This is a genomic window from Vibrio sp. SCSIO 43137 (genome assembly GCF_028201475.1).
Lineage (GTDB): Bacteria > Pseudomonadota > Gammaproteobacteria > Enterobacterales > Vibrionaceae > Vibrio.
In genome coordinates this window covers 3,171,931-3,287,273 of the sequence record NZ_CP116383.1, presented here as the reverse complement: position 1 = coordinate 3,287,273, position 115,343 = coordinate 3,171,931, and the positions used below count along the sequence as shown (strand labels likewise).

The following is a 115,343-nucleotide window of genomic DNA, read 5'->3' as shown; positions in this document are numbered from 1 at the left end:
GTTGAATAAGCGATAGAGCCATCTTTAGCAGACTTTAAGAGAATGTCATTTCGAAAACGATATGTGGGCTTCAGGTAGTCCACGGAAGGAAAAGCATTCCAAGCGCATCCGGAAACTTCTAGGAATTCCCAGTATTTTTTTATCGCTCTAACACTCCCGGAGATATCAGCGGCATTTCGAACATTGATTAAATAATTTAGCCATAGATTAACGGGAAGAATGTACTCGTTATCTTTCGAGTAAAATGTAGGGAAGCCCTTGAGCTTGTGACTTCTGGTTGACTTGGCGGCGGGATAAAGTCTTGGAACTTCGAAGTCGTGTGACTTGATAACAGTAACCATACTAGCCTCCAAAAGAAAGATGATTCCTTATTCGAGACTAGTATGTTTTCCAGAGTTTACAAATCTACAGGGTAGATTTTCCAGACACTGATCTACATAGTAACAAACTCTTCAGAGCCTGTCGGGTGAATGGCAACAACGCTATCGAAGTCAGCTTTTGTCGCACCCATCTTAATGGCAACGGCAAAGCCCTGAATCATCTCATCAACGGTAAAGCCGATACCGTGCAGGCCAACGATTTTTTCGTCGTCTCCGGCACATACCAGCTTCATCTTACAAGGCTGGCGGTGCTTGGTTACTGCGGTGTACATAGCGGTAAAACCAGAGGTGTAGACTTTTACATTCTCTTCGCCATACTTTTCTTTGGCTTCAGGCTCTGTTAAACCGATAGTACCGATTGGTGGGTGGCTGAATACAACCGTAGGGACCAGATCGTAATCCATCTTGGCTTCCGGTTTGTTGTTAAACAGGCGCTCAGAGAGCTGACGACCGGCTTTAACAGCAACTGGTGTTAACTCAATACCACCTTCCATAATATCGCCGACACAGTAAACCCCTTCTACATTAGTTTGCTGGTACTCATCTACCTTGATATAACCGCGGGCGTTGGTTTCAACACCTGTCGCTTCAAGGTTAATAGCGTCAGTAGCGGGGTGGCGGCCGATGGCCCAGATGAGAGTATCTACATTCTGGCTCTCACCGTTTTCAAGATGAAGCGTCAGGCTGCCGTCAGCCTCTTTAACCACTTCTTTTGGTACCGAGTGAGTATGCAGAGTCGGACCTTCTTCCGCCATCACATCAACCAGCGTGTCGATAATCATTGGATCGAACGAACGTATTGGAGACTGTTTGCGTACGTAAAGGTGTGTCTCTGTGCCCAGCGCATGTAATACACCGGCAATTTCTACCGCGATATAACCAGCACCGACAACGGCAACACGTTTAGGCTGCTCATTCAGGTCAAAGAAGCCATTAGAATCGATACCGTACTCTGCACCCGGAACACCCGGGATAGTTGGTCTGCCACCTACGGCAATAAGGATATGGTCTGCGGTATAATGCTGGCCGTTTACTTCAACGGTTTTGGCATCAACAAAGCGGGCAAAGCCTTTAATCACTTCAACCTTGTTATTACCCAGAACATTGTCATAGGAGTTATGGATACGGCCAATATAAGCCTGACGATTCTCAACCAGCTTGTCCCAGTTGAATCCGTTCAGGTTTACATCAAAACCATAATCTTCAGAGTAAAGCTTGATAGCCTCGGCTACCTGCGCACCATGCCACATCACTTTTTTAGGTACACAGCCGACGTTCACACAGGTTCCACCCAGATCTTTGGCTTCAATAAGGGCTACTTTGGCTCCATACATGGCTGCACGGTTAGCAGAAGCGATGCCGCCGCTACCACCACCGATGCAGATATAATCAAAATGTGTTGTCATTACTTTCTCCAGTTTTGTTTTTATATCCATTTTATATTGGGGAGGCCGCCGGTTTAATCAAGTTTATTCCGGTACCAGCCATTCCAGAGTGTAGTGCCCGGTTGCCGGGGCTATTTTCTGTTTCAGATAAGGCAGAACGTGTTCCATCTGCTTTTCTAGCTTCCAGGGAGAATTGATAACAATCATCCCAGACGCTGTCATGCCTCTCTCATTGCTGTCTGGTGCGACACCAAGCTCGATTTGCAATATCTTTCTGATTCCCAGAGATTTCAGGCCATCCAGCATATCATCAATATCACAGCGGTTAACTACCGGATACCAGATAGCGTAGATACCGGTTGCCCAGCGTTTGTGGCTTTGGGCAATGGCTCTCACTACGTCCCGGTACTCTTTCGCCAGTTCATAAGGTGGGTCGATAAGCACTAGTCCGCGCCTCTCTTTAGGAGGCAGGCTGGCTTTTAGTACTTTAAAGCCGTCGTCTTTATGAATTTTAACTTGTCTGTCGTGATGAAACTCTTGCTCCAGTAGAGGATAGTCGCTTGGGTGCAACTCTGTCAGTACCATTCTGTCCTGATCTCTCAGCTGCGCACGGGCTATTCTTGGTGAACCGGGGTAATAGCGTAACTCAGAGCCTGTGTTTAGCTGCTGAACCGCACTCAGGTACTCGCTCAACTCCTCAGGAGATTCACTCTGCTGCCAGACTCTGGCGATGCCCTGTTTATATTCACCTGTCTTTTCTGACCACTCATGGGTCAGGTCATAGCGACCCACGCCGGAGTGAGTGTCGTGATAAACAAACGGCTTCTCTTTGTTCTTTAGTGACTCCAGAATCAGACTCTGGACAATATGCTTCACTACATCTGCGTGATTTCCAGCATGGAAGCTGTGTCGGTAACTTAACAAAATAGACTCTCGAAACACTCTGAACTAGAGTGTGATAGATGATGAAAAATCAATACCCTGAAGTATACGCTACTATTGAAAAATCTATAAGCAGCCTACATTTAGATATAAAGATTTGAAAAAGGAATGTTCTATGTCCAACCCACTTACTAATTTTGCTGATCTGCCCCCGTTTTCTCAGATTAAACCAGATCATGTTAAACCTGCTGTAGAGCAGGCTATTGCAAATTGTCGTATTAAGGTAGAGCAGGTACTAGAGGGCAACAAAACACCTAGCTGGGACTCCATCTGTGCGCCTCTGGCAGAGGTGGATGACAGGCTAAGCCGCATCTGGTCACCGGTAAGCCATATGAACTCAGTAGTAAACAGTACCGAACTGAGAGAGGCTTATGAAAGCTGCCTGCCTCTGTTGTCTGAGTACGGAACCTGGGTTGGCCAGCACAGAGGCTTATATGAGGCTTATAAAGCAATTAAAGCCGGAGATGAGTTTAAACAGCTCTCTCAGCCACAGCAGAAAACCATCAATGATGCCCTGCGTGACTTTGAGTTGTCTGGTATTGGCCTGCCGGCTGATGAGCAGCACCGCTATGGTGAAATCAGTAAGCGCATGTCTGAGCTGGGATCTCAGTTCTCAAACAATGTACTGGATGCCACCATGGGCTGGAATAAGCATATTACAGATAAAGAACTGCTGAAAGGTATGCCTGAATCGGCATTGGCTGCGGCTGAAGCAGCAGCTAAAGCGAAGGAGCTGGACGGCTGGCTGCTTACCCTTGATGTCCCTTCCTACCTGCCGGTTATCACTTATTGTGACAATCAGGAGCTGCGTAAAGAGATGTATGAGGCTTATGTTACCCGTGCTTCAGATCGTGGCCCAAATGCGGGCAAATGGGATAACAGTGAAATTATGGCGGAGCAACTGAAGCTGCGTTATGAAATTGCCCGTTTACTTGGTTTCTCTTCCTACTCGGAAAAGTCTCTGGCAACCAAGATGGCAGAAACCCCGGAACAAGTTCTTGGTTTTCTGAATGACCTTGCTGATAAGGCCAAACCTCAGGGAGAGCGGGAAGTCGAAGAGCTGACGGCATTTGCCAGTGAGCAGTTTGGTGTTGACTCCCTGAACCTGTGGGATATTCCTTATTACAGTGAAAAGCAGAAGCAACACTTGTTTAATATCTCAGATGAAGAGCTAAGACCGTATTTCCCCGAAGAGCGCGTTATTTCTGGCCTGTTTGAGGTTCTTAACCGTGTATTTAAGATGACAGTGAAAGAGAAACAGGGCGTAGATAGCTGGCATGACTCTGTCCGTTTCTTTGATATTTTTGATGAGAAGAAAACCCTGCGTGGCAGCTTCTATCTTGACCTCTATGCCCGTGAGCATAAACGTGGCGGAGCATGGATGGATGAATGCCGTGTTCGCCGGGTTACTGAAGATGGAGAGCTGCAAACACCAGTTGCCTATCTGACCTGCAACTTTAATAAGCCGGTCGGGGATAAACCTGCGCTGTTTACCCACGATGAGGTTGTTACTCTGTTCCACGAGTTTGGTCATGGTGTTCACCATATGCTGACCCAGATAGATGTATCTTCTGTGTCTGGCATCAATGGTGTTCCGTGGGATGCAGTAGAGCTGCCAAGTCAGTTTCTGGAAAACTGGTGCTGGGAAGAAGAAGCCCTTGCCTTTATCTCAGGGCACTATGAAACCGGCGAACCGCTTCCTTCTGAAATGCTGGAGAAGATGCTGGATGCGAAAAACTTCCAGTCAGCGATGTTTATTCTCCGCCAACTGGAATTTGGTTTGTTCGATTTCACCATGCATACGGAGTACGATCCTGAGGTAGGTGCCCGGGTACTTGAGACTTTGGCTGAAGTTAAGAGCAAAGTAGCGGTTTTACCTAGCTTAGAGTGGAGCCGTTTCTCTCACTCATTCAGTCATATTTTTGCTGGTGGCTATAGCGCAGGCTATTACAGCTACCTTTGGGCTGAAGTGCTTTCAGCTGATGCATTTTCCTGTTTTGAAGAGGAAGGCATCTTCAATCAGGATACAGGTAAGCGCTTCCTGAATGCGATTCTGGAAAAAGGCGGAAGTGAAGAACCTATGGAGCTGTTTAAGCGTTTCAGGGGAAGAGAGCCTAAGATTGATGCACTGTTAAGGCACTCAGGTATTGCTGCCTGAGTTGAGTTAAGCCGATAGAACAAAGGCTGGATCAGGTATCCAGCCTTTTTAGTATCAGATGATCTGCTGCTAAGGACTAACGTTACGGTTAATCGGGTTCTGCAGTGAGATAAGGGTTTCTGTAGACTGAACCTCATCGATGGCCTGAAGCTTGTCAATCAGAACAAATTGTAGTTCTTCAATTGACTTACACATCAGTTTTACAAAAATATTGTAAGCGCCGGTTGTGTAATAGGCCTCTACCACTTCATCCAGAGCTTCAATTTTTTCAAGGGCAGAGTGATAATCCCTCGCGGTGGTCAGATTGATACCAATAAAGCAGCAAACGTCGTAACCCAGCTTTTTCGGGTTAACAATAACCTCAGTTCCTTCAATGATGCCAGATGCTTTCATCTTTTCGATACGGACATGGATGGTCGCAGGGCTTACATCAAATAATTTTGCCATTTCTGCATATGGGCGACGTGCGTCTGCCAGAAGAGTTTTCAGAATATCCCGGTCGAGGCTGTCTAATCTTGCGTTTGGCTGCATAAGTATTCCAGAGAGTGATAAGGCGATTTTATGGCACAGTATATTTTATCATTAACAGTGTTACTATACTTAAACCATCACTAGGGAATTTACCCTATAATTCAATCAGGTAAACCCTTGTAATCAAGCCGCATTTTTGTGCTGTTCTTCGTGTCGGTCACTGTTAAAGAGGATTCATAAATTATTGTGCGCTTTCTGATATGTTTGTTTTGCTCGTTACTGAGCCTGAATCTGTACGCCGAACAGCGTGATGTGCTGGTGATTCAGTCCTATCATCAGGGCTATTTCTGGACCGATCAACACCAGTCCGGCCTTAGTGATGCACTGAACGAAAACAGTATTACCTATAGAGTGGTTTACCTGGATACCCGAAGACACTATTCAAATCAGTACACAGAGCAGCTGTTCCAGCTCTACAAGACAAAGTTTCAGACAGAGAAATACCGCGCGATAGTTGTCAACGACAATCAGGCTCTTAATCTGGTTAACCGGCTGGCGGAGTATATACAAGATACTCCGGTTATCTTCAGCGGTATCAACGGCTATACCCCTATGCTGCATAGCTACCTTGATGCCACCGGGATTATTTCGCGGGTAGAGATAGGCGCAAACCTCGAATTGATAGAAGCACTGCAACCCAAACTTTCAAAACTCTATGTGGTTAGCGGTCATACCCTTACCGGTGCCGGTATTCGCGCTTCTGTTGAGCAGTTTAAAAAGCAGAATCCGGATAAGGCATCTTTGATAGTACAGCTGGTTCCGGCTGATGTTAGTCAGTTAGAAAATATACTATCCAGCCTGCAGCCAGATAGTGCTGTTCTTTACTGGAACTTTTTCCCGCAAAATGCAGACGGTTTTGTTGATACTGATATCTGGAAGCGCATCGATGAAATCTCGTCAGCACCTGTATATGTGCTTCATGATGGCTTGATTGGTGAGGGTGCCGTCGGTGGTGTTATCCAGACCAGCTATGCTCAGGGGCGCTCCACAGGTGAGTTGCTGAGCGATGTGATACAAAACCCTCAGCAAGCACTACCAGAAGTTCGTTATGCCACTCCTGAGGCGATTCTTGATTATCAGGCACTGAAGCGCTGGGGTTTGAGTACTGATACTGCAAATACAATGATTAATATGCCTGAGAAGCTAAGCAGGGAAGCAAGGATCGTCATCATCTCTTTTTTGATTATGGTGGCAGTGATATTTACCTTGCTCTACTACATCAGGCGTTTGCGGCTAAGTGAAGAGAAAGCGAGGCGTAATCAGGTACTGTTCGAATCGGTACTTGATCAAAGCCATCAGTACATTGCTATTCTTGACAGCTTCGGCAGGGTCACTTCAAGTAATATCAAGTTGCACGAACTGCTGTTTGAGCAGGGGCTGGATATAGAGAAGCCTATCTGGTTCTTTAAAGGTTGGGAAAACAGTGGAGCCGTCGCATTTCGGCATTACTTTGAGGGAAGAAACACCCCCGAGACCAAACGATTTGAATCGGAAGTTATTTGCCAGAAAAGCGGGAACCTGATGCTGGATGTGGTGATCAGTTCACTTCCGGAAGAGTCAGGGCAGGAAACTCAATACCTGATGGAGGCCAATGATATTACTCAAGGCAAGCTCGCTGAGCAGAAGCTTATTGAGCGGGAATCATCCATGCGGGCGTATTATGAGCAGCAACCGGTAATGATGCTGACCCTTGACGGCAATAACCGTATTCAGGCAATTAATACCTTTGCGACAGAGCTATTGGGTTTTCAGGAGATCGAACTTCTCGGTCACAAGCTTACTCAGTTTTATGCCGATGGAGAGTCTGCGCCCGTCAGTCATATTATTTCCGGAAACGCCCACACCTCTTATGGTATCTGGCAAAGAGAAGTGCGCTACCGGCGCAGCGACAATAGTTTTTTATGGATACGGGAGAATATTCGTCGTCTTGATGCTACTGGTCAGTTGCTGGTGGTGGGTGAAGATATTACTGAGATCCACAAGCTAAATGAGAAGCTTGAGTATCAGGCCCGCTATGATTTGCTTACGGAAACCTTTAACCGCAATCACTTCGAGTTAGAGTTAGAAAAGTCTATTGGCGAAGTAAGTGATAACTTACGCACTCACGCCATGTTTTATCTAGACCTTGATCAACTTAAAGTGCTTAATGATACAGCGGGGCATGAAGCGGGTGATGCCGCTATTAAGTTTGCCGCCATGGTGGTGGAAACTGTACTGCCGTATAACTCGGTACTGTCCCGTATGGGAGGAGATGAGTTTGCCGTTCTTTTACGTGACTGTACTCAGGCTGATGCGATTAAAATAAGCCGCCAGATTATCACTGCCCTAAGTGAGCAGGCGTTTAGCTGGGATAATATCTCTATTAATATTTCATGTTCTATCGGTATCCGGCTTATTGACCATACTGCTGAGTCGCCACAGATGGTTCATGCACAGGCTGATGCCGCCTGTCACGCCGCTAAGGATGAAGGGCGTAACCGCTATCACCTCTATCACAGGGATGATGAGGAACTACGTCAGCGTCAGCTGGAGATGGAAAGTGTTAATCTGGTACATGAAGCTCTGGCCAATGACAGGCTTGAGTTGTTTGCCCAACAAATACTGGATTTATTTGCCGAACAGGCAGCAAACAAGATGTACTTTGAGATTCTGGTACGTATCAGAAACAGCGAAGGCGAGTTTATTTCGCCGGCTATTTTTATGCCTGCCTCTGAAAAATACAATGTCGCTCACTTGATCGATAAAGCCGTTGTGACAAAAACACTGTCATGGCTGGAGTCTAACCTTGATAGCTATGAAGATCTCGCCCTCTGTTCAATAAATCTTTCCGGTCAGTCTATGGGGAACCGGGCCTTTGTCGATTTTCTGCTTGAGTCTATACAACACAGCCCGGTTCCAAATCAGAAGATCTGTATTGAGATAACCGAAACTGCGGCGATGGGTAATATGGATCAGGCTATTGAGCTGTTCAGTAAGATCAAACAACTGGGATGCCTTATTGCGCTGGATGACTTTGGTTCAGGTTTATCCTCTTTTGGTTACCTGAAAAAACTTCCGGTTGATATTGTTAAGATTGACGGCCTGTTTGTCCGGGATATGGACGTTAACGAAACAGATTTGATTATGGTGCGTTCTATTAACGATCTGGCAAAACAGATGGGTAAGAGGACAGTGGCAGAGTTTGTTGAGAACAGCAGAATCATAGATCATTTAGTTGAGTTAGGCGTCGACTATGCTCAGGGATATGTTATAAGTAAGCCCAAACCACTGAACGAGCTTGTTAATGAGCTGCTTTCAGCAAGTACCAATGTATCACCCGGAGAGTAATGTTGCGCTTAAAACTGCTTTGTGAACAGCAAGCAAACCATGAAAAACTGTCTCAAATCGCCTCTAAGTGGCAACTGGAGCATGACGATGACGCCCTATTCGCTCTTGTGCTGACAGAACAACGTCTTGAGCTGCGCAAGTTGGATGAACCCAAACTTGGGGCCATTTATGTTGATTTTGTTGGTGGTGCGGTCGGTCACCGGAGAAAGTTTGGCGGCGGGAAAGGGCAATCCATCGCAAAAGCTGCCGGATTAAATAAAGGGGTGACACCAAATGTTCTTGATGCTACTGCCGGCCTTGGAAGGGATGCTTTTGTATTGGCTTCCCTCGGCTGTAAGGTACAGATGGTAGAGAGAAACCCGGTTGTTGCTGCTTTACTGGAAGATGGCCTGGAGAGAGCGAAACAGGATGGTGAAATAGGTGGCTGGGTAAGAGAACGAATGTCGCTGCTGCACGCGACCAGTCATGAGGCACTTGAACAGTTATATGAGAAAGCTGGTTACAGTAAACCCGACATCGTCTATCTGGATCCTATGTACCCACATCCTGAAGTAAAAAAGAAAGCGCAAATTAAGAAAGAGATGCGGGTTTTTCAAACTCTGGTAGGAGCGGATCCAGACGCCGATAGCCTGTTTGAGCCCGCCTACAAACTCGCCTCAAAACGTGTTGTGGTGAAAAGGCCCGATTATGCAGACTATCTGGCAGGCGCAAAACCGAGCATGGTAATAGAGACCAAGAAAAATCGCTTTGATGTATATGTGAAGAGTTCAATGACTTAGCTTTTTCGCGGAAAAATCTGCTTGAAATACCTTACTCAACCAAGTATATCTAACTGGTAATCATTCGCAGTTGCGATAAATGTATTTCGCCGGAGTAAGTAGTATGGCAAAGAGATTGTGTAAATATAACCGTCGTGACATCGCTGATAGCCTTGGAACTATACATAGTTTAGTGACTGAGTCTAAGTATGTTTGCCGCTCCTGCGCCCGGTCTTCCGCTGATATGGGGACACTTTGCAAGCCCTCTGCTATTCCTCCTGCCATATGCCAGAGCAAAAGTGATAAAGAAAAAGCCGGCTGCGGCTTGTTGGCGGAAACGGTGACAGAGAGTAACGTTGACCTAGCTGATCAAGAACATAAGAGCTTTAAAGTCTCAGTTAAAAAGGCCAAGAAGGCCCTGAAGAAGCAGAAAAGGTATCAGAAAAAGCTGGCCAGGATCCTAAAGAAGCAGAAAAAGCTGTTGAATAAACAGAAGAGCATAGAAAAACAGTTTGCAAATATCGCTTCTCAGACTCTCTCTCAGGCATCAGAAGCTGAAACCCAAGTACAACTCCATTAAATCACAAAAGGAGGCTTTATAAAGCCTCCTGAAAGCCCTGTTCGCTAATATTTAATCGTCATCATGTAAAGGGATAACCAGCATATCAATAGGTACGCTGTTGAGTAGCTGTTTGGTTGAAGAGAGAATCATACTCCAGAAATCCTGATGATGACCGCATATGACAAGATCGACCTCTTTTGCTTTAATGGCATCTTTTAACTCATAGCCTAAATCACCACTTCCGACTAAAGTATGTTTTACCGGATAATCCGCATGTTCCGCAAAACTCTTCAGCTGTTCAAGTGAAGCTTCCATAGCGTGGTTTTGTGTTTCAGCAAGGTTTATATCGATCAAACCTGTGTAGATCTCTGCATAATTTACATCTATGTGAATAAATGACACTTGGGCATTTAAAGGCTTCGCCAGTGCAACCGCTTTTTCGATTAGTGTTTTGCTCTCATCAGTAAGATCAATGGCAACTAAAATATGTTTGTAACTCATAAGCCTATCTCCATTCAGAACCCTTATAGAAAAGATTAGCACCTAACGGTTAATTTTTTTGTAGTTTCGATCTCATTACCTTGTCTGTTTTGATAATTAGAAGTCTGCCAGTTGTCGCTGAGCGTGTTATAGTTTGCTACGGCTAAAACAGAGATGAGTGCGATTTTGTTTATAAGACTAAAGTTTCAGAACTGACAAAATCCCAGTAAAAAAGGAGCTTCCATGCTATCTCAAGCGATGATCGATCAATTAAATGAGCAAATTAACCTAGAATTTTTCTCATCCAATCTATACTTACAAATGAGTGCTTGGTGTGAAGACAATGGTTTTGACGGTGCAGCGCAGTTCTTGCGGGCACATGCTACCGAAGAGATGGAGCATATGCAGCGCCTGTTCACCTACGTTAGTGAAACTGGTGCCATGCCAATACTGGGGGCAATCGAAGCACCTAAGTTTGAGTTTGCCAGTTTAGGTGAAGTATTTCGCGAAACCTATGAACATGAGCAGATGATCACGGAGAAGATCAACAAGCTTGCCCATGTTGCATTTACCGCACAAGACTACTCAACGTTCAATTTCTTACAGTGGTACGTTGCTGAACAGCACGAGGAAGAGAAATTGTTTAAAGGGATTTTAGACAAGCTGGAACTGGTTGGAGAAGACGGTAAGGCACTATTCTTTATCGATAAGGATCTAGCCACAATGGCACAGGAAGGTTCATCTTCAATTATGGATGCCGGAGCTGAGTAAGCAGGATACTCAGTCTTAAAGGAGCTAGACACTGACTTCTTCTTCTTCCGGTATCTGCGAAGGTGTAGGGAGGAGAAGATGATTAGTGGAGACACAATTATATTCACATTAATGATTATTGTAAGTGTAAATCTGGCGCGTTATCTCACCGCATTACGCTCTTTAATCTATGTTATGCGTGAAGCACACCCGTTGCTTTACCAGCAAGTTGATGGCGGTGGTTTTTTTACCACCCACGGCAATGTCGTTAAGCAAGTGCGACTCTTCCACTATATAAAAGACAAAGAATACAGCAATCATCACGATCAAGTGTTTGTCAGTAAATGCGCCAAAGTCAGAGAGTTATTTATACTCTTTATTGCTTTAATTGGTGTGACATTGCTTGCTTCGTTTCTGGTTTAGTTAAGGCTTGATTGGCAAGTCAGTGAACAGCCGCTAAAATAGCTACTCTTTATCAAGGGTGTACGCTCGCGTGCATCCTTTTTTGTATGCTGGAAGGGTAGTTTAATGAAAAAGGTCGATGTGGTTATTGTTGGAGCAGGTGCTGCAGGTCTAATGTGCGCGCAGCAAGCCGGCAAACGTGGCCGCTCAGTCTTAGTTCTTGACCACGCTAAGAAGCCCGGCAGGAAAATCCTTATTTCCGGTGGTGGTAAATGCAACTTCACTAACTATGATGTAACCGCCACAAACTACCTTTGTAGCAACCCTCACTTTGTAAAATCAGCCCTTTCTCAGTATACAAACTGGGACTTTATTTCATTGGTGTCAAAGTACGGAATTGAGTTCGAGGAGCGGGATCACGGTCAGTTGTTCTGTGTTGATTCTGCTAAGCAGATTGTCGATATGATGCTTAGTGAGTGTAACTTGCCCTCAGTCGAGTTTGAATACCGAGTGGATATCAGTTGCATAGAAAAGAGAGCGGATGGATATATAGTTACATTCGATAATGTGCAGGTTGAGAGTGAGTCACTTGTTATTGCAACAGGTGGTGTGTCAATGCCTAAACTGGGTGCCTCACCTTTTGGCTATAAGGTTGCTGAGCAGTTCGGCCTAAACGTTGTTGCGACAAGTGCAGGGCTGGTACCTTTCACTTTACATAAGTCTGATAAGGACGTTATTTCTGAGCTTTCCGGTATCGCGGTAGACGCTGAGATCACCACACAAAGTGGCGTTTCATTTAGCGAAGCGCTGTTATTTACCCACAGAGGTTTGTCGGGGCCAGCGGTTCTTCAGGCTTCTTCCTACTGGAAACCGGGTGAGGAAATATCGATCAACCTGGTACCTGCCTCGGATATAGAAGGACTGCTGGCTAACTCGCTACAAAAACATCCTAATCAGTCGTTGAAGAATACTCTTGCTAAGGTGTTACCTAAACGCTTAATTGAGGCACTTATTAAGTTGCAGTTACTTCAGGATAAGCCCCTTAAGCAGTTCAACCCACGCGAGCTGGATGATATTGCTACAGGCCTTCAACAATGGAAAGTAGTACCAAATGCCACGGAAGGGTACAGAACAGCAGAAGTGACATTAGGTGGCGTAGATACCAACCATATTTCCTCTAAGACTATGGAAGTAAAAAATATCAAAGGGCTATTTTTTATCGGCGAAGTGTTAGATGTGGCAGGCCATCTTGGTGGCTACAATTTTCAGTTTTGCTGGAGTAGCGGTTTTGTTGCAGGAAACAACGTATAGCGTTTTGTTTTAATGTGTGCTTTTTTTATTCTTATATAGAATATTGCTCTGTTTTATGTCACAGAAGTGACTCCTGTAACATTTTTAAAATCTGATACTTTCAGGTGTTGTTAGTCACAAAAAATTACTGTTTTTTTTAAGCTTTTGGAGTAAGTATGGGACAAATTTCGATTCTTGGCTTTATTGCTTTAGGTGGGGCGTTTGGTGCCTGCTCCCGTTATTTGATTTCTGAGTTATGTGTTTTATTGCTCGGGAGAGGGTTCCCCTACGGTACTCTAACAGTCAATGTGGTAGGTTCGCTGATTATGGGCGTGCTTATTTCTGCTTTTGAGAGTGAACTGTTAGCAACAGAGCCTTGGCGTCAAATTGTTGGCTTGGGCTTTTTAGGAGCACTGACGACGTTCTCTACTTTCTCTATGGATAATGTTCTGTTACTTCAACAGGGTGCTTTTATAAAGGTGGGCTTAAATATGTTGCTAAATGTTACTTTGAGTATCGGAGCTGCTTGGGTAGGTTATCACCTGTTTTTCAGAAGTTAGTTTTTTTGGTGTTTCACGTGAAACAAAAAGGCCACTTTCAAAGTGGCCTTTTTTGTATATAGAAAACCCCCAGCTAGGCTGGCTGTCTCTTGATCACAAGTCCTGCTCAAGAGACAGAGCGAGTTCGTAGCCTTCAAGGATGGCTTGTAGTTTGAGCCATCCTTCCCAGAGCGTCTTAACTGACGCTCTTCCATTTCTTTTGCTGTCTTTCCAACCGCCAAGTCTTGCGAGGTGTTCATAAGCCCATTTTGCTGTTGGAACCTCCTTTGGAAGTGGTGTCTTTACTCTTTTCAGCCAAAGCAACTTCCATGCTCTTGAGGACAAGATTTTCTCACAACTAACGTCTTCGATTTGCTCATTGGCAAATTTCAATTGGAAAATTCTTACTGCTAAAAACGCATAAATTGTTGCTAACCTATCTAAGTTATCTTTACTTTGTAACCGAAGCTCTTCAACTCCTGTCCCTTCAGTTTTCCAAACCTTGTGATACTCCTCAATCAACCAGCGTTTTTCGTAGTAACCAATAATTTTTAATGCATCTTCTGCACTATTAACTGGCTCATTAGTTAAAATATGCCAATTGAGCCTCTTTTCTCCATCACCGATTTCGGAGCAGCCAACATAGTTGAGAGAAATAGGAGCTCCTTTTTTGTTTGAGGGTGTTTTTAAAGTCACTGCTGCATATTTTACATCCAGAGTGACTTCACGAGCTTTCCGGCCACCCCTTTGAGCTATTTGGATTTGACGTTGCTTTACACTTTGAAGTTCTGATGCAAAGTGATAAAGCTTGTCTGAGCCTTCTTCTATATGACGGCTCATCATCGACCGCACAACAAAACGTTGCTGATTCGCCATTTTATAAATGAGGTAATCGTAGATATCGGCCTCGCGATCGCAAACTGATATTACGTTAACCATCGAGGTACCTAAACGGGCTGCCATATTGCGTGATGCTCTTTCCCATTTATAACCTTCTTTTTCTTCATAAGGTCGTTTCAACCCCTTACGACGGATACCTCGAGTCTTGATATCTCTCGTCCATCGTTGTTGTTCAACTAACCCAATAACGTCGAGAGTTTCAGGAGCAAACAGCAAAATACTATGGGCAAACAACCCCCTATAACGATTACCTTGGTTTACATGTCCTAAGTCCGCTCTAATAGAGCGATGTTTGTAGCTTAAGGTAGTTGTATCTTCTAACGCGAGAAGGAGAGGGTAACGATGAACTTGATCTGCAGTTGCTTTAAAGCCTGCTTCGGCAATATCGTCTGATGAGACATTGTCGTTCCGAATAAATCGGTAAGCGCCCTCCATACTTGCTGGAGAATGAGATGATTTCACTACCGATTTACCTGGATGCTGAGCTAAGTCTGATGCCATTTTTACAAGTCTAGCCGTTCTTCTTGGGTCTCCAAGTTTAGCATGACCAAATTGCTCTTCAGCCCAATCACTATTGCTTTTAATAATCTCAAAACCCTCAACTAAGTCCGTTAAAGATCTGATCGTAAACCAAGAATTAAGTTCAAAAAAAATCCCTCACATTATGCGAGGGACTTCTGTATAAAAGACAGCCGGCTATGCCGGTGGATGTTTTTTTTAAACGCTGTGATTATGAATGAGCAACAGCAGAAGTCGCTTGTTCTAACCACGCCTTTTCTTCTCCTTCAAGGAAAGGACTAATGTCATTCCATACCTTTTGATGGTACTCATTCAGCCAACGTAGTTCGGGCTTGCTTAGCATATTGATATCGATGTTTCGTTTATCAATAGGACAGCGGGTGAGAGACTCGAATGTTAAAACCGAGAAGTCGCCTTGCGTTTGCTTCTCAACGACGATTTCTAAATTCTCTATACGGATACCAAAGCCATCTGCACGGTAGTAGCCAGGTTCGTTAGAAACTACCATACCCGCCACTAGTGCTACTGAACTTGGTGCTTTAGAGATTCGTTGCGGCCCTTCATGAACACTAAGGAAGTGACCAACACCATGTCCTGTGCCGTGGTCGTAGTCGTAACCTGACTTCCATAAGTGTTGCCTCGCAAGTACATCAAGCTGGTGGCCGGTTGTTCCTTTAGGGAAGGCGGCAGAAGCCAAAGAAATGTGGCCTTTTAATACCAATGTAAACTGATTAACCATCTCTGCGGATGGAGTACCAATCGCGATGGTTCGGGTAATGTCCGTTGTTCCATCATAGTATTGACCTCCGGAGTCGACCAGATAGAGTGAGTTGTTGGTTAACACTCCCGGCTCAGGCTGGTCATTATGGTTATAGTGACACATAGCAGCATTGTCACCGGCGGCTGAAATAGTATCGAAGCTAAGGTCAACCAAAGTAGGGTCAAGTTTTCTGAAGGCTTCTAGTTTGTCAGCTAATACAGCTTCATTATGTAGACGACCTTCAGTCACTTCTTTATCAAGCCAGTAAAGGAATTTGCTCATCGCTACGCCATCGCGTACATGACAGTCTCGCATCCCTTTCGCTTCTGATTCGTTTTTAGCAGCTTTGGTTCGGATACAAGGGTCTTCGCCTTCTACTATAACTGCATTAGCTTGTTGTAACTGAATTTCAAACCAGGCATTAGTCGATGACGAATCTAGCAGTACTGTTTTACCTGTAAGCTGTGACAAGTCTGACTGTAATGAAGAAGGGGACATAACATTAACGCCACTCCCGACATGTTTGTCGAAGTTAACCGGTAAACGTTCAGAATCGAAGTAGAAATCAAGCCTAGCATCGGCATGAATAATTGCGTGTGACAGTAGAACCGGCAAGCGTGATACATCAAGACCGCGAATGTTAAGAAGCCAGCAAATTGAATCTAACTGAGTCAGTACTGCACAATCATTACCTGATTGTTTTAGATTTGCAGCTATGGTCGCTCTTTTTGTTTCACATGAAACACCTGATTGTTCTAGTTCCATAAGGCGCACTTCCGACGCAACAGGATCAGGTCGCCCTTGCCATAAGGTGTCAATAGGGTTGTCATTGATAGGGCAAAGCTTTACTTGGTCACCCAGTTTATCTTGAGAGCTTTTGACCCAGCTTGCTGTATGCAGTCGTGGATCAAAAGCGATGGTTTCTAATTCACTGTTCTGCTGACTTGTCCACTCTGAAAGCGGTTTTTCAATCAGGTGCTGATACTCAAAAATTGAATCTGGTACTTGTTTGGTCACTTGTACTGTGTAGCGGCCATCGACGAAAATCGCTGCATTGGTTTTTGTTATAACAGCAAACCCGGCAGAACCAGTAAAACCGGTTGCCCACTGAAGTCGTTCATTTCTTGCGGGAAGATATTCGCCTAAAAACTCATCTTCGTGAGGAATAATAAACGCATCATAGTTATTAGTATCGAGCCAGTCGCGTAACGCGCTAACCTTTTCAGCAATAGTGCTTTGCATGAATTTATCCTTAAATATTGAAGTGCTTTACTATGTCATTCTATCTTAGGTGAGCGGTTCTTTCCTCAATCATTTTGACTAACCAGCCAATTGCTGGGTCTTGTTCTCTCTCTTCGGCCCAAAATAAGGTATAGGCCATAGGTGGGATATCGACAGGCAAAGGAACGACTACCAAGTTAAAATGCTTGGCCATTAAGTTTGAGAAGTGACTTGGTGCAGTAAATACGAAATCGGTATAAGTACATAAACTCGCTGCGCTATTAAAGTCAGGCACTGTAATTGCGATATCGCGGCATAGATTTATATCTGCCAACTTATGATCAAGAAGCCATTTATCGTGACCATCGCAGCGGACTTGTACGTGCCGTAACTTTAAGTAGGCCTCTATATTCCACTCTTGGCTAAGAGCTGGGTGGTCATTTCTCAATACGCAAACCTGGTTATCACGATAAATTTCATGCTCTATAATTCCGGGTGGTGTCACCATAGTAAGCTTTGCATCACCAGCCTCAATATCTTTACCCGTAATACCAATATCTAGCTCACCGGATAGTAGCTGATTAAAGGTATAGTCATTCCAAATATGAGTACTGATATTTAAGTTAGGCGCCTGCTTAAACAGTGATGGAAGAAAGTGGGGGAGTATTAAAGGATAGCCACTTTCAACCAGAGCAATATTAAATCTCTTGTCTGAAGTTTGTGGGTCGAATGTCTGAGGGCGATTAAGCTCCTGAAGCTGTTCTAATAATTGTTCTAGCTTGGGGCGCAGCAGTTTGGCTCTTGGTGTGGGCCTTAATCCATGTGAGGTTCTGACAAATAGGGGATCATCAAAATGAGTACGTAGTTTAGCAAGTGACTTACTCATTGCCGACTGAGTGATAAACAAACGTTCCGCTGCGCGTGTGACGTTCTGTTCGTCAAACAGCACTTTCAGGCAGATGAGTAAGTTTAAGTCCATTCTGGATATGTTTTCGATATTCATAGATTTTCCTGTCAGGAATAATAGCAATGAGTATAAGCCATTTCTGTCGCCTTCCGTAGACGTGTAGTATGCCTAAAGTTTTACTACGGAGTTTGTTTTTGTGCCCAATACTAATAATGCATTTCACACTAAATACCAGATAATGCTACTTGTTCTTTTGGTTCTTTTTAGTCCTCTGGCAATAGATATATATTTGCCGGCACTTCCTTTAATTGCTGATGTGTTTCACGTGAAACATGCCTTGGCGCAAGATACCGTAACCTGGTTTTTATTTTCAATGGGAATAGGTCAGTTGTTTGCCGGGCCTCTGGCAGACAAGTTCGGACGAAAGAGGATAGCGATTTCGGGAGTCATTATCTATGGCCTAAGTTCCCTGCTAGCATGGTGGTCTGCAAATATTGAGTGGCTACTTACTGCAAGGTTGTTGCAAGGGTTAGGTGCATGCGCAACGTCAGTAGCTGCGTTTGCTACAGTGAGAGACATATTTGGCCCTGAAAAAAGTGGCAAGATGATTAGTTATCTAAATGGTGCCATATGTTTTATTCCGGCCTTAGCTCCAATTCTTGGTGCTTTTCTGACTGAAAATTATGGCTGGAGAAGTAATTTCTCATTTATGGCGATTTACGCATTGGTGATAGGTTGTATGCTTTTGGTTGGTATGAAAGAGACTAATCCTGCAACAGCTCAGCCAACATCTTACTTTAAACCAGAGCGCTACTTATCAGTACTAAAGAACCCGACATTCCTATTTCATGCTTCTCTCTGCATGTTAGCCATGTCGGTGATACTGGCTTACGTGACGGCTGCTCCTATTGTGCTTATGAGCAACCTTGGGCTGGATATGACGAGCTTTACTTACTGGTTTGCAACGAATGCTGTGGTAAATATTGTTGCTGCGTTTTCGGCTCCGCGCCTGATGGATAAACTTGGTAGTAAGTCTGCACTGTTAACGGGAATAGGTTCTATGTTGCTGGCGGCTCTGTTTATGATGGTACTACCAAGTAGCCAGCATGCATGGGCTTTTATGTTGCCTATATTTATTTCCTCACTTGCATTTGCTCTGGTTCTGGGGACGGCGGCAGGCAAGGCGCTGGCTCCCTTCGGTGACAAAGCTGGTACAGCCGCGGCTCTGTTAGGGCTTTTTCAGATGAGTGGTGCCGGCTTTTTAGTAGGGACTGTGCAAAGGCTTGAGTTGACACCTCAGCTTGCTATAGCTTTGCAAATGCTCTTGATTGCACCAGCTTTGGTTATACTGCTAAGCAAACTTGGCCGAAAGTGGCACCCCTCAGCACAACACTAAGGTGCCTGAGTAACCTCTGGTGCTATTTTAGCGAGAATATATTGGATTCTTATCAAGGGTATGAGCTGAAGCTAGAGTCACTTTTCGACAAGAATTTAGTATAGATAAATAGGATAGAATAGAGTTATCAGCTAATTAGAATATCACTTGATTGAAATGCTGTTTTTATAAATATAAATAAGGCTAAATAGCGTGAGTTATATTTTCTTTTAGCAGGAATAAGGTGTATATTTAGCGCTTAAATTATCTATAACCTCGATTTGGAATAGTTACCTGAATGTCTTTAACCACTTATGAAATGGCTCGTGTATTAGAGCAGCTAGAAGAGTCTCCGGAAAAAATTATGTTTGGAAAACTTCTGGCAGAACTTGGTAATCAAAGTGAAGAGCGTATTCGTAGTGCAGCTAAGCAGGTTCCTCTGCATATGCTCCGGGATATCGTTTACCAATTTCAACAGGTGATTGAATCCCGTAAAGGTGAGCAAGTAGAATTAATTGCGAAAGAACTTGCCGAAAGCGGAATCTCAGCCGAAGAGTTACAAGCTTACTTAAATAAATAAAAATAGCCTCAAATTGAGGCTGTTTTTATTACTGCATTATTAAATTAACTATGTAATTTGGATTTTATCAAATGATCCAAAGAGAGCTTTCCTGCACCCCAAACGATATTTATTAAAATCATTAGTCCCCATAGTTGATGGTCATAAAATCCTTTCTCCCATAGCAATGGGTAAGAAACCACAGCAACGATATTGAATACAAACAGAAACAGGGCCATAGGGCGTGTAAAGAGACCCAGCGCGATAAATATCGGCAATACGAGCTCTGCAGCAGTTCCCATATACGCGGCTAATTCCCACGGAATAATAGGGACCTGATACTCAAGTTCGAATAAATAGAGTGTGCTATCCCAGGATGCGATTTTGGTCAGGCCTGAGTTAAAGAATACATAAGCAACCCATAAGCGACAAAACAGCAATAACAAGGGGACGAAAGCAGTTTGAAAACCGGAGACTGCTGAGTCGTACTTATCTATTAAAGTGTGGAGTTGATTCATTACATGGGTCTCCTAATCATTGCTCAGTTCAAATCCGACAAAAATATCGAGAACAAGCAGGCTATTTAAATGAGCTAAAAGGCTGGGTTCGACTTTTGAAATGGGGGTTAAATGACAAAGCTTTTCTAACAAGCAAAACTCATCACTGCTAAGAGAGTGAGTAACGGTTTCCAATCCGTTGGGGCAGAAAACTAACCCCTGTTCACTATCATTAATATTGAGGCGTTCGAAATCGCCACTATTAACCGCCTGCTGAAGTGAAAACAGTGCGTAGTCTGACTTAATAAGGTTTAGGGTGTTGTTGTGGTGAATAATAATATCTTGTTGCTGCTGCGGAGAAAGCTGAGACAGTTCAGTAAAAGGCCTTAATGGTTTTGAAGCTGTGTAGCTATTATAGGCCTGAGTGGCTAAGTCTCTTTTCCATTCAAACAGCGCAACATCGGCTAGGTAGGGTACTGCACTAATAACCGCTTCAGTCTGAGCGATAGTCTCAGCGAACCCCTCTCCGTAAATGCTGACGTCGGCACGCTCTAGTGGGTTATTCAAAACATGTTGTCTCGCTAAACCGGCAAAACAATCCTCACCAACCAGTTTTTCTGTTATTGGGTAGGTGGCAGATAAGATTTCAGATAGGCCAATAACAAAATTGTTTCGGTAAATTTGCATTCGTTCGTCTGCTGACAGATAGTCTGATTCTATATTGCAATCGTCACCAGTGGCCTGATAGTGGAGGGCTAAAGAGAAGTTCTTCTGCAGATCGTTTAAGGATATGCTCATGATGCGCTCCTTAACTGAGTCCGTTGCTCGTTCAGCAGCAAACTGGCTTTCCCTGCTTCCTTAAGCAGTACTTCTGGCTCGGGAATATCAAGATCCCACTCAATAAGAGTATGTCTGGAGCCGTGGTGAGAAACCCATTTACGGAATAGTTGCCATACTTCTTTACTTACCGGCCTGCTATGGGTATCTATCCAGACTTCTCCCTTATCCGTCTGTTTTCTTGTAAAACCGGCAAGATGAATCTCGCTGACCACATCTGCGTTAATACCTTTCAGGTAGGTGTCACAATCGAATCCATGGTTGAAGGAAGAGACATGGATATTGTTGAAGTCGAGCAACAGCTGACAATCTGTCCTTGTCTGAACTTCAGATAAAAACGTCCACTCATCTATTGTTGAGTGGGCAAAACGGACGTAACTGGAAGGGTTTTCAATCAGTATCGGCTGACAGAGAAAGTCCTGAACCTGCAAAACATTACGACAAAAAACGTCTAACGCCTCCTCTGTATACGGCAAAGGAAGCAGGTCATTAAAGTAGTGACCGCCATTCTCACTCCAGCTCAGATGATCTGAAACCAGAATTGGGTCGATATCATTAATGAGTGCTTTAAGCTGTTCAAGGTGACGAGTATCTACCGGACTTACGGAACCTAATGAAAGGCCAATACCGTGGCAACTGATATTATAATCTTGTCGCAGAGTGCGAAGATCCTGACGCAATGAAGAGTTGGGGTGGAAGTAGTTTTCGCTATGGATTTCCAGCCAGGAAAGAGCCGGTTTTTCATTTTTGAAGTATTCGATATGTGGTGTGCGTAAACCGACACCGACGTCTTGGTGAAAGCTTGTGGTCATTCAGAATCCCTCTGTCACCTCCCTGTAAAGCAGCCGGATAACACGGAGAAATTATCTGGCTGCTAGGGAATATTATTAGCTGGAAGAAGTGCTGCCACCTGCAAGGCGGTCACAAAGGCCTTTTGGTACCACGATAAATGCGTCTTTTTGGAAGTCTTCTTTAGATGTGCCGGCACAAGAGCTTGTCTTAGTTGCACAGTCATTTTTACCTGCTTTTGCAACGCCATAACACTTTTCTTTGTCAGCAGCGATAGCTTGAGTAGTAGTCAGTGCAGTTGCACCGATAGCTAGTAGGCTTGAAACAGCAGCAGTAACAGCTAGGTTAGATTTTTTCATAATAATATTCCTCTGAACTAGATCCTTGATTTCGAAGTGGCAGAGCTGACGAAAAGTTTGTTGAGCGTTTATCAGCCTGCTTATGAGTATAGGAGTAGATTTAGCCGAAAAAACTTTCAGTAAATGCGAAAAATAATCAAAATTATTAATAGATAACTACTATCATATTGATTTCTTTGATTTAAAAAAAATGAAAAAACTTGCTCTGTCGGGAACAGAGAGACGCTGTTTAATGTATAATCGTTCGGATATGTATAAATAAACAGTAATCAATTGCAGGAACCACTATGGATGCAGCTCTACTAATCGATGGCCTGAATGACAAACAGCGTCAGGCCGTTGCTTCTCCTCTGGAAAATATGTTGGTACTGGCGGGAGCAGGAAGCGGTAAAACGCGGGTTCTGGTGCATAGAATCGCGTGGTTAATTGCTGTTGAGCAGGCATCTCCCTTCTCTGTAATGTCGGTTACCTTTACCAATAAAGCCGCTGCTGAGATGCGTGGTCGTATAGAAGAGCTGATGATGGGAAGTGCATCGGGAATGTGGAACGGCACCTTTCACGGTATATGTCACCGCATTCTTCGTGCCCACTATCTGGATGCCAGCCTTCCTGAAGATTTTCAGATTATAGATTCAGAAGACCAGCAAAGAATGCTAAGGCGCATTATAAAAGCGCAGAATCTGGATGAAAAGCAGTGGCCGGCCAGACAAGCGTGTTGGTGGATTAACGGCAAAAAAGATGAAGGGTTGCGACCTCAGCATATAGATAGCTATCACGATCCGGTAACCAAAACGTGGTTGCAAGTTTATAAAGCGTATCAGGAAGCGTGCGACAGAGCAGGGCTGGTCGATTTCGCTGAAATTCTACTGAGAACAACAGAGCTGTTGCGGGAAAAACAATTTATCCGCGAACACTATCAGGCCCGGTTTAAGCACATTTTGGTGGATGAGTTTCAGGACACCAACAATATCCAGTATGCATGGTTACGCCTGATGGCAGGTGCTGACTGCCATGTAATGATTGTGGGAGATGACGATCAGTCAATCTATGGTTGGCGCGGGGCGAAAATTGAGAACATTCAGAAATTCACTGAAGAGTTTGCATCTGTTTCTACTATACGCCTTGAGCAAAACTACCGTTCAACCCAGACTATCCTTAAAGCCTCCAATGCACTGATACTCAATAACACAGAACGTATGGGTAAAGAGCTATGGACTGAAGGCGATGAAGGCGACAAAATTTCTGTCTACTCTGCTTATAACGAGCTGGATGAGGCTCGTTTTGTTGTTAGCAAAATCAAAGCCTGGCAGGAGAGTGGGGGCTCACTAATTGATACTGCTCTGCTATACCGTAATAACGCTCAGTCCCGGGTACTGGAAGAGGCTTTGATTCAGGCTGGTATGCCTTACCGTATTTATGGCGGAATGCGATTCTTCGAACGTCAGGAGATAAAGGACGCCTTAAGTTATATGCGCCTGATGGCCAACCGCAGGGACGATGCCGCCTTTGAAAGGGTGGTTAACACACCTACCCGTGGTCTGGGTGATAAGACACTGGAAACTATTCGTGCTGCTGCTAGGGATAGAGGTGCAACTCTATGGGAAGCCAGTGTTGCTTTGCTGGAAGAGAAGGTGCTTGCCGGCCGTGCTGCAGGTGCACTTAGTCGTTTTATCGAACTGATTACTGCACTGGAAGATGACACTGCAGAGTTTTCCCTGCATCAGCAAACGGACCATGTGATTAAGTCATCGGGCTTGTTTGCCATGTACGAGCAAGAGAAAGGGGAAAAATCCAAAGCTCGGATAGAAAACCTTGAAGAACTTGTTACCGCAACCCGTCAGTTTGAAAAACCAGAAGAAGCGGAAGAGATGACCATGTTGTCAGCATTTTTATCTCATGCAGCACTGGAAGCGGGTGAAGGCCAGGCCGATGAGTTTGATGATGCTGTTCAGCTTATGACACTGCACAGTGCAAAAGGGTTAGAGTTTCCTTTGGTGTTTATGGTCGGGGTTGAGGAAGGAATGTTCCCAAGCCAGATGTCAGCCGAAGAGGCCGGGCGTTTAGAGGAAGAACGGCGACTCTGTTATGTAGGAATGACAAGAGCGAAGAAGAAGCTCTATATCACCTACGCTGAGATGAGACGCTTGTACGGACAAGATAAGTACCATAAACCGTCGCGTTTTCTGCGTGAGCTGCCTGAAGAGTGTACCGAAGAGGTGCGCATGAAAGCACAGGTAAGTCGTCCTGCTTCATCGGGGCGCTTTAGCCAGAAGGTGGTGAAAGAGAGCTTTAATGAAAGCGGCTTCAATTTAGGGCAGAGAGTGAAACACCCAAAGTTTGGCGAAGGTACCATCATCAATTTTGAAGGAAGTGGGCCGCAATCCAGAGTTCAAGTGGCATTTAACGGTGAAGGGATCAAGTGGCTGGTCACCCAATACGCTAAGCTGGAAACTCTGTAACTCACTATTATTTAAGCCTGCTTCTTAGCAGGCTTAAATATTTAAAACTGAGTAAAAAAGAAAAGCCCCGATACTTGCGTATCGGGGCTATAGTCTTACTCGCAGCAATCCGGCTACTAAATGTGCTCCATGCATCTAATCCATGATAGTGTGCTGTAATCCTTCAGCTTAGTCCTTTCGTCGCCTTCCTAGCGGTGTCCTTGATCTTATCCTGATCTGCTAACAATCCTCGTTAGCGCACGTCACTTGTTCCCTGAGCGGTGTCCCTTACATCATCCTGATGTTAAGTCCTTGCCTCATCCAGAGGTGTCCATTGTCTTTCCTTAGTAGCAACCATCCTAGTTACTATTGAGTCCGTTCAATGTCCTTTGCTTTCCGTGCTGGTTACTCTTCCTGAATAACCTATCTTCATCCTGAAGATTTCCTTCCTTGGGCTTCCTGTTCCTGTGTCAGTATCCTTCCGACACAATAAATATTAGCGAAATCCTGACTCCGGACAATAGCAAAATCGTCACTTAATACCCTTTTAATTAATATGTGATTTGCTATCTTATTGTTATATAAGCATATTTTGAAATTCCATTACTTTGGCTTATAGACAAATACACAATACTCTTACGCGCTTGTAAGAGATCTCTCACACGAGCGTGTAAGGAAGTCGTAACTGGAACGGGTGACTAAATATGCACTAGCTCTGACTTTTAATGCCATTTAAACGTTTTCTATTTGATTTTGCGTACTTTATACCATCTAAGCTAAACAGCAGTAGTGCACTCCAGATAAAGGCGAAGGTGATGGTTTTATCTGCTGTAAGTGGTTCCTGATAAATAAATATAGCGAGTAAGAACATCAGGCTAGGGCCAATATACTGGAAGAAGCCCAGTGTTGAGAGCATCATTCTGGTAGCAGCGCCGTTAAAGCAAAGTAGCGGAAGAGTAGTAACCAAGCCTGCTGCGATAAGCAAAAGGTTCAGCTGTGTACTGTTTTGTAACAGGTTTGCTGTCGGGCTATCAGTAATAAATATAAGGTAGACAGCTGCCATTGGTAACATTATCAGCGTCTCAATAAACAGCCCTGTCTGAGCATCAAGGTTTACTTTCTTGCGTAACAGACCGTACAAACCAAAACTGCTGGCCAGAATCAGAGCCACAACGGGAATACTGCCAAACGCTATAATTTGAATCGCCACACCTATAAAGGCCAGTGCCACTGCTACCCATTGTAATTTTCTTAGCCTTTCACCCAGAAATAACATACCGAGAATCACATTGAGCAGAGGGTTTATATAGTAGCCGAGGCTGGCATCCAGCATATGATCAGCATTTACCGCCCAGATAAACACCAGCCAGTTTGCTCCGATAAGTAGTGCTGTAGCGAATAAGATGGTGATGGTTTTCTTATTGGTAATCACCTTGTGTACTGTGCTCCACCTCTTACTGAAATGCACAAGGCCTGCAAGAAAGAAGAAAGACCAAATAACCCTGTGGCTGAGTATCTCAAGCGGGGTTACTTCCGCTAAGGATTTAAAATAGATAGGTGCAAAGCCCCATATGGTGTAGGCGGCGATGGCAAGTAATACTCCCTGACGGGAACGGGTTTGTTCGTCTGTTGTCATTCGATAAAAATATCCGGTTGGATGAGAAAAAAGAGATGCAAGAGGCTTAGTATAAGATCGAGATCTCAAAATCTCCTAATATTTTGGTGTTTTATTCAGCGGGAAACCCAACTACAATGTCTCGCCTTACCTTTATCCAATGCTGATTGTAGCGACCATTTGCCGGAAAACTCATGACTTCAACGCTGATTGCTGAACTGCCGCAACCTAACCAAGCCGATGCTGAACGCGTTCTTAACGATGTGTTTGGTTATCAGAGCTACAGAGAAGGGCAGTCTGAAGTTATAGACTCGGCACTGGCAAACCAAGATAGTTTGGTGATTATGCCTACCGGTGGGGGTAAGTCTCTCTGTTATCAGATCCCTGCTTTAGTAAAAGAGGGGTTAACACTGGTTATCTCGCCGCTTATCTCTCTGATGAAAGATCAGGTTGACCAGCTTAAGGCTAATGGTGTTGCCGCAGAGTGTATCAACTCTGCAATGCCGCGCGAAGAACTTATCTCCATCTATAACAGGATGAACAGCGGTAAGCTGAAAATGGTGTATGTATCACCTGAAAGAGTGCTTACTCAGGACTTTATTGAGCGATTGTCTCACATCAATCTCGCCATGATTGCTGTAGATGAAGCGCACTGCATCTCTCAGTGGGGGCACGATTTCCGGCCTGAATACGCTGCATTAGGTCAGTTGAAGCAGTACTTTCCTTATGTTCCGGTAATGGCTCTTACCGCTACTGCGGACGAGGCTACGCGGGAAGACATCATTTCAAGGTTAGATCTTCAGCAGCCATTTAGTTACTTAGGCAGCTTTGACCGGCCGAACATTCGTTACAATTTGGTTGAAAAGCTGAAACCTGTCTCTCAGATCATTCGTTTTCTTGCTACCCAGAAGGGGCAGTGTGGAATTATTTACTGTGGTAGCCGGAAAAAGGTTGAGATGCTGACAGAAAAGCTGTGCAACAACCATATACGGGCTGCCGGTTATCATGCCGGAATGGACAGCGATGAAAGAGCCTATGTTCAGGAGGCCTTTCAGAAGGATGATATTCAGATAGTGGTTGCTACTGTTGCTTTTGGTATGGGCATCAATAAGCCTGACGTGCGTTTTGTCGTCCACTTCGATATACCAAGGAATATTGAGTCCTATTATCAGGAAACGGGCAGGGCCGGAAGGGACGGGCTGCCGGCAGAAGCTATGATGCTCTACGATCCGGCAGATATGTCATGGCTGCGTCGCATTCTTGATGAGAAGCCGGATGGTGCGCAAAAACAGGTAGAAAGCCATAAGCTCAATGCGATGGGCGCCTTTGCTGAAGCACAGACCTGCAGAAGGCAAGTGCTGCTCAACTACTTTGGGGAGTACCGGCCAAAGCATTGTGGTAACTGCGATATCTGCCTTGACCCGCCAAAACATTTTGATGCTACGGAAGCGGCACAGAAAGCCTTGTCATGTGTATACCGGGTTAAGCAGAGTTACGGCATGGGCTATGTGGTTGAGGTTTTGCGCGGCATGCAGAATATCCGTGTCAGAGAAAATGGCCACGATAAGATTTCTACCTACGGAATAGGGCGTGAACATAGCCACGACTACTGGATCAGTATTATCCGTCAGTTGATTCACAAGGGGCTGCTGTCTCAGAACATTACCCGCAACTCTACCCTGCAACTTACAGAAGAAGCGAGACCTCTGTTAAGAGGGGAAATGGAACTTGAATTAGCAGTGCCGAGGCTGGATACTGCCGCCAGAAGTGCTAAGTCCGATAAGCTTTCCAACAAGCATTATGATAAGAAGCTTTTTGCCAAGCTGAGAAAGCTGCGTAAGTCCATTGCTGATGATGCCGGTTTACCTCCTTATGTGGTGTTTAGTGATGCAACGTTAATCGATATGGCGGAAGTTCTGCCGGCTTCTTATGGTGAAATGCTGGCCGTAAACGGTGTAGGGCAGGTTAAGCTGGACAAGTATGCCGATGACTTTTTAGATCTGATTCAGGAGCATTTAACTCATGGCCAATAAATCTCAATGGGTATTGTCAGAGTATCTGGCTGAAGAGGGTAAGCTGATCATTACCATGAACGGCTTTGATATCGACTCTTTTCCTCTCCTTGGAGAGCAATTGCTGGCAACCCTTTCTGCTAGCGTGATTGAAAAACAGTTAGATGCCGACCTTCACACATGGTTAATTGACTTTGAAGGTTGCCGGTTACTGCTGAAAGCAGAGCACTATAGTGAATCGGTCTGGTTTGAAGCATTGAGTGTTGCTGAAAGTCGTGAAGAGCTGGATTTTCTCGCCCGACTGTTCCGATCCGGAGTGTAATTTCAGTTTTTTTCTTATAAAAACGATTGCTGTTATTATCCCTGTTGCGCACTAAATTGATTAATGTATAATCGCCGCCCGCTCATAAGAGCGGTTATAAATCTGGTCTGAAGCGGTAACAGCTTCAGGAATTGGGTTCCCTCCACCCCATAAACAAAAAGGTATACTGATGAGTCAATTTACCCCGGCGCAAATGCGCAAAGCACTTTCTATTCTGGTACTGTTCCACCTTATTATTATCGCTTCCAGCAACTATCTGGTGCAGATCCCTTTTACTATTTTCGGAATGCACACCACCTGGGGTGCATTTACTTTCCCGTTTATTTTTCTGGCTACGGATCTGACGGTTCGTATTTTCGGCGCTAAGCTGGCGAGAAATATTATTTTTCTGGTGATGTTGCCTGCATTACTGGTCTCTTATCTGCTTTCTGTGGTCTTTTTCGAAGGCCAGTTTCAGGGGCTTGCGCAGCTGTCAGAGTTTAACCTGTTTGTAGCAAGAATCGCTATTGCCAGCTTTATGGCATATTTGCTGGGTCAGATACTGGACGTTTACGTGTTTAACCGTCTGCGCCAAATGAAGCAGTGGTGGGTCGCTCCTACCTGTTCAACTCTGTTTGGTAATGCTTTGGATACGCTGGCATTCTTTGCTATCGCATTCTATAACAGCCCGGATGCCTTTATGGCTCAGCATTGGCAGGAAATTGCGCTTGTTGATTACGGTTTTAAACTGGTGATTAGCCTTGGCTTGTTTGTGCCTATGTATGGCGTGCTGCTGAACTACCTAATTAAAAAGCTGACAAATGTTAATCCTGATCTGGAACTTGCCAGTGTAAAAGCCTGATGGTGTAAGTGAACAGCTTCGTTAACACAAAATAACTCAGTTAACATGAAATAGTAAAAGGGCGGATAATCCGCCCTTTTTAATGCCTGCTATAAATAGCCCAATTTTACTCTTTTGCTACGATAGTCAACGGCCAGCCCATATCAGACTGTCGGTTTGACTCAATTTCCAGCTCTGCACAACTTAGCGGGTTGTTACTTAGCCAGCTTTTTTCTATCTCCAGCGTCAGGGACTTACCATCTGCAGAAAGAACAAACTCAGGCACCAGTACGGAGCTGCGCCTGTGAGTCAGTATGACAGCTAGTCGTAAAAGGCGAAGTAAGCGCTTACCATTCGTTTCAGAAAGAGCGTGTTGAATAGGCATTGCACTAATCTGATCTTTATAGCGACGGGTCATCTCTGCCAGATAATATCTTTGTGCTCTTGTATAACCGGGAAGGTCCAGATTGTGCAGCAGATAAGCGGCATGCTCGCCGGCTTTCTTAAAATCAATCGCCAGACCAATCTCGTGCAACTGGCTGGCGGTTGCCAGTAACATTTCGGCTTGAGGTTCAGCTATCCATTGGTTGCCGCCACACTGTCTGAATAGTTTTGCAGAAACCTGAGAGACTTGTTCGCCATAAGCTTTATCTATCTGATAGCGGTTTTGAACGCTGCAGATGGTTCTGGCTCTTACGTCACTTTGACGCATCTGCTCAATCATCTCATAGACCAGACCTTCACGCAGTGCGCCTCCGGATAAAGTCATAGAGTCAATTTCCAGTAACTCGAATACTGCGATTAAGATGGATAAGCCACTTGGAAACACCAGTGCTCTTTCCAGTGTTAGACCTTCAATTTCCAGCTCTTCCAGATGATCAGAACGCATCGCCTGCTTCTGCAAGCGTTTTAGCTTAGCAAGGGTAATAAGCTCATCCATACCTTGAGCCAGCATGATTTCCTGTAGTGCCTGAACCGTTCCGCTGGCACCGACACAGACATCCCAGCCGATATCCTGATACTGCTTAAGTATTGGCTTAAGAGTCTGCTTGGCAGCATCGATAGCGACTGAGAAGTTCTTTTCTGTTAACTGACGATCGTGGAAATGTTTCTCCAGCCAGGTAACACAGCCCATTTTCAGGCTGGTCAGGGCTTTAGCGTCAAAGCTTTCACCAATAACCATCTCGGTACTGGCTCCGCCGATATCAACCACCAGACGCTTGCCGACACCACCGGAAGTGTGTGCAACACCGCGGTAAATGGTCGCGGCTTCTTCATCACCGCTGATCACCTCGATCGGGTAACCCAAAATAGCATTTGCTTTTTCAAGGAAAACATCCGCATTCGTAGCAGTACGCAACGTAGCTGTACCGACGATACGGATATTTTGTTCCGGAATGTCCTGAAGCCTTTCAGCAAAAAGACTCAGGCAGTCCCATCCACGCTGCATAGCTTCATTGCTGAGAGCATTCTCTTTATCCAGACCGGCAGCAAGGCGGACCTTACGTTTGATTTTTGCCATGGTCTGAACGCTGCCGTCAATATGACGCACGACGAGCATATGAAAGCTATTTGAACCCAGATCAATAGCCGCATAGAGAGGAGATGAAACTGTTTTATCCATAGTACCTTTAGTTTCCTTAGCTACGCTGCGGACGTGAGCGATAGTTACGTCTGTTGTTACGGTTACCATTTCTGGAACCACCTGTATTGGTGCGACGCATGTTCGGATTTCTGGTTCTGCTCTTTAACGGAGCAGGCAGATCTTCGATTAACGCTGAAGGGTCGTAATCAGACACAGGAATAGTGTGCTCAATGTACTCTTCAATTGCTGTCAGGTTGATAGCGTAATCTTCACAGGCAAAGCTGATAGAGTGGCCACTTGCACCTGCACGACCTGTACGGCCGATACGGTGAACATAGTCTTCACAATCGTCCGGCAGATCATAGTTGAATACGTGAGTTACCTGAGGAATATGCAGTCCGCGTGCTGCCACGTCGGTTGCAACCAGAATATCGACATCACCTTTGGTGAACTGCTCAAGAATCTTTTCTCGTTTCTTCTGCGGTACATCACCGGTCAGAAGTCCGACACGGTGACCGTCGGCAGCCAGATGACCCCAGATGGAATCACACTTATATTTAGTGTTGGCAAATACGATAGCGCGATCAGGCCAGTCTTCTTCTATTAGTGTTTGAAGCAGTGGCATTTTGTGTTCGTTAGAAGGGTAGAAAAGCTCTTCCTGAATGCGGTGGCCAGTTTTTTGTTCTGGCTCAACTACAACATGCTCAGGGTTGTGCATATGCTCGAAAGCCAGTTCCTGTACACGATAAGAAAGCGTGGCAGAAAACAGCATGTTTAGTCGGTCCTGAGGCTCAGGCATACGACGGAACAAGAAGCGGATGTCTTTAATAAAGCCTAAATCAAACATACGGTCTGCTTCATCAAGAACAACAGCCTGAATATGATTCAGGTTAAACACTTTCTGCTTGTAGAAATCAATAATACGGCCGGTAGTACCGATAAGGATATCTACACCGGACTGAAGTTTAGCAAGCTGCTTATCATAGCTCTCGCCACCATAAGCCAATCCGGCTTTGATTCCGGTAGAAGCAATCAGCGGGGCAGCATCATTATAGATCTGAATCGCCAGCTCACGGGTCGGAGCCATAATGATGGCTCTTGGTTGTGAACCTTTTAGCTCTTTATCTACTGGTGTGTTCAGCAGGTGATTAAAAGTAGCAGTAAGAAACGCTAAGGTTTTACCAGTACCCGTTTGGGCCTGGCCTGCAATGTCTTGGCCGGTGAGCAGTACCGGCAACGCCAAGGCCTGGATAGGGGTGCAATACTCAAACCCTTTTTTCTCCAATCCTTCAATGACTTGCGGATTTAAATCCAAGTCGGCGAACTTTTGCTCTGTGATGTGCGTCTTTTTCATTGCTATAGAATATCAGTTAAGGGTTGCATTACGGAAGTAAATACATTCCAATAGAGTATCTATTTCCTGGTTATCATCCAACCAGTAGCATATAAAACATTGGAGTGGAAGATGAGTGATAAGATTTTGCAGCTATCTGATGAAGGTTTTGAAAGCGATGTAATCAAAGCTGCAGGCCCTGTTCTTGTTGATTTTTGGGCAGAGTGGTGTGGTCCTTGTAAAATGATTGCGCCGATTCTGGACGAAATTGCTGAAGAATATGAAGGCAAACTCACTATCGGTAAATTAAATATTGACCAAAACGCGGGTACTCCGCCTAAGTTTGGTATTCGTGGAATCCCAACTTTACTTCTGTTTAAAGACGGAAGCGTTGCAGCAACTAAAGTTGGTGCGCTATCTAAGACTCAACTAAAAGAGTTTCTGGACGCGAATCTATAAGCAGATTTGTATCCATAGAGTGAGAAACCGTGCATCTTAACAAATGCACGGTTTTGTTTTTTGTAATGCTAGACTAGACTAATTTTTAGTGATAGTTTATCGCACGTTAAATAAACAAATGTTCATTTCTTGGTCGATCCTGAGACCGAAAATATCTTAACTAACACATACAGATCCTATTTTGACTACTAAAGCTAAAGTATCTACTACTATGAATCTGACTGAACTGAAGAACAGGCCTGTCTCTGAGCTTGTGAAACTTGGTGAAAGCCTAGGTCTGGAAAACCTTGCCCGTCTACGTAAACAAGACATTATTTTCTCAATCCTGAAAGCTCACGCGAAAAGCGGTGAGGACATTTTCGGGGATGGGGTACTTGAAATCTTACAGGATGGATTTGGATTCCTACGAAGTGCCGATAGCTCATATCTTGCTGGTCCGGATGACATCTATGTATCTCCAAGCCAAATCCGCCGCTTTAACCTGAGAACAGGTGACTCAATTGCCGGTAAAATCCGCCCGCCAAAAGATGGCGAACGCTACTTTGCCCTGTTGAAAGTTAACACAGTTAACGATGACAAGCCGGATAATGCCCGCAATAAAATCTTGTTCGAAAACCTGACTCCTCTGCATGCTAACGAGCGTATGGTAATGGAGCGAGGTAACGGTTCTACAGAAGATATTACCGCTCGTGTTCTGGACTTAGCATCACCAATCGGTAAAGGACAACGTGGTCTGATTGTTGCTCCGCCAAAAGCGGGTAAAACAATGCTGCTTCAGAACATTGCTCAGAGCATTGCTTATAACCACCCTGAGTGTGAGTTAATGGTACTACTGATTGACGAACGTCCTGAAGAAGTAACAGAGATGCAGAGACTGGTAAAAGGTGAAGTAGTTGCTTCTACCTTCGATGAGCCGGCTTCCCGCCACGTTCAGGTAGCTGAAATGGTGATCGAAAAAGCCAAGCGCTTAGTTGAGCATAAGAAAAACGTAGTGATCCTGCTTGACTCCATTACTCGTCTGGCACGTGCTTATAACACAGTAGTACCTTCATCTGGTAAAGTTCTGACTGGTGGTGTGGATGCCAATGCCCTGCATCGTCCTAAGCGTTTCTTCGGTGCTGCACGAAATGTAGAAGAGGGCGGTAGCCTGACTATCATTGCAACTGCACTGGTTGATACCGGCTCTAAGATGGATGAAGTTATCTACGAAGAGTTTAAAGGTACAGGTAATATGGAACTGCACCTTAACCGTAAGATTGCTGAAAAACGTGTATTCCCTGCTATTGACTTTAACCGCAGTGGTACTCGTCGTGAAGAGCTACTGACTAAGGCAGATGAGCTACAGAAAATGTGGATTCTGCGTAAGATTGTTCACCCTATGAGTGAAATCGATGCGATGGAATTCCTTATTGATAAGCTGGCAATGACTAAGACGAACAACGAGTTCTTCGACGCAATGCGCAGGCAGTAGTCATCAAACCTGACAGAAAATCTAGCTGAAATCTGAAACACCACCCATACTCATAGGGTGGTGTTTTTTATTTGGCACGATTCAGGCTCTCTTTTCTCTCAGGTAAAGATGGCTTTCATGGTTTACACTTTATTTAGCTGCCGGAGGAGGGTAAGTATGCGACAAGGAGCTGTCTGGTCTCTGTTTATTTCATTTCTTATTACAACCGCTTCAGTGTATGCCGAAGAGATGTTGCCCCATACCCGTCAAATGTGGGTAGCGGACCAATTGGTCAATGATAAAACCGCCGAATTCAAGGAGTATGCCAGACTGGGAGAAGTCGATAAGCTTGTCGCTGAGATGGACAAACTGTTTCTGGCTCAGCAGGAAGCCGTGCGCTTTTTGCTTTTACAGCAGATTGAAAAAGAGGAAATGCTGATCACTCCCGAATTGGCGGACTATATTAAATCTCTATCCTTGATCCCGCCTGCCTATCAGCTACGCCATATTGGTGATGGATATGAATTCACTACTCCGGCATTTGCCTATCCTTCTATTGCAAACCGTATCCTGCGTAAATGGCAGTATGAACAGAAGATCCTCAATTTTGTACTGGCAGCTGAGCGCAAAGAACTTCACCTTGAGACATGGCTAAATGAAGGAAGCTCAACAGAAACCAAATTGAGAGAGAAACTGTTAATTGAAGAGATGGATGGCCTTTCTCCTCCGGCTATAGAGTATCTGGTTGAACAGATAGTACAGTCTGACAATAAGATTATTTTCTGGTTGCCATCAAATCAGGTGATGACACGTCTGGCCAGAGAGAGTGAGGATCCGCGCGTCTACAAACTGTTATGGAGAATGCGTACCGATAAAAATAGCCAGCAAGAACTCTTCAGGTTGATGGAAATTGGCGATGAGTTCTCGAATAAGCTCATTATGGATGCAGCATCAAATCCGACCCTGCACAACGAGGTGATTAAATACCTTGCTTCTAAAAGACCTCTGACAGAAGAGATCAAAGCTTTTTTTATTGAACGATTGTCCGTAAAAGAAGCGGAACAGGCCACCGCGGTTGCACAAGAGCTTTCTAGTCAGGGGTATAGCAGCTGGCTGAAGATGCTACAGGAGACAAATACCTCCGTGAACAGTAAGGCTATAAAACAGGTGACTGCTGAATAATTTAAATAGTCCGTTGGATCTGGCGTGATTTGTTATAATATTGTTTTTTTAAGCCAGTGACAGTTAGCCCTATGAGTTTTAAGGATTTACGAGAATTTCTTGCTTATCTCGAACAGCAAGGAGAGTTAAAGCGGATTAGCCAGCCGATTGACCCGCATTATGAAATGACCGAAATCAGCGACCGGACATTAAGGGCTGGTGGTCCGGCTCTGTTATTTGAGAATCCTGTCGGTTCTGATATTCCTGTATTAACTAACCTGTTTGGTACCTCTGAGCGTGTCGCGATGGGGATGGGGCGTAATAGTGTTTCTGAGCTAAGGGAAGTTGGTCAGTGGCTTGCTTACCTTAAAGAGCCTGAGCCACCTAAAGGCTTAAAGGATGCTATTGAGAAAATACCTGTCTTCAAACAGGTACTGAATATGCCCACTAAACGACTTCGTAAAGCGCCATGTCAGGAGATAGTCTGGCAGGATGATGAAGTGGATTTGGATAAGATTCCCGTAATGAGTTGCTGGGCGGAAGATGTGGCTCCCCTGTTAACCTGGGGATTGACCATTACTAAAGGGCCAAATAAAAAGCGTCAGAATCTGGGCATCTATCGCCAGCAGAAGCTGAGCAAGAACAAAGTCATTATGCGCTGGCTGGCTCACCGTGGCGGTGCGTTAGATTTGCAAGACTGGATGGAAACCCACCCGGGAGAACCTTTCCCTGTCTCTGTGGCCTTTGGTGCTGATCCCGCAACCATACTTGGTGCCGTTACACCGGTTCCGGATACCTTGTCGGAATATGCATTTGCCGGCCTGTTAAGAGGCAGTAAGACTGAAGTGGTTAAATCCGTCAGTAATGATCTTGAAGTACCTGCAGGTGCTGAGATTGTTATGGAAGGTTATATCGACCCACAAGAGTTTGCTGATGAAGGGCCTTATGGTGACCATACCGGCTACTACAATGAGGTAGAGCAGCACAGAGTATTTACTGTCACCCATATCACCATGCGCAATAACCCGATTTATCACAGTACTTATACCGGTCGTCCACCCGATGAACCTGCCGTACTGGGGGTGGCACTAAACGAAGTGTTCGTACCTATTCTTCAGAAGCAGTTTCCTGAAATCGTTGACTTTTACCTGCCTCCGGAAGGGTGTTCTTACCGTATGGCCGTCGTGACGATGAAGAAACAATATCCCGGTCATGCTAAAAGAGTCATGATGGGCGTCTGGTCATTCCTGCGTCAGTTTATGTACACCAAGTTCGTTATTGTGTGTGATGATGATGTCGATGCGCGGGACTGGAATGATGTTATCTGGGCAATCACTACACGGATGGACCCTTCCAGAGATACCGTAATGATCGATAACACTCCGATCGATTCCCTTGATTTTGCTTCTCCTGTGGTGGGGCTTGGCTCGAAAATGGGGCTGGATGCAACCAACAAATGGACTGGTGAAACCGATCGTGAGTGGGGGCGTCCTATAAAGAAAGACCCGGAAGTTGTCGCTAAAATAGATAAAATATGGGATGAGTTAGGTATCTTATGACCTATAAAGTCACCCTTTATCCTGCTGGGATAGAGTTCGATGTGCCTGAAGGCTCAACGGTATTGGAAGCCGCGCTCAACAATAATATCGAGTTTCCAAATCGTTGCCAGGTTGGCGTATGCAGTATGTGTATGTGCCGGAAACTGGAAGGCCGCATCGAATATCATCTGGATCCTATACTCACAGATAAAGAACAAAAGGCAGGGTGGATGTTCCCCTGTCTGGCTTATGTAAAGTCGGATACTAAACTTACCTTCGAAGAGTAAGAGGAAGAAATGAATATAAGTTGTAAAGTTAAGTCGATAGAGCCTTTGGCGTCCAATACCTGCAGAATACTGCTGCACCCGGAAAGCAAAATAGAGTTTAAGGCCGGGCAGTATCTTATGGTTGTGATGGGTGAAAAGGATAAAAGGCCATTCTCTATTGCCAGCAGTCCGTGCCGCCATGAAGGTGAACTGGAACTGCATATTGGCAGTGCTGACGAAAATCCTTACTCGCAAGAAGTTGTAGAGAAAATGAAGCAGGCTATCCAGAGTGATGAGAGCATAGAGATTGATGCCCCGCATGGTGACGCATGGCTTAAAGAGTCTTCTCGTCCATTGCTGTTAATAGCTGGTGGTACCGGATTTAGTTATGTGCGCTCAATACTGGATCACTGTATCAGCCAGAATATAGATAAACCGGTATATGTTTACTGGGGAGCAAGAACCGATTGCCAGCTATATGCTCACGATGAGCTTATGGGCATCGCAAAAGATAAACACAATATCCACTTTGTTCCTGTGGTTGAGCAGATGAACAATAACTGGCAAGGAAAGTCAGGTAACGTATTAGCTGCTATTAACGAAGACTTTGATAGCTTAGAAGAGTATGACATCTATATAGCCGGACGATTTGAAATGGCTGGCGCAGCCAGAGAACAGTTTACCCGGGATAAAGGAGCGCTGGCTGAACATATGTTCTCAGATGCCTACGCTTTTATATAGTTAAGCTGAAAATTAGTTAGAAATGGCCTTTTTAGGCCATTTTTTGTCAGAACAGGCGATAAATAAGCCAGAAAAAAAGAAATTTAAATAAATTTTAAAAAAGGGCTTGCGCATAAACTAAATCTCCCTATAATGCGCATCTCCCAACAGCGAGACCCTGTTAAACAAAGGCTCGAGAGGTTGGTGAGAAAATTTGGTCATTAAGAAATAATTTAAAAAAGTGTTTGACACTACAAGTTATCTCGTTAAAATGGCCGCCCACTTCACAGGGAAAGCTGAAAAGCTTAAAACTAAAAGTTTTTACCCTTTGAAGTTGCTCTTTAACAATTTAAACCTATCAATCTGTGTGGGCACTCGTTGATGATAATCAAATTAGAAACTTCGGTTTCAATTCGGTTTCAATGATACGAAGTGACCATTCGAGTTGGAAAGCAGCCTTGAGCTGTTTTGTTTCACTTTTTCAAAAGTGAAAACCAACAAGAGCACAGTCAATTCAAACATTACTTATGTAATGTTCAGTATTCATTGAGCCACAAAAACTTAAATTGAAGAGTTTGATCATGGCTCAGATTGAACGCTGGCGGCAGGCCTAACACATGCAAGTCGAGCGGAAACGGCAACATTGACTCTTCGGATGATTTGTTGGACGTCGAGCGGCGGACGGGTGAGTAATGCTTAGGAATTTGCCCAGTCGAGGGGGATAACTATTGGAAACGATAGCTAATACCGCATACGCCCTACGGGGGAAAAGAGGGGACCTTCGGGCCTTCTGCGATTGGATAAGCCTAAGTGAGATTAGCTAGTTGGTGAGGTAATGGCTCACCAAGGCGACGATCTCTAGCTGGTCTGAGAGGATGATCAGCCACACTGGAACTGAGACACGGTCCAGACTCCTACGGGAGGCAGCAGTGGGGAATATTGCACAATGGGCGCAAGCCTGATGCAGCCATGCCGCGTGTGTGAAGAAGGCCTTCGGGTTGTAAAGCACTTTCAGCAGTGAGGAAGGTGGTAGTGTTAATAGCACTATCATTTGACGTTAGCTGCAGAAGAAGCACCGGCTAACTCCGTGCCAGCAGCCGCGGTAATACGGAGGGTGCGAGCGTTAATCGGAATTACTGGGCGTAAAGCGCATGCAGGTGGTTTGTTAAGTCAGATGTGAAAGCCCTGGGCTCAACCCGGGAAGGTCATTTGAAACTGGCAAGCTAGAGTACTGTAGAGGGGGGTAGAATTTCAGGTGTAGCGGTGAAATGCGTAGAGATCTGAAGGAATACCGGTGGCGAAGGCGGCCCCCTGGACAGATACTGACACTCAGATGCGAAAGCGTGGGGAGCAAACAGGATTAGATACCCTGGTAGTCCACGCCGTAAACGATGTCTACTTGGAGGTTGTTCCCTTGAGGAGTGGCTTTCGGAGCTAACGCGTTAAGTAGACCGCCTGGGGAGTACGGTCGCAAGATTAAAACTCAAATGAATTGACGGGGGCCCGCACAAGCGGTGGAGCATGTGGTTTAATTCGATGCAACGCGAAGAACCTTACCTACTCTTGACATCCAGAGAATTTTCCAGAGATGGATTAGTGCCTTCGGGAACTCTGAGACAGGTGCTGCATGGCTGTCGTCAGCTCGTGTTGTGAAATGTTGGGTTAAGTCCCGCAACGAGCGCAACCCTTATCCTTGATTGCCAGCACTTCGGGTGGGAACTTCAGGGAGACTGCCGGTGATAAACCGGAGGAAGGTGGGGACGACGTCAAGTCATCATGGCCCTTACGAGTAGGGCTACACACGTGCTACAATGGCGTATACAGAGGGCGGCGAACTCGCGAGAGTAAGCGAATCCCAAAAAGTGCGTCGTAGTCCGGATTGGAGTCTGCAACTCGACTCCATGAAGTCGGAATCGCTAGTAATCGTGGATCAGAATGCCACGGTGAATACGTTCCCGGGCCTTGTACACACCGCCCGTCACACCATGGGAGTGGGCTGCAAAAGAAGTAGGTAGTTTAACCTTCGGGGGGACGCTTACCACTTTGTGGTTCATGACTGGGGTGAAGTCGTAACAAGGTAGCCCTAGGGGAACCTGGGGCTGGATCACCTCCTTAACGATAGATTGTGCATTGATGAGTGTTCACACAGATTGATTAGGTTTAGAAAGTAAAGAGAAGTAAGTGCCCAACACTTACAAAGATGTCCCGTTCGTCTAGAGGCCTAGGACACCGCCCTTTCACGGCGGTAACAGGGGTTCGACTCCCCTACGGGATACCATCTTTAAGCGCATTTCTTTAAGTAGAAACTTTAAAGTGCTCTTAAAAATGGTTACTTCTTCGGAAGTGATTAGCTCTTTAACAATTTGGAAAGCTGACAGATAACAATTTGATTGATTGTTATCTAATTAAAAGTTCTCAAATCCTGAATCTTTCTTTGAAACATAAGAGATTTAGGTACCAACACACATTCAAGTGTTCTTGGAAGCAACATTACTGAGTAATGATGCTTATATTTGAGTCCGGCAAAATCGAAATGTCTCTCGCTCATTCAAATAATGAGAGACACAAACCTTGGTTGTTTGCCATACATAGAAACCTCTTGGGGTTGTATGGTTAAGTGACTAAGCGTACACGGTGGATGCCTTGGCAGTCAGAGGCGATGAAGGACGTATTAACTTGCGATAAGCGTAGATTAGGCAGTAAAAGCCACTTGAGTCTACGATTTCCGAATGGGGAAACCCAACTGCATAAGCAGTTACTGTTAACTGAATACATAGGTTAACAGGGCAAACCCGGGGAACTGAAACATCTAAGTACCCGGAGGAGTAGAAATCAACCGAGATTCCGAAAGTAGCGGCGAGCGAAATTGGATTAGCCCTTAAGCTTTTAATGATGCAGGTGAATGGTCTGGAAAGTCCAGCGATACAGGGTGATAGCCCCGTAACCGACACGTCATTATTAGTGAAATCGAGTAAGGCGGGACACGTGATATCCTGTCTGAATATGGGGGGACCATCCTCCAAGGCTAAATACTACTGACTGACCGATAGTGAACCAGTACCGTGAGGGAAAGGCGAAAAGAACCCCTGTGAGGGGAGTGAAATAGAACCTGAAACCGTGTACGTACAAGCAGTAGGAGCACCTTCGTGGTGTGACTGCGTACCTTTTGTATAATGGGTCAGCGACTTATATTTAGTAGCAAGGTTAACCGATTAGGGGAGCCGTAGGGAAACCGAGTCTTAACTGGGCGTCGAGTTGCTAGGTATAGACCCGAAACCAGGTGATCTAGCCATGGGCAGGTTGAAGGTTGAGTAACATCAACTGGAGGACCGAACCGACTAATGTTGAAAAATTAGCGGATGACTTGTGGCTAGGGGTGAAAGGCCAATCAAACCTGGAGATAGCTGGTTCTCCCCGAAAGCTATTTAGGTAGCGCCTCGGACGAATACTACTGGGGGTAGAGCACTGTTAAGGCTAGGGGGTCATCCCGACTTACCAACCCTTTGCAAACTCCGAATACCAGTAAGTACTATCCGGGAGACACACGGCGGGTGCTAACGTCCGTCGTGGAGAGGGAAACAACCCAGACCGCCAGCTAAGGTCCCAAAGTATAGCTAAGTGGGAAACGATGTGGGAAGGCTCAGACAGCCAGGATGTTGGCTTAGAAGCAGCCATCATTTAAAGAAAGCGTAATAGCTCACTGGTCGAGTCGGCCTGCGCGGAAGATGTAACGGGGCTAAGCTATACACCGAAGCTGCGGCAATATCTTTTAGATATTGGGTAGGGGAGCGTTCTGTAAGCCGTTGAAGGTGAACTGTAAGGTTTGCTGGAGGTATCAGAAGTGCGAATGCTGACATGAGTAACGATAAAGGGGGTGAAAAACCCCCTCGCCGGAAGACCAAGGGTTCCTGTCCAACGTTAATCGGGGCAGGGTAAGTCGACCCCTAAGGCGAGGCCGAAAGGCGTAGTCGATGGGAAACGGGTTAATATTCCCGTACTTCTTACAATTGCGATGGGGGGACGGAGAAGGCTAGGTGGGCCTGGCGACGGTTGTCCAGGTTCAAGTGCGTAGGCTGATTTCTTAGGTAAATCCGGGAAATCTTAAGGCCGAGACACGATGTCGAGCGCCCAAGGGCGTGAAGTCATTGATGCCATGCTTCCAGGAAAAGCCTCTAAGCTTCAGATTGTAAGGAATCGTACCCCAAACCGACACAGGTGGTCGGGTAGAGAATACCAAGGCGCTTGAGAGAACTCGGGTGAAGGAACTAGGCAAAATGGTACCGTAACTTCGGGAGAAGGTACGCTTCTGACGGTGAAGTCCCTTGCGGATGGAGCTATCGGAAGTCGCAGATACCAGGTGGCTGCAACTGTTTATTAAAAACACAGCACTGTGCAAAATCGTAAGATGACGTATACGGTGTGACGCCTGCCCGGTGCCGGAAGGTTAATTGATGGGGTTAGACTTAGGTCGAAGCTCTTGATCGAAGCCCCGGTAAACGGCGGCCGTAACTATAACGGTCCTAAGGTAGCGAAATTCCTTGTCGGGTAAGTTCCGACCTGCACGAATGGCGTAATGATGGCCACGCTGTCTCCACCCGAGACTCAGTGAAATTGAAATCGCTGTGAAGATGCAGTGTACCCGCGGCTAGACGGAAAGACCCCGTGAACCTTTACTACAGCTTGGCACTGAACATTGAGCCTACATGTGTAGGATAGGTGGGAGGCTTTGAAACTGTGTCGCCAGATACAGTGGAGCCATCCTTGAAATACCACCCTTGTATGTTTGATGTTCTAACTTAGCCCCGTTATCCGGGGTGAGGACAGTGCCTGGTGGGTAGTTTGACTGGGGCGGTCTCCTCCCAAAGAGTAACGGAGGAGCACGAAGGTGGGCTAAACACGGTTGGACATCGTGTGGTTAGTGCAATGGCATAAGCCCGCTTGACTGCGAGAATGACAATTCGAGCAGGTGCGAAAGCAGGTCATAGTGATCCGGTGGTTCTGAATGGAAGGGCCATCGCTCAACGGATAAAAGGTACTCCGGGGATAACAGGCTGATACCGCCCAAGAGTTCATATCGACGGCGGTGTTTGGCACCTCGATGTCGGCTCATCACATCCTGGGGCTGAAGTCGGTCCCAAGGGTATGGCTGTTCGCCATTTAAAGTGGTACGCGAGCTGGGTTTAGAACGTCGTGAGACAGTTCGGTCCCTATCTGCCGTGGGCGTTGGAGAATTGAAAGGGGCTGCTCCTAGTACGAGAGGACCGGAGTGGACGAACCTCTGGTGTTCGGGTTGTGTCGCCAGACGCATTGCCCGGTAGCTAAGTTCGGAATCGATAACCGCTGAAAGCATCTAAGCGGGAAGCGAGCCTTGAGATGAGTTCTCCCTGATACTTTAAGTATCCTAAAGGGTTGTCGTAGACTACGACGTTGATAGGCAGGGTGTGTAAGCGTTGTGAGGCGTTGAGCTAACCTGTACTAATTGCCCGTGAGGCTTAACCATACAACACCCAAGGGGTTTTGTTTTGGACTCAAATAGAACATTGAATGTGTAAATAAGACTTTTAAACAGCTTTCCGATTTGTTGGTTTTCACTTTTTTAGAAAAAGTGAAATCAAAAACAGAATTTTGCTTGGCGACCATAGCGTTGTGGACCCACCTGATTCCATGCCGAACTCAGAAGTGAAACGCAATAGCGCCGATGGTAGTGTGGGGCTTCCCCATGTGAGAGTAGGACATCGCCAGGCTTTTAAATTTGTCTAACCAGACACGCAGCGGAGCGGTAGTTCAGTTGGTTAGAATACCGGCCTGTCACGCCGGGGGTCGCGGGTTCGAGTCCCGTCCGCTCCGCCACTTATTTGAAACCTCAGTAGAAATACTGGGGTTTTTTCGTATCTGGCGTATTACTTTCGGCCTTCGGCCAACGAGTCCCGCTTGCCTGCAAGCCCAGCCTCTCCGCCACTTATCCTAAGCCTTAGCAGAAATGCTGAGGCTTTTTTGCGTTTAGGCAATTTAAAATTTTATTACCCAAGTTGTGCTGATTAGGTAGTTACAAGAAATGCTAAACCAATTAAGTAAGATCTACTACTTCTCGTGCTAGCTTTGTAAACTCTTTCCAACCTCACGCTTCAATGAACACTATATCTGTTTCCTGACCTTGTTTCCTGACCTTGTACTGATGAACCTCCGGTGTGTCGTCTTATAGCTGTTAATACTATTTGGCTCTATAAGGCACTCAGGCATTAGTTTTATCTTTCAATAAGACACCTGATGCGCATGGTTACCTGAATAACTCTGTAGCCTTCTGAAGGAGAGAATTTAAGGATCTTTAATCCAGAGGACGAACATTTCAATGATGTATGAAGCCTTTACGTCGGAAAGAGCCTCTATAGCGATCTCTTTGCTTGAATTTATGAATGTAGGGTAAACAGCATAATCCGTAGAGAGCCGATGTGAAGGGTTATTGCGTAGGCTGAGTATAAAGCTGAATTTTGTCGGTGAATCTGGTTATAAATAAATCATTACTGATAAAGTACGCAATTAATTAATGTAAAGGAGAATTGATATTTATCACTTTCTTGTAATCATCAATAATAACCTCATTGTTATTAATAGAGTGTGCTTATTATGTAAATTATAATTAATGGTCAGGAATAGAAATTAAAGTAAGATGAGCTGTTAAACGATTATATGGTGAAGGAAATGTTAAATGTCGATTATTTAATAAAATTTATTACCTTTCCCATAAAGAAATATTATTTATCTATACGGAATAAATAAAAAAGGTGCTGAATATCAGCACCTTTAAATTTAGATTATAAAGCTTAATTATAGAGCAGCTTTAAAGATCTCAGAGATTTCTTCGTGAGTTGCTTGTTTAGGGTTAGTCAGACCACATGCATCTTTAAGAGCGTTGTCTGCAAGCACAGGGATATCTTCACTCTTAGCACCAAGCTCTTCAAGGCCAGCTGGGATACCAACATCTTTAGATAGAGAGATGATAGCTTCCAGAGCGGCTTCAGCGCCCTGCTCAGCAGTCATACCTTCTACGTCTACACCCATTGCTTTAGCAACGTCTTTCAGTCTCTCAGGGCAAACCTGAGCGTTGTAGCGCTGTACGTGTGGAAGCAGGATAGCGTTACATACACCGTGTGGAAGGTCGTAGAAACCACCTAGCTGGTGCGCCATAGCGTGAACATAGCCAAGAGATGCGTTGTTGAACGCCATACCAGCCATAAACTGTGCGTAAGCCATTTGCTCACGTGCTTCGATATCATCGCCCTGGTTAACTGCTTTGCGTAGGTAAGCCTGGATTAGTTCGATTGCTTTAATAGCAACTGCATCTGTTACAGGAGTTGCAGCGATAGAAACATAGGCTTCTACAGCGTGAGTAAGTGCATCCATACCTGTCGCTGCTGTCAGTGAAGCAGGTTTAGCAAGCATGAGTTCTGGATCGTTTACAGAGATAAGCGGAGTTGTGTGCTTATCAACGATAGCCATCTTAATGTGACGCTCTTCATCAGTGATGATGCAGAAACGAGTCATTTCAGATGCTGTACCAGCAGTAGTGTTGATAGCGATCAGTGGTAGCTGAGGTTTAGCCGACTGGTCAACACCTTCGTAATCACCGATTTTGCCGCCGTTTGCTGCTACAAGTGCAATACCTTTAGCGCAATCGTGTGGAGAACCACCGCCAAGAGAAATAACGAAGTCACAATCGTGTTCTTTTAGCAGCTCAAGGCCTGCTTCTACGTTACCGATAGTAGGGTTAGGCTGAGTACCGTCAAATACGACAGTTTCTACGCTACGCTCAGTTAACAGGTCCTGAACTTGTTTTACGATACCAATCTCGTTAAGGATTTTATCTGTAACGATAAGACCTTTTTTAAAGCCTTGAGATTGAATGCTGTCTGTTGCGTCTTTAAGGCAGCCAGCGCCCATAAGGTTTACAGTAGGGATGAAAAATGCACTAGTCATGTAATTTTTCCATTTAATAGTTAATAAATTCTATAAGTAGATTGGCATATCATGATGTTTAATTAATTTGATTTAGGACAAATTTAAAAAGTTATTGCTCTAATTCAGCTCGATATCGTGATATTGATCTCTAATAAAATATAGTTATTACTGATTTTGTTTATTAATTTAAATTAGATGAAAAATAAAGCAAACGGTTGTCCAACAAATAAGGTTAAAAGGCGTATTTATAAGTTTGAAATAGAAAACGATTGGCCTGATATTAATGGGGTTTTGATAACCTTTATTTAGTTTAAATAAAAGTTATTTAATAAGTTTATATTGTAACTAATGGCTTACATATAGATAACAACAGGTCGGACTTGTTGCTCTCACTACCCAGCTTAACAGATCATTGCTGAGTAATGAGAGGCTGAAAGAGGGCTAATAACAGATCTTGTTGCGACCTGACTGCTTGGCTTTATAGAGAGCGTTATCTGCTCTGGAAACAATCTTATCGTAGATTTCTGCAGGGGAGAGGTCGATACCCAGCATGCTTTTCTCGCCGAATGTAGACAGACCGACGCTGACGGTAACCGGATTCCTGTCGATAGAGATACTCTGTTCTATTCCCTGACGGATCCGTTCGGCGGCGCGCTGAGCTTCATTATGGTTGGTATTGAACATAAGAACGATAAACTCCTCCCCGCCAAATCTGGCCAGTATGTCGCTCTCACGGATAAGTTCGCTAAGCTTATTGGCGATGTTTATCAGGACTTTATCTCCGCTCTGATGACCGAGTGAGTCGTTGATATTCTTAAAATGATCAACATCTATCATTGCCAGTGAGACGGGAACTTGTTCCCTTATCGCCAGCAACATCTGCTGCTCGAATATCTCTGCAAAGGCATAACGGTTATACAGGCCGGTCAGAAAATCGTGGCGGGCAAGTTTCTCCAGCTCTAAATTTTTTTGCTCCAGCAGTGCCGCGGTTTGCTTTAGTAAGGTTATATCGTTATGAACGCCCAGCATACGGGTAGGATTACCGTTCTCATCTCTGATCACCATGCCGCGGCAGCGAACCCAGACATCTGAGCCGTTTTTATGCTTATAACGTACGATTTGGTCATAGGGGTGAGTCGGGTCTTCACAGTGCTTTTGATAATTATCAATAGCCAGTGACAGGTCGTCCGGATGGATTTTATCTCTTCGTTCCTGAATTGAGCCCGTCATTTCAGCGGGATCATATCCAAGTAGCTGCCAGAAACTATCACTCATCCATTCCTGTTGCTGAGTTTCTATATCACGAAAAAATAGTCCGTCCAGACACTTGGCGTGAAGAAACTCAAAGATAGAGGTATCTACAGATAGTTTCTCGAAAAGTTCCTTTTCAAGAGGGTGCTTCCATTCTTGCGTCATTCGCTACTTCTCTGCTTACAGGACACGTCATTAATATTTCATATATTAGTATCTTATCAAAGAGCACATGGCTATAAATCTGACATAGACAATTATTTTTTGACTAATGTAGCGCAGTAACTTTGCTGTGGTGTGCTTTTTAGAGCAATTGGTTTAGCTGGCTAAGCTGGCTTATCTCAATATCCGGTAACTGGCGGACTTTATCGCTCTTATTCGCAGATACTCCGGTCAGGTTCAACCAGCAAGCCTGATAACCGGCCTGTTTTGCACCCTGAACATCAGATATAGGGTGATCACCAACGTGAAGTATCTGCTCCGGCGGCAGAGAGAGGCGCCTTGAAGTGGTGATAAACATATCGGCAAACGGCTTAGCGCGACCGTCCGGGCCGGCTCTCAATACAAACTCAAAATACTGCCCCAGATCTATTTGGTTCTCGTCGACATTGCCGTTAGTAATGGCGACAAGGGGGTATTTCTTTTTAAGGGCGGAGAGCAACTGGTGAGTCTCTTGTGGAACATCGACTTGGTTCCTAAGCCAAAGAGCATGTTCAATGCCTTTCTCTGACGCCTGAGTCGCCTTATCTATGTCGTATCCTAACTGAACAAGACCAAATTTAATCTGTTCCATTCTCCAGCGGGTAACATCATGTTTTAGGTCTGGCTGTTCAGCTAAGACCTGTTTTTTAAACTGGTGCCACTTTTCCAAAGGAACAGTGGCAGAGACAGGGTGATGCTGATGTAGCCATTTAGCCATCTCTTTTTCTACCCGGACGATAACGGGATAGTTGTCGTACAGAGTGTCATCAAGGTCGAAACTAATGGCTTTAACCTGTTTAAGGCGTCGGTAGATATGCATAGTGCTACTCTTTATCGGCTTTATTCTGCTTTTTGGCCCGCGGATGAGCTTTATCATATTCCTGAGCGAGGTGCTGAAAGTTCAGGTGAGTGTACACCTGAGTTGTTGAGATATTCTCGTGCCCCAACAATTCTTGCACCGCGCGTAAGTTGCCACTGGACTCCAGAATATGGGTAGCAAATGAGTGCCTTAGTTTATGAGGATTAATATGGCTGGCAACGCCCTGTTTTACTCCCCACTCTTTCATACGTTTCTGTACATTTCTGTGTGATATTCGCTGGCCGGATTTAGAGATAAATAACGCAGGCTCATCGGCCTTTGCCAGAATTGGCCGGACTTTTAACCACTTTTCTGTCCAGATAAGCGCTTCTCCGGAAAAAGGCGCTTTTCTCTCTTTATTACCCTTACCAACCACTCTTATCTCTTCAACATCAGTCTGAATGTCTTGCACATTAAGGGCGATCATCTCTGCCAGCCGGATACCGGTTCCGTACATAAGCTCCATCATTGCCCGATCGCGCACTGCCAAAGGATCCGTTTCATCCACTTCAAGCAGTTGACCAACTTCATCTACGTCTAGATTTTTAGGCAGAGTCTTCTGTTTTTTAGGCGGAGATATTCCGGTTGCAGGGTTGGCAGCCAGCTCGCCTTTTAGTATCAGAAAATCGAAAAAGCTTCTCAGGGAAGATAGCCGGGTTGAAATGCTGCTCGGCTTCATACCTTGCCTCATGCACTTGCCTACCAACTGTCTGACCCACGCTGCGTCAACCTTGTTCCAGTCAGTCACCCCCAGCGAAACCAACTGCTCTGCAACCAACTCTAGCTGCAGGCGGTAGTTATTTCTCGTGTGGATGCTCAGCCCTTTTTCGTTGCGAAGGTAGTCACAGAAACGTGTGACTGGAATGAGCAGGGAATCAGGCAGTGCTTGTCTGGATGACATGTTTTACATCCTCACTAGCCCATGGAAGAGTCGTAGTAAGGTGAGAAACGACCAGAGCAAGATGTCGCAAAAACAGCGTATCCATAGAGGGCTGAAAATGGCCGCCATCTTCACTGGAGAAGGCAATAATACCTACCGCGGAAGTGGTTGATAGCGGAAGAATAACGTAAGAACCCAGCTCCGGAGTCGGCTGTTCAGAAAATAACAGTTCCTGATCCTGTTTTTTCAGCCTGCCCAGATAGGCATCTTTACCATTAAAGTGGTTGGTGGAAAATCGCTGCCAGTTTTCAAGTGAAAGAGAGTATTCAGGGTGCTGACTACCGATCAGTTTTACATAGGCTGACAGTGAGAGATCGTTCGCCGCTTGTTCTATGCTTTGAATAACTTCTTGTATAGAGCGGCACTTCAGAACCCGTTCCTGAAGTCCCATAAACTGATGAAAGTTATGATCATTGCTGGCCGCAACCGACATCAGCTCTGTTATCTCTTCTTCCAGTTGGTTGATTCTGTCTCTCTGTCTTTTTATCTGCATCTCCACCAGTGATACCGTACCTTGTTCATGCACGGGGATAGAGAGGTGATCGACCAGATCCCTTCTGTTGTGGAAAAAATCGGGGAAATCACGAAGATATTGCGAAACTACTTCAGCGGTTAATTCATCCGCTTCAAACTGAGACAAAATACATCCTTAACACTTTATAAATTCTGACTTAACAGGTGAGCTGGCCATCAAACACATGAGCTGCAGGTCCCGTCATAAACAGTGGGTATCCCGGGCCTTGCCACTGAATGATCAGATCGCCACCTGGTAAATGAACCGTTACCTTTTCATCCAGAGAGCCCTGGATTATTCCCACAGCGACTGCTGCACAGGCACCACTGCCACACGCCTGAGTTTCACCTGCGCCGCGTTCATAAACGCGCAGGTTAATCTCACTGCGGCTGATAAGCTGCATAAAGCCGGCATTAACTCTTTCAGGGAAGCGTTCATGGGACTCAAGTAACGGGCCGGTAGATTCTACATTGGCTGTGGCAACATCATCAACAACTGTAACCACATGTGGGTTACCCATGCTGACAGCACCACAAAACAGCGTTTGATCTTCCGCGCGGAGTATATAGGTTTTCTCTTTCTGTTTCGCTTTAAACGGAATTTTTCCCGGTTCGAACTCTGGCTCACCCATATTAACAGTGACTAAGTCATCGTCTTCCAGCTTGAGTACCATTTTGCCTTTTTTAGTGCTGACATTGATATTGAACTTATTGGTCAGCCCTTTCATTTTTACAAAACGGGCAAAGCAACGGGCACCGTTACCACACTGCTCTACTTCACTACCGTCAGCGTTAAAAATGCGGTAATGGAAGTCAGTCTCCGGATCATAGGGGGCTTCAACAATTAACAGCTGGTCAAAGCCTACACCGGTATGGCGATCCGCAAGCCTGCGGATCAGATCCGGAGAAAAAAAGATGTTTTGGGTAATGCAGTCAACAACCATAAAGTCATTACCCAAACCGTGCATTTTTGAAAAATGGAAATGCATACTTGCTAGTTACTCCGGTAAAACATGTTCGTGACGCCACAGATCCGTAAGCGCTTCGCGTTGACGAACCAAGTGGACGTTTTCGCCATCAACCATTACTTCTGCAGGGCGTAATCTGGCATTGTAGTTTGAAGCCATTGCAAAGGCATACGCGCCGGCCGATCTGACGGCAAGTAGATCGCCTTGCTCAATAACCAGTTCACGCTCTTTACCCAGGAAGTCTGCGGTTTCACAGACCGGGCCAACGATATCATAGGTTGTCGGCTCACCTTCACGGGGAGAAACGGCGACGATATCCTGCCATGCAGAATACAGTGCCGGACGCATCAGGTCGTTCATTGCCGCATCGACAATGGCAAAGTTTTTATACTCTGTTGGTTTCAGGTACTCGACCTTAGTCAGAAGAATGCCTGCATTAGCTGCGATGGCACGGCCCGGTTCGAAGATAAGCTCGATTTCCGGGTGATTTTCCAGACGTGACAGCAGCGCTTTTGCATAGTCTGACGGTAGTGGTGGCAGCTCATCACGATAAACAACCCCAAGGCCACCGCCCACATCAAGGTGGCGGATCTTAATACCATCTTCAATTAACTTATCGATCAGTGCCAGTAAGCGATCGGTTGCGTCAATAAATGGTTCGATATCCGTCAGCTGAGAGCCGATATGGCAGTCGATTCCTTCTACGCTCAGGTTTTTCAGGCCTGAGGCAAAGCGGTACACTTCTGGTGCACGCTCAAAGGCGATACCAAATTTATTATCTCTTAAACCAGTAGAGATATAAGGGTGGGTCTTGGCATCAACATCCGGGTTGATTCTCAGCGAGATAGGGGCAATAACCCCCAGAGACTGAGCTACTTCGTTGAGCCTTTCAAGTTCCGCTTCTGATTCAACGTTAAAGCACTTAATCTTCAGCTCAAGTGCCCGTTTCATTTCTGCTGCTGTTTTCCCGACACCGGAGAAAACCACTTTAGAAGCGTCGCCACCTGCCTGAATAACTCTTTCCAGTTCACCACCGGAAACAATATCAAAACCTGAACCTAATCGTGCAAGGGTATTGAGTACACCCAGATTCGAGTTGGCTTTGACCGCATAACAGACAAGGTGAGGGTGGGCGCCTACGGCTTTATCAAAAGCATTCCAGTGTCGTTCAAGTGTTGCACGGGAGTAGACATATAGTGGTGTACCATACTGCTCTGCCAGCGAAGTCAGTGAAACGTTTTCTGCCCAGAGTTGGCCATCATCCTGATAGTTAAAGTAATCCAAGTTCCTAATCCCTATGTGTTATGACTGAGTTTCTTCAGCTTGTGTGTCATCTTGTGGCATGTAGAGTGGTCCGGTATTGCCACATCCTGACAATCCGAGAACAGACAATAAACCGAGTACAATAATAATTTTTTTCATTGCGCAATTCGTGATTAATAGTTCAATGCCCCCTATAATCGCACTACTAAGAAGAAAAGCAATAGGATAGATCAGGATGAATGATACTGAGTACCATCAATTAGTCGATCAAGAGTTCAATCGGTTAGAAGAGGCTATTGATGATTCTGGCGCAGACATTGATTACGAGACGGTAGGAAATGTAATGACACTGGAATTTGAAGACAGAAGTCAGATTGTTATTAACCGTCAGGAGCCGATGCAGGAGATCTGGCTGGCATCAAAATCTGGTGGTTATCACTTCTCTTATCAGGATAATAGCTGGATATGTTCAAAAACCGGTCTGGAATTTTTTGCCTTGGTTAAACATGAGTGTGAAAAGCAGAGTGACGAACAGATTGAGTGGGATTAAAAAAAGAGCCGAAAGGCTCTTTTTTAGTTGTCATGCGAATAGCGGTTATGCGTTTACCGCTTTGGATGGCCGGGAACAGAGTGAGTTGTCATTTCTATACGGCACAACATAGCTCTCTCCTTCTTCAGGATGAACAATCTGATAGTACTGAGGAAGGTTGAAGTTAATCAGTGTATGGTTTTCCATCGATTCCTGCTGACTTGACGTGTAGAAATGATTGACACTGTTGATCATCTCATCTTTTCCGCCATTAAACTGGTGGTAAACCTCGACACCATTCTCTTCATCCAGAACATAGATATTGAAGCCGTCCTGAGTATCCTCGAAGAAAAACTGAACCAAACCTTCACTGGCGAAGCTGTCAATAACATCTGGCAGGTGGTAATCCTGCTCTTTATCAAGGTTGGATAGTGGCGAACCTTTCAGTTTATTGACTGAAATGCTCTTATAGAAATCAACGGAGTTTTCCAGCTTTTGCAGCGATACTCCGCGACGCTCGAAAAACAGACCAAATACCTGATCGGCAACTTTAATCGCTTTAAAGCGCCTGCGGTTCTGTTTCTCTACCGGCTTAAGGCGCATTTCAATACACTCAGCGAGAAGCTGATAAACCGTGTTACGTATAATGCCGCGAAGGTTTTTGCTGTAGCAGAACACATCCACCGACTCCGGCGGCAGGGCATCCTGATGCATTTTACCCAGAATGGTCTTCAGTGAATCCAGAATGGCTGTTTCACCGGTAAAGTGCATAGTGCGGACTTCATGCCATGAATTTCGGTAGACAAGATCAACACTACCGATCAGACAAGATTGTTTGTCGCTGAAGCTGAAGATATCAATGCTCTTCAGGTCGACTTTCATTGAACGTGAACTGAGCTTTTCAGTCGGATCACTTTCGAAGTTGATATACATGGCAAGCTGGCTAATTTCGCAAGGACTGCCCAGAGCCTGCATGGTTGGTCTGCGTTTTCTCAGGGAGAAGGTATTACGCAGATCGCTCACCATCTGATAAAACTTATCTATATCCAGATTGGCATTGCGAATGACAGAGTGTAACCGGGTAGATTCGGTAATCAGACCGTTAAAGAAAGACCAGGCAACCAGCTTACTCAGATACTCATTGTGTTCCAGACACTTACTGCCTATCAGTTCACTAGCAACCAGTGGTTTTTTATACAGATACCATCCCGGCTTGTTGGTTCTGCCTTTCTGAACCTGAATAAAACTGAGATCCGATTCGTGCAGATCAGGAGAGATCTGAGGGTTAAGCAGAGTCACTTTGCCGGGAAGAACCTCAAAAGCGGCATACAGTTTTCTGGCCAGAATACTGATGTCCTGAGGGCTGATGGCCGAGGTTATATCATTACGGCGGGCAAACTGAATCAGGTTACGGTAGCTGAGCATTAAAGCGTCAAGAAGATCAAGGTGTACAATTTTAACCTGTTCTACTTTCCAGTTACGTCGGTTGTCCAACTCCTGAATCGTTTCATAGCTCCATCCCCAATTCTGAACCAGCTCGCTAAGAACCTGACGTCGCCACTCTACCGAACCGGCTCCCGGTTCACGGGATAACTTCTCGTGGGTTTTCAGGTAGAAACAGCGTCTGACAAGATCCAGCCGCTTAAAGTCTTTAATTCTGGTCAGATACAGGGTGACCTTTTCCAGCATAAGATAGTAGGAATCCATGCTGTAGAGGTCTGGCTCATAGGTAAAAAAGCGCCGTTTACTGTCAATGCTCAATAGCTGAGTATGAGGATACTCCCAAGAATAGGCTTCCAGAAGAATCGCTTTTAAAACAGATTTATATGGCGAATCGATACTTTTATACAGTTGCCATAAGTTAGAGCCGAAGTACTCCTCTGCCGGGATGCGGCTTAAAGAGCCGAAATCAATCCACTCTTTGCAATCAATATAGCCGCTCTTACACAGCTGATTAACATATTCGTCGTAGCACTCTTCCATTTCCGGCGGAATGATTTGCCACAGTAACCGTTGGCCGGCAAGGCGTACTGCCGAGCGATAAAACTCATCTAATAACAACAGATGCTGAGAAGAGCCACAGTTATCACCAGTCATCTCTTCAGAACGATTACTGCGGAACCTTTCTTCATCCATCAGGAAGAAATTGGCTTCAACCCCCAGCTCTTTCGCCCACTCCGTAACCAGCAAGCATTTATTGCTCAGGTGTGCCCGGGTTTCGCTGTCCATCTTAGGAGAAACACATACCCAGATGTCTAAATCACTGGATGTGCTCTGGCCGATAGATGAGGTACTGCCCATAGTATAAAGAGCCAGAATCTCTGCGCTTTCTGGCGCTGAAATGGTTGTCTCGCTCTGGCTGGATAGCTGTTCAATGTAATCACTCTGAACGTCATTTGGCTGGTAATTATAAACACCAAATGCTTCTGATTTGTCGTAGTATCCGGGCAGGGAAGGGTGGTTGAAGTGAAGTAGCGTAGGAATAAGGTGGAAAACCTGCTGACCCTGACGATCCATAACTGCCAGCGAGCGTTCTGTGCGCTGCTGGTTTAGAGTGTCGACTCTTTTTATGATCGTCTGGATATATAGTTGCAAGGGATTTCCTTGATTGATTAATTCTGGTTTCGCTTGGTTTTTATTCTATATGCGTAACAAAACGTGATCAATTTAACACTTTTTCGTCAGCAGGTAAAGTTAAACGGAATTGCAAAGCCTGAGGGCATCAGGGAGCCTTTTATTTCGCTGACTCTTTTGAATCTGATCTACTTTTCCTATAGCCACTGATATTAGTGTAACTCATATTTGAGATAAACATCACATAATTTTTCTTCAATCGGCACTAAACCTGAACAATTTATCAGAGCTTAGATCAATGCGTGCGAGCCGGTGCCATAGAGTGGTAGGATTAGGGGATTATCATAAATAAAACACCGGAAAATTCTTCATGAAAGAGACTGCACCTATTCGAATTGCTACCCGTAAAAGCCCGCTTGCAATGTGGCAGGCATACTATGTAAGAGATGCTCTTCAGGCGGCCCACCCCGGATTGGAAGTGGAGCTGGTCACCATGGTGACGAAAGGAGACATTATTTTAGATACTCCGTTAGCTAAAGTGGGTGGCAAAGGTTTATTTGTTAAAGAGCTTGAGGTTGCCATGCTGGAAGGGCGTGCTGATCTGGCTGTGCATTCCATGAAAGATGTTCCGGTCGCTTTCCCTGAAGGCCTTGGTCTGGTCACCATTTGTGAGCGTGAAGACCCGAGGGATGCTTTTGTTTCTAACACCTATAACTCTATCGATGAGCTGCCTGAAGGTTCTGTTGTCGGAACGTGCAGCCTGCGCCGCCAGTGCCAGTTGAAAGAATCTCGCCCTGATTTGGTGGTAAAAGAGCTTCGCGGTAATGTAAATACTCGTCTGGCCAAATTAGATGCCGGTGAGTACGACGCTATTATTCTCGCTTCTGCAGGCCTGAAGCGTCTGGAGATGGAAGAGCGCATTAAGAGCTTTATTGAACCGGAACAGTCTCTTCCTGCTGTAGGTCAGGGTGCCGTCGGTATAGAGTGTCGTCTGGATGATGAGCGCCTGATTAAGCTACTTGAACCTCTTAACCACAAAGATACCGCAGACAGAGTGCGTTGCGAGCGTGCAATGAACATTCGTCTGGAAGGTGGCTGTCAGGTTCCGATTGGTAGTTACTCAATACTGGAAGGTGATGAAATCTGGTTACGTGCTTTAGTCGGTGAGCCGGATGGCAGTAAAGTAGTACGTGGTGAATTGCGTGGTCACAGGGATGATGCAGAGAAAATGGGCGTTCAGCTTGCTGAGCAACTGTTAGATGAAGGTGCAAAAGAGATACTGGATAAGCTGTACAGCGAACACGAATAGATGAAGGTTCTGGTTACTCGACCTGATCCCGAAGGAAGTGAGTTATGTCAACTGATTGAGCAATGTAAAATCAGTGCAGCTCACTTTCCTCTTATCTCCTTTTCTCAGGGAGCAGGAGCAAGTCAGCTCGGCTCTCTTTTGGCCGAAGCAGATATTGTTATTGCGGTAAGCAAGCACGCTGTGTCGTGGTCCGACAAAATTTTGCAATCGCAGCAATTTTTATGGCCCGATAAAGCTGACTATTTTGCCATTGGTCAAAAAACCGCTCAAAACCTGCGCAGGGTCTCTCGTCAGGACGTACACTATCCTGCGATAAGTGATAGTGAACATTTCCTTCAGTTACCTCAGCTACAAGAAATTGCCGGAAAAAAGGTTGTCATACTAAGAGGCAATGGTGGGCGGGAGCTGATATATGATACCCTGACAAAGTTTGCAGATACTGTTGCATATTGTGAAGTATACCAGCGTCATAAGCGGGAATATGATAGAGCTTCTCAGTTTGCCGACTGGCAGCAACAGGGAATCACGCATCTTATCATTACCAGTGGTGAACAACTGGAACATCTGGCTGGTGGTATTTCGGATAATGACTGGTTAACCAGTCAGATGATTATCGTTCCGAGCCGGCGCATCGCTGACTTGGCAAATGAATTAGGATTTAATAACGTATCGGTCTCGGGAAGTGCATCAAACCCCGACTTATTAGCTGCAATTTTGCCGCGGCATATAACAGGACAAGCGCATGACAAGTAAAAATAACGGGCAAACAGAACCTGAAAAGAAAGACTCTCAAACAGAAGTAACCTCTGAACAGCCGCAAAAGGAAACTAAAGAGGCGAAACCGGCAAAAAATCAAAAAACTGCTGAAGACAACTCTTCCCCTCAATCAGCAGAAGCTGCCGAATCAAAAGCCGATAAGGCGGAAAGCAAATCAGAAACGGCAAGCAAAGAAAAAACTCCGACACCTGTGAGCAAATTTGAAGAGAAACAGGGCAAGCGTGGCGTTAAGCTGGGAACATTCGCTATTTTCCTGACTCTGTTTGTCGGCGGTGGTGCTGCAGTGTTAGTGAACCAGCAGAATACCCAGTATCAGGCACAAATCGCCCAGTTAGAGTCGCAAGTTAAGGCGATGAACTCTCAGTTGGAGCAGAGAATCAGTGCAACAGAGAGTGCAACCAAGTCTCAGATTACTCAGGCAGTGAATCACACTGAAACTGCAATTGGTCAACAAGAAAAGAGCATTAAGAGTTTGCAGGTTGCCCTTGCCGATGTGAAAGGAAGACGTCCTAACGACTGGCTTCTGGCAGAATCAGATTATCTGGTGAAACTGGCAGGACGCAAACTGTTGCTGGAAAAAGATGTTGAAAGTGCAACCCTGCTGATGGAGAGTGCCGACCAGCGAATCTCTGTACTTAATGACCCGAGCCTGATGCCTTTGCGTCAGGAGATGGCAAAAGATATCACCGCGCTGAAGTCTGTTGCCCTTATCGATAAAGATGGTCTGGCGCTGCGTCTGATCAGCTTACAACAGCAGGTCGATCAGCTACCTCTGGCCAACGCTATCCTTCCGGAAGCCGCTGTTGTTAAGAAAGCCGTTGTTTCTGAAGATATCAATGACTGGCAGGAAAACCTGATGACTTCTCTGAAAGACTTTTCTGAGCAGTTTATTACTTTCCGTACCCGTGATGGTAATGTGATTCCGCTGTTATCACCTAAGCAGCACTATTACCTTAAAGAGAACATTAAAGGCAAAATCGAGACGGCTATTCGTGCCATCTATCAGGAAAACCAAGAGATCTATAAGACCTCCCTGCAGGTTGCTGACGAGTGGGCAATGCAGTTCTTTAAGCTGGATGATCCTGCAGTAGAGCAGTTCGATAAAACCATTAAGCAACTTTCCGGTAAAAATATTGAGATCAAGTATCCGGTTAAGCTGGTATCTCAGAAAGCACTGTCTGATGTTATTAACGAGCGTTTACGTCGTCAGGTAACCAGCATGACTACGGAGGACAAACAATGATTAGGATGATCTTTCTGTTTGCCGTACTTGGTATCGGGCTGTTTATCGGAACTCAGTTTGCCGGACAACAAGGTTATGTTCTCATCTCTATTGCCGACAAAACTGTAGAGATGAGTGTAACCACACTGGTGGTGTTTATTATTGCCCTGCTGGCGGCTCTGTTCTTTACCGAGTTTGTTATTAAGAAAACTCTGCATGCCAGTGCGACAACCTGGAACTGGTTTAGTGTCAGAAAAGTAAAACGTGCCCGTCGTTATACTAACGAAGGTATTGTTAAGCTGCTTGAAGGTGACTGGCAGGCTGCAGAGAAGAAAGTAACCCGCTGGGCAAATCACCACGATATGCCACTGCTGTGTTACTTGATCGCTTCAGAGGCAGCTCAGGAAATGGGTAACGATCAGAAGCGAGACCATTATCTTGCCCTTGCTGACAAACAGGATAACTCTAAGCTTGCTGTTCAGCTTACCAAAGCGCGTCAGCAGATCAGGGAAAAACAGTATCAGCTGGCCTATGAATCTCTTTCTGAGCTTAAGGTATCAAATCCGGATAACCCTATGGTTCTGGCGTTGCTGAAAACCGCTTATGTAAACCTTAAGATGTGGCAACCGCTTCTGGAGATTTTACCTAAACTGGCTAAGTCTAAGAATATTGATGCCCAGCAGCAGGTGCAACTGTTTAAACAGGCTCAGAGCGGCATGTTAATTGATGTTGCCCATGAGAAGGGGAGTGAGGGCTTACTTGCTCACTGGAACAAGTTACCTAAGAAGGTTCGTCAGGATGGTGATTTAATTGTCTGCCTTGTAGAGCAGTTAATGGCAAGAGAGGCCGATAACGAAGCCTTTACGGTTATTAAAGAAGCCATTAAGAAGAAAACCGCTACTCAGGAGCTGATTGCCCTGATACCTGAACTGAACATTTCTGATGAGCACCCTTCAGTCGTTATGCTGGAAGGCGTGATTAAAAAGGATCCGGAGAATGCAGCTGCACACAGTGCATTAGGACAACTGCTTATCCGCTCTGAGAAATGGCAGCAGGCACAGCAGCACCTTGAGACGGCACTGTCCGTTAGGGCAAATGTGACTGACTATGCTTATCTTGCTGATGCGCTTGAAAAGCAGGATTTAACTCATGCAGCAAATGATGTTTCTAAACAAGCTCTGAAGCTGGTGGAAGCCAGATAAAGTCAGATAACTCTTAGTGTTGAAAGCCAGTGATAACTAATCATTAGTTCACTGGCTTTTTTATTGCCTGCAGAAAGGTAGCGGTTAACTCTCTTTATACTTGTGACCGCTTTTATCTGCTTTAAAGACAGAGAGGTAGTGTTGAAAGTAATCGGATAATTGTGCCGCTTCTGTGGTTTGCCCCAACTGAGATAGCAGCTCAATTGCAACCTCACAGGTACATAGATTGCCCGGCTGCTGGTTTTTTCGCAGGGAGTAAGCGGATGGCCTGTCTGTGGTCAGATGCACTGTAGCAATATCCTTTAACCACTCACTCTTATTGAGCATTTTCTTCGCTTCCTGCCAGGTAGAATCGAGAATAATAAACAGGAATTCTGATTGGCTGGCTGCTTTACAATCCATCTGCTCAAGTGAACAACTTTTCTCTGACGGGAATAGCAGCAGCACTCTTTTGTCCTTGCTATTAATTCTTCGCAGCAATTCTGCATCGGGCTGTTTTCTGTCCCAGAGAAAAGTGCTGCAGTTGTTCAGAGTCTGGCTGACTATTTTCCCGCTATTGGTATCCCTTAGCATTTCATTGGGGTGAGTAAGCAGAATAATTTCGGTTTTGCTGTTTAGCTTTGGTATTAGTGTACACAGGCACTGAAAGGATAAGCCGCACCCCGGGCACGGCTCTGGTTTCTGGAGAGAATTTTTTGTCATGCTAATTGTCAGATTTAAACAATACTAAACCACTATTATGTATGGTGTAGATAATACCATTCACTTTCTCTCTGGTCGCCTGAATCGCCTGTCCGTTTTTACTGAATATCCTTTCAGAGATCAGTTTTTGCCCCTGATGGTGGGTCATCACCACCTGAACCTGACCGGCGTTTATCTGTTGCCAGTAGCCGGTTTCCCACCTTTCCTGCTGGTTGTCGTCATATTGGTAGCGGGCTAATGCAGTATGATCCGGTTTTAACTCCAGAGTGACCGTTAAGGCATTGGGGCCATTACTTACTGCCTGATAGACACCACTCCAGTTAAGGGTACTGTCGAAGTTAGAGAGAGCTGCGCAGCCATTCAACTCTTTATCCTCTGAGTTCAGGCTGGCTTTCCAGCCATAGATAGTATCACTCATGGAGTCACGGCATAGCTGGCGGGAGAGTTTCAACTGGTGTTCGCTAAGGCGATAAACTCTTTTCTGGTTGGTGATATCACTGTCCATGATGCCCAGAGTTTTTTCGCTATCCATTTTTTTGTAGCTAACATGATTCTTTTTAAAGCTGACGGACCAGAAGGGTTCATTACCAACAGCCGTTGTAGAGCGCAGAGGCAGTTGACACCTTTGCGGGTTTTCTGTGCTAACCATATTGATGCTGGAAACAGTTATCTGAGCGGTAAACCCTCCGGAGTAGCTACTGTTTTCCGTAACGGCTAAGGTTCCGATAAGTTCGGCATACATTGGCTGATAAGGCTTAGAGGATATCGCCAGAATGGCATTTTGTTGTGGCCGGTTAAAGTCTGCCCAAAATTGTTGCTTACTGCCGCAAGGAGTAAAGGAGTGAGTATCCGGACCTATGACTAACAACCCGCGCATTATAAATTGAGCTGCTGGTGTTTCTTCTTGCGAAAGTTGAGTCGCTGCTAGTTCGTTGACCTGAACCCTTTCTATATCGGCTAGCGGATTAACTGAGTTACTGGTGGAGCATGCCTGAAGATAGAGGCTGGTGAGCACCAGCAGAGTAGTTTTTGCTTTCAGTGACATAGCCGTTTTCCTTAACCGGAGAAATTATAAGTCAGACCTTAGGACATAAAGAGATGTAAGAAGTTTAGTAGAAAATGGCAAAAGCAGCACAAGGCTGCTTTTGGATTACATCTGATGAGGGAATGTAGCAGGCTACAACAAGTGAGTTGTCAGATATTTTGCTACTGCATGCTCAGCATTAGTACCTATGACTTCGTTATCCGGTAGTGCATTTTTTACTTTGGTGTGAGCGGTACCCATTATCAGCCCTTTGCCGGCCATGGATAGCATCTCTACATCGTTCATGCCGTCGCCGAAGGCAATACACTCATTCAGTGACATATCCAGATGCCTAGCAACAGCATCAAGGGCTTCCCCTTTAGAGACGTCCTGCCCCATCACTTCTAAACATTCAGGGGCGGAGAAGGCCACACTAACCTGATTACCATACTGCTGCTTAATCTTATGCTCGAATTCTGCAAGGTAGTCATGATCATCATGAATCAGGAAAATCTTAGCCACACCATCAATAGGCGCAGAGTCTACATCAAACAGCTGATAACTAAACTTAGATTCCTTATGGAATACTTTTAACCTTTCATCCTCACGGTTAAGCAGCCAGTGATCATTTTGATACAGGTTAATCCGGATATCATCATCGTGTTTTGCCATATTAATAATAGGCTGAATCAGATCAGGTTCGATGTTCTTGCCATACATCAGTTTGTCTTCCGTATCGTGAACTCTGGCCCCGTTAGAGGTAATCATATAAGCGGGTATACCCACCTGCTGACGGATGTTCGCTACATCGACATGATGGCGGCCGGTGGCAAAAATAAAGGTGTAGCCGTTCTTGTGCAGTTTTTTCAGAGTCTGCTTACTTAATTCACTAAGCTGGTGGTCGGGAGCAAGCAGGGTTCCGTCAAGATCCGAAGCAACAATTCTGATATGGGAGTGAGAGTCAGCAGACATAAAAACCTCTTAGAACAAACGAATTGCCGCTATTGTATGGCAATTTTGTTTTTGAAAAGAGGGAAAAGGCTAGTTTCCCCTTTTAGGCTGCTGAAAAAAAAGAGAGTATTTCTTTTAGGGCAATATCTCTGTGCGTATCGGACTCAAACAAGATTTCATGCCTGCTGCCCTCGATAATGGTCATCCGGCAATCAGGATTGGTTTTGGCCAGTTTTTTAATAAAAGTGGTCTGTGCCTGATTGCTGACAATCTTATCCTGACCTCCCTGCAAAAGTAGTAGCGGAATAGTGACTTTATCTGCCTCTTTTATACAGAGTTCTGCTCCCTTTAATCCCTGCCAGACCCAACGTGCGCTGGGGCCGCCAAGCTTAAGCTCAGGTATTTTTTCATAAAGGTCACGGAACCATTTATAGCGCGTATGGCTGGAGGTGAGAGGGTTAATCTCGAAAGGTTTGGCAAAATAGGCTTTGTTTTTGGTGATATAGAAAGGCTGCTTTATCAGTGCCGTGATTAACGGAGTAAGATAGTTCGCTACCGGCTTCATATACCAGGGCATATCAACACCGTACATAGGAGCGCTTAGAGCGATAGCGTCAAACTCAATATCCGGCTGACTCTGTAAGTATCGTGTCGCTATAGCACCACCCATAGAATGGGCGAGAATAAATTTGTGCTGATAACCTGCAAGGTTGAACTGCTTCAGGGCACAGGCCATATCCTCAACATAGTCTGAGAATAAACCAACGTGACCGATCTGAGGGTCATCCGCCAGCCTTTCTGACATGCCTTGTCCTCTGTGATCAAAGGAGTAAACATCAAAACCCTGATGATAAAGCTCGTAAAACAGCTCCTGATACTTCCATGCCGATTCAATACGACCATTAACAATAACGACAGCTTTATCATGGTTGGCTGAAGTCAGGCTGGCCCAGAAGATCTGCTTGTTATTGACCCCCTGAAAATAGCCTTGCTCCCTTTTTTGCCAGAGGGATTCAAATTGGCCGGTTTTATTTTCTGCATCATGTAAAGGCTTAGGTTGCATGCTGTTTTAGTTACGGGTTATCACTGTTGCTTTTAGGGTATCACTCATAACTGCTTGTTTGTAAGAAATGTTTTTTGCTGTCCATTTTCAGTTACAACTGAGAGGTCATTGAGCTATATGAATGTTTTGTGACACGAAAGCGGAGGCCTTGATTTTTGCTGAAAGTGAAATAATATATGCGTATATCCATATATTTGGTGCTAATTATGATTCCAAGTCAGTTTTTTAAGTTGTTATCAGACGAAACCCGGGTTCGTTGTCTGATTCTTATCTGCCGTGAAGAGTCCCTTTGTGTCTGTGAGTTGACGGCGGCTCTGCAAGAGAGCCAACCGAAAATTTCCCGTCACCTTGCTATGCTAAGACAATCAGGCGTGCTGGTTGATGAAAGGCGAGGTCAGTGGATTAAGTATCAGATATCAGAAGATCTGCCCGGCTGGATGAAAAAGATAATCGATGGTTTGCAGGCGTCAAACTGTCTTAAACAGCAGTATCAACAAGATGTGCAGCGGTTGACCGATATGACAGATCGTCCGGTTGATTGTTAGAAGAGTTTTTTAAACGAGGTAACTTATGTCTATAAAAGTAGGTATCAACGGTTTTGGCAGAATTGGCCGCTTGGCGATGAGAGCAGCATTCGACTGGCCGGAACTGGAGTTTGTTTTGATTAATGACGTTGCGGGTGATACGGCAACACTGGCACATCTTCTGGAGTTTGATTCTGTTCAGGGTCGCTGGCACCACGAAGTGACAAGTGAAGGTGATACGCTATTTATTGACGGTAAATCAGTGAAAACCACTCAGCAGAGAGAGATTGATGCCGTTGACTGGTCAGGATGCGATGTTGTTATTGAAGCGACCGGTGTTCACCGTAAAACATCATTCCTGAACAAGTATCTGGATCAGGGTGTTAAGCGTGTGGTGGTATCGGCTCCGGTCAAAGAAGACGGTGTTGCCAACATTGTGGTTGGTGTGAACGATCATATCTTTGATGCAGCAACTCACAAAATTGTTACCGCTGCGTCTTGTACGACAAACTGTATCGCACCGGTAGTGAAAGTTATCCATGAGAAGCTGGGTATCGAACAATCATCCTTTACCACTATCCACGATCTGACTAATACACAGACGATTCTGGATGCTCCCCACAAAGATCTGCGCCGTGCCAGAGCGTGCGGAATGAGCTTGATTCCTACCACAACAGGAAGTGCCAAAGCCATCGTAGAGATTTTCCCTGAGCTGAAAGATAAGATTAACGGCCACGCAGTTCGTGTTCCTCTGGCGAATGCCTCCCTGACGGACATTATTTTTGATGTTAAGCGCGATACTACAGCGGAAGAAGTGAATGCCTTGCTGAAAGAGGCTTCTGAAGGCGAACTGAAAGGTATTCTTGGTTTTGAAGAGCGTCCTCTGGTCTCTATTGACTATAAAGGCGATCAACGCTCGACCATAGTTGATGCGCTATCCACCATGGTAGTCGGCAGCCGTATGGTTAAAGTTTACGCCTGGTATGACAATGAAATGGGCTATGCGACCCGTACTGCTGAGTTGGTTCGTAAAGTGGGTTTGGCATAGGAGTATTTGAGATGACACATCCGACATGGGAACTGCCTCTTGCTGAGCAGGAAGGCGCTTTGATTCTGACTCCTTGTCCCGGAACTAAAGAGGTGGATCTTGAAACCTCTTTGCAGCAAATAAAGCAGCAGGGTGCTAAAGCCGTTGTTACCGCACTGAATGCAGAAGAGATGCAGAAAGCTGGTGTTGCAGAGTTGCCGGAAATGGTAGCAAAGCTGGGGATGCACTGGTACCACCTGCCAATTGAAGATGATTGTGCACCTGAAGCTGACTTTCAACAGCAGTGGAACAAGGTATCACCTGAGCTGCATGAGATCCTTAAGGCGGACAGGAAAATAGCCATACACTGCATGGGCGGTTCCGGCAGAACTGGCTTGCTGGCTGCACATCTGCTGCTGGAGAAGCAGTGGTCACTGGACACCATTAAGCAGCAGGTACAAGCGTTGCGTCCCGGCGCATTCACCAAGCAGGTTCAGATCGATTACATAGATCAATTTGCGGCATCAAAATAAGTTCGGTTAGCTTTTGGATCATCATGATCCAAAAGCTATAACAGCTGTTATTTTTCTGGGTTAGTTATGTTTTCAAGCATAAGTAAAAGTGTTCGCCAGTATATGCTGGTGACTTTCAATTATTGGAACTTCACCATTACTGATGGTGCATTACGCATGTTGGTGGTGCTCTATTTTCATGATCTCGGTTATGGCACGTTGGCGATAGCTTCCCTGTTCCTGTTTTATGAGTTCTTTGGCGTGGTTACTAACCTGGTCGGTGGCTGGTTAGGGGCGAGGCTGGGACTTAACCGGACTATGAATATAGGTCTATCGATGCAGGTAGTTGCTCTGCTTATGCTGAGCGTATCTGAGAGCTGGCTGACGATTCCGTGGGTGATGGCTGCTCAGGCAGTATCCGGTATAGCCAAAGATCTCAATAAGATGAGCGCTAAAAGTGCCATTAAGACATTGGTCCCTGATGAGCAGCAAGGTGCTTTATATAAGTGGATTGCCATTCTGACGGGATCGAAAAATGCCCTGAAAGGAGCAGGATTCTTTATTGGCGGCCTGCTGTTGTCCCTGATTGGCTTTAAGTATGCAGTGCTTAGTATGGCGGCAGTACTGGCTATGGTATTGATTGGCAGCCTGATCAGCCTTGAGAGCGATATGGGTAAGGCGAAGAACAAGCCTAAGTTTAAACATATCTTTTCTAAATCACGCAGTATTAATATCTTATCAGCGGCCCGTATGTTCCTTTTCGGTGCAAGGGATGTCTGGTTTGTGGTTGCTCTTCCCGTTTATCTCGGAACCGTGTTTCGCTGGGATCACCTATGGGTTGGTGGGTTTCTGGCACTGTGGGTTATTGCCTACGGTTTAGTACAGGGAGTTGCCCCTAAGATCACCGGTAAAGCGCAGGGAAAAGTTCCCGATGGCAGTGTGGCGATGTGGTGGGTTGCTTTGCTGGCGGGAATTACCGGCCTGATAGCTTATGGCGTTCAGCTTGGCTGGCAGCCGCAACTGGTTATTATTGTTGGTCTGCTACTGTTTGGAGCGGTATTTGCCGTAAACTCGTCTCTTCACTCCTACCTGATTGTCAGTTATGCAAAGGGAGACGGTGTCTCTCTGGATGTTGGTTTTTACTATATGGCTAATGCTATGGGACGTCTGATAGGCACTATTCTGTCGGGCTGGATATTCCAGATTGCCGGCTTGGCTGCATGTTTATGGGTGTCCTTTGCATTTCTGGCGCTGACGACATTTATCTCTCTCTATCTTCCTAAAGCTGACCAGAGCAAGCTGGCTCAGTCTTGACCTTAAGGTTATACATCCGGTTTAATGGTTTGATATTTAACTATTAAGCCGGATTATGCCGCAGCGATTTCTCTTTTTTGATTTGCTACGTTGTATCGCTGCAATAACCGTTGTGGCGATTCACGTATTAACGCCCTACAAGTATCAGCTTGGAGAGCTCCCTTTCTACCAGTGGTTTACCGCTATTGCCGTAAACGGTTCGGCACGTTGGGCAGTTCCTGTGTTTATTCTTATCACCGGGGCACTACTGCTAAGTGATAGACGAGAGTTTGAAGGCCGTTACTATATTAAAAGGCGGCTGGCTAAAGTGGTTGTGCCCTTTATTGTCTGGTCGGTTTTTTATGCCTTTCTGTCCGGCTGGCAGCCTGAAGGTTTTGAGCTACAAACGGTTCAGCACCTGATTGTGAATAGTTACCAGCAGGAAACCTATTACCACCTCGGTTTTTTTTATTACTTTATACCCCTCTATCTTATCGCACCGGCTTTTCATTTTATGGTCAGGAGCAATCAGACTCAGGTACTGAATGTTTTTGTTTTGCTGTGGCTTATTACCAGTTGCCTGTATCTGTTCTCTGTCGACGGAATATGGAGCAATCAGCTGTGGCTGTATAGTGGCTACTTACCTCTAGGCTATATTCTGTTTAAGCAGGTTTCAGTCAGCAGGCGTAATATCGCTCTGATATCACTGTTTGGGATAGCGAGTGTAATGCTGACCATTACTATGGTGACAAACCTTAGCCTGACAGCAGATGAATACAGGGTAGGGCGCTGGCTCTCTTATAAGACCATCAATACCATCGTTATTGCGGCTATGGTTTTTCTGCTTTGTCGTGCAATTGCCCCACGCTTGCCTGAACGCTTGCACAGTATGGTTAAAAGCGGCAGTCGATACAGTTTGGGGATCTATCTGCTTCATCCTTTGTTTCTATGGCCGGTAAAATTTTTTGGCTGGGACGACGGTAACCCTGTCTGGATGATACCTTTCTGGACGCTGGTGGCTTTTCTGCTGGCTTTGCTGGCCAGTTATTTATTATCCCGATCCGTTAAAACACGCTGGCTGGTGCCCTGATAAACTGCATTGAGTCTTATTATTTCTGTTTAGTTAAAACGTTTTGAGTCTACTTAGGTATATACTTTAAAAGGGGAAGTCGTTTGAGTGTAGGGAGGAATTACGATGTCAGATATTGAGAAAGTCGTTATGCGCACTCGCCGGATTGAGAAGCTACTGAGAGTTCAGTACCGGGCGGACGGCAAAGGCCTGCATCAGCTGGTCACCAGCTGTGAAGAGCGGTTACCTCATGATGTGATCGGAAAACTGCGTTATATAGCCACCATCAGAAACAAAGTCGTCCATGAAGACAATTACCGGCTTGAAGACAGAAAGCAGTTTCTGACGGTGTGTGATGAGTGTGAGAAAGAGCTGACTCCAAGAGCTGGGCGTTTTATCTGGCGGGTAGCTGTCTCGCTGATGATGCTGATTACTCTGGCGGCACTTGGTTTTTACTATGTGCACTGGGACAAACTGTCTCAGCACCTGTAAATGACAAGCTAGTAAGAGAATTATGAGTAGTGACTGGAAGTGTATTTGGTTAACATTTTGTTGTAAATGTTACTTGCTTGATCTTGGCTTATTACCCGATAGGGTTATTTAGTCGCTGAGATCCAACTATTGGTAATTGTTACTGGACTATAAGAGGTTTTTTTCTACACTGGCGACCTTCGGAACAAGGAGGAAGCACTATGTGGAGCTGGCTGCTAGTCGGACTGTCTGGTTTGATTCATATCTCAACTGCAAATCATGAGAATAAGCGGCTGTCTTACGTGTTTAAGCCAATAACCCTACTTTTGTTGCTGGCAATTCTGGTTGTTTCCGGTCGTGAACAGGCTCAGTTTTTCTGGGTGGCGGCAGGATTAATCTTATCCATCTGTGCTGATTTTTTCTGGTCACGTCCTAAAGCAAAAGTGAAAGCCGCTTTTACCACTTTTATCTTCGCTTTTCTCTGTTATAGCAAAGCTCTCTGGCTGCCGTTTTCCGGTGAAATCAGCTGGTGGTTACCTGCTTTGCTGTTCGCTACCGGCGTGATGGTGGTATTACTTCTGTTACCGAAACTAGATACCGTTGTTGTTCCTGTCTCTATTATGGGGGTGATTCTGGTTCAGATGGTTTGGGCATCAACGGCTGTCTGGTTACTGGAACCCACGACAACTCATCTGTATGCCTGTATTGCTTCCTGCATTTTTATACTGGCCACTCTGGTTCGGGCGTTGAACATCTACCGCACATCTGCCATCAGAGCGGATCTACTCTCTACGGCCGGGCTGTTTCTTGGACAGGCATTTATTGTTGCTTCAGTGATTGCATAATTCTGAATACTCACTACAATTCTGCATAATGTGATCTGGCGCTGGTTTTTTCAGCTGATACTCTTTTTCCTGACATAGGGATAAACTCCTGTTTCAGGGTATTCTTAGCGTTTTTAACATGCTGGAAAATACGATGCCGAATAATATCCATGGTCATAAAGTACTGGAACTTCTTTCTCAACAACCCCTTACGCGAGATGAGCTAAAGGCGACACTTCTGGACACGTACGGTGAAGATGTGTTGTTTCATACCTGTAAAAGCGACGGGCTGGATTTTGACACTCTGTTTGATTTCTTTATCGAGAGAGAAAAAGTCGCTCTGGTTGACGGAAAGTACACAGATTGCAGAGAAAACAGGTGCCAGCATTAACAGGCCGATTTAGCCTGAAACTGCTTGTTCACTGACTTTAATAAATTAAGCTAAATAAGATGAGAACAGAATAAATATGGAACTATTGTCTGCAGCAACCATGCTGTTTTTAATTATGGATCCTCTCGGGAATCTCCCGGTTATTTTATCCATTCTTAAACATATCGATCCGAAAAGACGTCGAATTATTTTAGTCCGGGAGCTTTGTATTGCTCTTGTTATCCTGATGGCTTTTCTGTTTGGTGGGCAGACGGTTCTTAACTTCCTGCATGTACAGCCGGAAACATTAAGTATATCGGGCGGCGTAATTCTGTTTATTATTGCTATCCGTATGATATTCCCTCAGCCGGGGGGCGTAACCGGGCTGGCGGCGGGCGAGGAACCTTACATCGTTCCTATGGCAATACCTATGATTGCCGGACCTTCAGTGATGGCGTCATTGCTTCTGTTATCCAGTCAGGAGCCCGACAGAACATGGGAGTGGGCTGGTGCACTGCTGATCGCCTGGGGAGCCAGCTTTGTCATTCTTATGTTCTATAACTTCTTCCATAAGCTGCTTGGGGAGAGAGGTTTGAAAGCCGTTGAAAGGCTGATGGGCTTACTCTTGATTATGATCTCAACCCAGATGCTACTTGACGGTGTCAAAGATTATCTGGGCTAAATTGAGCTGATTGATAGCGGATAAATAAAAGCGCATCTGAGATGCGCTTTTTTACATCATATGTTTACGGCGGATATCCAGCAGTGAAAAAATGCCGAAGATTAAAATCGACCATTTTTCCCATCCGCTGATTTTGACCTTATCGCCAAAGGCGCCGATAAAAATCAGCATCTGAACCGCATGCATCATAAACAAGAATGCCGCCATAATATAAAGGGCAATGGCTGCTTTGCCCGGAAACGGCATAAACAGGTTCAAAATAAGTATCAGCCAGACAAAGGCGATAGAAGCTTTGGCCAGCATAATCAGTATCTTCATTATTTACTCCTCTGATAGAGACGGAAACTTACCTGACCGGCATGTTTTTCGCGGTAAAGCGACCAGTTTGGCGGGAGTTCAGGCATAACAAGTTCGCGCTCAGTCTCAATATAAACCATAGCATCTTCACTGAGCCAGTTGTTGTTTTCTAACTGAATAATAACCTCATCCAATAGGCCTTTACGGAATGGAGGGTCGATAAAAACGATATCAAATGGTGTTGCCTGCTGATTCAGGTAGCTAAGTGCATCGGTATGCAGCGCTTTTACCTTATCTGTTTTTAAAGCCGAAATATTAGAGGTCAGTTGCTGGTGAGCCGATTTATTCAGCTCAAGCATAACGACTTCATCCGCCTGACGGGATGCCGCTTCAAATCCCAGACCACCGGAGCCGGAAAATAGATCCAGACAGCGTGAATGGGGAATGTCCGTTGCCAGCCAGTTAAACAAGGTCTCTTTAACCCGATCCGTCGTTGGTCTGAGCCCTTCTGCATCATGAACCGGTAGCTTTCTGCCTCTCCAGAGGCCGGAAATAATCCGGATAGAGCCACTAGAGCGCTTATTTGTGAGGGAGTTTTGCTGACGACGTCTTACCATAAGATTTTTTGACCGCGAATAAAGTGATACTATAACCAGTTCGAAGTGTACCAATCATTGTCGAAAGATTTCAGTACTTTGTGTTTTTTTCTGGTTTAGCTGATAAAGCAGAAGAAAAATTCAGGGTGAAGGGCTCCTTTTGGGCTCAATATTATCAAGCAGAAGTAAGATCTAGGATTTCTCCAGATGACGGAAAAGAAAAAGCGCGGATTATTTTCATGGCTTGGTTTCGGTAAGCAGGAACCAACTCAGGAAGCAGAACAAGAACAAGTTCTGGATCAGGAACAGCAGGCAGAAGAAACTGCTCAGGCTGATGAAGTACAGGCCGAAGCAGAACTGTCAGAAGTTGAGCAGCAAGAAAGCGAAGCGGCTGCTGAAGTAGCAGATGAGCCGGAACTATCTGAGCAGCAGAGTGCTGCTGAAGAGACTGAAGAATCAGCTCAACAAGCAGAACAACAAGAAAGTTCAAATGATGCGGATACAGAATCTGAAACCGAGCAATTAGAAGTTGAACTGGTTTCAGAAGCGGTTGAGACTCCAGAAGAGTCAGAAGAGTCAGAAGAGTCAGAAGAGTCAGAAGAGTCAGAAGAGTCAGAAGAGTCAGAAGAGTCAGAAGAGTCAGAAGAGTCAGAAGAACCTCGTATCGTAGAGCAGGAAAAGCCGACCGAAGGCTTTTTTGCCCGTCTTAAACGAAGCCTGACCAGAACAAAAGAGAATATCGGTGCCGGTTTCTTTGGCCTGTTTAAGGGCAAGAAAATTGATGACGATCTGTTTGAAGAGCTTGAAGAGCAGTTATTGATTGCTGATGTGGGTATTGATACCACAATGAAGATCATCGACAACCTGACGGACAAGGCTTCCCGCCGGGATCTGAAAGATGGTGAAGCACTGTACGGACTGCTGAAAGAAGAGATGAGCGATATTCTTTCACACGTTGAAAAGCCGCTGGAAGTTGATACTGACAAAACTCCATATGTAATTCTTATGGTCGGCGTGAATGGCGTTGGTAAGACGACTACCATTGGTAAGCTGGCTAAGCAGTTTCAGGCTCAGGGTAAGTCAGTCATGCTGGCAGCCGGCGATACCTTCCGTGCTGCTGCTGTAGAGCAGTTGCAAGTATGGGGTGAGCGAAACAGTGTTCCCGTGATTGCGCAGCATACCGGTGCTGACAGTGCTTCCGTTATCTATGATGCCATTGAGGCAGCAAAAGCCCGTGGGGTAGATGTTGTTATCGCGGATACCGCAGGGCGTCTGCAGAATAAGAGCAACCTGATGGAAGAGCTGCGTAAAATTGTGCGGGTAATGAAGAAAATTGATGACTCAGCCCCACATGAAATTATGCTGACACTGGATGCCGGAACTGGCCAGAACGCCATTAGTCAGGCAAAACTGTTCAGCGATGTTGCCCCGATTACAGGTATTACTCTTACCAAGCTGGATGGTACGGCGAAAGGTGGTGTTATCTTCGCTATTGCCGATCAGTTTCAGATCCCGATTCGTTTTATTGGTGTCGGTGAAGGGATCGACGATTTAAGACCGTTTAACAGCCAAGACTTTATTGAAGCCCTGTTTAGCAGGGAAGAGTAACAGATTGCAATTCTGAGCATAATTCAGCGTTGAGGATACTGGGGTGATTAGATTTCAACAAGTGAGTAAAGCTTACCGGGGTGGCCGGCAGGCATTACAGAAAGTGGATTTTCATCTGCGTAAGAAAGAGATGATCTTTCTTAGTGGTCATTCAGGTGCAGGTAAAAGTACTCTGCTAAAGCTGATTTGTGCCATGGAGCGTCCGTCTGACGGAAAAATTCATTTTAATGGTCATGACATCACCCAGATAGCCAATAAAGATATTCCGTTTTTACGTCGGAATATAGGAATTGTGTTTCAGGATCACCGATTGTTGATGGATCGCTCTGTGTTTGAAAATGTGGCTCTGCCTATGAGAATAGAGTCCGCCTCCGAAAATGATATCCGGCACCGGGTTTCTGCTGCACTGGATAAGCTTGGTTTGCTGGATAAAGCCAAATGCCTGCCGAGTCAGTTATCCGGCGGTGAACAACAACGAGTCGGAATAGCCAGAGCGGTAGTTAATCGTCCAGCATTAGTGTTGGCCGATGAACCGACGGGGAACCTTGATCCTGAACTATCCAACCGGACCATGCAGATATTTGAAGAGTTCAACCGTGCTGGTGTCTCTATTATTATTGCAACCCATGATATTAATCTGATTAACAGCCGCCCTCAGCATCGTCGTTTTGAACTGAATCAGGGCTTTATGAGCGAGGTTGAAGGTTATGGCCAGTAATAGCAGGGCAAAAGCAGCCATAGTGCATGACGGCTTTGTTAAGGTGCATGTTAAGCAGCTTAGAGCCTCCTTTTTTGCTCTCTGGCAACGCCCTTTAGGCAATATTCTTACGTTAGCGGTTATTGCAGTAGCACTTGCCTTACCTGCATGCGGTTACCTGATTGGAAAGAACATTGCCAAAGTGGCAGAAGGAGTAACCACTCCGTCTAATGTCAGCCTGTATGTTCAAGAAGGCACGCCTGAAGCACGAATAATGGTGCTGAAGGATCAGATTGAAAACTGGCCTTCCGTTGCTAGTGTGAAATATATCTCCTCTCAACAGGGTCTTAATGATTTAAGTGAATATTCCGGCTTTGAGCAGGCGATATCCCTGTTAAATGATTATGCCTTGCCCGCGGTATTGGTGGTTCAGCCCGCCGTCGATAGTAATAGCGAAATCCGTAAGATAGCCAGCCAGTCGCAGCAGCTTGATATCGTTACTGATGTTCGTCTGGATGAAGACTGGCTTGCACGACTGAATGCCATTCAGAATCTGGCAATTGTCATTGCCACAACTTCAGCAGTACTTATGCTGGGAGCCGTCTTCCTTATTGTGGGTAATACATTGAGGTTTACTGTATTGGCGCATAAAGAAGAGATTCAGGTGATGAAGCTGATAGGGGCTACCGATGGCTTTATTCTGCGTCCATATCTCTATTCTGGTATGTGGTTTGGTGTGATTGGTGCTTTGGCTGCATGGATCTTAACCGCTGTGATTACCATTTTACTCAATGGTGCGGTAGAAGATCTGGCCATGCTTTACGATAGTCAGTTCAGATTAATGGGTCTTAACTGGGATGAATCTCTGCTGTTATTAATGACGGGAGTGCTGTTAGGCTTTGTCGCCGCGAGGTTCTCTGCCCGTAAGCATTTAAAAGAAATTGAACCTGTTTAACAGAACTCTGTCATAAAGGTAATCCGCAAAGGCTAATATTCACTATCTGCACTTGTTAATAGAAAAGAACTGTGGATAATTAGCATCCCCTTATTGAAACTTTCTTTGATTAGGTTCAATATTGATGGGTTTAGAGATAGAAATATTGCTCTTCATAAGATTATTGAGGAATTGAATGACAAACCAAACGTATCAAATGGCATTAGTATCCCAGGATAGCTTAGACAGCTATATTCGTTCAGTGAACAGCTACCCTATGCTGACAGCTGATGAAGAGCGTGGATTAGCCGAGCGATTACATTACAAAGGTGAAATAGAAGCGGCGAAAGGCCTGATTCTGTCTCATCTTAGATTCGTTGTTCATGTTGCCCGTGGCTATTCAGGCTACGGTCTGCCGATGGCTGATCTTGTTCAGGAAGGTAATATCGGTCTGATGAAGGCGGTTAAACGTTTTAACCCTGAAGTCGGAGTTCGCCTTGTCTCCTTTGCTGTACACTGGATCAAAGCTGAAATTCATGAGTACGTACTGAGAAACTGGCGTATCGTGAAAATCGCCACAACCAAGGCACAAAGAAAACTGTTTTTTAACCTGCGTAAGTCGAAAAAGCGTTTGGGCTGGTTTAACAATGGTGAAGTTGAGACCGTTGCCCGTGAGCTGGGTGTAGAGCCGGCAGAAGTCCGTGAAATGGAATCCCGCCTTGCCGCTCAGGATGCTACTTTTGAAATGCCAACGGATGATGATGACAGCGGTAGCTATGCAGCGCCTGTATTATATCTGGAAGACAAGCATTCAGACCTTGCCGACAATGTCGAAGCGGATAACTGGGAAGCTCACACCAATAGCAGGCTGACTCATGCGTTAGCGACTCTGGATGAGCGTAGTCAGCATATTGTGCGTTCCCGTTGGCTTGATGATCAGAAGTCGACACTTCAGGAGCTTGCAGAAACCTATGGTGTATCGGCTGAGCGAATCAGACAGCTAGAAAAGAATGCCATGAAAAAGCTTAAACTTGCTGTAGGTGAGTTTTAACTGCTGACAGATTGAAAATTTTTAAAGGCCGGGATCTTATGATCCCGGTTTTTTTATATCTGATCATTTTATTGCGCAGTAAGGGTTAAATAAATTGTGAATAACTCTGTGAAGAAATGTTAGGTGACTTGTAAGAAACAGGCTAACAGACTGGGTTTTCAGCCAGAATGCCACTGGGGATAATCTATGACATACTCACAGAAAAACAAAGATCATCACTATATATTGTGGATCTTTATTTTCAGAAGCACTTTATTAACGCAATCCACAAATTTATCCACAGTTGATGTTTTATTGATCAGCTGGTGGATAAAGTTAACAATAGAAGCTGAGTTGATATCTGGATAGATATCAGAGTAAGAAGAAGGAATAGCTATGAGTACCTTTAAACAGATAGATAATATGGGTGCCAACGAATTAATGACCACCAGAGGAGCGGTACTGGTTGATATACGTGATATCGGCTCATATACCGCATCTCACGCCAAATCAGCTCTGCATCTGACTAATGACAACATTGTACAGTTTATGAATGATGTCGACTTCGAGCAGCCTGTTCTGGTGATGTGTTATCACGGAGTCAGTAGTCAGGGGGCTGCTCAGTATCTGGTTAATCAGGGTTACGAAGAGGTGTATAGTGTGGATGGCGGATTTACCGCATGGCATGCAGCAGGTTTACCGACAGAGAGTAACTAGTGATAAAACTCATCGTTCTTGATAATCCCAGATTAGCGCAGGCTTTTATCGATTATATGGCCTCTCGGGGCATCCCTGTGGATATGATGCCGGAAGGCGGAGGTATGTTTGCTGTCTGGCTGAAAGACAATCAGTATCAGATCGAAGCTGAATCAGAGCTGCAGCACTTTCTTCAGGATCCAAACAACAAGAAGTATCAGGCGGCGTCATGGGATATGGCAGACAGCAGAACCAGAAAGTTCGCTTACCAGACACCCGGCCTGCTGAATATGGTGAAAGCAAAAGCAGGGCCTTTTACGCTGCTGATTATGATGGCAACCATAGTTATCTATGCAGCTTTGCAGCTTGGCTTTGCTGAGGTGGTTTTTTCCAGCCTGCATTTTCCTGCATTCGATGAACAACGCTATCAGCTATGGCGTTGGTTCAGTCATGCTTTACTGCATTTTTCCACTGTGCACATTGCCTTTAACTTACTTTGGTGGTGGCAGCTAGGTGGTGATATAGAGAAACACTCAGGCACCCTTAAGTTATTGCAGATATCTTTGTTGTCCGCTGCGATTTCGGGTGCGGGTCAATTCTGGGTAGAGGATGCCAACTTTGGCGGCTTGTCCGGGGTGGTTTATGCGCTGCTTGGCTACATCTGGATTACCGGACAACTTGCACCGCAGAAAAACTTGTCACTGCCTAAACCCATAGTTGGCTTTATGTTGGTCTGGCTGGTGTTGGGCTTTGTACAGCCCTATATGGCAATAGCCAATACAGCACACCTTATGGGGCTGATTTGTGGTGTTGCTTTAGCTTGGATAGACTCGCGCTTGTTGGTAAAGCAAAGGAGATAGCTCTCCTTTGCTTATTGATACAGGTATTTAGTAAACAGCAGATCAGCAATCAGGGTTCTGCCTGTTTCAACCAGTAGTAAGCTGTTTAGCTCATCAAGTAGTTTTTTACGCAGTTCTTCTCTTCCTGCCAGTGACTTAACCTGATCAGATGACTGCTGCCCGATGATTTCAACGATAGTGTTTCTGATTAGCGGATCGTGTTGCTCTAAATCGACGATATAGCTATTATCGGCCACCATAAGATCGATTCTTACCTGCAGATAGCTAAGGGTTTTGCCTTTGGTGTAGATGTTAGTCGTCATATCCGGTTCCAGCGTGTAGTAGGCAAAAGCCGGACCTTGATCTGCCTCTTCATTAGCAAGAGATGTTACGGAAAACAGAGATGTGCAGATGAAAGTAAAAAGTAAAAGATAACGTGTCAGCATATTTTTGATTCTTTATTATTGTTCCGATATTAGAATCGCCCTGTTCTGCTACAATGGGGCGCAAAGCATAATCGTATTTTGCGGCTTCTTTAACCAAAACCCAAGCATTAATTAATAAAAATAACCATGAATGAGCTGATATCGCTGTACATTGCTGCTCTCAAAGACGTTGACTGGCAAGATGTTAATAAGTTTGAACTATCCGGGGAGATTTCTCTGCCCTGGCTTCTGGAAAAGGGTTCTCTGTCACGCCGTTTAGCCGGGAAATGTGAAAAACTATCGGTAAATTTGTTAAACAATACTATGATTTCTGTTCGGCAGATCAGTGAGAAGGAGAGAGCTCTGCTGTCCGGTAGTGAGTTCCTTCTGCGTGAGGTTGTTTTGTTTGGTGATTCACAGGAGTGGGTAGTAGGGAGAACATTGATCCCTTCTCAGTCTCTGGAAGAGCAACCTTATGATTTAACTGAGCAGGGCGAGATACCTCTGGGGCTGACGGTTTTCAGTGCGGAAAATGTTCACCGGGACGAGTTAAAAATAGGCTGGGCAGAAACCCCGTCCGGCAGGCTGATTGCCAGACGTTCAAGGTTGTGGATGAATCAGAAGCCCATGCTAGTTGCTGAGCTGTTTTTGCCGGATGCGCCAGTGTATTCAAAGGAGAAGTGCTAAATGAGCTTTGCCAAAGCAAGATCTTATTGGCTGTTAATGAGAATGGACAGACCGATAGGCTCATTATTGCTGTTATGGCCGACGCTGTGGTCATTGATATTGGCGGCGAAAGGGATGCCGGACTGGGACGTATTAGTCGTATTTGTTGTCGGTGTAGTTTTGATGCGTTCGGCCGGATGCGTGATTAACGATTTTGCCGACCGTGACTTTGATGGTCATGTTAAAAGAACCAAACTGCGTCCGTTGCCATCCGGGCAGGTAACCCCAGTTGAGGCAATTGTGCTGTTTGTTATTCTGGCACTGGTTTCATTCCTTCTTGTGCTTACTATGAACAGCTTAACGGTGAAGCTCTCCTTTGTCGGCATTGTACTGGCGTTTATCTACCCCTTTATGAAGCGCTTTACCCACCTTCCTCAACTGTTTCTTGGTTTGGCATTTAGCTGGGCTATCCCTATGGCCTGGGCGGCTCAGGCCAATGAACTGGTTCCGCAGGTATGGTTGCTGTTTGTTATTAATGCCATTTGGACAATCGCTTACGACACCCAGTACGCCATGGTGGACCGCGATGATGACTTGTTGGTCGGGTTAAAATCGACAGCCATTCTCTTTGGCCGCTTCGACAAGATGATTATCGGCATACTACAACTTGTCACGTTGTTGCTGTTTATAGCTCTGGGAATTTGGCTGCAACTGGGGCAGGCATTCTACTGGGGAATTCTTGTCTCTTCTGCCCTGTTTGTTTATCAGCAGTATCTGATCAGTAAAAGAGAAAGGGACGACTGTTTTAAAGCATTTCTGAATAATAATCAGGTCGGAATGGTAATGGCCCTGGCCCTGTTTCTGAGTACCTTATAAGTAAAAAAGGTTCTGAGTTAACTCAGAACCTTTTCAATCTTACTCATCTGTTACCTGAGGTTCATCTTGGTACAGACTTTCCTGAATAGTGAGTTTTACTTCTGTTGATATCAGGTTAGATAGCATCTTCGCTAACGCCTGAGTCTTAGTCACATTACACTGGCCGTTACTGTCAATGTACTCCTGCTCTTTCAGAGTATTAAACATAAAGCTAAATACCCCCTTATCAAAGAACTCCGGAGCATTAATACCGTGCAGTCTGCCAAGTCTCTGCGCAACCTGCTGGCTCAGTTGCTCTAACTGAGATTTATCCAGCTCAGGGTTAGCGCCAAGAAGGTTAATTGCGATAGCGTAGCGTTGCAAAGTTTCAGCAATGGTTCTGCCCAGTAGGATGAGTGACTGAATCTGCGGTTCGTTCAGGTAGATGGTATCTTCTTTTCGTACTACCAATTCCTGACGCACAAGCTCCTCTAAAATGCTGTCTACTACAGACGACAGTTCATCCTGTTCGAAGCGCAAGAATAGCTCTTTTTTCAGGAAAGGATAAAGGGCCTCTACTGAGCTTTTAACCTGACTAATGCTCAGTGATTCATTCTGCACAATTAGCTGAGCAATCAGAGACGGAATAGCAAACAGGTGAATGATGTTATTGCGGTAGTATGTCATCAAAATCGACTGTTCCCGATCTAACGAAATAATATCACCCATGGTATCTGACTCGACTACAAACTTATCCAGCCCGATAGCATGAGCAACCAACTGTTCTGCAGTTTTATCCGGCATGGTAGCGGTAGGCGAATAAGGTGCATTTTTTAACAGAGAGAGATAAGAATCGATCTGTGCAACCAATGTATCTTTAGCCAGAGCCCGCTGTTTTGATGCCAGTAAGGCGGTTGCGCAGAGCGTCAGCGCGTTGGTTGCTGCGGCATCGTTAATATGGGTCATCATCTTATCAGCAAGCTGATTTACCACCGGCAGCAGCCAGTCCGGTCTGGTCGGGTTCATAGGGTTAATGTCTTTAGACCATTCAGGAACCTGCTCATTCAGATACTGGTTTAGCGGAATGGGCTCGCCAAAGTTCACGTAACCCTGTCCGAAGTTACGTAGCTTACGTATGGTTCTCAGTACCTGACCTGCGTTCTCTTTCTCTTTTCTCTTTCCACGCAGCTCCTTGGCATAGGTGGAAACTTCCATCACATGTTCATAGCCGATATAAACCGGAACCAGGGTTACAGGGCGGTTTAGCCCTCTTAACATGGCCTGAATTGTCATCGCCAGCATACCGGTTTTCGCCTGAAGTAACCGGCCGGTACGGGAGCGTCCGCCTTCACTAAAGTACTCTACTGAGTAGCCCTTACTGAACAGTTCTGCCAGATACTCGCGGAAAATGGTTGAGTAGAGACGGTTGCCTTTAAAGCTGCGACGGATAAAGAAAGCACCGCCACGGCGGAAAATAGGACCTGCCGGAAAAAAGTTCAGGTTAATACCGGCAGCAATATGCGGAGGAACCATACCTTCATTGTATAGAACATAGGAGAGCAGCAGGTAATCCATATGACTACGGTGACACGGCACATAAACAATTTCATGCCCGTCCTGAGCCAGACGTCTTACCGTCGCGGCATTGCTGATGTTCAGCCCCTGATAAAGCTTGTTCCATAGCCAGCCCAGAATTCTGTCGCCATTTTTAACCAGAGAATAAGAGAAGTTAGCTGCAATCTCATCAAGAATGGAGCGGGCCTCTTTTTGCGCTTTCTCAAGGCTGATATTTTTACTGGCAGCTTCATCGGCAATGGCATTTCGTATCACTTCTGAGTTGAGCAAGCGGTTAAACAGCTGCTCGCGTACCGGCAGGTTTGGCCCCGATGCTGCCATCTTCTGGCGAGAAAAGTGAATTCTGGCCACTCTTGCCAGCTTATGAGCAATGGACTCATCGGTTCCGTGTGAGGTAGCCATATAGCGTAGTGAAACAACCGGGCTGAAACGAACCATACAATCCCGGCCGGCAAGTAACAGAGATAATGCTTTTTGCGTCGCGTTCATCGGTTCAAGATAAGGCTTCACATTCTGCTCTTTACCCGGTTTTCTGCCCCACAATACAGATACCGGAATAACCTGAACATCCAGCTCTTTATCTTCGTCATGCAGTGATAATAGTTGGCTGAACAGCGAGATAGATGAGCTCGGAACATGCTTATTGCTACGAAACATAGAAGGACGGGAGATAATATAAACATAACGTCCAAACTGCTTGCCATTAATCTCAAGGGGAGAAAGCGGATCAGGCAGGCCCAGCTCCAATGCTTTTCTTCTCAGGGTAAATAGATCCATGTTGGAGCGAAAAGGCAGGGCATAAACAATCGGCTTATTAATATCGATGTTTAAATCACTGATCGGCCCTGATGGGATCACTGTACTCTTTACAAATACCGAAAGAGGAAGTTTTAGTAGCGAACGGGGAATAATTCGTTCTGAAGACATTTGCTTATCGCCTCAATTATATTCAGTCTGCGGGTACTGAACCCATAGAAAATCTGCTCCGGGTTCAGATGCGCTGCAAGGATATCAGAAACTGGTCTAACCTTTTATCAGAAAATTCAGAAGTGTTGTTTTATTAATCACAAAAACGTTTATTTATAGGCATAGCACAGAGAAAGCAAAGCTCTGTGTTTAAAACACATTTAAATTAAACCGAACGGAGTACTGAAAGGCTTAAGCCCTATGAGGCGGGAACGGATTTGTAAAATCTTCCCCAACAGGCAGCGACCATAATGGCAAAAGCAAGCCTTGCCCAGAGGATAGCGGAAATATCTGCCCCCAGTAACAGGATGAGAATAGTATCCTCAATAATGCTATGACACAGACCAAGAAACCCCATTACTAATACAGTATCTCGTTTGCTGATATGCCCCTTTTTAACTTCATCGATTAATAGTCCGGCGCCAAAAGAGATACCTAGCGTCATGCCTATTATGGTGATATTTGCCGCTTCTTTGCCGAGAGTCAGACTACGAAGCAGAGGCATCAATAGTTTGTGCAGTATGGCTTCTATACCCAGATAACGTAACAAGCGCAGAAGGGACATGAGTGCCAGTAAGATAAAGAAAATAGAGATCAGCAGTTGGATTTGCTCAAGTGACCAGGCGGCAATAGAGTTCGTCGCTGTGCCGGAAGGCTGCCAGACAAGCTGAACCGGTTGCTGGAGATAATTGAGTTCGGTATAGAAGGTATTCAGAATGACACCTAATACCAGTGCACCTCCTACGCGGATAAGCAAGGTATCTCTCCATCTGATACCAAGCGCTTTAGCGATAGCGCCCTCAATAGGCAGCGAGTGGGCAAGTAATATCAAGGTACCGAGAACACTTACATCGGCAATGCTGATTTCCATGGTTAAAGCAAGGTTATAGAACACAATCATGGCGGCATAAACATTGGTAAGAATGGCAACCGCCCAGACAATGCCAAGCTCTTCTGGCAGGCCAACTAAGTTCATCACTGGAAACAACAGATGAGCCAGTAGATCTGTGGCGCCGAACTGATCGAGTACCTTAACAATGACAATAGCTGGCACCATCACCTTTAGTAGTGTCCAGTAGACCCGCAGCACTTCTGATATAAACTTTTTTAACTGTGCCGCTCTGTAATCCTTTTGCATGCTGACTGTCCTTATTCTTGTGTTGCGACTATTCTAAAGCAGCTGGTGGCAAATTATGTCAATAAATGCTGTCTGTAATTTACTAATGTTCGTATTTTAAAGGGGAAATACTAATAATGTTTCTTGATCGTACTGATAAGGCTATTTTACGAATTCTTCAGCAGGACTGTTCAATGACAAATGTTGAGCTGGCTGAACGTATTGCTCTTTCACCTCCCGCCTGTTTAAAACGGGTTCACCGGTTAATTAATGAAGGAGTCATTAGTCGTCAGGTAGCATTAGTGGATCCAGGTAAGTTAGGCCGCTGTCTTCATATTCTGGTTGAGGTCATTATGGAGCGGGACAGGCGGGACCTGTACAAGGCTTTTATGGATAGTGTTCAGGATGTGCCGGAGGTGAAACAGTGCTATCAGGTGACCGGAGAGGTCGATTTTGTATTGATAATAGAGGTTCCTGATATGGAATCCTATGAAGAACTTCGCGATGTTATTTTCTATAGTCATGAAAATGTGAAATCATTTAAGACATTGATTTCATTAAACCGATCAAAATATGTAACTGATACAATTATCCGGGATTAACCGGATTGTTTACACGGGAAAATCAAGTAGGCACAGGTATGCGGTTAAAAAATAACAGGTTTTCGTTGCAAGATAAAAAATACTGGATATACTCACAGTTAACTGTATAAAAAGACAGGTGACTTATGAAGCCGTTAACCCCACGCCAGCAACAAGTATTTGAGCTTATTAAAGATAAAATTGATGTAACCGGCATGCCGCCGACCCGTGCGGAGATCGCTAAAGAGCTGGGTTTCCGTTCTGCTAATGCTGCAGAAGAGCACTTAAAAGCTCTGGCCAAGAAGAAGGCTATCGAAATTATTCCAGGTGCCTCTCGCGGGATCAGGATTCTTCTTCAGGAAGAGGCTGCTAATGATGAAGAAGGTTTACCTCTGATTGGTCAGGTTGCGGCTGGTTCACCTATCCTGGCACAAGAACATGTTGAAGCGCATTATCAGGTTGATCCGAACATGTTCCGTCCTCAGGCTGATTTCTTGTTAAGAGTCAGCGGTGAGAGTATGAAAGATATCGGCATCATGGATGGTGATCTTCTTGCGGTACATAAGACTCAGGATGTCCATGACGGACAAGTTGTGGTTGCCCGAGTTGACGATGATGTGACGGTTAAAAGACTGGAGCGCAAAGGCGCTACTGTTTTATTGCATGCTGAGAATGAAGAGTTTTCTGCTATCGAAGTTGATTTGACTTGTCAACATCTGGCCATTGAAGGTGTGGCCGTAGGTATCATCCGCAATACCGACTGGATGTAAAATCACCACCAAGCTTGCCTTTCTAAATAATAATCATTATCATCTTCTTTATTTGTCGGAAGAAGATGATAATGAACACATCCCAAAAAATACCTTCATCTTCGAGGGTTAATGCAGCACAAAACTATCAGATACCGGATCATTTGCTTCAGCCAATGTGGCTACGCAGCAGAGAAAGTTTGGTTGATGACGGATTGGTGTATGACCCGATAGCCGCTAAAGCTTGTCGACTTTGTGAACTGTCAGACGAATGTCAGTCCGGCGATATCGACCAAAAACAACTTCTTCATGTCACTCTTACCAAACTTTGTGATAACCGGGTGGAAGCTTTTCTTCAGGCAAACCCTAATGCATGGGTGTTAAATGTCGGGGCGAGATTAGATACCCGTTTTTACCGTTTAGACAACGGAACCTGTCATTGGGTTGAGCTGGACACCAGTGAGAACCTTGTCTGGAGACAGCGCCTGTTCCATAAAAATGAACGCTATCGTCTTGTTTGTGGTTCAGTGAAAGACACTAGCTGGCTGGAAGAGTTGGCAATACCACCATCGGCACCGGTACTAATTGTCTGTGAGCAGGCCATGCTGGATTGTTCTATTGATGAAATTGCAGGTTTTACTCAGTCTCTGGGTTGTTACTTCTCCAATGCACAAGCCTGTTTTGTCGTGGCCGGAGACAGAGCTTCATCGGTTTTGGGCAGGAAAATGGGTTCAGTAAACTATCGTCATGGTCTGAATAACCCCGGAGAAAAGTTTTTACAGTGGCTGCCATGGATAAAGTGGGTCAACAGTTACTCACCTTTGGATGAGGATTGCGGACGTTGGAAACTGTGGCAAAAGGTGGTAGCAAAGCTGCCGCTTTTGAAAAACAGATTAACCCCAAGGCTTATTGAAATTCGCTGGTAAAAAGTAAAAAAGAGAAGCATGTTAGCTTCTCTTTTTTTGTCAGGTCTAAATCAGAATAAACGATTTAAGCCGTTTAAGGCGGCTACACGGTAAGCTTCTGCCATAGTAGGGTAGTTAAAGGTAGTATTAACAAAATACTCTATGGTGTTGGCTTCTCCCTTCTGCTCCATAATCGCCTGTCCGATATGAATAATCTCTGCGGCACGTTCACCAAAGCAGTGAATTCCCAGAATCTCTTTAGTTTCTCTGTGGAACAGTATTTTCAGGCTGCCGATATCTTTACCTGCAATCTGAGCTCTGGCTAAGTGTTTAAAGGAGGAGCGTCCCACTTCATAAGGTACCTTAGCGGCAGTCAGCTCCTGTTCCGTTTTACCGACAGAACTGATTTCCGGAATAGTATAGATACCGGTAGGAATATCCTCTATTAGATGGTTGTCTGCCTTACCTTTGGTAATAGTCTGGGCTACAAAACGGCCCTGATCATAGGCAGCACTGGCAAGGCTTGGATAGCCGATTACATCGCCTACAGCGTAGATGTGCTTTTTCTCCGTCTGGTACTTTTTATTGACCTTGAGAGAACCGCGGGAATCGGGAGTTAACCCGACAGACTCAAGGTTCAGCTTATCGGTATTACCGGTACGGCCGTTAGCATAGAGGATGCAGTCTGCACGCATCTTTTTGCCCGACTGAAGATGAATAATAACGCCGTCTTCAGTACCTTCAATTTTCTCGTAGGTTTCATCATTGCGGATAATGATGCCGCTATTCCAGAAGTGATAGGAGAGGGCGTCAGAAATTTCGTTATCCAGAAAAGAAAGCAGGCGGTCACGGGTGTTGATTAGATCGGTTTTAACATCCAGACCACGGAAGATAGAGGCGTACTCACAACCAATTACACCGGCACCGTAAATGATGATATGTCTCGGATCGTGCTTTAATGACAGAATGGTGTCACTGTCATAAATTCTCTCGTGGTTGAAATCGACATCTGCGGGCTGATAAGGCCTTGAGCCCGTTGCGATAACAAATTTATCTGCTGTGTACTGATCAATACTGCCATCGGGCTGTGTTACCGCGATTGTGTTGTCATCAACAAATTTAGCGTTCCCGAACAGAAGAGTGCACTGGTTTCGATCGTAAAACCCCTGCCGTAACCGAGTTTGCTTATCAATAACCGTTTTAGCATGACCAAGAATACTGGAGAAAGTGGAGTGCAGGCTGGAGTTATTACCTGAGAACAAAGGGTTTTTATTAAACTCAATAATCCGGCTGACGGCATGTCTCAGTGCTTTTGAAGGAATGGTTCCCCAGTGAGTACAGCCTCCGCCTACAGAAGGTTCTTTCTCGACAATAGCAACGTTCAACCCTGCTTTGGTTAATCCCATAGCCGCCCCCTCACCTCCGGGGCCACTTCCTATCACAATTACATCAAAGTGAGTTGATTGTTCCATCGCTTGATTCATCCATGTTCTTTTACATTATTGTAGCGGGATTTTAACTTAATAATCACTCAGGTAAATGCTTGTAAGCGCATAGCTTGTTTGTGATCACGCAGAACTTAGATTTCGCAAAAGATAGTCAATCTTGTCGTCTGTCGTTTTTCTCAGGCTGAATTTCGAGTTATAGTAGCTCCCTGTCATTGGTTGATCTGGTATATAAACGCTATGGGAGTGAGAGCTCAGCAAAAAGAAAAAACCCGTCGCTCATTAATCGATGCCGCCTTTAGTCAGTTGAGTGCAGACAGAAGCTTTTCAAATCTTAGCCTGAGAGAAGTGGCCAGAGAAGCAGGTATCGCACCTACTTCTTTTTATCGCCATTTTAAGGATATGGATGAGCTGGGATTAACTATGGTTGATGAAGGTGGTTTGCTTCTTCGTCAACTTATGCGACAAGCCCGGCAGAGAATTGTTAAAGAAGGGAGTGTAATAAGAACTTCCGTTGAAACCTTTATGGAGTTCATCGAAAGCAGTCCCAACGTCTTCCGCTTGTTGCTTAGGGAGCGTTCAGGCACATCAGCTGAATTTCGTGCTGCGGTCGCCAGAGAAATGCAACATTTTGTTGCTGAGATGAGCGAATATTTGATCAGCACTGGCATGAATAAAGAAGAAGCAAGCATTCAGGCTGACGCTTCGGTTATTCTGGTTTTTAGTTCAGGTGCCGAAGCATTAGATCTAAGCAAAAGTGAACGTGAAGAATTGACAGAACGACTGGTAGTGCAACTTCGGATGGTCGCGAAAGGCGCTTACTGGTACAGAAAAGAACGTGAACGACAAAATAATAGGATATAACTATGTCGAATGACTCAACACCCGTAAATCAAAATTCTGAAAGAAAAACCCTGTTGCTGGCTGTAGTGGCTGGTATGTGTGGTAACGCATTGCTCTCATCAGTAACGTTAAGTGAAGTTTCCTTTTCTATCTTCCCATTAATTGCATTGGTACTGGCAGTACAAATGCTTTATCAGAACTATCTGAGTAACCCTGTAGCGGAAGAGATTCCGATGATCGGTCTTGCCTGCTTCTTTGTTGGCGCATTTGGCCACTCTGCTTTTGTAAAAGCTCAGTTCCCGGAAGTAGGTTCTAACTTCTTTGCCATTATGGTGACCATGTTATTGCTGGCATGGGTGGGTAAGAAAATGGGATATCTGAATAAGAAAGAAGCAGAATAATTTGTTCTGATTATTTCAGGTATATAAAAAAACGAGCTACTAGCTCGTTTTTTTTATTGCCCGGATTGTCTCTTTCTACTGGTTAGATTTTCTTTCCAGCAACACACCCGCCTCCATATGGTGGGTATAAGGGAACTGATCGAAAAGAGCAAAGCGGCTGATAGTATGGGTTTCTTTCAGGATATCCAGGTTCTCTTTTAGTGTCTCCGGGTTACAAGAGATATAAAGAATACGTTCATAGCCCTGCACCATTTTGCAGGTATCTTCGTCCATACCTGAGCGTGGAGGATCGACAAAAATAGTATTGCAGTTGTAGCTGCTCAAATCGACATTCTGTTGCTTTAGCCTGCGGAATTCTCTTTTCCCTTCCATCGCTTCAGTAAACTCTTCGGCAGACATACGAATAATCTGTACATTATCTATCTTGTTAGCGGCGATATTAAATTGCGCCGAATCTACAGAAGGCTTGGCCAGCTCTGTAGCCAGTACCCGTTCAAAGTTTTGTGCCAGAGCAAGAGAGAAGTTACCGTTACCACAGTAGAGCTCAAGCAAATCGCCACTGCTATCTTCTGTGCAGTCTACTGCCCATTCCAGCATTTTCTGTGCAACTTCACCATTAGGCTGAGTAAAGCTGTTTTCTACCTGCTGGTAGATATAGCTTTTACTGTGCACGTTCAGCTTCTCAATCACATAATCCTGATCGAGAACGATCTTCATTTTACGGGCGCGGCCAATCAAGTTCAGATTGAAACCTTCGTTGTTTAGGCGTTGTTTCAGCTCTTTTGCTTCTTTAATCCAGTTATCATCTAGTTGGCGATGGTAAAGCAGGGAAACCAGAATTTCACCGCTTAAAGTAGAGAGAAAATCAACCTGAAACAGTTTGCGTCTGAGGGTGTCATTACCCTTCATCGCTTCAATAAGCAGCGGCATTAAATCGTTAATCAGGCGGCTGGCTGCCGGGAACTGATCGACTCTGTATTTCTGCTTGGTTTCCTGATTAAACATGATGTAGTAAAGCTCTTCGCCCTCATGCCAGACCCTGAACTCAGCCCTCATTCGGTAGTTCTGGATAGGAGAGTCAAAAACCTCTAGCTCAGGCGCATCGTATGGAGCAAACATCTGAGTTAAGCGTTCTACTTTCTCGTCCAGCTGTTGCTGATAGCTGTTTGGGTTTACTTCAAGTGTTGTCATCGATCGGCCTTTAACTTTAAACAGGGAGCGCAGATTTTATTCAATCCTTATCTCTTGTCCAGCACTGTTATGAAATTCTCTCATGCAGTGCTGATAATTTTAGCACTAGACAGAAAGCAGACTGATAATTAATATCGTTTGCGCTGGTGGTCGTTATCTTCAGGAAATAGTTTTTGATGAATAACAACTTTCAGGGAATCTGGTGAAAATCCAGAACTGACGCGCAGCGGTAATAGAGAACGGGCATCTGACGGGAAACCGACACACTGCAATTTGCGGGAAGTGAGATGTAAGGAAGGCAAATCGAACTGATTTGAAACGCTCTGAAGTCCGAATACCTGCCAGCAAGTAGTGAGCAATCACATACTGGAATATACGCGATTTTAGGATGAAAAAAATGAAAAAAACCGTTCTGGCGACCACTGTTACGTCGCTATTTTTTGCCGCGCCTAATATTTATGCGCAATCCCCTTCAGATGTAGAGACGATGGTGGTAACTGCCACCCGATTTGAGCAATCTCTGCAAACTAGCACGCTTCCTGTTGAAGTTATTACCAAAGAAGAAATTAATGCCATTCAGGCTAAAAGTGTATCTGAGATACTACGAAGATTGCCGGGTGTTCAAATCGCCTCTAATGGTGGCTATGGGCAATCTCAAAGTATCTTTGTTCGTGGCACTGAATCGGATCATGTTCTTTTTTTAGTTGATGGAGTCCGTATCGCTAGCGCTACAACGGGTACTGCATCGGTTTCGGCTATTCCTGTCGTGGCGATAGAAAGGATTGAATTTATTAGAGGCTCCAGAGGCGCTGTTTATGGCTCTGATGCTATTGGCGGTGTAATAAATATCATCACTAAAACTGATCGTGATGAAGGCGCTTTAGCCGTTGGTATCGGCAGTGATAAATTTTCACAAGGGCAGATATCCGTTTCGAAAAATGTATCCGAAAAGCTGAATGCTTCTTTTGCAGCAAACAAGTCACGTACGGAAGGCTTTTCAGTGACAGATACTGCCGGCAGTGAAGATGATGATGGTTATAAATCTGACGATATTATCGCTTCAGCAGACTATAAAATTAATGATAAATACAGCATTGATATACAGACTTTTTATCATGAAGGTGAAGTTGAGTATGATGCAGGTAACAGATATAAAGATGAGCGTATCTTCAACGTCGCAGGCACGCTGAACTTCCAAAACGATACTCTTGATTCAAAGCTTCAGTTGGCGGTCAATCAGGACTCAGCCAAGAGCCACACTCCGGGCGGGGTTTCCCTGTATCAGACCGACAGAAAGTCGCTTCTGTTTGCTAATCAATATCGTGTTAATGACGATTTATCTATCGGTGCAGGCCTAGACTGGTATCGTGATGATGTATCCAAATCAAGTGCAAACTTCACTGAAACATCCCGCCACAATACCGCATTGTATCTGAGTTCTCTTTATGACAAGCATGACTATCAGATAGAAGGTGCAGTCAGAACCGATGACAATGAGCGTTATGGCAGAAATACTACCTGGCAGTTGGGTGGTGGCTGGAATGTAAATGAGAATTACCGTTTAACGGCTAATGTCGGGACTGCTTTTAAAGCACCGTCATTTAACGACTTATATTCACCATTTGGGGGTGTTGCCACCCTTAAGCCTGAAGAGTCCGTTAACTACGAAGTTGCCCTGGAATCCAGTGCTGAGCTGTTTGACTGGCGTGTTGCTGCTTATGTAAACCAGATTGATGAGCTGATTGACTGGAGGCCTCAGGGGTTAAACTATTCACCGCAAAATATTGGTGAAGCGGAGATCAAGGGCGTTGAGTTCTTGGTCAATTTTGAAACTGGTGATTTTAGCCACAACATCAGCATTGATATTATGGATCCGCAAGATAAAGAGAGTAACCGCCAGTTGGCACGAAGAGCAAAAGAGAGTGCGAAATGGAACATCACTTACTATGCAGATAAGTGGCAGGCTGATATTAGCTATCTATATCAGGGGACGCGATATGATTACCCATCTTCAGGCAAGGTAAAACTTGATGCTTACTCGTTGGTTGATTTGTCTGTCAGCTACGATGTTCTGGACTCCCTTACTCTCAGAGGGCGGGTTGCAAACCTGTTTGATGAGGATTACGTATTAGCTAATGGCTACAATACACAAAAAAGAGCCTATTTCGGTACACTGGAATACCGATTCTGATGAAATTGACCGCCTTCGGGCGGTCTCTTATATCGCCCCCAAGCTTGAAAATCGGATGTTTGAGCGTATGATCTGCGGTTCTCTCTGACAGGATAAACCGCCGTGTTAAGTAATACCCAACAGCCAAGCGTTCTTTTCTTTGACTCCGGAGTCGGTGGCTTATCTGTATATCAGCAAACCAAAGCACTTCTGCCCGACTTTAACTATATCTACCTGTTTGATAATCAGGGCTATCCTTACGGAGAACTTGAACCTGAAGTACTAATCCGGCGCGCTGAAAGACTTATCCTGCATATAGTAAACAAACACTCTATCAATCTGGTGGTGGTAGCCTGTAATACCGCCAGCACTATTGTGTTACCGGCGTTGCGTCGTAGCTTATATATTCCTGTTGTTGGCGTTGTTCCTGCTATTAAACCAGCAGCAGCAATTGCCAAGAGAGCGATAGGGTTGATTGCCACTCCCGGTACTGTTCAACGCGAGTATACTCATCAGTTAATTGAACAATTCTCAGCAGGTATACCGCTTGAGTTAATTGGTTCTACTGAGATGGTAAATATGGCGGAAAATAAGCTTAGAGGGGAAAAAGTAGATCTTAAGAAGCTTGGGCAGATATTAAAGCCTCTAAAAAATAAAGTAGATGTAGCGGTTCTTGGCTGCACTCATTTTCCATTGATTAAAGAAGAAATATCTCAGGTGTTAGGAGAAGAGGTGGCTTTAGTAGATTCAGGCTGTGCAATTGCCCGGAGAGTTAATAGCTTACTGTCGGATAAAGCTGTTTTAACGCCGCAATATACTCAGGGTATAAAAGGTACTCAGAATATAAAAGGCGCTCAGAAGATATATGCCAGTGCAGCTCCCGTTAAAGAAGCTGCACTAAATAGTAGTTTAATAAAATTTGGTTTTGAACCTATTGAGACGCTTCCGAATCTGGATGCTTAGGATCATTAGCAATACGAACTTTTAAAGTACGTTGCATATAATCTTGTTCGTTTAGGGCAGAGATTGCTTTCTGAGCATCACTGCTTGCCATAACGACAAATCCAAACCCTCTTCTTTTACCTGTACGTTTATCTTTCATAAGACGAACGGCAAATACTTCACCATGTTCAGAAAATAGCTGGCGAACATTGGCTTCATTTGCTTTATAAGGAAGGTTTCCGACATAAAGAGTTTTAGTAGAAGGCTTGCCTTTTGTTGTTGCAGAAGAAGTGGAAGCAGAAAGATTAATAACAACAACTGCGGCAAATAAACCGATAATAAAAGAGACAGCTGGGGAAATGGCGACCTGAGAAAAAACAGCAGCGCCTAACACAGCAAGAGCAATAATTAGAAAAATAGATTTTTTAGAGTTCATAAATGAATACAGCATTTAGTGAGTTAATTGGATTTAGCGACTAATTAAATTCGCTTTTTGAATCTTACGTTTAACCCTGTTTAATTTCCAACCTATTGGTGTGACGCCCTTCAAATGTTGATATTTTATTCAATAATCCCTTATTTGCTGGCTTTTTCAGCAGTTGGGAAAATAAATTAAAAAAAGGGCTTGCCAGCAAAAAAAAGCTCCCTATAATGCGCCACACCAACACGGGGTGAGACAACAATCACACAACGTGAAAGGTAACTGAGAAAAGAGTTTGAAAAAGCACTTGACTCAAAAAATCGGAAGCGTAGAATACGCATCCCTAACTGCTCGGGTTCAGATAAGAACTTATCAGTTAGAAGCTCTTTAACAATTTAAACCTATCAATCTGTGTGGGCACTCGTTGATGATAATCAAATTAGAAACTTCGGTTTCAATTCGGTTTCAATGATACGAAGTGACCAACGAGTCGAAAGACTCAGCACAGTCAATTCAAACATTACTTATGTAATGTTCAGTATTCATTGAGCCAACAAAAACTTAAATTGAAGAGTTTGATCATGGCTCAGATTGAACGCTGGCGGCAGGCCTAACACATGCAAGTCGAGCGGAAACGGCAACATTGACTCTTCGGATGATTTGTTGGACGTCGAGCGGCGGACGGGTGAGTAATGCTTAGGAATTTGCCCAGTCGAGGGGGATAACTATTGGAAACGATAGCTAATACCGCATACGCCCTACGGGGGAAAAGAGGGGACCTTCGGGCCTTCTGCGATTGGATAAGCCTAAGTGAGATTAGCTAGTTGGTGAGGTAATGGCTCACCAAGGCGACGATCTCTAGCTGGTCTGAGAGGATGATCAGCCACACTGGAACTGAGACACGGTCCAGACTCCTACGGGAGGCAGCAGTGGGGAATATTGCACAATGGGCGCAAGCCTGATGCAGCCATGCCGCGTGTGTGAAGAAGGCCTTCGGGTTGTAAAGCACTTTCAGCAGTGAGGAAGGTGGTAGTGTTAATAGCACTATCATTTGACGTTAGCTGCAGAAGAAGCACCGGCTAACTCCGTGCCAGCAGCCGCGGTAATACGGAGGGTGCGAGCGTTAATCGGAATTACTGGGCGTAAAGCGCATGCAGGTGGTTTGTTAAGTCAGATGTGAAAGCCCTGGGCTCAACCCGGGAAGGTCATTTGAAACTGGCAAGCTAGAGTACTGTAGAGGGGGGTAGAATTTCAGGTGTAGCGGTGAAATGCGTAGAGATCTGAAGGAATACCGGTGGCGAAGGCGGCCCCCTGGACAGATACTGACACTCAGATGCGAAAGCGTGGGGAGCAAACAGGATTAGATACCCTGGTAGTCCACGCCGTAAACGATGTCTACTTGGAGGTTGTTCCCTTGAGGAGTGGCTTTCGGAGCTAACGCGTTAAGTAGACCGCCTGGGGAGTACGGTCGCAAGATTAAAACTCAAATGAATTGACGGGGGCCCGCACAAGCGGTGGAGCATGTGGTTTAATTCGATGCAACGCGAAGAACCTTACCTACTCTTGACATCCAGAGAATTTTCCAGAGATGGATTAGTGCCTTCGGGAACTCTGAGACAGGTGCTGCATGGCTGTCGTCAGCTCGTGTTGTGAAATGTTGGGTTAAGTCCCGCAACGAGCGCAACCCTTATCCTTGATTGCCAGCACTTCGGGTGGGAACTTCAGGGAGACTGCCGGTGATAAACCGGAGGAAGGTGGGGACGACGTCAAGTCATCATGGCCCTTACGAGTAGGGCTACACACGTGCTACAATGGCGTATACAGAGGGCGGCGAACTCGCGAGAGTAAGCGAATCCCAAAAAGTGCGTCGTAGTCCGGATTGGAGTCTGCAACTCGACTCCATGAAGTCGGAATCGCTAGTAATCGTGGATCAGAATGCCACGGTGAATACGTTCCCGGGCCTTGTACACACCGCCCGTCACACCATGGGAGTGGGCTGCAAAAGAAGTAGGTAGTTTAACCTTCGGGGGGACGCTTACCACTTTGTGGTTCATGACTGGGGTGAAGTCGTAACAAGGTAGCCCTAGGGGAACCTGGGGCTGGATCACCTCCTTAACGATAGATTGTGCATTGATGAGTGTTCACACAGATTGATTAGGTTTAGAAAAGTAAAGATATGGGTCTGTAGCTCAGGTGGTTAGAGCGTTCGCCTGATAAGCGAGAGGTCGGTGGTTCAAGTCCACTCAGACCCACCAAATCTTCTGATAACGGCGTTAGATTGCTCGTCGTGTACTTAAGTACACGTCCTTACAATCTGCCTTGTTCTCAAACGATTTAAAAGTTACACCATACTGATGGGGCTATAGCTCAGCTGGGAGAGCGCCTGCCTTGCACGCAGGAGGTCAGCAGTTCGATCCTGCTTAGCTCCACCATCTTTAAGTGTTTTCTCTTTGAGAATATTTAAAAATGGTTTCGATACTTCTTTGTAAGTAAAGAATCTTTGCTCTTTAACAATTTGGAAAGCTGACAGATAACAATTTGATTGATTGTTATCTAATTAAAAGTTCTCAAATCCTAAGTCTTTTTTAGATTTAGGTACCAACACACATTCAAGTGTTCTTGGAAGCAACATTACTGAGTAATGATGCTTATATTTGAGTCCGGCAAAATCGAAATGTCTCTCGCTCATTCAAATAATGAGAGACACAAACCTTGGTTGTTTGCCATACATAGAAACCTCTTGGGGTTGTATGGTTAAGTGACTAAGCGTACACGGTGGATGCCTTGGCAGTCAGAGGCGATGAAGGACGTATTAACTTGCGATAAGCGTAGATTAGGCAGTAAAAGCCACTTGAGTCTACGATTTCCGAATGGGGAAACCCAACTGCATAAGCAGTTACTGTTAACTGAATACATAGGTTAACAGGGTAAACCCGGGGAACTGAAACATCTAAGTACCCGGAGGAGTAGAAATCAACCGAGATTCCGAAAGTAGCGGCGAGCGAAATTGGATTAGCCCTTAAGCTTTTAATGATGCAGGTGAATGGTCTGGAAAGTCCAGCGATACAGGGTGATAGCCCCGTAACCGACACGTCATTATTAGTGAAATCGAGTAAGGCGGGACACGTGATATCCTGTCTGAATATGGGGGGACCATCCTCCAAGGCTAAATACTACTGACTGACCGATAGTGAACCAGTACCGTGAGGGAAAGGCGAAAAGAACCCCTGTGAGGGGAGTGAAATAGAACCTGAAACCGTGTACGTACAAGCAGTAGGAGCACCTTCGTGGTGTGACTGCGTACCTTTTGTATAATGGGTCAGCGACTTATATTTAGTAGCAAGGTTAACCGATTAGGGGAGCCGTAGGGAAACCGAGTCTTAACTGGGCGTCGAGTTGCTAGGTATAGACCCGAAACCAGGTGATCTAGCCATGGGCAGGTTGAAGGTTGAGTAACATCAACTGGAGGACCGAACCGACTAATGTTGAAAAATTAGCGGATGACTTGTGGCTAGGGGTGAAAGGCCAATCAAACCTGGAGATAGCTGGTTCTCCCCGAAAGCTATTTAGGTAGCGCCTCGGACGAATACTACTGGGGGTAGAGCACTGTTAAGGCTAGGGGGTCATCCCGACTTACCAACCCTTTGCAAACTCCGAATACCAGTAAGTACTATCCGGGAGACACACGGCGGGTGCTAACGTCCGTCGTGGAGAGGGAAACAACCCAGACCGCCAGCTAAGGTCCCAAAGTATAGCTAAGTGGGAAACGATGTGGGAAGGCTCAGACAGCCAGGATGTTGGCTTAGAAGCAGCCATCATTTAAAGAAAGCGTAATAGCTCACTGGTCGAGTCGGCCTGCGCGGAAGATGTAACGGGGCTAAGCTATACACCGAAGCTGCGGCAATATCTTTTAGATATTGGGTAGGGGAGCGTTCTGTAAGCCGTTGAAGGTGAACTGTAAGGTTTGCTGGAGGTATCAGAAGTGCGAATGCTGACATGAGTAACGATAAAGGGGGTGAAAAACCCCCTCGCCGGAAGACCAAGGGTTCCTGTCCAACGTTAATCGGGGCAGGGTAAGTCGACCCCTAAGGCGAGGCCGAAAGGCGTAGTCGATGGGAAACGGGTTAATATTCCCGTACTTCTTACAATTGCGATGGGGGGACGGAGAAGGCTAGGTGGGCCTGGCGACGGTTGTCCAGGTTCAAGTGCGTAGGCTGATTTCTTAGGTAAATCCGGGAAATCTTAAGGCCGAGACACGATGTCGAGCGCCCAAGGGCGTGAAGTCATTGATGCCATGCTTCCAGGAAAAGCCTCTAAGCTTCAGATTGTAAGGAATCGTACCCCAAACCGACACAGGTGGTCGGGTAGAGAATACCAAGGCGCTTGAGAGAACTCGGGTGAAGGAACTAGGCAAAATGGTACCGTAACTTCGGGAGAAGGTACGCTTCTGACGGTGAAGTCCCTTGCGGATGGAGCTATCGGAAGTCGCAGATACCAGGTGGCTGCAACTGTTTATTAAAAACACAGCACTGTGCAAAATCGTAAGATGACGTATACGGTGTGACGCCTGCCCGGTGCCGGAAGGTTAATTGATGGGGTTAGACTTAGGTCGAAGCTCTTGATCGAAGCCCCGGTAAACGGCGGCCGTAACTATAACGGTCCTAAGGTAGCGAAATTCCTTGTCGGGTAAGTTCCGACCTGCACGAATGGCGTAATGATGGCCACGCTGTCTCCACCCGAGACTCAGTGAAATTGAAATCGCTGTGAAGATGCAGTGTACCCGCGGCTAGACGGAAAGACCCCGTGAACCTTTACTACAGCTTGGCACTGAACATTGAGCCTACATGTGTAGGATAGGTGGGAGGCTTTGAAACTGTGTCGCCAGATACAGTGGAGCCATCCTTGAAATACCACCCTTGTATGTTTGATGTTCTAACTTAGCCCCGTTATCCGGGGTGAGGACAGTGCCTGGTGGGTAGTTTGACTGGGGCGGTCTCCTCCCAAAGAGTAACGGAGGAGCACGAAGGTGGGCTAAACACGGTTGGACATCGTGTGGTTAGTGCAATGGCATAAGCCCGCTTGACTGCGAGAATGACAATTCGAGCAGGTGCGAAAGCAGGTCATAGTGATCCGGTGGTTCTGAATGGAAGGGCCATCGCTCAACGGATAAAAGGTACTCCGGGGATAACAGGCTGATACCGCCCAAGAGTTCATATCGACGGCGGTGTTTGGCACCTCGATGTCGGCTCATCACATCCTGGGGCTGAAGTCGGTCCCAAGGGTATGGCTGTTCGCCATTTAAAGTGGTACGCGAGCTGGGTTTAGAACGTCGTGAGACAGTTCGGTCCCTATCTGCCGTGGGCGTTGGAGAATTGAAAGGGGCTGCTCCTAGTACGAGAGGACCGGAGTGGACGAACCTCTGGTGTTCGGGTTGTGTCGCCAGACGCATTGCCCGGTAGCTAAGTTCGGAATCGATAACCGCTGAAAGCATCTAAGCGGGAAGCGAGCCTTGAGATGAGTTCTCCCTGATACTTTAAGTATCCTAAAGGGTTGTCGTAGACTACGACGTTGATAGGCAGGGTGTGTAAGCGTTGTGAGGCGTTGAGCTAACCTGTACTAATTGCCCGTGAGGCTTAACCATACAACACCCAAGGGGTTTTGTTTTGGACTCAAATAGAACATTGAATGTGTAAATAAGACTTTTAAACAGCTTTCCGATTTGTTGGTTTTCACTTTTTTAGAAAAAGTGAAATCAAAAACAGAATTTTGCTTGGCGACCATAGCGTTGTGGACCCACCTGATTCCATGCCGAACTCAGAAGTGAAACGCAATAGCGCCGATGGTAGTGTGGGGCTTCCCCATGTGAGAGTAGGACATCGCCAGGCTTTTAAATTTGTCTAACCAGACACGCAGCGGAGCGGTAGTTCAGTTGGTTAGAATACCGGCCTGTCACGCCGGGGGTCGCGGGTTCGAGTCCCGTCCGCTCCGCCACTTATCCTAAGCCTTAGCAGAAATGCTGAGGCTTTTTTGCGTTTAGGTATAGCGTTTCAACTGTCATAGTTTGCTTTGAAAACCTCTGCTTATTGCTTAATTACAAAAAAGCCCTCAATAAAGAGGGCTTTAAGCGTATTGTCAAAGCTGTATTAGTTACTTGTTTTTCCACACATAGTAAGCGCCGATAGCGGCTGCCAGCAGCATCAGGCCGCCGGTTAGCTCTTCCGGGTGGGTATGAGCAGAACCCGGGTGTGCCATAGCAAGACCGGGTGCAAGGATAAGAGCTGTTGTTAGTAATTTCTTCATATTATTTTCCTTAGAATAGGGATTACTTTAGTTATTTTGTTTCTGCATAACAGCGATAGCGAGCTGGCCTAGCGCCAGACCACCATCTCCGCAGGAATACTTCTGATGTTGAAGTATTGTGATTGAGTCAGCCAGTTTTTGCTTAACTAGCCGGGTTAATAAGGTGTTGTGAAATACCCCTCCTGTCAGTACAAGGTGGTCTGTTTGATATTCTTGTTGTGCGTTTAATACCAACTTTGCGAGTGCATCAGCCAGAGCATCATGGAACAAGTAGGCTTTTTCTGCTTCAGAACCCGCTACATTCAGCCATTGGCTCCAGAATGAGGCCATATCCAGTTGATAGCCTTCTAAAGCGATATCTAACGGTTCAGTCGGTAGATTAATGCAGCTTGCAGCTAACGCTTCAAGCCGGCAGGCAGCCTGACCTTCATACTCAACCCTTTCACTGCAAATACCGAGAGAAGCGGCTACAGCATCAAACAGGCGGCCGGCAGAACGAACTTTATGGCAGTTAAGTTGCTTCTCTGTTGCTGTTGCAAGTAACTTAACGGCTTTGCCCGGCATTAGCTGTTCCAGCTGACCGATGGACAGATCCTGTCTGAACTGGTTGAGGTGAGAAAATAGCGAGCGCCATGGCTGTTTGGCAGCCTCATCACCACCAGTGAGTGTGATGGCAGGTAGGCCACCCAAAACCTGATAGCTCTGGTAATCGGCGAGTAGTAGCTCACCGCCCCAGAATTCGCCGTCATCACCCAGCCCCAACCCGTCTAGCGCCAGTGCTAATACCTTGCCTTGTGCGGGTGACCAGTTATTTTCCACCAGACAACTTGCCACATGAGCATGATGATGCTGGATATAGACTGGTGAATCACACTGAGACGCAGCGTACTGGTGACTGAAATAGCCGGGATGCTTATCAGCGATATGATGAGCGAATTCAAGCTGATACACTGATCTGAAGTGTTCGATGGTACTACGGTACTGCTGCTGAGTCTCCATATTGGCAAGGTCACCCAGATACTGACTAACGATCAATTGATTGCCCCTGCCGACCGCAAAAGCATTCTTTAGATCACCCCCATAAGCAATAAAGCCATCGGCATCGGGAAACCCTTCAGGCAGGTTTAATGCGTCGGGAACCAAGCCGCGGGAACGTCGCAGAGTCTCTGTCTGGCCGTTGCTATCAAGCCGGATAAGGGAATCATCACAGCGTTGAACAATCTCTCTGTTATGCAGCACAAATAGATCGGCAATCTCCTGCAAATCTGATAAAGCCTGCTTATTGCTCAGGGCAGGAGGTAGTCCGGAGCCATTACCTGAGGTCATCACAACCGGTTTAGCGAAATAGGTTGATATCAGATGCTGAACCGGATTCGAAGGCAGCATAATACCGAGTTCATTTAAGTCAGGTGCAACATTGTCTGCCAGCAGAGCGTTCTGTTTTTTCTTTAGCAGGGTAATCGGTGCTACCCGGCTTTCCAGCATCTCTTGTTCGTTGTCAGAGCAGTCAGCGATCTCACGGACACACTCTATATCTGTAGCCATAACAGCTAAAGGTTTATGCTGCCTCCGCTTTCGATCTCTTAGTTTAGCAACAGCTATAGGGTTGGTTGCGTCACAGGCAAGGTGAAACCCGCCTACGGATTTGATAGCGACTATCTTACCCTGGCTAAGGGCTTCCGTTAGCTGACTTAACCACTCTCCTTCTACTTTCTGACCCCGGTTGTCCGTAAGCCAGACAGAAGGTCCGCAAACATGGCAGGCAACAGGTTGGGCGTGATAGCGTCTGTTGGCCGGGTTTTTATACTCATCTTTACAGGTCGCGCATAACGGGAAATCCTTCATTACCGTTTTAGGTCTGTCATAGGGCAGAGCCTTAATGATGGTAAATCTTGGCCCGCAGTGGGTACAGTTGTTAAACGGGTAAAGGTACCTATGATCTTTTTGCTGATAGACCTCTTGCAGACACTCGGGACAGGTAGCCGCATCCGGGACGATCTGAGTGTCCACCGAGGTTTGCTGCGACTCAACAATGGTAAAGCCGGCGGGAACTTGCTGCCAGTTAAACGGGCTGCTTTGCTGAGACTCAATTTGAGCAAGGGGTGGCAGCTCATCAGCTAAACGTTGCTGAAATATTGGCGCTTTATCGCTGTCCGCTAAACGAACCAGGACACCCTGACCGTCATTGAGTACTTCTCCGTTCAGGTTCATATCGTGGGCAAGTTGCCAGACAAAAGGACGAAAGCCGACTCCTTGAACCTTACCTTTGATTCGAATCTCCACCCCGTTGGTCATTTAGCAAATCCTCGGCATAGGTTCCGTTGAAGGTAGGTCAAGCCACCTGCTGCCGCCAAAGGCATTTTTCAAAGTAACCTGCTTGCTGTTATTAACCCGACCAATTACGGTTGCCGCTTTACCACCGGACAGTGCTCTTAGTGAGTTGATAGCAGCTTTAGTATCGTGCTCAGAAACCACCGCAATTAACTTACCTTCATTGGCAAAGTTGATGGCTTCCAGCCCGAGCAACTCGCAGACTCCCCTTACTTCCTGAGTGATAGGCAGGCTATCTTCATTCAGTTCAAATCCACAACCGGATGATGAAGCAAACTCGTGCAGTACGGCATTGACACCACCGCGGGTTGCGTCTCTTAAGGCACGGACACCTACAATTGGAAGAAGAGCCTCAACAAGTGGGTAGAGGTGCTGGCAGTCACTTGTTAGCAGGCCATCAAGGCCCAGCCCTTCTCTCAGGTTAAGTATGGTGGCTCCGTGGTCGCCAATGGTTCCGGAAACAATAATGTTATCACCGGGCTGAATCGTGTCTGCTGCCCACTGAACACCGTCAGGGATAACGCCTATACCGCTTGTGTTGATAAACAGTTTGTCAGCAGCGCCTTTAGGAACAACCTTGGTGTCACCGGTAACAATTTTAATACCGGCTTCACTGGCGGCTTTCGCCATAGACGCAACAATAGATTCAAGCTCTGAGAAAAGTAATCCTTCTTCCAGAATAAAGGCACTGGAAAGATATAAAGGTTTCGCTCCGCTCATAGCAACATCATTGGCAGTGCCGTATACGGCCAGCTTTCCGATATCGCCGCCGGGAAACACGATAGGGTCTATAACAAATGAATCGGTTGAATAGGCCAGTTGCTTTCCTGATGCCAGCATAGGCTCAAGGGGAAGACGAGCTTGATCTTCCTGTTTACAAAGGGTTTCATTGGAAAACTGTTTCATAAACAGTTGATCAATCAGCTGTTGCATGGCTTTGCCGCCACTACCGTGTGCCAGTGTTATTCTGTCCTGCATTATGCTGACTCCTCAGTCGCGATTGGATCGCGTCGATAGTTATAATAGGCGGCGCAGGCACCTTCAGAAGAGACCATAAGTGCACCAATGGCGGTTTCTGGTGTGCATTGCTTACCAAACAGAGGGCAGTCAATAGGTTTACAACGGCCCGCCAATACTTCACCACAACGGCTTCCTTCCGGATCAAGAGCGGTATGCGCCTGCGGTTTAAAGTGTCTTTCTGCATCGAAATCGAGGTATTGCTGAGAGAGCTTAATACCGGAGCCTTCTATCATGCCGAGGCCGCGCCACTCACTGGCATCTTTGATTTCGAACACCTCTTCCATGGCACTAAGGGCATTGGTATTGCCTTGATCGACAACCACTCTTGAGTATTGGTTTTCAATCTCGCAGCGTTTGTCTCTTAACTGTTTCACCAGCATCAGCAATGCCTGAAGCATATCCAATGGTTCAAAACCGGTAACTACACACGACTTACCAAATTGATCAACTAATGGCTGATAAGGCTTAGTACCGATGATCATTGAAAGGTGACCGGGAAGTAAAAAACCATCAATGCGTACGTCATCCTGATTTAGCAGTGCCATCAGGGTGGGCATCAGGGTAATGTGCTGGCAGAACAACTTAAAGTTAGTAATACCCTGATTCTTAGCTTGTTGTAGCGTCATTGCGGTTGCCGGCATGGTGGTCTCAAAACCTAAGCCAAAAAAGACCACCTGTTTATCCGGGTTCTTTTGTGCAAGTAGCAGGGCATCCATCGGGGAATACACCATGCGGACATCACAGCCTCTTGCCCTTGCATCAAAAAGGGAGCCATTAGTGCCCGGAACCCGCATTGCATCACCAAAGGTACAAAGTATGGTATCGGGTTGTTCGGCTATGGCGACACACTGATCCAGACGGGATTTAGGCAACACGCAGACAGGGCAGCCCGGGCCGTGAACAAACTCAATTGAGTCCGGCAGCAACTGTAAGATGCCATATTTAAATAGTGTATGAGTATGGCCTCCGCAGACTTCCATAATCTGCAAAGGTTTCATCTCTTCGGGCATCTGCTCAACAACATCTTTGATGTTGGCAATGATCGACTTAGCTAACTCCGGATCACGGAACTCATCAACAAAATCCATGGTTATTCTCCTATCTGCTGACGCTGACTAAAGTCGTCAATTTCATGATCTAAGGCTCGCATGGCTTCAAGAGCGGCTAAGGTCTCTTTCGCCTGCTGTTCATCAATAATGCACATAGCAAAACCAACATGAACCAGTGCCCACTTGCCAACGAGTGCTTCGGGGGTGCTTTCTACAACACAGGCAAGGTTTACTTCGCGTTTGATGCCGCTGACCTCTACGTTACCCAACATAGATTCAGCATCGGTTATTTCAATAATCTTTCCGGGGATTCCTAAACACATAGCTATCGGTTCTCCAGCCAGTCGAGCCAGTCCTGCATTCCTTCACCCGTCGTGGCGGAAACCAGCATAGGTGTAATGTCAGGGTTCACCCGCTTGGCGTTTTCAATGCAGGCATCAAGGTCGAAGTTCAGATGAGGCAAAAGGTCGACTTTGTTGATAAGCATAAGATCGGCATCAGCAAAGATATCAGGATACTTAAGAGGCTTATCTTCCCCTTCAGTTACTGACAGAATCGCTACCTTATGACTTTCACCCAGATCAAAGGCAGCAGGACAAACAAGGTTACCGACATTCTCGATAAACAGGGTGGTTTGTTTTTCTGGTGCAAGGTGGGCAATAGCCTCAGAGACCATCTGCGCATCAAGGTGACAGCCTTTGCCGGTATTAATCTGGATGGCTTTAGCGCCTGTCTGACGGATTCGGTCTGCATCGTTAGTGGTTTGCTGATCGCCCTCGATAACGGCGCAGCGGTTATGATCCAGTTTCTTTAGTGTCTCTGTCAGAAGGGTTGTTTTACCTGAGCCCGGGCTGGAAACCAGATTTAAGGCACGGATTTCACGACTCTCCAGGAACTGGCGGTTTTTCTCTGCAATAGCGTCATTTTTGGCCAGAATATCTTGTTCAATTTTGACCATGCGACTCTGTGTCATTCCGGGGGCGTGTGAATGAGCCGCTCCTTTACCGAAGTGCAGATCTTGCCCTTGCAGTTCAGGTCTGAAATTCTCCTCATGCTCATGCTCATGCTCATGCTCATGCTCATGCTCATGCTCATGCTCATGCTCATGATGGTGACCATGGGAGTGATGACTATGGCCATGTGTGTGGTTTGCTTCGGCGCCAATATGATAGTGAATATGAACTGGTTCGTGATAGTGATGATGATGAACAACCTGAGCACTACTTACCGGGTGATCATGATGATGGTGGTGGTCATGATCATGATGATCGTGGTGATGAGCACCTTCGATAGTGACATTTCCGGCTGCACAGCCGCATGTAGTACACATTAGTAAACCTCCAGTTCTTTAATTTGCATCTCTTCGCCCCCTTTTGCCTGAATACTTAAACTATTGCATTCGGGGCAGGGATCTAATCGGTCTGAGATACTGACTTCTTTGCTGCAATCGAAACACCAGGCTTTACCGGCAAGTTGATTGATCACCAGCTTGGCTGAGTCAGCAAGGGTTCCGCGACACACAACTTCGAAACAAAACATCATGGAATCTACTTCGATTCCGGAAAAGGCTCCGATATCTAAGTAAACGGTTTTCACTTTCGAGTAGTTCTGTGCTTTTGCTTGTTCTTCAATGACCTGAACCAGACTTTCGCACAATGACATTTCATGCATGGTTCAACTCTCCTTTAGTTGATTGCTTATCAACAATATTAAATTCTACGCATGGGTCGATAGCCCAGATGAGTAACCTCGCCCGGACAAGGTCGGGCAGTGACTGACGGATAAGTGATTGCTGCACCAGTCCGTTTTCGGTGAAATATCTGTCTGTAGGCGCATCAATCTGATAGTGAGTAATTACTCCCTGATCAGAAAGAGATACCTTGTGAGTAACGTCTCCTCTGGACGCTTTTGCTGTTCCTGTTACAGCGGACAGGGTCAGCTCAGGTTTTTGGCAAATCAGGGCTATCTCAAGTAACCTTGCCAGCGTTCTGCTGGCTATGCTGCCCCCCCACTGTTCAATAGCTTGTTGCAGCAGCGGATGATTCTGTTGCCGGTAGATGGAATCGCTCTCACCACTGATATCCCAGCCGGAAAATGCACCAAATTCCCTCATTTCAGGTTTAAGTAGTACACGCATTAGTTTTGGGTAGGGCGCGTTCTTTTCAGACCAGCTCAGCAGCTCCTCCATGGAAAGTTGTGTGAACTGCTGACCATCTAAAGCAAACAGGCTGCTGAATAACTGCCGGATAGGATCCCAGTCCATTTCGTCGTAGCTTGGCTGAGGACCAAGGGTAACAGGAACAAGTTTTTTTATTTCTCCCAGCAGATGACGGCTCAGCCCGATACTCTGCGGCATGGCATAGTCCTGACCAAACAGCTCTCTTTCCATCTGCCAGAGCTGCCAGCTATGTTCTTTCAGCCACTCCAATGCACAACCTGTGGCAATACGTTTAGTATGCTGCTCTGTTATCTCTGAGCCTTCGACGGCAGAAAGGGCACTAAAGGCGGCAGCCTGCTGCGCCTGAGAGCAGAGCATAAACAGGGTAGGAATACGTTGCAGAGCCTGTTCCGCCGATAAACCGGTAAGCAGTGAACCAATATCTTTTGGTCTTAGGTTAGTGATGGTGCATTCGCTAATCCGTGACTGCTGATCAGTGCTGATGCAAATATCGATATGTCCGGCGGATAGCGCGTTGGCTTGCTTCTGCATAAGGGTTAACTCATGGGCTCGCTTTTAAGCAGCTTACCAAATAGCGCCCGGCGGGACTGATCTTCCACATGTGGCTCAGTGGTCGGAATGGCGGTAACTAACCGACGGATATCCTCTGCCAATTTAAGGCCTGCTTCCTGTGTCTGAATGTCGCCGACAGGTGAACGCAGAGAGCAGGAGAGATAGGTTCCCAACTGTTCATGTTCACCGACAAAGAAAGTATAGCTGCCGGAAGGAAGCTTCAGACCTAACCGGTCGCCAACCTTAAGTGGCTGCCACTCTCTGCCCGGGCCGGCAAGCAGCAATAAATTCATGGTCCATGGCGTAAGTAGCACGCCCAGCCAGTCGCCTTCATACAGTTCAAAACCGATGGTTTTTACGGAAAGATTAGGATTAACAAACTGAAGATCTGTCATCTCATTTTTATGGATCTCCGAGAATACTTTCTCGATAATATCGGCCGGGTTACTGGTAAAGTTCTGTGGCACGCTCAATATCCCCTTCTTCCAACGCTTTTATCAGCTCAATTGCTTTGAGTGCTTCCTGCTTATCCAGTTTTTCTACGGCAAAGCCGCCAACCTGAATTAGCAGGTAATCGTCTATCTGTACTTCGCTTTCCATCATCATCAGGCTGACAGTCTGTTCACCGTTTTTGGACTCTACAACGGCGCTTAGTTTATCGTCACTCAGGCTGATAACTCTGGATGGAACCCCTATACACATGCGGTTGGTTCTCTTTTTGTTAGTTCCACACCAATGGACTGCAGGTGGTTTATTACCTGATTTTTTACTGTAGGAATGGTTCTGGATACGGTTTCAGTCATCTCCAGCCCCGGCTCCACCGATTCAGGAATGATACCGACCAGAAAGATATTTTGCGGTGACTCTTCAGTCAGTTTTAGTGCTCCGAGAAGATCTGACAGGCCTAACTGGTGGGGTGAAACTTTGTTGTTGAATAAAGCTGGGACTTCATCGTCTTTCAGAATAACCACGGTGCCCGGCTCATCGCCTGTCAGAACAGCATCGATAATGATCATATGCTCACGACCGGCAATATAGTCCAGCAGTTCCATACCTGCTGTCCCGCCGTCGACCACTTCAACACCTTCAGGGAAGATATACTCTTGCTCGAGCTCCCTGATTACATGCACGCCTATGGATTCATCACTTAGCAGAAGGTTTCCGACACCTAAAACAAGAATATTCAATGGATTGCCTCACTTACGACTTGAACTGGAGTTTGAGGAAAAGTGGCAGCGACTTGTCGCCGCCACTTTGAGTTGCAGATGCTGCTGTTAAAGCACTTTGACTTTAGTAATCCCTTTGCCACGCGTATCAACAATATGCACAGCACAAGACATACAAGGGTCAAATGAGTGAATGGTGCGGATAACCTCCAGCGGGTTTTCAGGATCATCCACCGGTGTACCTATCAGTGAGTGCTCATATGGCCCCAGCTCATCATTGCTGTTTCGCGGACCAGAGTTCCATGTTGAAGGTACTACTGCCTGATAGTTTTCGATCTTACCGTCGTTGATAACGATCCAGTGAGAAAGAAGACCACGTGGCGCCTCATGGAAACCAACCCCTTTCACTACGCCATACGGGAAAATAGGCTTCACAAAGGTGGTGGTATCACCAGCTGCAATATTGTCGATCAGTGCCTGCCATTCAGTCTTAAGGACATCTTTAAGAACGGCACAGCGAACTGCACGTGTGGCGTGACGACCCAGAGTAGAGTGCAGGTGCTTAATCTCAGGTTTAATATTGGTCAGCTTTTCAAAGGTATTTAACACGTGGTTCAGGTGTTTGGTTGTCGCTTCATCACCGGATGCAACAGCACACAATACTTGTGCCAGCGGGCCTACCTGAACCGCTTTGCCGTAGAAGGTTGGGGATTTCACCCATGAGTACTTACCATCATCTTCAAATCCGGTGTAGTCAGGGTTTGTTTTACCTTCCCATGGGTGGAAAGGACCTTCTTCTTTGTACCATGAGTGCTTACTACTCTCAGCCACACCATCAATCAGATACTGATCTTTATGGCCGGTAATTGGTTTGAAGGTAGAAAGATCGCCGTTTTCAATGTAACCACCCGGCATCAGGAAGCTGCCGCCTTTACCGTCCGTTGGCAGATCCGGTACGGCAAGGTAGTTAGTGACACCTGCGCCGATAGAAAGCCACTCAGGGTAGTGAGCCGCAACGATGGCCACATCCAGTTTGTATACCTGCTCTACAAACTCATCCAGTTGATCAATAAAGGATTTAATGTACATCAGGCGTTCATGGTTCAGCACACCCGGAGCATCAAGGTTAATCGGGTTGGCCACACCACCTACCGCAAGGTTCTGGATATGAGGTGTCTTACCGCCCAGAATGGCTACGATACGGTTGGCGTTTCTCTGATACTCAAGTGCCTGCAAATAGTGCGCAACGGCAATCAGGTTAACTTCAGGAGAGAGCTTCATCTCTTTATGTCCCCAGTAACCGTTGGCAAAAATACCAAGCTGGCCGCTGTCGACAAGCCCTTGCAGTTTGTCTTTTACCTTCTGGAACTCAGCTGCTGAGTTCAGAGACCATGTAGACAATGGTGCACAGATCTCTTCACACTTCACCGGGTCAGCAGAAAGTGCCGATACGACATCTACCCAATCCAGAGCAGAGAGTTGATAGAAGTGCACGACGTTATCGTGAATACCGTGTGCTGCTACGATCATATTACGAATATGCTGAGCATTAACCGGTATATCCAGATCTAGAGCACTCTCTACCGAACGTACAGAAGCAATAGCGTGAACCGTAGTACAAACCCCACAGATACGTTGAGTGAATACCCATGCATCACGTGGATCCTGCTCTTTCAGAATTTCTTCCATACCACGCCACATGGTGCCTGATGACCATGCGTTTGTGACTTTGCCATCTTCAATTTCGCAATCGATACGCAAGTGGCCTTCGATGCGGGTAATCGGATCAATAGTAATACGTTGACTCATTGTGATATCCCTTAATTATTGTTTTTATGCCACTTAGGCTTTATGTATTCGGTTGGTGGTTGCCACACCCGGAAGTACAGGTAGTAGCTTGATAATGACGATATAACCAACCACTTCGATGGCAACTAAGCCAAAGGAGAGCAGAATCTCTTCTACTGACGGGAAGTATTGATAACCATCGCCCGGGTTGTAAGCAACAATCGCCAGGTCAATACGGTACATTGCAGCACCAATAAGCAGGCTGGTCGCGGCGGCAAACAGCATAACCGCACTCTTATGTACCCGTTTGATGACCAGAATCGGCCATAGCAACAGAAGGTTTTCCAGCCAGAACAGGATTGAGTAGATATCTCCGGCGAAAACGTACTCCCATTTATCGCTCAGGTTGATGGAGTGGAATCTCACCACAATAAACATACCTACCAGAATCTGAACAAAGGAGATAAGTTTGTTGAACAGCGGACGTTCATCCGGCATACGGCCTTTCATACCGGCTGCTACCAGACCACCCTCAAATACCACGATGGAGAAGCCCATAATTAAGGCGCCCAGTAGTGAGAACAGAGGCAGCAGTTCATAGCTCTGCCACAGCGGGTGAATCTTATGTCCAGCCGACAGGAACAGAGAACCCATAGATGACTGGTGCATTGCCGGTAACAGCGCACCCAGTGCAATAACACCAAACAGTATCTTGTTCAGAACCTTCAATGGAATGTGAAGCCCCATTTTTTCCAGCAGTGCAGGTGCAAATTCAACAACCAGTACAAACATATAGATGGTCATACAGAGTGCCGTTTCAAACAGCACCGAGTTGGTATTGAAATAGCCCGGAATGTAGAAGTAAGGCAGGTTCCACCAGCGGCCGATATCCATAAGGATAGACAGGCCACCTAAGGCATAACCGAACAAACTGGCCAGTAATGCCGGACGGACAAGAGGGTGATATTCCCCTTTGTTAAAGATATACACCGCCCAGGCAAGCGCCCAGCCGCCGCAGGCAAAACCGGTACCGACCAACAGGTCAAAACCGATCCAGATACCCCACGGATAACCACCGTTCAGGTTAGTAACCGGCCCCAGACCTAACAGCAGTCGTTTACCGATAACAACAACACAAACCAGTGCAAAGAATCCGAAGAAGATAACCGGCCATGTGAATAGTCGGCCGCCGAGCGGTTTTACATCGCTATGATCATTCATGATCCTTCTCCTTGTTCTTATCAACAGCACTGTTTTCATCGTCGCCGTTGTGCTCGTTGTACATATGCTTACGGGTGGCGTACATGAGGCCCATAAAGGCCGCAAACGGCAGCATCATTCCCTGATAAAGAGTGTGCTGTACCGTTTCAGAGCGGGCACCATAAGATTTCTCCGGCATATCCGGCAGATCGAGCTTGTCGTGTTGAATACCTGTCAGGACAAGAACTTGTGTACCGCCGCCTTCTGTTTCCCCGTAAACACTCGGGTAGTAATCAGGAATGGCTTTTACGTGTTCCAGTCCGGCATCCAGACGTTCACGAGGGTATTTATACTCTTCACCTTGTTTCAGGGTCAGGCGTTTTTTCGCTTCTGCCAGAAGTTCATCGCGTTTGCCGTAAATAACGGCTCCGGTAGGACAAACTTCGACACATCCCGGCAGCAAACCGTTATCAATACGCTCAACCCCTTTCTGGTTACACAATTGACATTTCTGTAGCTGTCCGAACGGGTCATGATATTCATATTTAGGAATGTTGTATGGGCAGGCAACCATGCAATAGCGGCAACCGGTACAGATATCAGGATCATTAGTGACAATGCCAGTCACCGGATCTTTCTGCATGGCAGAAACCGGGCAGACAGAGACGCAGTTAGGATCTACACAGTGCATGCACTGACGCTTGATGTAGGAGAAGCCGTTAAACTCCACGTCCTTCTCTGTGCCTTCTCCGCTTGAGTATTTGCGGATAACATTCAGGGCGTAAGGAGACAAATGGCTGTTTTGTTCCCACTGAGGGTCGCCATTCGGGTTTGGTTCCATGTTGTTTACGTCTTTGCACTTCACAACACAAGCCTGACAGCCAATGCAAAGTGTGGCGTCGTACAGCATTCCGACAGCCTCGGCAGGGGGAAGAAGCGGTTCCCGGGCAGCAGATGGGTTACTGGTTGTTGCAATAACCGCCCCTGTTGCTGATAGCTTCAAAAAGTCACGGCGATCCATCATGCCTCCTTGTTAGTGTCGGCAGCGGTTTCCTTACTTTTCTCTTTGTTCTGTCGGGTGAGTTCTCGAACCGTCATTACACTGACACCTGCGGCCAGACCAGCTATACCACCCAGTAGGGCAGAGGCACCCGGTGAAGCAGATTCACCAACCTGAGTACCAACTTCCGGTAACTGGGCTGGTGGCGTCGGCAGACGGACATTGGATAACTGATGAATGCTCTTAGTGAAACCAACATTCTCTTCGTTACAGCCAATACAAGGGTGGCCGATACCGACAGGCCAGATACCACCACCAACATCGCAGAACTCAAGAGTAGGGCAGTTTCCGTAGGTCTCCGGACCTTTACAGCCCAGTTTATACAGGCACCAGCCTTCTCTGTGGCCTTCGTCACCGAACTCAACGGCAAAACGTCCGGCATCAAAGTGTGGCCGGCGTTCACAGTTCTCGTGGATCAAGCGGCCATAGGCAAACTTAGGACGTCCTTTGTCGTCCAGAGCCGGTAGCTTGTTATAGGTGAGAAGATGGGCAACCGTCGCAAGGAAGTTATGCGGGTTAGGCGGACAACCGGGAATATTGACAATGGTTTTACCCGGCAGAATATCTTGCAGAGAACGGGCGTCTGTCGGGTTTACCCCAACAGAAGGAACACCACCCCATGCTGCGCAAGAACCAATGGCAATAATGGCTGCGGCATGTTCAGCGGCTTCCTGAATATGTTCAAGAATTGGTTTTCCGGCAACCATACAGTAGATACCGCCATCTTTTACCGGGATGGAGCCATCGACAACCAGTACGTATTTGCCTTTGTATTTTTCAATCGCGTGATGTTTGTTTTCTTCGACTTTATGTCCTGCCGCAGCAGACAATACTTCGTGATACTCAAGAGAGATCATGTCTAAAATGAGGTTTTCTACCGTAGGGTGAGTAGAGCGAAGTAAAGATTCAGTACAGCCGGTGCACTCCTGCGCGCCAATCCAGATGACAGGGGGTCTGGTTTTTTGCGTCAGCGCATCAGCAACGGTTTGACCAGCAGAAGCGTTATGGATTCCCATTGTTGCAGCTAAACCAGTGCAAAATTGCATAAAAGAGCGTCGGGTTATGCCGTTTTTTTCCAGGATATCGTAGCCATCCATATCGGGCCTTCCTTTTAATTATTTATTGTTAACAGACATATCAATTATGAATAGAGGAAAGAGTATATTAGCTCTAACTAAACTAATGACTAATAAAAGTTAACACCTGTCTAACAATTGGGATTGATTTAGATCAATTCGTTAAGATATTAAGAAAACCGTACGGTAAAAATTTGCGCCAAGTTCAACTTTATAATTCGCTGGTAATTTAACCATTATAACCTTTACCCCTTTGTGGGTATTGGACTGTTCATTTTTTTAAATTTATTGCTTAGGCCTTGTTTTATAAGGGTTCTACCACCTATTGATTACTTGGTGGTACTCATAAATGGGTAGTTGGAGTGAGTGATATTGAGAAAAGACTAAATATAAGAAAAAAAGTAAATGGTACTTTTCACATTGTTTCAGAGTCGGGCTAAATAAATGTAATCACATTAACAATGTTGCAACCGCTGCAAGACTGGTTGCAATAAAAGCAAAAAAGCCTTCTCTAAATAAGAAGGCTTTTCATTTACAAAATAGAGGGTTTATTGACGAAATTATAAAATTCGCTGTAATACTTTATCGGCTTTTACCCGGGTGATTTTTCTGAGCAGGCGTTGTACATCGACTGGGTAGGTATCGACTTTATCCAGATGACGATAGCTGCCCACCAATGAAGTATGCTCCAGGATATTTTCCATCTCTTGTTCAAACTTATTTGTCAGATTGCCATTAGGGTCCTGAAGCAGAAGGGCATTTTCAAGATCCAGACTCCATGCTCTCGGGTTCAGATTGTTTCCGGTTAGTAGCATGTACTTTTTATCAATCCACATCCCTTTCAGGTGGTAGCTGTTTTTGTCGTGCTTCCAGAGGTAAAGGGAGAGCTTTCGGCTGGCCATATTGGCTTCATTTGCCTTAGCAAAACGACGCAGATTGAGTTCATACAAGTAAGGCAGACCGGCTATGGTCTTAAACTCTTTTTCCGGCGGAATATAAAAATCATTGGCGGTTTTATCGCCCACAACGATAGAGACTTTAACACCCCGTTTAATGGCTTTCTTCACTTCCTTAGCGACACTCTTCGGGAAGTTAAAATATGGTGTACAGATAAAAATCTCTTCTTTTGCTGAAGCGATTAGCTGGTTAATTTTCTGGTTGAGACGGTTTCTTCTCTTACCTAAGCCAACCAGTGGTGTTAAGGCGATCTGCTGCTCTGAGACTGGCTCATCGACAAATTGGTATTTAGCCTGAGACAGAGAAGAGCGGAACTGGCGTATTGCCTGCTTTAGCTCTTTGGTCTTTGGCTTATCTGTCGTACAGAGGCGATTAACGGCAGGATGAGCCAGCATTTCACTCTGGATAAAGTGCACCATACTGTCGGCCAGATTCTGATTGCAGATAACGTGGTAGCGATCAAAGCGGTATTTATCCTGATAATGCAGATAGATATTGTTCAGGCTTGCTCCGCTATATAACACGGTATTGTCGACAATAAAGCCTTTTAAGTGCAAAACACCAAATACTTCCCGTCCTCTTACCGGCACACCGTACACCGGGATTTTGTGCTGATACTTCTGTGAGAACTCTTTATACAGTGCCGCATTTCCTTCCGATGTCTCTGCGCCGATCAGCCCGCGTTGGGCGCGATGCCAGTCAACGCAGATAGCGATATCCAGCTCTGGGTTACTCTGCTTGGCATTATATAACTCCGTAAGTACTTCTCTGCCGGCATCGTCATCTTCAAGGTAAAGAGCGGCGATATAGATTCGCTGTTTCGCCTGACGTATTTCGTCAATCAGACGAGTACGAAAATCTTTTGCTGAAAGGAGCACTTCAAACTGATCGGATTCAAGTGCAATTGTCGGCATGTTTTTAAAAGGAGTATTAAACGCCATCATATTGAGTTGTTGACCTCGGTAACTTCGGAATAGCCAATGTGAAATTTTATCAAAGTTAATGGTTTTCTGGCTATTAATATAGATATCTTTGCTTCTATATTGTTATTAAATCTCAAATTTCATAGAAATTAGCTTTTTGCCGGCAGAAGTATAGCGGCTAAATAGCTGTCTGAGTGCTGGTGGTAACTCTTCAGCAGGTATGGCCGTAAAACCGTGCTGAGAATAAAATTCTGCCAGATGCTGATAAGCAAAGCAGTAATCTCCCTGCGTAAGCACCTGCTGTTTAGAGTATTGCATCAGAGCGTGCCCTATGCCATGTCCACGGTAGTCCGGAGCTACCAGCATTCCGGTTAAAAGCCTGAACTTATCGACAGGCCTGAATCGTACGACACCACTAAGTTCATTCTGACAGTAGGCAATAAAAATAAGTTCATCTTTTTTGGCTTTCGCCGAAGGATAAAACTGTTTGTATAGCTTCTGCACCAGAGGAAGCTTAATGGGGTCGAGTTGCTGAATATGGATTGGTTTCATTGAAAACTGTGTTTATCTGATCAATAGGGTAGAATAGCAGGTCATTACTTCAAATCCAGAATGCTATTCTAACCTAAACATGCAGATATATAAAAAAGCCAGTCTGAAGCAGTACCATACCTTTTCTATCGATGTCAGTTGCGAAGTTCTTATCCTTGTGGATACCGTAGATGAACTTATCTCCGTTTATCAGAGCAGTGAGTGGGCTGATTTGCCAAAACTGGTAGTGGGTAAAGGCAGTAATCTTCTGTTTACAGACTATTTTCATGGGGTCGTTATTGTTAATCGTATTCTCGGTAAAACGGTTTCTGAGGATCCTGAGAACTGGCTGCTGCATATTATGGGTGGAGAAGACTGGCCTGAGCTGGTGGCATGGGCAACAGAAAATGGCTATGCCGGGCTGGAAAATCTTGCCTTAATTCCGGGCTGTGCAGGTTCTGCCCCGATACAAAATATTGGTGCCTACGGTGTCGAATTTAAAGATATCTGTGACTATGTTGAAGTACTTTCTCTGCAGGACTTCTCCCTCAGCCGCTTAACCGCTGAAGAGTGTCAGTTTGGATACCGGGATTCGATCTTTAAACAGGTGCTATATGGAAAGGTGGTGATTACTTCAGTTGGCCTTAAATTGGCTAAAGAGTGGAAAGCCGTGGTTGATTACGGGAGCCTGAGAGATATTCCTGAGGCAGAACTCAGCGCTTTACGGGTGTTTACAGAAGTTTGCAGAGTCCGACAAAGCAAACTGCCTGATCCGGATGTTCTTGGCAATGCCGGCAGCTTTTTTAAGAATCCGGTTGTTTCTGCAGAAAAACATGCCGAACTGAAACAGCAGTTTCCTGACATTGTGGCTTTTCCTGCCGGAGACGGGATGAAGCTGGCCGCTGGCTGGTTAATTGATAAATGCGAATTAAAAGGTCAAACAATCGGCGGGGCACAGGTGCATTCAGAACAGGCTTTGGTTCTTGTTAACCGCGAGAATGCCACTGCTGAAGATGTGATCGCCCTTGCCGACCATGTGCGCAGTAAAGTTGAACAGAAGTATCAGGTGACCCTTGAGCATGAAGTTCGTTTTATGGGGATGCAGAATGAAACTTCACTCGCTGAAATCACAGGGAAATAGTCATGAGAGAACACGCGGTTAAGCAGAAGATCATCAAGCTTCTTTCTGATGGTCAGTTTATCTCCGGTGAAGAGGCCGGACAGCAACTTAATATTTCAC

At 45.6% G+C, this 115,343-nt stretch carries 103 protein-coding genes, 5 tRNA genes, 6 rRNA genes, 1 pseudogene and 1 riboswitch (2 of these 116 only partly in view); of the genes and pseudogenes, 62 read left to right on the top strand and 53 right to left on the bottom strand.

The window, feature by feature from the left end; all coding sequences use genetic code 11:
* From PK654_RS15455 to PK654_RS15445, 3 genes are all read right to left on the bottom strand, one after another.
* Positions 1-341, bottom strand: partial view of a tyrosine-type recombinase/integrase gene (locus PK654_RS15455; RefSeq protein ID WP_271696829.1) — the 5' portion only. Its footprint begins 862 nt before the window's first position; the window shows 341 of its 1,203 coding nt (coding positions 1-341); its start codon is at positions 339-341; the stop codon falls past the left edge of the window.
* A 92-nt stretch (positions 342-433) separates the two neighbouring features.
* A complete protein-coding gene (gorA, locus tag PK654_RS15450) occupies positions 434-1,786 on the bottom strand; it encodes a glutathione-disulfide reductase (RefSeq protein ID WP_271696828.1) in 1,353 nt (450 codons plus the stop codon).
* A 63-nt stretch (positions 1,787-1,849) separates the two neighbouring features.
* Positions 1,850-2,689: a 23S rRNA (adenine(2030)-N(6))-methyltransferase RlmJ gene (locus tag PK654_RS15445; RefSeq protein ID WP_271696827.1), complete on the bottom strand. Its 840-nt coding sequence runs from the start codon at positions 2,687-2,689 to the stop codon at positions 1,850-1,852.
* Positions 2,690-2,822: 133 nt separating this feature from the next.
* Between PK654_RS15445 and prlC the strand changes: the two genes are divergently transcribed.
* Positions 2,823-4,865, top strand: coding sequence for an oligopeptidase A (prlC, locus tag PK654_RS15440; protein WP_271696826.1), 2,043 nt, complete (start codon positions 2,823-2,825; stop codon positions 4,863-4,865).
* Between the two features lie 69 nt (positions 4,866-4,934).
* On the opposite strand, the gene asnC is transcribed toward prlC, so the two are convergent.
* Positions 4,935-5,396: a transcriptional regulator AsnC gene (asnC, locus tag PK654_RS15435; protein WP_271696825.1), complete on the bottom strand. Its 462-nt coding sequence runs from the start codon at positions 5,394-5,396 to the stop codon at positions 4,935-4,937.
* A gap of 186 nt (positions 5,397-5,582) precedes the next feature.
* Between asnC and PK654_RS15430 the strand changes: the two genes are divergently transcribed.
* From PK654_RS15430 to PK654_RS15420, 3 genes are all read left to right on the top strand, one after another.
* Complete coding sequence (locus tag PK654_RS15430) at positions 5,583-8,723, top strand: ABC transporter substrate binding protein (protein WP_271696824.1); 3,141 nt, start codon at positions 5,583-5,585, stop codon at positions 8,721-8,723.
* A gap of 2 nt (positions 8,724-8,725) precedes the next feature.
* Positions 8,726-9,502, top strand: a complete 777-nt coding sequence (locus PK654_RS15425) for a class I SAM-dependent methyltransferase (RefSeq protein WP_271698905.1) — start codon at positions 8,726-8,728, stop codon at positions 9,500-9,502.
* A 103-nt stretch (positions 9,503-9,605) separates the two neighbouring features.
* Positions 9,606-10,061, top strand: coding sequence for a hypothetical protein (locus PK654_RS15420; protein WP_271696823.1), 456 nt, complete (start codon positions 9,606-9,608; stop codon positions 10,059-10,061).
* 51 nt (positions 10,062-10,112) lie between these two features.
* Here the strand turns inward: PK654_RS15420 and PK654_RS15415 are convergent, their stop codons facing one another.
* Positions 10,113-10,544 (bottom strand): universal stress protein, encoded by a 432-nt coding sequence (locus PK654_RS15415; protein ID WP_271696822.1) that lies wholly within the window; start codon positions 10,542-10,544, stop codon positions 10,113-10,115.
* Between the two features lie 222 nt (positions 10,545-10,766).
* Here PK654_RS15415 and ftnA point away from each other — a divergent pair, with 222 nt between their 5' ends.
* The 4 genes from ftnA to crcB all read left to right on the top strand — a co-directional run bounded on the left by ftnA (position 10,767) and on the right by crcB (position 13,525).
* A complete protein-coding gene (ftnA, locus tag PK654_RS15410; RefSeq protein ID WP_271696821.1) occupies positions 10,767-11,294 on the top strand; it encodes a non-heme ferritin in 528 nt (175 codons plus the stop codon).
* A 78-nt stretch (positions 11,295-11,372) separates the two neighbouring features.
* Positions 11,373-11,696 carry a universal stress protein UspB gene (uspB, locus tag PK654_RS15405; protein WP_271696820.1) on the top strand — a complete coding sequence of 108 codons (324 nt, stop codon included), beginning with the start codon at positions 11,373-11,375 and terminating at the stop codon, positions 11,694-11,696.
* 105 nt (positions 11,697-11,801) lie between these two features.
* Positions 11,802-12,986 (top strand): NAD(P)/FAD-dependent oxidoreductase, encoded by a 1,185-nt coding sequence (locus PK654_RS15400; RefSeq protein ID WP_271696819.1) that lies wholly within the window; start codon positions 11,802-11,804, stop codon positions 12,984-12,986.
* A gap of 155 nt (positions 12,987-13,141) precedes the next feature.
* Positions 13,142-13,525 (top strand): fluoride efflux transporter CrcB, encoded by a 384-nt coding sequence (crcB, locus tag PK654_RS15395; protein ID WP_271696818.1) that lies wholly within the window; start codon positions 13,142-13,144, stop codon positions 13,523-13,525.
* A 93-nt stretch (positions 13,526-13,618) separates the two neighbouring features.
* Here crcB and PK654_RS15390 read toward each other — a convergent pair whose 3' ends face one another.
* From PK654_RS15390 to PK654_RS15380, 3 genes are all read right to left on the bottom strand, one after another.
* Entirely contained in the window at positions 13,619-14,992 is a 1,374-nt protein-coding gene (locus PK654_RS15390; protein WP_271695076.1) for an IS4 family transposase, read from the bottom strand.
* Between the two features lie 142 nt (positions 14,993-15,134).
* Positions 15,135-16,925: an aminopeptidase P family protein gene (locus PK654_RS15385; RefSeq protein WP_271696817.1), complete on the bottom strand. Its 1,791-nt coding sequence runs from the start codon at positions 16,923-16,925 to the stop codon at positions 15,135-15,137.
* Between the two features lie 40 nt (positions 16,926-16,965).
* Complete coding sequence (locus PK654_RS15380) at positions 16,966-17,907, bottom strand: LysR family transcriptional regulator (RefSeq protein WP_271696816.1); 942 nt, start codon at positions 17,905-17,907, stop codon at positions 16,966-16,968.
* A 100-nt stretch (positions 17,908-18,007) separates the two neighbouring features.
* On the opposite strand from PK654_RS15380, the gene PK654_RS15375 reads away from it, so the two are divergent.
* Both PK654_RS15375 and tsrA read left to right on the top strand, forming a co-directional pair.
* Positions 18,008-19,207, top strand: a complete 1,200-nt coding sequence (locus PK654_RS15375) for a multidrug effflux MFS transporter (protein ID WP_443088714.1) — start codon at positions 18,008-18,010, stop codon at positions 19,205-19,207.
* A gap of 277 nt (positions 19,208-19,484) precedes the next feature.
* On the top strand, positions 19,485-19,766 hold the full coding sequence (gene tsrA, locus PK654_RS15370) for an H-NS-like global regulator TsrA (RefSeq protein ID WP_271696815.1): 282 nt from the start codon (positions 19,485-19,487) through the stop codon (positions 19,764-19,766).
* Between the two features lie 44 nt (positions 19,767-19,810).
* Here tsrA and PK654_RS15365 read toward each other — a convergent pair whose 3' ends face one another.
* The 4 genes from PK654_RS15365 to PK654_RS15350 all read right to left on the bottom strand — a co-directional run bounded on the left by PK654_RS15365 (position 19,811) and on the right by PK654_RS15350 (position 22,227).
* Positions 19,811-20,263, bottom strand: a complete 453-nt coding sequence (locus PK654_RS15365; protein ID WP_271696814.1) for a DoxX family protein — start codon at positions 20,261-20,263, stop codon at positions 19,811-19,813.
* A 12-nt stretch (positions 20,264-20,275) separates the two neighbouring features.
* Positions 20,276-21,040: an HvfC/BufC N-terminal domain-containing protein gene (locus tag PK654_RS15360; RefSeq protein ID WP_271696813.1), complete on the bottom strand. Its 765-nt coding sequence runs from the start codon at positions 21,038-21,040 to the stop codon at positions 20,276-20,278.
* Entirely contained in the window at positions 21,037-21,891 is an 855-nt protein-coding gene (bufB, locus tag PK654_RS15355) for an MNIO family bufferin maturase (RefSeq protein ID WP_271696812.1), read from the bottom strand. The genes PK654_RS15360 and bufB overlap by 4 nt, the downstream gene beginning before the upstream one ends.
* Positions 21,892-21,966: 75 nt before the next feature.
* Positions 21,967-22,227: a BufA1 family periplasmic bufferin-type metallophore gene (locus PK654_RS15350; RefSeq protein WP_271696811.1), complete on the bottom strand. Its 261-nt coding sequence runs from the start codon at positions 22,225-22,227 to the stop codon at positions 21,967-21,969.
* 287 nt (positions 22,228-22,514) lie between these two features.
* On the opposite strand from PK654_RS15350, the gene uvrD reads away from it, so the two are divergent.
* Positions 22,515-24,686 carry a DNA helicase II gene (gene uvrD, locus PK654_RS15345; protein WP_271696810.1) on the top strand — a complete coding sequence of 724 codons (2,172 nt, stop codon included), beginning with the start codon at positions 22,515-22,517 and terminating at the stop codon, positions 24,684-24,686.
* 688 nt (positions 24,687-25,374) lie between these two features.
* On the opposite strand, the gene rarD is transcribed toward uvrD, so the two are convergent.
* Positions 25,375-26,301: an EamA family transporter RarD gene (rarD, locus tag PK654_RS15340; RefSeq protein WP_271696809.1), complete on the bottom strand. Its 927-nt coding sequence runs from the start codon at positions 26,299-26,301 to the stop codon at positions 25,375-25,377.
* A 173-nt stretch (positions 26,302-26,474) separates the two neighbouring features.
* Here rarD and recQ point away from each other — a divergent pair, with 173 nt between their 5' ends.
* From recQ to PK654_RS15325, 3 genes are all read left to right on the top strand, one after another.
* Complete coding sequence (recQ, locus tag PK654_RS15335; RefSeq protein ID WP_271696808.1) at positions 26,475-28,313, top strand: ATP-dependent DNA helicase RecQ; 1,839 nt, start codon at positions 26,475-26,477, stop codon at positions 28,311-28,313.
* A complete protein-coding gene (locus PK654_RS15330; RefSeq protein WP_271696807.1) occupies positions 28,303-28,614 on the top strand; it encodes a DUF3630 family protein in 312 nt (103 codons plus the stop codon). Before recQ ends, PK654_RS15330 begins: the two co-directional genes overlap by 11 nt.
* A gap of 169 nt (positions 28,615-28,783) precedes the next feature.
* Complete coding sequence (locus PK654_RS15325; protein ID WP_271696806.1) at positions 28,784-29,455, top strand: 7-cyano-7-deazaguanine/7-aminomethyl-7-deazaguanine transporter; 672 nt, start codon at positions 28,784-28,786, stop codon at positions 29,453-29,455.
* Between the two features lie 106 nt (positions 29,456-29,561).
* Here PK654_RS15325 and gppA read toward each other — a convergent pair whose 3' ends face one another.
* Both gppA and rhlB read right to left on the bottom strand, forming a co-directional pair.
* Positions 29,562-31,058: a guanosine-5'-triphosphate,3'-diphosphate diphosphatase gene (gene gppA / locus PK654_RS15320; protein WP_271698901.1), complete on the bottom strand. Its 1,497-nt coding sequence runs from the start codon at positions 31,056-31,058 to the stop codon at positions 29,562-29,564.
* A gap of 16 nt (positions 31,059-31,074) precedes the next feature.
* On the bottom strand, positions 31,075-32,373 hold the full coding sequence (gene rhlB / locus PK654_RS15315) for an ATP-dependent RNA helicase RhlB (RefSeq protein ID WP_271696805.1): 1,299 nt from the start codon (positions 32,371-32,373) through the stop codon (positions 31,075-31,077).
* Positions 32,374-32,484: 111 nt separating this feature from the next.
* Here rhlB and trxA point away from each other — a divergent pair, with 111 nt between their 5' ends.
* From trxA to PK654_RS15260, 11 genes and pseudogenes are all read left to right on the top strand, one after another.
* The gene (trxA, locus tag PK654_RS15310; protein WP_271696804.1) at positions 32,485-32,811 is read left to right on the top strand and encodes a thioredoxin TrxA; all 327 of its coding nucleotides are present in this window, start codon (positions 32,485-32,487) and stop codon (positions 32,809-32,811) included.
* Positions 32,812-33,022: 211 nt separating this feature from the next.
* Positions 33,023-34,282 (top strand): transcription termination factor Rho, encoded by a 1,260-nt coding sequence (rho, locus tag PK654_RS15305; RefSeq protein ID WP_271696803.1) that lies wholly within the window; start codon positions 33,023-33,025, stop codon positions 34,280-34,282.
* Between the two features lie 156 nt (positions 34,283-34,438).
* Positions 34,439-35,443, top strand: coding sequence for a hypothetical protein (locus PK654_RS15300; protein ID WP_271696802.1), 1,005 nt, complete (start codon positions 34,439-34,441; stop codon positions 35,441-35,443).
* A 71-nt stretch (positions 35,444-35,514) separates the two neighbouring features.
* Positions 35,515-36,966, top strand: a pseudogene (gene ubiD / locus PK654_RS15295) (4-hydroxy-3-polyprenylbenzoate decarboxylase); the annotation flags it as partial.
* 11 nt (positions 36,967-36,977) lie between these two features.
* Positions 36,978-37,247 (top strand): 2Fe-2S iron-sulfur cluster-binding protein, encoded by a 270-nt coding sequence (locus PK654_RS15290; protein ID WP_271696800.1) that lies wholly within the window; start codon positions 36,978-36,980, stop codon positions 37,245-37,247.
* Positions 37,248-37,256: 9 nt separating this feature from the next.
* Entirely contained in the window at positions 37,257-37,967 is a 711-nt protein-coding gene (gene fre, locus PK654_RS15285) for an NAD(P)H-flavin reductase (RefSeq protein ID WP_271696799.1), read from the top strand.
* A 542-nt stretch (positions 37,968-38,509) separates the two neighbouring features.
* Positions 38,510-40,061 (top strand): 16S ribosomal RNA (locus PK654_RS15280).
* Positions 40,062-40,148: 87 nt separating this feature from the next.
* Positions 40,149-40,224 (top strand) — tRNA-Glu (locus PK654_RS15275).
* Between the two features lie 333 nt (positions 40,225-40,557).
* A 23S ribosomal RNA gene (locus PK654_RS15270) occupies positions 40,558-43,446 on the top strand.
* Positions 43,447-43,574: 128 nt separating this feature from the next.
* Positions 43,575-43,690: ribosomal RNA gene (rrf, locus tag PK654_RS15265) — 5S ribosomal RNA — on the top strand.
* Together the 16S, 23S and 5S rRNA genes with 2 tRNA genes alongside form the textbook arrangement of a ribosomal RNA operon.
* Positions 43,691-43,719: 29 nt before the next feature.
* Positions 43,720-43,796 (top strand) — tRNA-Asp (locus PK654_RS15260).
* A 975-nt stretch (positions 43,797-44,771) separates the two neighbouring features.
* Here PK654_RS15260 and yiaY read toward each other — a convergent pair.
* From yiaY to lptM, 8 genes are all read right to left on the bottom strand, one after another.
* Complete coding sequence (gene yiaY, locus PK654_RS15255) at positions 44,772-45,920, bottom strand: L-threonine dehydrogenase (protein WP_271696798.1); 1,149 nt, start codon at positions 45,918-45,920, stop codon at positions 44,772-44,774.
* A 423-nt stretch (positions 45,921-46,343) separates the two neighbouring features.
* Positions 46,344-47,318: a sensor domain-containing diguanylate cyclase gene (locus tag PK654_RS15250; RefSeq protein ID WP_271696797.1), complete on the bottom strand. Its 975-nt coding sequence runs from the start codon at positions 47,316-47,318 to the stop codon at positions 46,344-46,346.
* Positions 47,319-47,457: 139 nt separating this feature from the next.
* On the bottom strand, positions 47,458-48,174 hold the full coding sequence (yigB, locus tag PK654_RS15245) for a 5-amino-6-(5-phospho-D-ribitylamino)uracil phosphatase YigB (protein ID WP_271696796.1): 717 nt from the start codon (positions 48,172-48,174) through the stop codon (positions 47,458-47,460).
* A gap of 4 nt (positions 48,175-48,178) precedes the next feature.
* Entirely contained in the window at positions 48,179-49,114 is a 936-nt protein-coding gene (gene xerC, locus PK654_RS15240) for a tyrosine recombinase XerC (RefSeq protein WP_271696795.1), read from the bottom strand.
* Positions 49,089-49,793, bottom strand: a complete 705-nt coding sequence (locus tag PK654_RS15235; protein WP_271696794.1) for a DUF484 family protein — start codon at positions 49,791-49,793, stop codon at positions 49,089-49,091. The genes xerC and PK654_RS15235 overlap by 26 nt, the downstream gene beginning before the upstream one ends.
* A gap of 31 nt (positions 49,794-49,824) precedes the next feature.
* Positions 49,825-50,655 carry a diaminopimelate epimerase gene (dapF, locus tag PK654_RS15230; RefSeq protein WP_271696793.1) on the bottom strand — a complete coding sequence of 277 codons (831 nt, stop codon included), beginning with the start codon at positions 50,653-50,655 and terminating at the stop codon, positions 49,825-49,827.
* A gap of 9 nt (positions 50,656-50,664) precedes the next feature.
* A complete protein-coding gene (lysA, locus tag PK654_RS15225) occupies positions 50,665-51,918 on the bottom strand; it encodes a diaminopimelate decarboxylase (RefSeq protein ID WP_271696792.1) in 1,254 nt (417 codons plus the stop codon).
* A gap of 18 nt (positions 51,919-51,936) precedes the next feature.
* Positions 51,937-52,056, bottom strand: coding sequence for an LPS translocon maturation chaperone LptM (lptM, locus tag PK654_RS23040; protein WP_443088713.1), 120 nt, complete (start codon positions 52,054-52,056; stop codon positions 51,937-51,939).
* A 76-nt stretch (positions 52,057-52,132) separates the two neighbouring features.
* On the opposite strand from lptM, the gene cyaY reads away from it, so the two are divergent.
* Positions 52,133-52,447, top strand: a complete 315-nt coding sequence (gene cyaY / locus PK654_RS15215; protein ID WP_271696791.1) for an iron donor protein CyaY — start codon at positions 52,133-52,135, stop codon at positions 52,445-52,447.
* A gap of 45 nt (positions 52,448-52,492) precedes the next feature.
* Here the strand turns inward: cyaY and PK654_RS15210 are convergent, their stop codons facing one another.
* On the bottom strand, positions 52,493-55,021 hold the full coding sequence (locus tag PK654_RS15210; protein ID WP_271696790.1) for a class I adenylate cyclase: 2,529 nt from the start codon (positions 55,019-55,021) through the stop codon (positions 52,493-52,495).
* Between the two features lie 349 nt (positions 55,022-55,370).
* Here PK654_RS15210 and hemC point away from each other — a divergent pair, with 349 nt between their 5' ends.
* The 4 genes from hemC to PK654_RS15190 are packed head-to-tail and all read left to right on the top strand — an operon-like array spanning position 55,371 to position 59,510.
* Entirely contained in the window at positions 55,371-56,309 is a 939-nt protein-coding gene (gene hemC, locus PK654_RS15205) for a hydroxymethylbilane synthase (RefSeq protein ID WP_271696788.1), read from the top strand.
* A complete protein-coding gene (locus PK654_RS15200; RefSeq protein WP_271696787.1) occupies positions 56,310-57,062 on the top strand; it encodes a uroporphyrinogen-III synthase in 753 nt (250 codons plus the stop codon).
* A complete protein-coding gene (locus PK654_RS15195) occupies positions 57,052-58,329 on the top strand; it encodes a uroporphyrinogen-III C-methyltransferase (protein ID WP_271696786.1) in 1,278 nt (425 codons plus the stop codon). The genes PK654_RS15200 and PK654_RS15195 overlap by 11 nt, the downstream gene beginning before the upstream one ends.
* Positions 58,326-59,510, top strand: a complete 1,185-nt coding sequence (locus PK654_RS15190) for a heme biosynthesis protein HemY (protein WP_271696785.1) — start codon at positions 58,326-58,328, stop codon at positions 59,508-59,510. Before PK654_RS15195 ends, PK654_RS15190 begins: the two co-directional genes overlap by 4 nt.
* Positions 59,511-59,594: 84 nt before the next feature.
* On the opposite strand, the gene PK654_RS15185 is transcribed toward PK654_RS15190, so the two are convergent.
* The 4 genes from PK654_RS15185 to PK654_RS15170 form a co-directional block, all read right to left on the bottom strand.
* Entirely contained in the window at positions 59,595-60,212 is a 618-nt protein-coding gene (locus tag PK654_RS15185; protein WP_271696784.1) for a tRNA-uridine aminocarboxypropyltransferase, read from the bottom strand.
* 1 nt (position 60,213) lies between these two features.
* On the bottom strand, positions 60,214-61,257 hold the full coding sequence (locus PK654_RS15180; protein ID WP_271696783.1) for a hypothetical protein: 1,044 nt from the start codon (positions 61,255-61,257) through the stop codon (positions 60,214-60,216).
* A 132-nt stretch (positions 61,258-61,389) separates the two neighbouring features.
* Positions 61,390-62,208 (bottom strand): Cof-type HAD-IIB family hydrolase, encoded by an 819-nt coding sequence (locus tag PK654_RS15175; RefSeq protein ID WP_271696782.1) that lies wholly within the window; start codon positions 62,206-62,208, stop codon positions 61,390-61,392.
* 82 nt (positions 62,209-62,290) lie between these two features.
* Entirely contained in the window at positions 62,291-63,250 is a 960-nt protein-coding gene (locus PK654_RS15170; RefSeq protein WP_271696781.1) for an alpha/beta fold hydrolase, read from the bottom strand.
* A gap of 206 nt (positions 63,251-63,456) precedes the next feature.
* On the opposite strand from PK654_RS15170, the gene PK654_RS15165 reads away from it, so the two are divergent.
* The 9 genes from PK654_RS15165 to PK654_RS15125 all read left to right on the top strand — a co-directional run bounded on the left by PK654_RS15165 (position 63,457) and on the right by PK654_RS15125 (position 70,022).
* The gene (locus PK654_RS15165) at positions 63,457-63,795 is read left to right on the top strand and encodes a metalloregulator ArsR/SmtB family transcription factor (protein WP_271696780.1); all 339 of its coding nucleotides are present in this window, start codon (positions 63,457-63,459) and stop codon (positions 63,793-63,795) included.
* A 25-nt stretch (positions 63,796-63,820) separates the two neighbouring features.
* Entirely contained in the window at positions 63,821-64,822 is a 1,002-nt protein-coding gene (locus tag PK654_RS15160) for an ArsJ-associated glyceraldehyde-3-phosphate dehydrogenase (protein WP_271696779.1), read from the top strand.
* A gap of 11 nt (positions 64,823-64,833) precedes the next feature.
* Entirely contained in the window at positions 64,834-65,334 is a 501-nt protein-coding gene (locus tag PK654_RS15155) for a cyclin-dependent kinase inhibitor 3 family protein (RefSeq protein ID WP_271696778.1), read from the top strand.
* Positions 65,335-65,400: 66 nt separating this feature from the next.
* Positions 65,401-66,627, top strand: coding sequence for an organoarsenical effux MFS transporter ArsJ (gene arsJ, locus PK654_RS15150; protein ID WP_271696777.1), 1,227 nt, complete (start codon positions 65,401-65,403; stop codon positions 66,625-66,627).
* 55 nt (positions 66,628-66,682) lie between these two features.
* Positions 66,683-67,696 (top strand): acyltransferase, encoded by a 1,014-nt coding sequence (locus tag PK654_RS15145; RefSeq protein WP_271696776.1) that lies wholly within the window; start codon positions 66,683-66,685, stop codon positions 67,694-67,696.
* A 105-nt stretch (positions 67,697-67,801) separates the two neighbouring features.
* A complete protein-coding gene (locus tag PK654_RS15140; protein WP_271696775.1) occupies positions 67,802-68,167 on the top strand; it encodes a DUF4145 domain-containing protein in 366 nt (121 codons plus the stop codon).
* 200 nt (positions 68,168-68,367) lie between these two features.
* Positions 68,368-68,991 carry a lysoplasmalogenase gene (locus PK654_RS15135; protein ID WP_271696774.1) on the top strand — a complete coding sequence of 208 codons (624 nt, stop codon included), beginning with the start codon at positions 68,368-68,370 and terminating at the stop codon, positions 68,989-68,991.
* 133 nt (positions 68,992-69,124) lie between these two features.
* On the top strand, positions 69,125-69,361 hold the full coding sequence (locus tag PK654_RS15130; RefSeq protein ID WP_271696773.1) for a YecH family metal-binding protein: 237 nt from the start codon (positions 69,125-69,127) through the stop codon (positions 69,359-69,361).
* A gap of 76 nt (positions 69,362-69,437) precedes the next feature.
* Entirely contained in the window at positions 69,438-70,022 is a 585-nt protein-coding gene (locus tag PK654_RS15125) for a YhgN family NAAT transporter (protein ID WP_271696772.1), read from the top strand.
* A gap of 51 nt (positions 70,023-70,073) precedes the next feature.
* Here PK654_RS15125 and PK654_RS15120 read toward each other — a convergent pair whose 3' ends face one another.
* Both PK654_RS15120 and rsmD read right to left on the bottom strand, forming a co-directional pair.
* On the bottom strand, positions 70,074-70,340 hold the full coding sequence (locus tag PK654_RS15120; protein WP_271696771.1) for a DUF1145 domain-containing protein: 267 nt from the start codon (positions 70,338-70,340) through the stop codon (positions 70,074-70,076).
* Positions 70,340-70,936: a 16S rRNA (guanine(966)-N(2))-methyltransferase RsmD gene (gene rsmD / locus PK654_RS15115; protein WP_271696770.1), complete on the bottom strand. Its 597-nt coding sequence runs from the start codon at positions 70,934-70,936 to the stop codon at positions 70,340-70,342. The genes PK654_RS15120 and rsmD overlap by 1 nt, the downstream gene beginning before the upstream one ends.
* A 186-nt stretch (positions 70,937-71,122) precedes the next feature.
* Between rsmD and ftsY the strand changes: the two genes are divergently transcribed.
* The 6 genes from ftsY (at position 71,123) to glpG (ending at position 76,740) form a co-directional block, all read left to right on the top strand.
* Positions 71,123-72,523: a signal recognition particle-docking protein FtsY gene (gene ftsY / locus PK654_RS15110; protein ID WP_271696769.1), complete on the top strand. Its 1,401-nt coding sequence runs from the start codon at positions 71,123-71,125 to the stop codon at positions 72,521-72,523.
* A gap of 43 nt (positions 72,524-72,566) precedes the next feature.
* A complete protein-coding gene (ftsE, locus tag PK654_RS15105) occupies positions 72,567-73,241 on the top strand; it encodes a cell division ATP-binding protein FtsE (protein ID WP_271696768.1) in 675 nt (224 codons plus the stop codon).
* Positions 73,231-74,175 (top strand): permease-like cell division protein FtsX, encoded by a 945-nt coding sequence (ftsX, locus tag PK654_RS15100; protein WP_333909649.1) that lies wholly within the window; start codon positions 73,231-73,233, stop codon positions 74,173-74,175. The genes ftsE and ftsX overlap by 11 nt, the downstream gene beginning before the upstream one ends.
* Positions 74,176-74,350: 175 nt before the next feature.
* The gene (gene rpoH, locus PK654_RS15095) at positions 74,351-75,205 is read left to right on the top strand and encodes an RNA polymerase sigma factor RpoH (RefSeq protein ID WP_271696767.1); all 855 of its coding nucleotides are present in this window, start codon (positions 74,351-74,353) and stop codon (positions 75,203-75,205) included.
* Positions 75,206-75,580: 375 nt separating this feature from the next.
* Positions 75,581-75,901: a thiosulfate sulfurtransferase GlpE gene (gene glpE / locus PK654_RS15090; RefSeq protein ID WP_271696766.1), complete on the top strand. Its 321-nt coding sequence runs from the start codon at positions 75,581-75,583 to the stop codon at positions 75,899-75,901.
* Positions 75,901-76,740: a rhomboid family intramembrane serine protease GlpG gene (gene glpG / locus PK654_RS15085; RefSeq protein ID WP_271696764.1), complete on the top strand. Its 840-nt coding sequence runs from the start codon at positions 75,901-75,903 to the stop codon at positions 76,738-76,740. The genes glpE and glpG overlap by 1 nt, the downstream gene beginning before the upstream one ends.
* 11 nt (positions 76,741-76,751) lie before the next feature.
* Here glpG and PK654_RS15080 read toward each other — a convergent pair whose 3' ends face one another.
* A complete protein-coding gene (locus PK654_RS15080) occupies positions 76,752-77,165 on the bottom strand; it encodes a flagellar basal body-associated protein FliL (RefSeq protein ID WP_271696763.1) in 414 nt (137 codons plus the stop codon).
* A gap of 126 nt (positions 77,166-77,291) precedes the next feature.
* Here PK654_RS15080 and PK654_RS15075 point away from each other — a divergent pair, with 126 nt between their 5' ends.
* Both PK654_RS15075 and ubiA read left to right on the top strand, forming a co-directional pair.
* Complete coding sequence (locus PK654_RS15075) at positions 77,292-77,831, top strand: chorismate lyase (RefSeq protein WP_271696762.1); 540 nt, start codon at positions 77,292-77,294, stop codon at positions 77,829-77,831.
* A complete protein-coding gene (ubiA, locus tag PK654_RS15070) occupies positions 77,832-78,686 on the top strand; it encodes a 4-hydroxybenzoate octaprenyltransferase (protein WP_271696761.1) in 855 nt (284 codons plus the stop codon).
* A gap of 39 nt (positions 78,687-78,725) precedes the next feature.
* Here ubiA and plsB read toward each other — a convergent pair whose 3' ends face one another.
* Both plsB and PK654_RS15060 read right to left on the bottom strand, forming a co-directional pair.
* A complete protein-coding gene (plsB, locus tag PK654_RS15065; RefSeq protein WP_271696759.1) occupies positions 78,726-81,167 on the bottom strand; it encodes a glycerol-3-phosphate 1-O-acyltransferase PlsB in 2,442 nt (813 codons plus the stop codon).
* 238 nt (positions 81,168-81,405) lie between these two features.
* Positions 81,406-82,344 carry a hypothetical protein gene (locus tag PK654_RS15060; protein WP_271696758.1) on the bottom strand — a complete coding sequence of 313 codons (939 nt, stop codon included), beginning with the start codon at positions 82,342-82,344 and terminating at the stop codon, positions 81,406-81,408.
* Between the two features lie 116 nt (positions 82,345-82,460).
* Between PK654_RS15060 and PK654_RS15055 the strand changes: the two genes are divergently transcribed.
* The 3 genes from PK654_RS15055 to PK654_RS15045 all read left to right on the top strand — a co-directional run bounded on the left by PK654_RS15055 (position 82,461) and on the right by PK654_RS15045 (position 84,579).
* Positions 82,461-82,925, top strand: coding sequence for an Lrp/AsnC family transcriptional regulator (locus tag PK654_RS15055; protein WP_271696757.1), 465 nt, complete (start codon positions 82,461-82,463; stop codon positions 82,923-82,925).
* Between the two features lie 125 nt (positions 82,926-83,050).
* A complete protein-coding gene (gene lexA / locus PK654_RS15050) occupies positions 83,051-83,674 on the top strand; it encodes a transcriptional repressor LexA (RefSeq protein WP_271696755.1) in 624 nt (207 codons plus the stop codon).
* Between the two features lie 71 nt (positions 83,675-83,745).
* Positions 83,746-84,579 carry a class I SAM-dependent methyltransferase gene (locus tag PK654_RS15045; protein ID WP_271696754.1) on the top strand — a complete coding sequence of 278 codons (834 nt, stop codon included), beginning with the start codon at positions 83,746-83,748 and terminating at the stop codon, positions 84,577-84,579.
* A 50-nt stretch (positions 84,580-84,629) separates the two neighbouring features.
* On the opposite strand, the gene sthA is transcribed toward PK654_RS15045, so the two are convergent.
* The gene (sthA, locus tag PK654_RS15040) at positions 84,630-86,030 is read right to left on the bottom strand and encodes a Si-specific NAD(P)(+) transhydrogenase (RefSeq protein ID WP_271698900.1); all 1,401 of its coding nucleotides are present in this window, start codon (positions 86,028-86,030) and stop codon (positions 84,630-84,632) included.
* 213 nt (positions 86,031-86,243) lie between these two features.
* Between sthA and fabR the strand changes: the two genes are divergently transcribed.
* Both fabR and PK654_RS15030 read left to right on the top strand, forming a co-directional pair.
* Complete coding sequence (gene fabR, locus PK654_RS15035) at positions 86,244-86,867, top strand: HTH-type transcriptional repressor FabR (RefSeq protein ID WP_271696753.1); 624 nt, start codon at positions 86,244-86,246, stop codon at positions 86,865-86,867.
* A gap of 2 nt (positions 86,868-86,869) precedes the next feature.
* A complete protein-coding gene (locus tag PK654_RS15030) occupies positions 86,870-87,247 on the top strand; it encodes a YijD family membrane protein (RefSeq protein WP_271696752.1) in 378 nt (125 codons plus the stop codon).
* 75 nt (positions 87,248-87,322) lie between these two features.
* Here PK654_RS15030 and trmA read toward each other — a convergent pair whose 3' ends face one another.
* Positions 87,323-88,438 carry a tRNA (uridine(54)-C5)-methyltransferase TrmA gene (gene trmA / locus PK654_RS15025; protein WP_271696751.1) on the bottom strand — a complete coding sequence of 372 codons (1,116 nt, stop codon included), beginning with the start codon at positions 88,436-88,438 and terminating at the stop codon, positions 87,323-87,325.
* Positions 88,439-88,565: 127 nt separating this feature from the next.
* Positions 88,566-88,798, top strand: a riboswitch (cobalamin riboswitch).
* Between the two features lie 37 nt (positions 88,799-88,835).
* On the opposite strand from trmA, the gene PK654_RS15020 reads away from it, so the two are divergent.
* Entirely contained in the window at positions 88,836-90,629 is a 1,794-nt protein-coding gene (locus tag PK654_RS15020) for a TonB-dependent receptor domain-containing protein (protein ID WP_271696750.1), read from the top strand.
* Between the two features lie 102 nt (positions 90,630-90,731).
* Positions 90,732-91,571, top strand: coding sequence for a glutamate racemase (gene murI / locus PK654_RS15015; protein WP_271696749.1), 840 nt, complete (start codon positions 90,732-90,734; stop codon positions 91,569-91,571).
* Here murI and PK654_RS15010 read toward each other — a convergent pair.
* A complete protein-coding gene (locus PK654_RS15010) occupies positions 91,540-91,986 on the bottom strand; it encodes an RNA recognition motif domain-containing protein (RefSeq protein WP_271696748.1) in 447 nt (148 codons plus the stop codon). The genes murI and PK654_RS15010 overlap by 32 nt on opposite strands.
* Positions 91,987-92,534: 548 nt before the next feature.
* Here PK654_RS15010 and PK654_RS15005 point away from each other — a divergent pair.
* The 6 genes from PK654_RS15005 to PK654_RS14980 all read left to right on the top strand — a co-directional run bounded on the left by PK654_RS15005 (position 92,535) and on the right by PK654_RS14980 (position 97,962).
* Positions 92,535-94,086: ribosomal RNA gene (locus PK654_RS15005) — 16S ribosomal RNA — on the top strand.
* A gap of 63 nt (positions 94,087-94,149) precedes the next feature.
* Positions 94,150-94,226 (top strand) — tRNA-Ile (locus tag PK654_RS15000).
* Between the two features lie 101 nt (positions 94,227-94,327).
* Positions 94,328-94,403, top strand: a tRNA-Ala gene (locus tag PK654_RS14995).
* Between the two features lie 320 nt (positions 94,404-94,723).
* Positions 94,724-97,612 (top strand): 23S ribosomal RNA (locus PK654_RS14990).
* A gap of 128 nt (positions 97,613-97,740) precedes the next feature.
* A 5S ribosomal RNA gene (rrf, locus tag PK654_RS14985) occupies positions 97,741-97,856 on the top strand.
* Between the two features lie 29 nt (positions 97,857-97,885).
* Positions 97,886-97,962 (top strand) — tRNA-Asp (locus tag PK654_RS14980).
* 156 nt (positions 97,963-98,118) lie between these two features.
* Here the strand turns inward: PK654_RS14980 and PK654_RS14975 are convergent.
* The 17 genes from PK654_RS14975 to PK654_RS14895 all read right to left on the bottom strand — a co-directional run bounded on the left by PK654_RS14975 (position 98,119) and on the right by PK654_RS14895 (position 114,124).
* Complete coding sequence (locus PK654_RS14975) at positions 98,119-98,271, bottom strand: hypothetical protein (RefSeq protein WP_271696747.1); 153 nt, start codon at positions 98,269-98,271, stop codon at positions 98,119-98,121.
* Positions 98,272-98,298: 27 nt separating this feature from the next.
* The gene (gene hypF, locus PK654_RS14970) at positions 98,299-100,566 is read right to left on the bottom strand and encodes a carbamoyltransferase HypF (protein WP_271696746.1); all 2,268 of its coding nucleotides are present in this window, start codon (positions 100,564-100,566) and stop codon (positions 98,299-98,301) included.
* Positions 100,567-101,580 (bottom strand): hydrogenase expression/formation protein HypE, encoded by a 1,014-nt coding sequence (gene hypE / locus PK654_RS14965; RefSeq protein ID WP_271696745.1) that lies wholly within the window; start codon positions 101,578-101,580, stop codon positions 100,567-100,569. It lies immediately after the preceding gene.
* The gene (hypD, locus tag PK654_RS14960) at positions 101,580-102,710 is read right to left on the bottom strand and encodes a hydrogenase formation protein HypD (protein WP_271696744.1); all 1,131 of its coding nucleotides are present in this window, start codon (positions 102,708-102,710) and stop codon (positions 101,580-101,582) included. Before hypD ends, hypE begins: the two co-directional genes overlap by 1 nt.
* A 2-nt stretch (positions 102,711-102,712) precedes the next feature.
* On the bottom strand, positions 102,713-102,994 hold the full coding sequence (hypC, locus tag PK654_RS14955) for a HypC/HybG/HupF family hydrogenase formation chaperone (protein WP_271696743.1): 282 nt from the start codon (positions 102,992-102,994) through the stop codon (positions 102,713-102,715).
* A gap of 2 nt (positions 102,995-102,996) precedes the next feature.
* On the bottom strand, positions 102,997-104,001 hold the full coding sequence (gene hypB / locus PK654_RS14950) for a hydrogenase nickel incorporation protein HypB (protein WP_271696742.1): 1,005 nt from the start codon (positions 103,999-104,001) through the stop codon (positions 102,997-102,999).
* Complete coding sequence (gene hypA, locus PK654_RS14945; protein ID WP_271696741.1) at positions 104,001-104,342, bottom strand: hydrogenase maturation nickel metallochaperone HypA; 342 nt, start codon at positions 104,340-104,342, stop codon at positions 104,001-104,003. Before hypA ends, hypB begins: the two co-directional genes overlap by 1 nt.
* Positions 104,335-105,381: a hypothetical protein gene (locus PK654_RS14940; RefSeq protein WP_271696740.1), complete on the bottom strand. Its 1,047-nt coding sequence runs from the start codon at positions 105,379-105,381 to the stop codon at positions 104,335-104,337. Before PK654_RS14940 ends, hypA begins: the two co-directional genes overlap by 8 nt.
* Before the next feature lie 5 nt (positions 105,382-105,386).
* The gene (gene hybE, locus PK654_RS14935) at positions 105,387-105,869 is read right to left on the bottom strand and encodes a [NiFe]-hydrogenase assembly chaperone HybE (protein ID WP_271696739.1); all 483 of its coding nucleotides are present in this window, start codon (positions 105,867-105,869) and stop codon (positions 105,387-105,389) included.
* Positions 105,847-106,104, bottom strand: coding sequence for a HypC/HybG/HupF family hydrogenase formation chaperone (locus tag PK654_RS14930; protein WP_271696737.1), 258 nt, complete (start codon positions 106,102-106,104; stop codon positions 105,847-105,849). The genes hybE and PK654_RS14930 overlap by 23 nt, the downstream gene beginning before the upstream one ends.
* Positions 106,095-106,589, bottom strand: a complete 495-nt coding sequence (locus PK654_RS14925) for a HyaD/HybD family hydrogenase maturation endopeptidase (protein ID WP_271696736.1) — start codon at positions 106,587-106,589, stop codon at positions 106,095-106,097. Before PK654_RS14925 ends, PK654_RS14930 begins: the two co-directional genes overlap by 10 nt.
* Positions 106,590-106,676: 87 nt before the next feature.
* Complete coding sequence (gene hybC / locus PK654_RS14920; RefSeq protein WP_271696735.1) at positions 106,677-108,377, bottom strand: hydrogenase 2 large subunit; 1,701 nt, start codon at positions 108,375-108,377, stop codon at positions 106,677-106,679.
* Between the two features lie 33 nt (positions 108,378-108,410).
* Positions 108,411-109,577, bottom strand: coding sequence for a Ni/Fe-hydrogenase cytochrome b subunit (gene hybB, locus PK654_RS14915; protein WP_271696734.1), 1,167 nt, complete (start codon positions 109,575-109,577; stop codon positions 108,411-108,413).
* The gene (gene hybA, locus PK654_RS14910) at positions 109,570-110,580 is read right to left on the bottom strand and encodes a hydrogenase 2 operon protein HybA (protein ID WP_271696733.1); all 1,011 of its coding nucleotides are present in this window, start codon (positions 110,578-110,580) and stop codon (positions 109,570-109,572) included. Before hybA ends, hybB begins: the two co-directional genes overlap by 8 nt.
* A complete protein-coding gene (gene hybO, locus PK654_RS14905; protein WP_271696732.1) occupies positions 110,577-111,713 on the bottom strand; it encodes a hydrogenase 2 small subunit in 1,137 nt (378 codons plus the stop codon). The genes hybA and hybO overlap by 4 nt, the downstream gene beginning before the upstream one ends.
* Before the next feature lie 539 nt (positions 111,714-112,252).
* Positions 112,253-113,593 (bottom strand): CDP-diacylglycerol--serine O-phosphatidyltransferase, encoded by a 1,341-nt coding sequence (pssA, locus tag PK654_RS14900; protein WP_271696731.1) that lies wholly within the window; start codon positions 113,591-113,593, stop codon positions 112,253-112,255.
* A gap of 105 nt (positions 113,594-113,698) precedes the next feature.
* Complete coding sequence (locus PK654_RS14895; protein WP_271696730.1) at positions 113,699-114,124, bottom strand: GNAT family N-acetyltransferase; 426 nt, start codon at positions 114,122-114,124, stop codon at positions 113,699-113,701.
* 79 nt (positions 114,125-114,203) lie between these two features.
* On the opposite strand from PK654_RS14895, the gene murB reads away from it, so the two are divergent.
* Together murB and birA are read left to right on the top strand one after the other, a co-directional pair.
* The gene (murB, locus tag PK654_RS14890) at positions 114,204-115,244 is read left to right on the top strand and encodes a UDP-N-acetylmuramate dehydrogenase (protein ID WP_271696729.1); all 1,041 of its coding nucleotides are present in this window, start codon (positions 114,204-114,206) and stop codon (positions 115,242-115,244) included.
* A gap of 2 nt (positions 115,245-115,246) precedes the next feature.
* Positions 115,247-115,343 carry the 5' portion of a bifunctional biotin--[acetyl-CoA-carboxylase] ligase/biotin operon repressor BirA gene (gene birA, locus PK654_RS14885; protein WP_271696728.1) on the top strand. The gene runs 857 nt beyond the window's last position, so only the first 97 of its 954 coding nucleotides appear in the window; it begins with the start codon at positions 115,247-115,249; its stop codon lies beyond the right edge, outside the window.

What these genes read in the sequence shown, in the direction of transcription:
- gorA (WP_271696828.1), bottom strand. Translation starts at nt 1,786, where the DNA reads ATGACAACACATTTTGATTATATCTGCATCGGTGGTGGTAGCGGCGGC.
- prlC (WP_271696826.1), top strand. Translation starts at nt 2,823, where the DNA reads ATGTCCAACCCACTTACTAATTTTGCTGATCTGCCCCCGTTTTCTCAG.
- asnC (WP_271696825.1), bottom strand. Translation starts at nt 5,396, where the DNA reads ATGCAGCCAAACGCAAGATTAGACAGCCTCGACCGGGATATTCTGAAA.
- PK654_RS15420 (WP_271696823.1), top strand. Translation starts at nt 9,606, where the DNA reads ATGGCAAAGAGATTGTGTAAATATAACCGTCGTGACATCGCTGATAGC.
- PK654_RS15415 (WP_271696822.1), bottom strand. Translation starts at nt 10,544, where the DNA reads ATGAGTTACAAACATATTTTAGTTGCCATTGATCTTACTGATGAGAGC.
- ftnA (WP_271696821.1), top strand. Translation starts at nt 10,767, where the DNA reads ATGCTATCTCAAGCGATGATCGATCAATTAAATGAGCAAATTAACCTA.
- uspB (WP_271696820.1), top strand. Translation starts at nt 11,373, where the DNA reads ATGATTAGTGGAGACACAATTATATTCACATTAATGATTATTGTAAGT.
- PK654_RS15400 (WP_271696819.1), top strand. Translation starts at nt 11,802, where the DNA reads ATGAAAAAGGTCGATGTGGTTATTGTTGGAGCAGGTGCTGCAGGTCTA.
- crcB (WP_271696818.1), top strand. Translation starts at nt 13,142, where the DNA reads ATGGGACAAATTTCGATTCTTGGCTTTATTGCTTTAGGTGGGGCGTTT.
- PK654_RS15385 (WP_271696817.1), bottom strand. Translation starts at nt 16,925, where the DNA reads ATGCAAAGCACTATTGCTGAAAAGGTTAGCGCGTTACGCGACTGGCTC.
- PK654_RS15380 (WP_271696816.1), bottom strand. Translation starts at nt 17,907, where the DNA reads ATGAATATCGAAAACATATCCAGAATGGACTTAAACTTACTCATCTGC.
- tsrA (WP_271696815.1), top strand. Translation starts at nt 19,485, where the DNA reads ATGTCTTTAACCACTTATGAAATGGCTCGTGTATTAGAGCAGCTAGAA.
- PK654_RS15365 (WP_271696814.1), bottom strand. Translation starts at nt 20,263, where the DNA reads ATGAATCAACTCCACACTTTAATAGATAAGTACGACTCAGCAGTCTCC.
- PK654_RS15360 (WP_271696813.1), bottom strand. Translation starts at nt 21,040, where the DNA reads ATGAGCATATCCTTAAACGATCTGCAGAAGAACTTCTCTTTAGCCCTC.
- bufB (WP_271696812.1), bottom strand. Translation starts at nt 21,891, where the DNA reads ATGACCACAAGCTTTCACCAAGACGTCGGTGTCGGTTTACGCACACCA.
- PK654_RS15350 (WP_271696811.1), bottom strand. Translation starts at nt 22,227, where the DNA reads ATGAAAAAATCTAACCTAGCTGTTACTGCTGCTGTTTCAAGCCTACTA.
- uvrD (WP_271696810.1), top strand. Translation starts at nt 22,515, where the DNA reads ATGGATGCAGCTCTACTAATCGATGGCCTGAATGACAAACAGCGTCAG.
- rarD (WP_271696809.1), bottom strand. Translation starts at nt 26,301, where the DNA reads ATGACAACAGACGAACAAACCCGTTCCCGTCAGGGAGTATTACTTGCC.
- recQ (WP_271696808.1), top strand. Translation starts at nt 26,475, where the DNA reads ATGACTTCAACGCTGATTGCTGAACTGCCGCAACCTAACCAAGCCGAT.
- PK654_RS15330 (WP_271696807.1), top strand. Translation starts at nt 28,303, where the DNA reads ATGGCCAATAAATCTCAATGGGTATTGTCAGAGTATCTGGCTGAAGAG.
- PK654_RS15325 (WP_271696806.1), top strand. Translation starts at nt 28,784, where the DNA reads ATGAGTCAATTTACCCCGGCGCAAATGCGCAAAGCACTTTCTATTCTG.
- gppA (WP_271698901.1), bottom strand. Translation starts at nt 31,058, where the DNA reads ATGGATAAAACAGTTTCATCTCCTCTCTATGCGGCTATTGATCTGGGT.
- rhlB (WP_271696805.1), bottom strand. Translation starts at nt 32,373, where the DNA reads ATGAAAAAGACGCACATCACAGAGCAAAAGTTCGCCGACTTGGATTTA.
- trxA (WP_271696804.1), top strand. Translation starts at nt 32,485, where the DNA reads ATGAGTGATAAGATTTTGCAGCTATCTGATGAAGGTTTTGAAAGCGAT.
- rho (WP_271696803.1), top strand. Translation starts at nt 33,023, where the DNA reads ATGAATCTGACTGAACTGAAGAACAGGCCTGTCTCTGAGCTTGTGAAA.
- PK654_RS15300 (WP_271696802.1), top strand. Translation starts at nt 34,439, where the DNA reads ATGCGACAAGGAGCTGTCTGGTCTCTGTTTATTTCATTTCTTATTACA.
- PK654_RS15290 (WP_271696800.1), top strand. Translation starts at nt 36,978, where the DNA reads ATGACCTATAAAGTCACCCTTTATCCTGCTGGGATAGAGTTCGATGTG.
- fre (WP_271696799.1), top strand. Translation starts at nt 37,257, where the DNA reads ATGAATATAAGTTGTAAAGTTAAGTCGATAGAGCCTTTGGCGTCCAAT.
- yiaY (WP_271696798.1), bottom strand. Translation starts at nt 45,920, where the DNA reads ATGACTAGTGCATTTTTCATCCCTACTGTAAACCTTATGGGCGCTGGC.
- PK654_RS15250 (WP_271696797.1), bottom strand. Translation starts at nt 47,318, where the DNA reads ATGACGCAAGAATGGAAGCACCCTCTTGAAAAGGAACTTTTCGAGAAA.
- yigB (WP_271696796.1), bottom strand. Translation starts at nt 48,174, where the DNA reads ATGCATATCTACCGACGCCTTAAACAGGTTAAAGCCATTAGTTTCGAC.
- xerC (WP_271696795.1), bottom strand. Translation starts at nt 49,114, where the DNA reads ATGTCATCCAGACAAGCACTGCCTGATTCCCTGCTCATTCCAGTCACA.
- dapF (WP_271696793.1), bottom strand. Translation starts at nt 50,655, where the DNA reads ATGCATTTCCATTTTTCAAAAATGCACGGTTTGGGTAATGACTTTATG.
- lptM (WP_443088713.1), bottom strand. Translation starts at nt 52,056, where the DNA reads ATGAAAAAAATTATTATTGTACTCGGTTTATTGTCTGTTCTCGGATTG.
- cyaY (WP_271696791.1), top strand. Translation starts at nt 52,133, where the DNA reads ATGAATGATACTGAGTACCATCAATTAGTCGATCAAGAGTTCAATCGG.
- hemC (WP_271696788.1), top strand. Translation starts at nt 55,371, where the DNA reads ATGAAAGAGACTGCACCTATTCGAATTGCTACCCGTAAAAGCCCGCTT.
- PK654_RS15200 (WP_271696787.1), top strand. Translation starts at nt 56,310, where the DNA reads ATGAAGGTTCTGGTTACTCGACCTGATCCCGAAGGAAGTGAGTTATGT.
- PK654_RS15195 (WP_271696786.1), top strand. Translation starts at nt 57,052, where the DNA reads ATGACAAGTAAAAATAACGGGCAAACAGAACCTGAAAAGAAAGACTCT.
- PK654_RS15190 (WP_271696785.1), top strand. Translation starts at nt 58,326, where the DNA reads ATGATTAGGATGATCTTTCTGTTTGCCGTACTTGGTATCGGGCTGTTT.
- PK654_RS15185 (WP_271696784.1), bottom strand. Translation starts at nt 60,212, where the DNA reads ATGACAAAAAATTCTCTCCAGAAACCAGAGCCGTGCCCGGGGTGCGGC.
- PK654_RS15180 (WP_271696783.1), bottom strand. Translation starts at nt 61,257, where the DNA reads ATGTCACTGAAAGCAAAAACTACTCTGCTGGTGCTCACCAGCCTCTAT.
- PK654_RS15175 (WP_271696782.1), bottom strand. Translation starts at nt 62,208, where the DNA reads ATGTCTGCTGACTCTCACTCCCATATCAGAATTGTTGCTTCGGATCTT.
- PK654_RS15170 (WP_271696781.1), bottom strand. Translation starts at nt 63,250, where the DNA reads ATGCAACCTAAGCCTTTACATGATGCAGAAAATAAAACCGGCCAATTT.
- PK654_RS15165 (WP_271696780.1), top strand. Translation starts at nt 63,457, where the DNA reads ATGATTCCAAGTCAGTTTTTTAAGTTGTTATCAGACGAAACCCGGGTT.
- PK654_RS15160 (WP_271696779.1), top strand. Translation starts at nt 63,821, where the DNA reads ATGTCTATAAAAGTAGGTATCAACGGTTTTGGCAGAATTGGCCGCTTG.
- PK654_RS15155 (WP_271696778.1), top strand. Translation starts at nt 64,834, where the DNA reads ATGACACATCCGACATGGGAACTGCCTCTTGCTGAGCAGGAAGGCGCT.
- arsJ (WP_271696777.1), top strand. Translation starts at nt 65,401, where the DNA reads ATGTTTTCAAGCATAAGTAAAAGTGTTCGCCAGTATATGCTGGTGACT.
- PK654_RS15145 (WP_271696776.1), top strand. Translation starts at nt 66,683, where the DNA reads ATGCCGCAGCGATTTCTCTTTTTTGATTTGCTACGTTGTATCGCTGCA.
- PK654_RS15140 (WP_271696775.1), top strand. Translation starts at nt 67,802, where the DNA reads ATGTCAGATATTGAGAAAGTCGTTATGCGCACTCGCCGGATTGAGAAG.
- PK654_RS15135 (WP_271696774.1), top strand. Translation starts at nt 68,368, where the DNA reads ATGTGGAGCTGGCTGCTAGTCGGACTGTCTGGTTTGATTCATATCTCA.
- PK654_RS15130 (WP_271696773.1), top strand. Translation starts at nt 69,125, where the DNA reads ATGCCGAATAATATCCATGGTCATAAAGTACTGGAACTTCTTTCTCAA.
- PK654_RS15125 (WP_271696772.1), top strand. Translation starts at nt 69,438, where the DNA reads ATGGAACTATTGTCTGCAGCAACCATGCTGTTTTTAATTATGGATCCT.
- PK654_RS15120 (WP_271696771.1), bottom strand. Translation starts at nt 70,340, where the DNA reads ATGAAGATACTGATTATGCTGGCCAAAGCTTCTATCGCCTTTGTCTGG.
- rsmD (WP_271696770.1), bottom strand. Translation starts at nt 70,936, where the DNA reads ATGGTAAGACGTCGTCAGCAAAACTCCCTCACAAATAAGCGCTCTAGT.
- ftsY (WP_271696769.1), top strand. Translation starts at nt 71,123, where the DNA reads ATGACGGAAAAGAAAAAGCGCGGATTATTTTCATGGCTTGGTTTCGGT.
- ftsX (WP_333909649.1), top strand. Translation starts at nt 73,231, where the DNA reads ATGGCCAGTAATAGCAGGGCAAAAGCAGCCATAGTGCATGACGGCTTT.
- rpoH (WP_271696767.1), top strand. Translation starts at nt 74,351, where the DNA reads ATGACAAACCAAACGTATCAAATGGCATTAGTATCCCAGGATAGCTTA.
- glpE (WP_271696766.1), top strand. Translation starts at nt 75,581, where the DNA reads ATGAGTACCTTTAAACAGATAGATAATATGGGTGCCAACGAATTAATG.
- PK654_RS15080 (WP_271696763.1), bottom strand. Translation starts at nt 77,165, where the DNA reads ATGCTGACACGTTATCTTTTACTTTTTACTTTCATCTGCACATCTCTG.
- PK654_RS15075 (WP_271696762.1), top strand. Translation starts at nt 77,292, where the DNA reads ATGAATGAGCTGATATCGCTGTACATTGCTGCTCTCAAAGACGTTGAC.
- ubiA (WP_271696761.1), top strand. Translation starts at nt 77,832, where the DNA reads ATGAGCTTTGCCAAAGCAAGATCTTATTGGCTGTTAATGAGAATGGAC.
- plsB (WP_271696759.1), bottom strand. Translation starts at nt 81,167, where the DNA reads ATGTCTTCAGAACGAATTATTCCCCGTTCGCTACTAAAACTTCCTCTT.
- PK654_RS15060 (WP_271696758.1), bottom strand. Translation starts at nt 82,344, where the DNA reads ATGCAAAAGGATTACAGAGCGGCACAGTTAAAAAAGTTTATATCAGAA.
- PK654_RS15055 (WP_271696757.1), top strand. Translation starts at nt 82,461, where the DNA reads ATGTTTCTTGATCGTACTGATAAGGCTATTTTACGAATTCTTCAGCAG.
- lexA (WP_271696755.1), top strand. Translation starts at nt 83,051, where the DNA reads ATGAAGCCGTTAACCCCACGCCAGCAACAAGTATTTGAGCTTATTAAA.
- PK654_RS15045 (WP_271696754.1), top strand. Translation starts at nt 83,746, where the DNA reads ATGAACACATCCCAAAAAATACCTTCATCTTCGAGGGTTAATGCAGCA.
- sthA (WP_271698900.1), bottom strand. Translation starts at nt 86,030, where the DNA reads ATGGAACAATCAACTCACTTTGATGTAATTGTGATAGGAAGTGGCCCC.
- fabR (WP_271696753.1), top strand. Translation starts at nt 86,244, where the DNA reads ATGGGAGTGAGAGCTCAGCAAAAAGAAAAAACCCGTCGCTCATTAATC.
- PK654_RS15030 (WP_271696752.1), top strand. Translation starts at nt 86,870, where the DNA reads ATGTCGAATGACTCAACACCCGTAAATCAAAATTCTGAAAGAAAAACC.
- trmA (WP_271696751.1), bottom strand. Translation starts at nt 88,438, where the DNA reads ATGACAACACTTGAAGTAAACCCAAACAGCTATCAGCAACAGCTGGAC.
- PK654_RS15020 (WP_271696750.1), top strand. Translation starts at nt 88,836, where the DNA reads ATGAAAAAAACCGTTCTGGCGACCACTGTTACGTCGCTATTTTTTGCC.
- PK654_RS15010 (WP_271696748.1), bottom strand. Translation starts at nt 91,986, where the DNA reads ATGAACTCTAAAAAATCTATTTTTCTAATTATTGCTCTTGCTGTGTTA.
- PK654_RS14975 (WP_271696747.1), bottom strand. Translation starts at nt 98,271, where the DNA reads ATGAAGAAATTACTAACAACAGCTCTTATCCTTGCACCCGGTCTTGCT.
- hypF (WP_271696746.1), bottom strand. Translation starts at nt 100,566, where the DNA reads ATGACCAACGGGGTGGAGATTCGAATCAAAGGTAAGGTTCAAGGAGTC.
- hypE (WP_271696745.1), bottom strand. Translation starts at nt 101,580, where the DNA reads ATGCAGGACAGAATAACACTGGCACACGGTAGTGGCGGCAAAGCCATG.
- hypD (WP_271696744.1), bottom strand. Translation starts at nt 102,710, where the DNA reads ATGGATTTTGTTGATGAGTTCCGTGATCCGGAGTTAGCTAAGTCGATC.
- hypC (WP_271696743.1), bottom strand. Translation starts at nt 102,994, where the DNA reads ATGTGTTTAGGAATCCCCGGAAAGATTATTGAAATAACCGATGCTGAA.
- hypB (WP_271696742.1), bottom strand. Translation starts at nt 104,001, where the DNA reads ATGTGTACTACATGCGGCTGTGCAGCCGGAAATGTCACTATCGAAGGT.
- hypA (WP_271696741.1), bottom strand. Translation starts at nt 104,342, where the DNA reads ATGCATGAAATGTCATTGTGCGAAAGTCTGGTTCAGGTCATTGAAGAA.
- PK654_RS14940 (WP_271696740.1), bottom strand. Translation starts at nt 105,381, where the DNA reads ATGCAGAAGCAAGCCAACGCGCTATCCGCCGGACATATCGATATTTGC.
- PK654_RS14930 (WP_271696737.1), bottom strand. Translation starts at nt 106,104, where the DNA reads ATGTGTATAGGGGTTCCATCCAGAGTTATCAGCCTGAGTGACGATAAA.
- hybC (WP_271696735.1), bottom strand. Translation starts at nt 108,377, where the DNA reads ATGAGTCAACGTATTACTATTGATCCGATTACCCGCATCGAAGGCCAC.
- hybB (WP_271696734.1), bottom strand. Translation starts at nt 109,577, where the DNA reads ATGAATGATCATAGCGATGTAAAACCGCTCGGCGGCCGACTATTCACA.
- hybA (WP_271696733.1), bottom strand. Translation starts at nt 110,580, where the DNA reads ATGATGGATCGCCGTGACTTTTTGAAGCTATCAGCAACAGGGGCGGTT.
- hybO (WP_271696732.1), bottom strand. Translation starts at nt 111,713, where the DNA reads ATGGATGGCTACGATATCCTGGAAAAAAACGGCATAACCCGACGCTCT.
- pssA (WP_271696731.1), bottom strand. Translation starts at nt 113,593, where the DNA reads ATGATGGCGTTTAATACTCCTTTTAAAAACATGCCGACAATTGCACTT.
- PK654_RS14895 (WP_271696730.1), bottom strand. Translation starts at nt 114,124, where the DNA reads ATGAAACCAATCCATATTCAGCAACTCGACCCCATTAAGCTTCCTCTG.
- murB (WP_271696729.1), top strand. Translation starts at nt 114,204, where the DNA reads ATGCAGATATATAAAAAAGCCAGTCTGAAGCAGTACCATACCTTTTCT.